Source organism: Spirosoma migulaei, from assembly GCF_054776855.1.
Window position 1 is genome coordinate 1 of sequence record NZ_BAAHBG010000027.1, and the last position, 115,343, is coordinate 115,343.

The 115,343-nt window shown below is 47.0% G+C and carries 89 protein-coding genes, 2 tRNA genes and 1 pseudogene (1 of these 92 running past the window's edge); 53 read left to right on the top strand and 39 right to left on the bottom strand.

Going from position 1 to position 115,343, the window contains the following annotated elements:
* Positions 1 to 317: 317 nt before the first annotated feature.
* A tRNA-Glu gene (locus tag ACYVGO_RS24805) sits at positions 318 to 389 on the bottom strand.
* Positions 390 to 573: 184 nt separating this feature from the next.
* Here ACYVGO_RS24805 and ACYVGO_RS24810 point away from each other — a divergent pair.
* The 8 genes from ACYVGO_RS24810 to ACYVGO_RS24845 all read left to right on the top strand — a co-directional run bounded on the left by ACYVGO_RS24810 (position 574) and on the right by ACYVGO_RS24845 (position 17,220).
* A complete protein-coding gene (locus ACYVGO_RS24810) occupies positions 574 to 3,150 on the top strand; it encodes a M14 family metallopeptidase (protein ID WP_460971580.1) in 2,577 nt (858 codons plus the stop codon).
* Between the two features lie 263 nt (positions 3,151 to 3,413).
* Positions 3,414 to 3,749, top strand: coding sequence for a PadR family transcriptional regulator (locus ACYVGO_RS24815; RefSeq protein WP_142773288.1), 336 nt, complete (start codon positions 3,414 to 3,416; stop codon positions 3,747 to 3,749).
* A gap of 16 nt (positions 3,750 to 3,765) precedes the next feature.
* Entirely contained in the window at positions 3,766 to 6,423 is a 2,658-nt protein-coding gene (locus ACYVGO_RS24820; protein ID WP_460971581.1) for an ABC transporter permease, read from the top strand.
* 90 nt (positions 6,424 to 6,513) lie between these two features.
* The gene (locus tag ACYVGO_RS24825) at positions 6,514 to 9,192 is read left to right on the top strand and encodes a permease prefix domain 2-containing transporter (RefSeq protein WP_460971582.1); all 2,679 of its coding nucleotides are present in this window, start codon (positions 6,514 to 6,516) and stop codon (positions 9,190 to 9,192) included.
* Positions 9,193 to 9,212: 20 nt separating this feature from the next.
* A complete protein-coding gene (locus ACYVGO_RS24830) occupies positions 9,213 to 11,840 on the top strand; it encodes an ABC transporter permease (RefSeq protein ID WP_460971584.1) in 2,628 nt (875 codons plus the stop codon).
* An 84-nt stretch (positions 11,841 to 11,924) separates the two neighbouring features.
* Positions 11,925 to 14,603: an ABC transporter permease gene (locus tag ACYVGO_RS24835; RefSeq protein WP_460971585.1), complete on the top strand. Its 2,679-nt coding sequence runs from the start codon at positions 11,925 to 11,927 to the stop codon at positions 14,601 to 14,603.
* A gap of 152 nt (positions 14,604 to 14,755) precedes the next feature.
* A complete protein-coding gene (locus ACYVGO_RS24840) occupies positions 14,756 to 16,384 on the top strand; it encodes a sensor histidine kinase (RefSeq protein WP_460971586.1) in 1,629 nt (542 codons plus the stop codon).
* A gap of 140 nt (positions 16,385 to 16,524) precedes the next feature.
* Complete coding sequence (locus tag ACYVGO_RS24845) at positions 16,525 to 17,220, top strand: LytR/AlgR family response regulator transcription factor (RefSeq protein ID WP_460971587.1); 696 nt, start codon at positions 16,525 to 16,527, stop codon at positions 17,218 to 17,220.
* Positions 17,221 to 17,380: 160 nt separating this feature from the next.
* On the opposite strand, the gene ACYVGO_RS24850 is transcribed toward ACYVGO_RS24845, so the two are convergent.
* The 4 genes from ACYVGO_RS24850 to ACYVGO_RS24865 all read right to left on the bottom strand — a co-directional run bounded on the left by ACYVGO_RS24850 (position 17,381) and on the right by ACYVGO_RS24865 (position 23,434).
* Positions 17,381 to 19,981, bottom strand: a complete 2,601-nt coding sequence (locus ACYVGO_RS24850) for an SdrD B-like domain-containing protein (protein ID WP_460971588.1) — start codon at positions 19,979 to 19,981, stop codon at positions 17,381 to 17,383.
* Positions 19,982 to 20,666: 685 nt separating this feature from the next.
* Complete coding sequence (locus ACYVGO_RS24855; RefSeq protein ID WP_460971589.1) at positions 20,667 to 21,764, bottom strand: LamG domain-containing protein; 1,098 nt, start codon at positions 21,762 to 21,764, stop codon at positions 20,667 to 20,669.
* A 168-nt stretch (positions 21,765 to 21,932) separates the two neighbouring features.
* Positions 21,933 to 22,580, bottom strand: a complete 648-nt coding sequence (locus ACYVGO_RS24860; RefSeq protein ID WP_460971590.1) for a family 16 glycoside hydrolase — start codon at positions 22,578 to 22,580, stop codon at positions 21,933 to 21,935.
* A 14-nt stretch (positions 22,581 to 22,594) separates the two neighbouring features.
* On the bottom strand, positions 22,595 to 23,434 hold the full coding sequence (locus tag ACYVGO_RS24865; protein ID WP_460971591.1) for an alpha/beta fold hydrolase: 840 nt from the start codon (positions 23,432 to 23,434) through the stop codon (positions 22,595 to 22,597).
* 136 nt (positions 23,435 to 23,570) lie between these two features.
* Between ACYVGO_RS24865 and ACYVGO_RS24870 the strand changes: the two genes are divergently transcribed.
* From ACYVGO_RS24870 to ACYVGO_RS24880, 3 genes are all read left to right on the top strand, one after another.
* On the top strand, positions 23,571 to 24,965 hold the full coding sequence (locus ACYVGO_RS24870) for a hypothetical protein (RefSeq protein ID WP_460971592.1): 1,395 nt from the start codon (positions 23,571 to 23,573) through the stop codon (positions 24,963 to 24,965).
* 74 nt (positions 24,966 to 25,039) lie between these two features.
* Complete coding sequence (locus ACYVGO_RS24875; protein ID WP_460971593.1) at positions 25,040 to 26,014, top strand: NADPH:quinone oxidoreductase family protein; 975 nt, start codon at positions 25,040 to 25,042, stop codon at positions 26,012 to 26,014.
* Between the two features lie 183 nt (positions 26,015 to 26,197).
* Positions 26,198 to 27,277, top strand: a complete 1,080-nt coding sequence (locus ACYVGO_RS24880; protein WP_460971594.1) for a DUF4421 family protein — start codon at positions 26,198 to 26,200, stop codon at positions 27,275 to 27,277.
* A 98-nt stretch (positions 27,278 to 27,375) separates the two neighbouring features.
* Here the strand turns inward: ACYVGO_RS24880 and ACYVGO_RS24885 are convergent, their stop codons facing one another.
* Complete coding sequence (locus tag ACYVGO_RS24885) at positions 27,376 to 29,664, bottom strand: GH92 family glycosyl hydrolase (RefSeq protein ID WP_460971595.1); 2,289 nt, start codon at positions 29,662 to 29,664, stop codon at positions 27,376 to 27,378.
* A gap of 450 nt (positions 29,665 to 30,114) precedes the next feature.
* On the opposite strand from ACYVGO_RS24885, the gene ACYVGO_RS24890 reads away from it, so the two are divergent.
* The 8 genes from ACYVGO_RS24890 to ACYVGO_RS24925 all read left to right on the top strand — a co-directional run bounded on the left by ACYVGO_RS24890 (position 30,115) and on the right by ACYVGO_RS24925 (position 40,216).
* Positions 30,115 to 31,374 (top strand): efflux RND transporter periplasmic adaptor subunit, encoded by a 1,260-nt coding sequence (locus ACYVGO_RS24890; RefSeq protein WP_460971596.1) that lies wholly within the window; start codon positions 30,115 to 30,117, stop codon positions 31,372 to 31,374.
* An 11-nt stretch (positions 31,375 to 31,385) separates the two neighbouring features.
* Positions 31,386 to 32,993, top strand: a complete 1,608-nt coding sequence (locus tag ACYVGO_RS24895) for a TolC family protein (RefSeq protein ID WP_460971597.1) — start codon at positions 31,386 to 31,388, stop codon at positions 32,991 to 32,993.
* 99 nt (positions 32,994 to 33,092) lie between these two features.
* Complete coding sequence (locus tag ACYVGO_RS24900) at positions 33,093 to 33,755, top strand: ABC transporter ATP-binding protein (RefSeq protein ID WP_460971598.1); 663 nt, start codon at positions 33,093 to 33,095, stop codon at positions 33,753 to 33,755.
* Positions 33,756 to 33,840: 85 nt separating this feature from the next.
* Positions 33,841 to 35,088, top strand: coding sequence for an ABC transporter permease (locus tag ACYVGO_RS24905; protein WP_460971599.1), 1,248 nt, complete (start codon positions 33,841 to 33,843; stop codon positions 35,086 to 35,088).
* An 82-nt stretch (positions 35,089 to 35,170) separates the two neighbouring features.
* The gene (locus tag ACYVGO_RS24910) at positions 35,171 to 36,325 is read left to right on the top strand and encodes an ABC transporter permease (RefSeq protein WP_142773270.1); all 1,155 of its coding nucleotides are present in this window, start codon (positions 35,171 to 35,173) and stop codon (positions 36,323 to 36,325) included.
* 124 nt (positions 36,326 to 36,449) lie between these two features.
* Positions 36,450 to 37,826, top strand: coding sequence for a sigma-54-dependent transcriptional regulator (locus ACYVGO_RS24915; RefSeq protein WP_460971600.1), 1,377 nt, complete (start codon positions 36,450 to 36,452; stop codon positions 37,824 to 37,826).
* A gap of 79 nt (positions 37,827 to 37,905) precedes the next feature.
* Positions 37,906 to 39,186: a sensor histidine kinase gene (locus ACYVGO_RS24920; RefSeq protein WP_460972106.1), complete on the top strand. Its 1,281-nt coding sequence runs from the start codon at positions 37,906 to 37,908 to the stop codon at positions 39,184 to 39,186.
* Between the two features lie 217 nt (positions 39,187 to 39,403).
* A complete protein-coding gene (locus tag ACYVGO_RS24925) occupies positions 39,404 to 40,216 on the top strand; it encodes a DUF3050 domain-containing protein (RefSeq protein ID WP_460972107.1) in 813 nt (270 codons plus the stop codon).
* 410 nt (positions 40,217 to 40,626) lie between these two features.
* On the opposite strand, the gene ACYVGO_RS24930 is transcribed toward ACYVGO_RS24925, so the two are convergent.
* Positions 40,627 to 42,141 (bottom strand): DUF4832 domain-containing protein, encoded by a 1,515-nt coding sequence (locus ACYVGO_RS24930; RefSeq protein ID WP_460971601.1) that lies wholly within the window; start codon positions 42,139 to 42,141, stop codon positions 40,627 to 40,629.
* A gap of 83 nt (positions 42,142 to 42,224) precedes the next feature.
* Here ACYVGO_RS24930 and ACYVGO_RS24935 point away from each other — a divergent pair, with 83 nt between their 5' ends.
* Positions 42,225 to 43,298: a dipeptidase gene (locus tag ACYVGO_RS24935; protein ID WP_460971602.1), complete on the top strand. Its 1,074-nt coding sequence runs from the start codon at positions 42,225 to 42,227 to the stop codon at positions 43,296 to 43,298.
* A 93-nt stretch (positions 43,299 to 43,391) separates the two neighbouring features.
* Positions 43,392 to 43,934, top strand: a complete 543-nt coding sequence (locus tag ACYVGO_RS24940; RefSeq protein ID WP_460971603.1) for a DNA-3-methyladenine glycosylase I — start codon at positions 43,392 to 43,394, stop codon at positions 43,932 to 43,934.
* A 329-nt stretch (positions 43,935 to 44,263) separates the two neighbouring features.
* On the opposite strand, the gene ACYVGO_RS24945 is transcribed toward ACYVGO_RS24940, so the two are convergent.
* Together ACYVGO_RS24945 and ACYVGO_RS24950 are read right to left on the bottom strand one after the other, a co-directional pair.
* A complete protein-coding gene (locus ACYVGO_RS24945) occupies positions 44,264 to 45,691 on the bottom strand; it encodes a glycosyltransferase family 39 protein (protein ID WP_460971604.1) in 1,428 nt (475 codons plus the stop codon).
* Complete coding sequence (locus ACYVGO_RS24950; protein WP_460971605.1) at positions 45,688 to 46,293, bottom strand: hypothetical protein; 606 nt, start codon at positions 46,291 to 46,293, stop codon at positions 45,688 to 45,690. Before ACYVGO_RS24950 ends, ACYVGO_RS24945 begins: the two co-directional genes overlap by 4 nt.
* Positions 46,294 to 46,463: 170 nt before the next feature.
* Between ACYVGO_RS24950 and ACYVGO_RS24955 the strand changes: the two genes are divergently transcribed.
* The 5 genes from ACYVGO_RS24955 (at position 46,464) to ACYVGO_RS24975 (ending at position 50,468) form a co-directional block, all read left to right on the top strand.
* The gene (locus tag ACYVGO_RS24955) at positions 46,464 to 46,985 is read left to right on the top strand and encodes a molybdopterin-dependent oxidoreductase (protein ID WP_460971606.1); all 522 of its coding nucleotides are present in this window, start codon (positions 46,464 to 46,466) and stop codon (positions 46,983 to 46,985) included.
* Between the two features lies 1 nt (position 46,986).
* Positions 46,987 to 47,724: a molybdate ABC transporter substrate-binding protein gene (modA, locus tag ACYVGO_RS24960; protein WP_460971607.1), complete on the top strand. Its 738-nt coding sequence runs from the start codon at positions 46,987 to 46,989 to the stop codon at positions 47,722 to 47,724.
* Positions 47,725 to 47,818: 94 nt separating this feature from the next.
* Positions 47,819 to 48,484, top strand: a complete 666-nt coding sequence (gene modB / locus ACYVGO_RS24965; protein WP_460971608.1) for a molybdate ABC transporter permease subunit — start codon at positions 47,819 to 47,821, stop codon at positions 48,482 to 48,484.
* The gene (locus tag ACYVGO_RS24970) at positions 48,481 to 49,305 is read left to right on the top strand and encodes a sulfate/molybdate ABC transporter ATP-binding protein (protein ID WP_460971609.1); all 825 of its coding nucleotides are present in this window, start codon (positions 48,481 to 48,483) and stop codon (positions 49,303 to 49,305) included. Before modB ends, ACYVGO_RS24970 begins: the two co-directional genes overlap by 4 nt.
* 110 nt (positions 49,306 to 49,415) lie before the next feature.
* Positions 49,416 to 50,468 (top strand): spore photoproduct lyase family protein, encoded by a 1,053-nt coding sequence (locus ACYVGO_RS24975; RefSeq protein WP_460971610.1) that lies wholly within the window; start codon positions 49,416 to 49,418, stop codon positions 50,466 to 50,468.
* A 33-nt stretch (positions 50,469 to 50,501) separates the two neighbouring features.
* On the opposite strand, the gene ACYVGO_RS24980 is transcribed toward ACYVGO_RS24975, so the two are convergent.
* The 3 genes from ACYVGO_RS24980 to ACYVGO_RS24990 form a co-directional block, all read right to left on the bottom strand.
* Entirely contained in the window at positions 50,502 to 50,936 is a 435-nt protein-coding gene (locus ACYVGO_RS24980; protein WP_460971611.1) for a DoxX family protein, read from the bottom strand.
* 173 nt (positions 50,937 to 51,109) lie between these two features.
* Complete coding sequence (locus tag ACYVGO_RS24985) at positions 51,110 to 51,490, bottom strand: DUF779 domain-containing protein (RefSeq protein WP_142773256.1); 381 nt, start codon at positions 51,488 to 51,490, stop codon at positions 51,110 to 51,112.
* 153 nt (positions 51,491 to 51,643) lie between these two features.
* Positions 51,644 to 53,158 carry an aldehyde dehydrogenase family protein gene (locus ACYVGO_RS24990; RefSeq protein WP_142773255.1) on the bottom strand — a complete coding sequence of 505 codons (1,515 nt, stop codon included), beginning with the start codon at positions 53,156 to 53,158 and terminating at the stop codon, positions 51,644 to 51,646.
* Positions 53,159 to 53,275: 117 nt separating this feature from the next.
* On the opposite strand from ACYVGO_RS24990, the gene ACYVGO_RS24995 reads away from it, so the two are divergent.
* Both ACYVGO_RS24995 and ACYVGO_RS25000 read left to right on the top strand, forming a co-directional pair.
* A complete protein-coding gene (locus tag ACYVGO_RS24995) occupies positions 53,276 to 54,211 on the top strand; it encodes a helix-turn-helix transcriptional regulator (RefSeq protein WP_460971613.1) in 936 nt (311 codons plus the stop codon).
* Between the two features lie 116 nt (positions 54,212 to 54,327).
* Positions 54,328 to 55,038: a DUF2461 domain-containing protein gene (locus ACYVGO_RS25000; protein WP_460971614.1), complete on the top strand. Its 711-nt coding sequence runs from the start codon at positions 54,328 to 54,330 to the stop codon at positions 55,036 to 55,038.
* Positions 55,039 to 55,392: 354 nt separating this feature from the next.
* Here the strand turns inward: ACYVGO_RS25000 and ACYVGO_RS25005 are convergent, their stop codons facing one another.
* The 9 genes and pseudogenes from ACYVGO_RS25005 to folP form a co-directional block, all read right to left on the bottom strand.
* Entirely contained in the window at positions 55,393 to 55,551 is a 159-nt protein-coding gene (locus ACYVGO_RS25005) for a hypothetical protein (RefSeq protein ID WP_460971615.1), read from the bottom strand.
* A 706-nt stretch (positions 55,552 to 56,257) separates the two neighbouring features.
* Positions 56,258 to 56,977, bottom strand: coding sequence for a hypothetical protein (locus ACYVGO_RS25010; RefSeq protein ID WP_460971616.1), 720 nt, complete (start codon positions 56,975 to 56,977; stop codon positions 56,258 to 56,260).
* Positions 56,978 to 57,564: 587 nt separating this feature from the next.
* On the bottom strand, positions 57,565 to 59,055 hold the full coding sequence (locus ACYVGO_RS25015; RefSeq protein WP_460971617.1) for a glutamate synthase subunit beta: 1,491 nt from the start codon (positions 59,053 to 59,055) through the stop codon (positions 57,565 to 57,567).
* A gap of 12 nt (positions 59,056 to 59,067) precedes the next feature.
* Positions 59,068 to 63,642, bottom strand: a complete 4,575-nt coding sequence (gene gltB / locus ACYVGO_RS25020; protein ID WP_460971619.1) for a glutamate synthase large subunit — start codon at positions 63,640 to 63,642, stop codon at positions 59,068 to 59,070.
* Between the two features lie 739 nt (positions 63,643 to 64,381).
* Positions 64,382 to 64,531, bottom strand: a pseudogene (locus ACYVGO_RS25025) (transposase); the annotation flags it as partial.
* A gap of 258 nt (positions 64,532 to 64,789) precedes the next feature.
* A complete protein-coding gene (locus ACYVGO_RS25030) occupies positions 64,790 to 65,275 on the bottom strand; it encodes a transposase (RefSeq protein WP_460971620.1) in 486 nt (161 codons plus the stop codon).
* 148 nt (positions 65,276 to 65,423) lie between these two features.
* Complete coding sequence (locus ACYVGO_RS25035; RefSeq protein ID WP_460971621.1) at positions 65,424 to 65,729, bottom strand: ISAon1 family transposase N-terminal region protein; 306 nt, start codon at positions 65,727 to 65,729, stop codon at positions 65,424 to 65,426.
* Between the two features lie 167 nt (positions 65,730 to 65,896).
* Positions 65,897 to 65,969, bottom strand: a tRNA-Lys gene (locus ACYVGO_RS25040).
* Positions 65,970 to 66,050: 81 nt separating this feature from the next.
* Positions 66,051 to 66,920, bottom strand: coding sequence for a dihydropteroate synthase (gene folP / locus ACYVGO_RS25045; RefSeq protein ID WP_460971622.1), 870 nt, complete (start codon positions 66,918 to 66,920; stop codon positions 66,051 to 66,053).
* A gap of 98 nt (positions 66,921 to 67,018) precedes the next feature.
* Between folP and ACYVGO_RS25050 the strand changes: the two genes are divergently transcribed.
* The 3 genes from ACYVGO_RS25050 to ACYVGO_RS25060 all read left to right on the top strand — a co-directional run bounded on the left by ACYVGO_RS25050 (position 67,019) and on the right by ACYVGO_RS25060 (position 69,375).
* Positions 67,019 to 67,555, top strand: coding sequence for a DUF1599 domain-containing protein (locus tag ACYVGO_RS25050; protein WP_142773246.1), 537 nt, complete (start codon positions 67,019 to 67,021; stop codon positions 67,553 to 67,555).
* A gap of 98 nt (positions 67,556 to 67,653) precedes the next feature.
* Complete coding sequence (locus tag ACYVGO_RS25055) at positions 67,654 to 68,796, top strand: BT_3928 family protein (protein ID WP_460971624.1); 1,143 nt, start codon at positions 67,654 to 67,656, stop codon at positions 68,794 to 68,796.
* A gap of 72 nt (positions 68,797 to 68,868) precedes the next feature.
* A complete protein-coding gene (locus ACYVGO_RS25060; protein ID WP_460971625.1) occupies positions 68,869 to 69,375 on the top strand; it encodes a shikimate kinase in 507 nt (168 codons plus the stop codon).
* A gap of 74 nt (positions 69,376 to 69,449) precedes the next feature.
* Here the strand turns inward: ACYVGO_RS25060 and ACYVGO_RS25065 are convergent, their stop codons facing one another.
* Both ACYVGO_RS25065 and ACYVGO_RS25070 read right to left on the bottom strand, forming a co-directional pair.
* Positions 69,450 to 71,027: a hypothetical protein gene (locus ACYVGO_RS25065; protein ID WP_460971626.1), complete on the bottom strand. Its 1,578-nt coding sequence runs from the start codon at positions 71,025 to 71,027 to the stop codon at positions 69,450 to 69,452.
* 172 nt (positions 71,028 to 71,199) lie between these two features.
* Entirely contained in the window at positions 71,200 to 72,522 is a 1,323-nt protein-coding gene (locus tag ACYVGO_RS25070; RefSeq protein ID WP_460971627.1) for a hypothetical protein, read from the bottom strand.
* A gap of 260 nt (positions 72,523 to 72,782) precedes the next feature.
* Here ACYVGO_RS25070 and proS point away from each other — a divergent pair, with 260 nt between their 5' ends.
* The 4 genes from proS (at position 72,783) to ACYVGO_RS25090 (ending at position 79,100) form a co-directional block, all read left to right on the top strand.
* A complete protein-coding gene (gene proS / locus ACYVGO_RS25075) occupies positions 72,783 to 74,255 on the top strand; it encodes a proline--tRNA ligase (RefSeq protein WP_460972108.1) in 1,473 nt (490 codons plus the stop codon).
* Between the two features lie 316 nt (positions 74,256 to 74,571).
* Positions 74,572 to 75,549: a sugar phosphate isomerase/epimerase family protein gene (locus ACYVGO_RS25080; RefSeq protein WP_460971628.1), complete on the top strand. Its 978-nt coding sequence runs from the start codon at positions 74,572 to 74,574 to the stop codon at positions 75,547 to 75,549.
* Between the two features lie 10 nt (positions 75,550 to 75,559).
* Entirely contained in the window at positions 75,560 to 78,436 is a 2,877-nt protein-coding gene (locus ACYVGO_RS25085; RefSeq protein ID WP_460971630.1) for a PQQ-dependent sugar dehydrogenase, read from the top strand.
* A gap of 211 nt (positions 78,437 to 78,647) precedes the next feature.
* Positions 78,648 to 79,100 (top strand): FKBP-type peptidyl-prolyl cis-trans isomerase, encoded by a 453-nt coding sequence (locus ACYVGO_RS25090; protein WP_142773239.1) that lies wholly within the window; start codon positions 78,648 to 78,650, stop codon positions 79,098 to 79,100.
* Between the two features lie 83 nt (positions 79,101 to 79,183).
* Here ACYVGO_RS25090 and ACYVGO_RS25095 read toward each other — a convergent pair whose 3' ends face one another.
* The gene (locus ACYVGO_RS25095; RefSeq protein WP_142773238.1) at positions 79,184 to 79,591 is read right to left on the bottom strand and encodes a hypothetical protein; all 408 of its coding nucleotides are present in this window, start codon (positions 79,589 to 79,591) and stop codon (positions 79,184 to 79,186) included.
* A 423-nt stretch (positions 79,592 to 80,014) separates the two neighbouring features.
* Between ACYVGO_RS25095 and ACYVGO_RS25100 the strand changes: the two genes are divergently transcribed.
* A complete protein-coding gene (locus ACYVGO_RS25100; protein ID WP_142773237.1) occupies positions 80,015 to 80,485 on the top strand; it encodes a response regulator in 471 nt (156 codons plus the stop codon).
* 155 nt (positions 80,486 to 80,640) lie between these two features.
* Here ACYVGO_RS25100 and ACYVGO_RS25105 read toward each other — a convergent pair whose 3' ends face one another.
* Positions 80,641 to 81,246, bottom strand: coding sequence for a T9SS type A sorting domain-containing protein (locus ACYVGO_RS25105; protein ID WP_142773236.1), 606 nt, complete (start codon positions 81,244 to 81,246; stop codon positions 80,641 to 80,643).
* A gap of 511 nt (positions 81,247 to 81,757) precedes the next feature.
* On the opposite strand from ACYVGO_RS25105, the gene ACYVGO_RS25110 reads away from it, so the two are divergent.
* From ACYVGO_RS25110 to ACYVGO_RS25120, 3 genes are all read left to right on the top strand, one after another.
* A complete protein-coding gene (locus tag ACYVGO_RS25110) occupies positions 81,758 to 83,020 on the top strand; it encodes a lactate 2-monooxygenase (RefSeq protein ID WP_460971631.1) in 1,263 nt (420 codons plus the stop codon).
* Positions 83,021 to 83,225: 205 nt separating this feature from the next.
* The gene (locus ACYVGO_RS25115) at positions 83,226 to 84,035 is read left to right on the top strand and encodes a glucose 1-dehydrogenase (RefSeq protein ID WP_142773234.1); all 810 of its coding nucleotides are present in this window, start codon (positions 83,226 to 83,228) and stop codon (positions 84,033 to 84,035) included.
* 82 nt (positions 84,036 to 84,117) lie between these two features.
* Positions 84,118 to 86,763 carry an MGH1-like glycoside hydrolase domain-containing protein gene (locus tag ACYVGO_RS25120; protein ID WP_460971632.1) on the top strand — a complete coding sequence of 882 codons (2,646 nt, stop codon included), beginning with the start codon at positions 84,118 to 84,120 and terminating at the stop codon, positions 86,761 to 86,763.
* Positions 86,764 to 86,894: 131 nt separating this feature from the next.
* Here the strand turns inward: ACYVGO_RS25120 and ACYVGO_RS25125 are convergent, their stop codons facing one another.
* Positions 86,895 to 87,452: a DUF6580 family putative transport protein gene (locus ACYVGO_RS25125; protein ID WP_142773232.1), complete on the bottom strand. Its 558-nt coding sequence runs from the start codon at positions 87,450 to 87,452 to the stop codon at positions 86,895 to 86,897.
* A gap of 228 nt (positions 87,453 to 87,680) precedes the next feature.
* Between ACYVGO_RS25125 and ACYVGO_RS25130 the strand changes: the two genes are divergently transcribed.
* The 4 genes from ACYVGO_RS25130 (at position 87,681) to ACYVGO_RS25145 (ending at position 90,348) form a co-directional block, all read left to right on the top strand.
* The gene (locus tag ACYVGO_RS25130; RefSeq protein WP_460971633.1) at positions 87,681 to 88,178 is read left to right on the top strand and encodes a DUF421 domain-containing protein; all 498 of its coding nucleotides are present in this window, start codon (positions 87,681 to 87,683) and stop codon (positions 88,176 to 88,178) included.
* 126 nt (positions 88,179 to 88,304) lie between these two features.
* A complete protein-coding gene (locus ACYVGO_RS25135) occupies positions 88,305 to 88,601 on the top strand; it encodes an autorepressor SdpR family transcription factor (RefSeq protein WP_142773230.1) in 297 nt (98 codons plus the stop codon).
* 12 nt (positions 88,602 to 88,613) lie between these two features.
* Complete coding sequence (locus tag ACYVGO_RS25140; RefSeq protein ID WP_460971634.1) at positions 88,614 to 89,279, top strand: SdpI family protein; 666 nt, start codon at positions 88,614 to 88,616, stop codon at positions 89,277 to 89,279.
* A 100-nt stretch (positions 89,280 to 89,379) separates the two neighbouring features.
* A complete protein-coding gene (locus tag ACYVGO_RS25145) occupies positions 89,380 to 90,348 on the top strand; it encodes an alpha/beta hydrolase family protein (RefSeq protein WP_142773228.1) in 969 nt (322 codons plus the stop codon).
* Between the two features lie 68 nt (positions 90,349 to 90,416).
* Here ACYVGO_RS25145 and ACYVGO_RS25150 read toward each other — a convergent pair whose 3' ends face one another.
* The 5 genes from ACYVGO_RS25150 to ACYVGO_RS25170 all read right to left on the bottom strand — a co-directional run bounded on the left by ACYVGO_RS25150 (position 90,417) and on the right by ACYVGO_RS25170 (position 93,834).
* Entirely contained in the window at positions 90,417 to 91,058 is a 642-nt protein-coding gene (locus tag ACYVGO_RS25150; RefSeq protein WP_460971635.1) for a hypothetical protein, read from the bottom strand.
* A gap of 426 nt (positions 91,059 to 91,484) precedes the next feature.
* Positions 91,485 to 91,706, bottom strand: a complete 222-nt coding sequence (locus ACYVGO_RS25155) for a hypothetical protein (RefSeq protein ID WP_142773226.1) — start codon at positions 91,704 to 91,706, stop codon at positions 91,485 to 91,487.
* Between the two features lie 159 nt (positions 91,707 to 91,865).
* A complete protein-coding gene (locus ACYVGO_RS25160; RefSeq protein ID WP_460971636.1) occupies positions 91,866 to 92,354 on the bottom strand; it encodes a response regulator in 489 nt (162 codons plus the stop codon).
* A 68-nt stretch (positions 92,355 to 92,422) separates the two neighbouring features.
* Complete coding sequence (locus ACYVGO_RS25165) at positions 92,423 to 93,157, bottom strand: GAF domain-containing protein (RefSeq protein ID WP_460971637.1); 735 nt, start codon at positions 93,155 to 93,157, stop codon at positions 92,423 to 92,425.
* 275 nt (positions 93,158 to 93,432) lie between these two features.
* On the bottom strand, positions 93,433 to 93,834 hold the full coding sequence (locus tag ACYVGO_RS25170; RefSeq protein WP_142773223.1) for a LytTR family DNA-binding domain-containing protein: 402 nt from the start codon (positions 93,832 to 93,834) through the stop codon (positions 93,433 to 93,435).
* A gap of 338 nt (positions 93,835 to 94,172) precedes the next feature.
* Here ACYVGO_RS25170 and ACYVGO_RS25175 point away from each other — a divergent pair, with 338 nt between their 5' ends.
* A complete protein-coding gene (locus ACYVGO_RS25175; protein WP_460971638.1) occupies positions 94,173 to 94,733 on the top strand; it encodes a hypothetical protein in 561 nt (186 codons plus the stop codon).
* Between the two features lie 714 nt (positions 94,734 to 95,447).
* The gene (locus tag ACYVGO_RS25180; RefSeq protein ID WP_460971639.1) at positions 95,448 to 95,903 is read left to right on the top strand and encodes a hypothetical protein; all 456 of its coding nucleotides are present in this window, start codon (positions 95,448 to 95,450) and stop codon (positions 95,901 to 95,903) included.
* A gap of 137 nt (positions 95,904 to 96,040) precedes the next feature.
* Here ACYVGO_RS25180 and ACYVGO_RS25185 read toward each other — a convergent pair whose 3' ends face one another.
* Both ACYVGO_RS25185 and ACYVGO_RS25190 read right to left on the bottom strand, forming a co-directional pair.
* A complete protein-coding gene (locus ACYVGO_RS25185) occupies positions 96,041 to 96,184 on the bottom strand; it encodes a lasso RiPP family leader peptide-containing protein (protein WP_142773219.1) in 144 nt (47 codons plus the stop codon).
* Between the two features lie 53 nt (positions 96,185 to 96,237).
* Positions 96,238 to 97,476, bottom strand: a complete 1,239-nt coding sequence (locus ACYVGO_RS25190; RefSeq protein ID WP_460971640.1) for an ice-binding family protein — start codon at positions 97,474 to 97,476, stop codon at positions 96,238 to 96,240.
* Between the two features lie 452 nt (positions 97,477 to 97,928).
* On the opposite strand from ACYVGO_RS25190, the gene map reads away from it, so the two are divergent.
* Both map and ACYVGO_RS25200 read left to right on the top strand, forming a co-directional pair.
* Positions 97,929 to 98,690, top strand: coding sequence for a type I methionyl aminopeptidase (gene map / locus ACYVGO_RS25195; RefSeq protein ID WP_460971641.1), 762 nt, complete (start codon positions 97,929 to 97,931; stop codon positions 98,688 to 98,690).
* Positions 98,691 to 98,840: 150 nt separating this feature from the next.
* Positions 98,841 to 99,437 (top strand): porin family protein, encoded by a 597-nt coding sequence (locus ACYVGO_RS25200; RefSeq protein ID WP_460971642.1) that lies wholly within the window; start codon positions 98,841 to 98,843, stop codon positions 99,435 to 99,437.
* A 97-nt stretch (positions 99,438 to 99,534) separates the two neighbouring features.
* On the opposite strand, the gene menD is transcribed toward ACYVGO_RS25200, so the two are convergent.
* Positions 99,535 to 101,298: a 2-succinyl-5-enolpyruvyl-6-hydroxy-3-cyclohexene-1-carboxylic-acid synthase gene (gene menD / locus ACYVGO_RS25205; RefSeq protein WP_460971643.1), complete on the bottom strand. Its 1,764-nt coding sequence runs from the start codon at positions 101,296 to 101,298 to the stop codon at positions 99,535 to 99,537.
* A 273-nt stretch (positions 101,299 to 101,571) separates the two neighbouring features.
* On the opposite strand from menD, the gene ACYVGO_RS25210 reads away from it, so the two are divergent.
* The 3 genes from ACYVGO_RS25210 to trmB are packed head-to-tail and all read left to right on the top strand — an operon-like array spanning position 101,572 to position 104,467.
* Positions 101,572 to 102,516 (top strand): energy transducer TonB, encoded by a 945-nt coding sequence (locus ACYVGO_RS25210; RefSeq protein ID WP_460971644.1) that lies wholly within the window; start codon positions 101,572 to 101,574, stop codon positions 102,514 to 102,516.
* Positions 102,516 to 103,802: a bifunctional folylpolyglutamate synthase/dihydrofolate synthase gene (locus ACYVGO_RS25215; protein WP_460971645.1), complete on the top strand. Its 1,287-nt coding sequence runs from the start codon at positions 102,516 to 102,518 to the stop codon at positions 103,800 to 103,802. Before ACYVGO_RS25210 ends, ACYVGO_RS25215 begins: the two co-directional genes overlap by 1 nt.
* 2 nt (positions 103,803 to 103,804) lie before the next feature.
* A complete protein-coding gene (trmB, locus tag ACYVGO_RS25220; protein ID WP_142773212.1) occupies positions 103,805 to 104,467 on the top strand; it encodes a tRNA (guanosine(46)-N7)-methyltransferase TrmB in 663 nt (220 codons plus the stop codon).
* 94 nt (positions 104,468 to 104,561) lie between these two features.
* Here the strand turns inward: trmB and gap are convergent, their stop codons facing one another.
* Positions 104,562 to 105,554, bottom strand: coding sequence for a type I glyceraldehyde-3-phosphate dehydrogenase (gap, locus tag ACYVGO_RS25225; RefSeq protein WP_460971646.1), 993 nt, complete (start codon positions 105,552 to 105,554; stop codon positions 104,562 to 104,564).
* Positions 105,555 to 106,864: 1,310 nt separating this feature from the next.
* Between gap and ACYVGO_RS25230 the strand changes: the two genes are divergently transcribed.
* Entirely contained in the window at positions 106,865 to 107,680 is an 816-nt protein-coding gene (locus ACYVGO_RS25230) for a 2,3,4,5-tetrahydropyridine-2,6-dicarboxylate N-succinyltransferase (protein ID WP_460971647.1), read from the top strand.
* A gap of 222 nt (positions 107,681 to 107,902) precedes the next feature.
* Positions 107,903 to 108,427 (top strand): helix-turn-helix transcriptional regulator, encoded by a 525-nt coding sequence (locus ACYVGO_RS25235; protein WP_460971648.1) that lies wholly within the window; start codon positions 107,903 to 107,905, stop codon positions 108,425 to 108,427.
* 1,062 nt (positions 108,428 to 109,489) lie between these two features.
* On the opposite strand, the gene ACYVGO_RS25240 is transcribed toward ACYVGO_RS25235, so the two are convergent.
* The 4 genes from ACYVGO_RS25240 to parS all read right to left on the bottom strand — a co-directional run bounded on the left by ACYVGO_RS25240 (position 109,490) and on the right by parS (position 114,742).
* Positions 109,490 to 110,935 (bottom strand): tetratricopeptide repeat protein, encoded by a 1,446-nt coding sequence (locus tag ACYVGO_RS25240; protein WP_460971649.1) that lies wholly within the window; start codon positions 110,933 to 110,935, stop codon positions 109,490 to 109,492.
* Positions 110,936 to 111,078: 143 nt separating this feature from the next.
* Complete coding sequence (gyrA, locus tag ACYVGO_RS25245; protein ID WP_142773208.1) at positions 111,079 to 113,592, bottom strand: DNA gyrase subunit A; 2,514 nt, start codon at positions 113,590 to 113,592, stop codon at positions 111,079 to 111,081.
* A gap of 321 nt (positions 113,593 to 113,913) precedes the next feature.
* Positions 113,914 to 114,354: an RES family NAD+ phosphorylase gene (locus ACYVGO_RS25250; protein WP_460971650.1), complete on the bottom strand. Its 441-nt coding sequence runs from the start codon at positions 114,352 to 114,354 to the stop codon at positions 113,914 to 113,916.
* A 4-nt stretch (positions 114,355 to 114,358) separates the two neighbouring features.
* Complete coding sequence (gene parS, locus ACYVGO_RS25255; protein ID WP_142773206.1) at positions 114,359 to 114,742, bottom strand: type II RES/Xre toxin-antitoxin system antitoxin; 384 nt, start codon at positions 114,740 to 114,742, stop codon at positions 114,359 to 114,361.
* Positions 114,743 to 114,872: 130 nt separating this feature from the next.
* Here parS and ACYVGO_RS25260 point away from each other — a divergent pair, with 130 nt between their 5' ends.
* Positions 114,873 to 115,343: the 5' portion of a DUF4142 domain-containing protein gene (locus ACYVGO_RS25260; RefSeq protein ID WP_142773205.1), read on the top strand. Its footprint extends 108 nt past the window's final position; the window shows 471 of its 579 coding nt (coding positions 1-471); the start codon lies at positions 114,873 to 114,875; its stop codon lies off the right edge, out of view.

The following is a 115,343-nucleotide window of genomic DNA, read 5'->3' on the forward strand; positions in this document are numbered from 1 at the left end:
TTTGATTAAACGCACAAACCTAGAAAAATACAACGCCCTCCACAAGTATTGTCCTTGATCCATAATGGGTAAGAAGCTTTCCAAAACGACGCGGTTTGATTAAACGCACAAACCTAGATAAATACAATGCCCTCCACAACTTTTGGAATTGATCCCAGATTTGATTAAACGCACAAACCTGGATAAATACAACGCCCTCCACAAGTATTGTCCTTGATCCCCGATTTGATCCTTTTTAAGGACGGGAGAGCTAAACAAAAAAGCCTCAAAATACGGAGATTTTGGGGCTTTTTGCGCAACCGCGTTGCAAATGTTAGTGACCGATACGGGAATCGAACCCGTGTTACCGCCGTGAAAGGGCGATGTCCTAACCGCTAGACGAATCGGCCGTCTTGTTTAAAAGACCCATCAGTTTAGCTTTCTGGCTGCCCTGGTGGCGAATCGTGGTGCAAAGGTAAGGCAATGTTTTTTAAATGCAACACACACCACTAAAATTTTTCTAAAAAAAGGGTTTGTGGCCGATTTACTGCTATTTTTGAGGAGGTTAGCTTTCCATTTTTTTTCATCACCTACATGAAACACGTTTTATTGCTGGCAGCTCTGACGGTCGCGTCGCTGACAGTTTCCTCCGAGTCTGCTCAGGCTCAAACACCTACCGCTTCGTCAACTACCTTAGTATCACCGGCTCAGTTTCTTGGCTATAAGATTGGCGACCGATTTACCCCCCACCATCGTGTACTGGCCTACGCCGAACAGGTAGCCAAACAACTGCCCAACCGGATTAAACTGATTCCATATGGAACAACCTACGAAGGCCGACAGCTTATGGTAGTGGCCCTGGGTTCTGAAGCCAATATGGCACGTCTGGAAGAAATTCGGACCAATAATCTAAAACGGATTGGCTTAATGGAGGGGAATCCGACGTCGGCTACCCAACCACCTATTGCCTGGCTCAGCTACAACGTTCACGGCAACGAAGCCGTAAGCTCAGAAGCATTTATGGATGTACTGTACCGGCTTCTGAATACCTCCGATGCCGTATCGCAGAAAATTATGAACTCAACAGTCGTGATTCTCGATCCCGGTTTGAATCCCGATGGCCACGATCGCTACGTGAACTGGTACAATCAAATGTTGGGGCGTAACGCGAACCCAACGCCTTTTGCCCGGGAGCACAGTGAACCCTGGCCAGGTGGACGCTACACGCATTACCTCTTCGATCCGAACCGCGACTGGGCCTGGCAAACGCAGGAAATCACCCAACAGCGTATGGCGCTGTATCAGCAGTGGATGCCTCAACTGCACGGCGATTTTCACGAAATGAGTGTAGAGAGCCCTTATTATTTTGCACCGTCGGCCAAGCCCTATCACGAAGATATCACACCCTACCAACGGAAATTCCAGCAAACTATTGGGGAGTATTGCAGTCGGTATTTCGATAAAAATGGATGGCTCTACTACACCCGGGAACGTTTTGACTTATTTTATCCCAGTTATGGCGATACCTATCCGACCTACAACGGTGCTATTGGTATGACGTATGAGCAGGGTGGGAGTGGCCGCGCCGGTTTGGCTATAGAAAAAGCCGATGGCGATACCCTAACCCTTCGCCAGCGGATCGATCACCACTATACTGCCAGTATTGCCACCCTGGAGTCTGTAGCCGACCGACCCGCTGAAGTGGTAAAAGAGTTCGGTCAGTTTTTCGATAAAGCCCGCAACACACCCATTGGGCCCTACAAGAGTTATGTGATCAAATCGAACGGAGATGCCGGCAGGTTGAAGGCCTTGCAGCAACTGCTGGAACGGAATAAAATTAGTTTTGGCTACGCTGGTAAAGCGCAGACGGTTGCGGCTGGGTTCAATTATACCACGCAGAAGACGGATAAGACCGTTTCGGTGGGTGCCGATGATATCGTGATTAGTGCATACCAGCCCAAATCAACCTTGCTGAAAATTCTGTTTGAACAGAATTCGGCTCTGGAAGACTCAGCTACCTACGACATTACGGCCTGGTCACTACCGTACGCCTTTGGATTGCAAACCTTTGGTATCCCCGCCCGCCTGACCCCCGCCACGACAGCACCAACAGCGCCTGCTCCTGCAGTTGTGCCAGCCTCTGCCTATGCTTACCTCGTTCGCTGGCAGTCGTTGCCAGCCGTACAAACACTGGCAGCTTTATTAAAGCAGAAAATCAGAGTCAGAGCGGCTGAAAAACAATTTGAAGTAGAGGGTAAAACCTATCCCTCTGGCACGTTGATCATCACCCGAACAGGGAACGAACGCGTTGGTGATCGACTGGGCGCGCTGGTATCGCAGGCGGCCACTCAGGCGGGTGCCGAGATCGTGGCCGTACAAACGGGCTTTGTAACGACTGGTTCCGACTTCGGTTCGGATTATGTAACGGGGTTGAAAGCACCGCGCGTGGGTGTTGTGCTCGGCGATGGTACGCCACCACCGTCGGCGGGTGAAGTCTGGCATTTTTTCGATCAGGAGCTGAATTATCCGATCTCGTTGCTCGATGGCAATTCGCTGGGAACAATAGAATGGAGTAAACTAGACGTGTTAATCCTGCCAACGAACTACAATTACGGGCGTTTCCTGAACGAGAAGAACCTATCGGCGATCAAAGAGTGGGTACGGGCAGGGGGGAAACTCATTGCTATGGAGCGGGCCGCAGCTTTTCTGGCCGGTAAAGAGGGTTTCGAACTGAAAGAGAAAGAAGATAAGTCAGCCGACAAGGACAAAGCTAAAAAAAGCAGTGCTGTTGATTCGCTTAAACTCTATATCAACCGGGAGCGGGCAGCCATTTCTGACGATATTCCAGGGAGTATTTATCGGGTGAACGTAGATACAAGCCACCCACTGGGCTATGGGCTTACAGGAGGGTATTATTCGCTCGTGCAAAATGCCTTTAACTTTGAATTCCTGAAGGATGGGTGGAATGTAGGGTATTTGAAAACCGACAACTACGTAGCTGGTTTTTCGGGTAAAAACGCCAAAGAGAAATTGAAAAACACCCTGCTGATGGGCGTTCAAACCTATGGCCGTGGTAGCATCGTGTATCTGGCCGATGACCCACTCTTCCGGGGATTCTGGTACAATGGTAAGCTACTATTTAGCAACGCTGTGTTTATGGTGGGCAATTAAGCAGGTCAGCTGAATACAATTGGTAAAACAGGAAGGTCGCGTGAGAACGCGACCTTTTTGCGTTTAAGCATAACGGCCTTACCCCAAATCAGTGTCCAGATGCGTACACGGATTGTCCAGAAACGGACAACGGACGTATTGACCTTCCGTATAAAAAGCTCGATTCTAGCTTGATTGGCGGCTATTTCTCTTTTGGCAGACCATTTGATATACGGAAATAGAGGAAATCAGATTCTAATGTTCAATAGCCCAACTTTCGGCCCATGCGACGTAGTGATTTAGGCGAGTTTGAAGAGGTGGTTTTGCTGGCTGTAGCTGCGCTGTCCCCCAAAGCCTATTCGGTGGTTATTGCCGAAGAACTGGAGCGGGAAACGGGAAACACGGTTAGTACAGGGGCGGTACATGCAGCCCTCCAGCGGTTGGAGCAAAAAGGGTATGTAAGTTCCTTTTTGGGAGAGGCTACCGCCGAGCGGGGAGGTCGCCGGAAACGACTATTTACCGTTTCTGCTTTGGGTGGTAAAATCCTGCAGGAGGTGCGGGCTGTTCGTAATCGACTTTGGGAGCGCATCGACTCGCATTTGCTACTGGATTGGCAGTAATAACAACTTACTCGGCATGAAGGCTAAAAAATCGGCTCAAGGCCCACCCAGGTGGATGACCCGCTTCATTGAGTGGGCGTGTGCACCTCACTTACGGGAGGAAGTGCTGGGTGATTTACTCGAACGCTACATACTCTGGGTGGAGCAATGGGGCGAGTTGAAAGCCCGACGACGCTACTGGCGGGAAGTGCTGGCCTATATGCGGCCATCTATTAGTAAACGACAAGCTGAAAAATACCCAACTCCAGCAACTATGGAAATGCTACAAAACTATGTTAAAATCGCCTGGCGAAATCTGCTCGCCAATAAAGCCTTTTCTATTATTAACATTCTGGGATTAGCCATTGGTCTTGCCAGTTTTATGCTAATAGCTGTGTTTGTTTATAATGAATTGAGTTATGATAAATACCCCTCGGATGCTAACCATATATACCGTGTAAACATATCCGTTATTGGCAACGGTGATGTGGCCATTTATCCAAATGTAGACGCGGCTGTTGGTAATGGAATCCTGAACGCATTTCCTGAAGCAAAGGAGTCGACTCGTCTATTACCGGCCAGTGATTATGTGCAATATAAAAATAACCAGTTTAAAGAAGCTCATCTGGCATTTGCGGATTCAAATTTTCTACAGTTGTTTTCAATTCCTTTGATTGAAGGATATGACAGAGATGCGCTCGTAGCACCTAATAGTATTGTATTATCGAAAGCGTTTGCCATCAAATATTTTGGTAATGAAGATCCACTCGGAAAATCCATAGCTATTGGTACCACCAAAACGGCTTATAAAGTGTCAGGTTTGTTTGAGAAGGTACCTGATAACTCTCATTTTCATTTTGATGCCTTTCTCAGTCTTTCCACCCACCATAGTATAAATCCGACATGGAGTAATGTTGGTTTTTACACGTATATAAAATTAACTGATAAAGCTGACCCCAAAAAGCTGGAGGCAAAATTCCCACAACTCGTTGCTAAATATGTGGTTCCGGAGGTGCAACGCGATATGGGAATAAGTCTGGCAGAAGCCCAGAAATCAGTAGATACGTTTCGGTTTTTGTTACAACCACTTACCACTATTCATTTGTATTCTGATACTAAATATGAATTGGAGCCCAATGGCGATATACAGTATGTTGTAATTTTTCTAATTCTAGCCTTGTTTATTCTACTGTTAGCCTGCGTTAATTTTACAAACCTTTCTACTGCCCAGGCCGCAAAGCGTTTCCGGGAAGTTGGGGTTCGTAAAGTAATGGGATCAGTAAAAAAACAGCTGATTATCCAGTTTCTGACCGAATCGGTGTTGCTGACCAGTTTTGCTATGATATGCGCTTATTTACTGGTATTTCTTCTATTACCATTCTTCAATCAACTGGCAAACAGGCAAATCGGCTTCTTGTTTTTCCTGAACTATCAGGCTATTCTTACGGTGTTTCTGGTGAGTTTTTTATCCGGGATTTTGGCCGGTATTTACCCTGCTTTCTTCCTGTCATCCTTCAGTATTATTAAAACGTTAAAGGGTTCACTATTTACGAAAAGCCCACAAAAGAAACCATTGCACAGTAGTTTAATTGTATTTCAGTTTTCGATTTCTACCGTTCTACTTATTGCCACAATAGTTGTTTATAAACAGCTATATTATATGCAGAACAAAAAATTGGGGTATGACAAAGATCAGGTAATAGCGCTGCCTGATACCCGATTATTGGGCACCAATCAACTAGCCTTTAAAGAGCAGCTTTTACAGGATAGTCGCGTGATTGCTGCCAGTAATTCAAGGTATTTTCCGGGCGGTGAAATGATGGATGGAACCCAAATTCATCCTAAAAATGAAACATCGAATGGCGTAGAAATTCATGCAAATATTTTTCATATAGACTACGATTATCTACGGACATTAGGGATACCGATTGTGCAGGGGAGAAATTTTTCGAAAGACTTTCCGAGCGATTCAACTTCGGGTGTATTAATTAATGAATCCGCCGTTCGCGAATTAGGATGGACTGGCTTAAATCCTATTGGTCGATCCGTTGTTAAGTCAGGTCAGCGGGAATTTAAGGTAATAGGGGTTACTAAGGACTTTAATTATGTGTCTGTAAAGCAAAAAGTTGCCCCACTTATGATGGTGCTGGGAAGGAATTTCGGTGGTGTTGTATTGAAAATCAAGACGACCGATGTGAATGGATTTCTTGGTGATTTGAAAAAACAATGGGATTCATTTAATCCAAATGGCCCACTGGAATATAGTTTTCTTGATGACAAATTTGCCACTTTCTACGCGAGTGAGCAACGTGTCCAGACACTGTTTTTCGTGTTTGCCCTATTAGCGGTTGTTATAGCCAGTCTGGGTTTATTTGCGCTGTCTGCTTTTGTCATCGAGCAGCGTAAAAAAGAAATTGGCATCCGTAAGGTTATGGGCGCTTCCGTACCCGGTATTGTCCAATTGCTCATTCAGGATTTTGTAAAACTGGTTCTGATTTCAATCGTTATTGCCACTCCCTTAGCCTGGTATGCGATGAACCGTTGGCTACAGGGATTTGCCTACCGGATCGACATCGAGTGGTGGATGTTCACCCTGGCGGGTCTGTTGGCTATCGGTATTGCCTTACTAACGGTAAGTTTCCAGAGTATCAAAGCCGCTTTAATGAATCCGGTTAGCTCCCTTCGGTCGGAATGAATAATGTAGAATGCATAATGAGCAACGCTATTGATAATGATTGATAGCTGATGCACCTCATTGTCCATTATTCATTTTACACTATCCATCATGAACCCACCCAAATTAGCCGATCGACTACTAACCTGGTTTTGTGCTCCTCATCTGCGGGAGGAAGTGCTGGGCGATTTACATGAACGCTATTATCTGCGGGCTCATCGACTCGGTGAGGCTCAAGCCCGACGCCGTTACTGGCGGGAAGTGCTGGCCTATCTGCGACCGTCGATGATCAAACGACAAGCTGAAAAATACCCAACTCCAACAAATACTGATATGCTACGGAATTATGTAAAAATTGCTTTTCGAACGCTTAGCCGACACAAGCTGTATACCGTTCTCAACGTAGCTGGTCTGACGTTCGGGATTACGTGTTTTTTGCTGATCGGCTTATATCTCTTCGATGAGCTGACATTTGATCAGCAGCACAGCAAAACGAATCGGCTTTACCGCGCTATTCAGCATAGAAAAACAGCTTCCGAAGATCTTCTGATTGCGGCTACTAGCTATAAGGTTGCTGAAGAGGCAAAAACACATGTTGGTGAAATTGAAAACTCAGCCCGGATTTTCCGAACGGGAAGGGCTAATTTATCGAATCCGGAAAACAAGCATACGTTTCAGGAAACAATCACCTTTGGTACGGAAAGCTTGCTGGAACTATTTGATTTTGAAGTAATTGATGGTAATGGTAAGTCGGGCTTGACTGAGCCGAACTCAATTATTATCGTCGAAGAACTAGCTCAACGACTGTTTAACAGCACGCAGGTTGTTGGTAAAACTGTGGATTTTGAGTTGGGTAAACCGCTGAAGATAACGGCTGTCCTGAAAAATCACCCCCGCAATTCGAGTTTTAGTTTCAACGCGGTCATTTCGGAAGCAACCATCAGCCGTGATCCGGATTTCGGGGATAGTATGTCTGACTGGGCATCACAAAATTTCATGACGTTCTTTCTGTTGAAGGAAAAGGCCGATCCTGAGGTAGCAGCGTCGAAACTAACAGACTTACTCAACGCCAACGTGAAATGGGATGCCGGAACATCGGCCAACTTTACCTTACAGCCACTGGCAGCTATGCACCTCTTTTCTGAGCATATTATAGACCGCGCCAGAAACTCCAACGTCGAGGCAATGAGCCAGGGAGTATTCCTCTACGTGAAAATCTTTGCCATTGTGGCTCTGTTTGTCCTGCTCATTGCCTGCATCAATTACATGAACCTCGCCACCGCCCGGGCTTCCAATCGGTCGAAAGAGATTGGCGTTCGGAAAGCCAATGGAGCGTTTCAGAGTCATCTCATCTATCAGTTTCTAACCGAATCGCTGGTGGTGACATCTCTTTCGTTTCTGCTGGCGGTGGTGCTGGTTAATGTACTGCTCCCTTTCTTCAATGAGTTTACCGGCAAAGAACTCTCACTGGGTATTCACAGCGATTATCGAATCTGGCTTTATGCTCTGATCGCTCTTGTTGTTACCGGATTACTATCAGGCAGTTATCCTGCGTTTTTGTTGTCGCGGTTTAGCCCACTTTTGCTGCTGACAAAGATGAAACGGCAAAGCAAAGGGGACCTGTCGTTTCGACAAGGGCTGGTTGTTTTTCAATTTACAATTTCGGTGGTCATGATGATCGCTACCATTGTACTGTTTCAACAGGTTCAGTTTGCGAATAACAAGGATTTGGGGTTCACTAAAGAATTACTGCTGGTGGTGGATATTAACAGCGGGAAAATACGAAGTGGGGCAGAAACGATCAAAACGGAATTCAGCCGGATCCCAACAGTAAAAAGTGTATCGGTTACGTCCAGAGTACCGGGCGAGTGGAAGATAATTCCAACGGTTAAAATCAGGCCCGAAGGAAACACCAGTGAACACAAGACCGCGTACTGGATTGGGGCCGACGAAAACTTTATCAGGACCTTTGCTATAAAGCTTATAAACGGGCGGAATTTTCAGGGAATGAGTGATTCTACGGCTGTCCTCCTGAATGAAACAGCCGCTAAGCAACTCGGTATCCGCGAAGCCGCTTCGCAACGGGTCGAAATCCCCGCCCGAGCTATGGAGGGGAGCTATAGGCCCCTCAATGAGGCTAACCAACCCTTTAACGCGCGGGTTATTGGGATTGTAAAGGATTTTCATTTTCAATCGTTGCGTGAAAAAATTGCACCGATGGTGCTGGGTTTTCAGCGTAACCCGGTGCATAACATCGACTACTTTACAGCCCGAATCGACGGAAAAGATATGCCGGCTACGCTAGCCCAGATGAATACCATTCTGACCAAAATTGACCCTACCCATTTGCTCGAATATCACTTTCTGGACGAACAGCTAGCCCGATTTTACCTGGACGATCAACGCCGGGAAACCATGCTTATCTGGGTTGCGCTGGCTACTATTTTTATTGCCTGCCTGGGGCTTTTTGGGCTGGCTACGTATGCCGCTGAACAACGGATCAAAGAAATTGGGGTGCGCAAAGTGCTGGGTGCCAGTGTACTGAGTCTATCGGCCCTGTTGTCAAAAGATTTTCTGAAACTAGTCCTGATCGCTAATGGCATAGCCTTTCCACTGGCCTGGTGGGCTACACATCAATGGCTCAATGAATTTGCGTATCACATTCAGGTTGACTGGTGGGTGTTTGTTGTTGCAGGAGTTTTATCCGTCACCATTGCCCTGGCAACCATTAGTTATCAGGCAATTAAAGCCGCCCTGGTGAATCCCGTTAAGAGTTTGCGAAGCGAATAGCCAGCTAGTCTTGTACCCATATGGAATCCAATAAGCCTAAAATCCCACCCCGTTGGCCCGATAAGCTTGTAACCTGGCTGGTGGCGTCCCATTGGCGGGAGGAGGTCCTGGGTGACCTGCATGAACGGTACGCCTTACAGGTTCAGCAATGGGGTGAAAGCAATGCCCGACGCCGTTACTGGCGGGAAGTGCTGGCCTACCTGCGACCATCGATGATCAAACGAAAACCAAAGGAATACCCATCTTATTCTTATTTGAGCCCTATTATGATACTCAATTATTTGAAAATCGCCTGGAGGAATCTGGTTCGGGAAAAAGGCTATGCCTTTATCAATATGGCCGGATTGGCCATTGGCATGGCGGCTTCAACCCTTATTTTCCTGTGGATTCAAAGTGAGCTTACCTACGACCGATTTTATAGTAAAACAGATCGGCTTTTTCAGGTGTATAACCAGGATATGTTTAGTGGAAATCGGCAGGTTTGGGGAACAACGCCTAAGCCACTGGCACCTACCTTAAAACAGAATTATCCAGAGATTGAGGACGCTTCCCGATTCCGGCCTACCACCTTACTATTGACGGCGGCAGATAAAAAAATAAACACAGAGGGCGCCTTTGTCGATCCGTCTTTCCTGAATTTATTTGATTTCGCATTCATGGCGGGTAATCCGGATAAGGCTCTTTCTGGAAGCAATGGCATTGTTATCACAAAGGCGCTGGCTGAAAAATTGTTTGGGACTATCGATGCGTTGGGTAAAATTGTTCAGATTGACCATAAGGATAGTTTCTCCGTGACTGGCGTTCTGGATGATTTGCCAAATAATACCCAATTTAATAACGTATCGTACCTATTGCCCTGGTCGTATTTTGTGACACCCGTTTGGGACTCCGATGGCTGGGCTTCGAACAACAATTACACGTTTGTCCTGCTCAGAGACAAGGTTAATCCAGTGGCTGTCAATGAAAAGATTAAGCGTGTGACCGCGGAACAGCTCAAGGGGGTTATTGATGATGTATCGAACCGGCAGATTTTTCTTCATCCGGCCAGTAAATGGCACTTGTATTCAAAGCAGGAGAATGGGCAACTGGTTGACGGAAAGATTGTTACGGTGCGATTGTTTGGGCTTATAGCGGCCTTGATTCTGCTCATTGCGGCTGTTAACTTTATAAATCTCACAACGGCCCGTAGTGAAAAACGAGCGAAAGAGGTAGGCATACGTAAAGTGGCGGGTGCTCAAAAATCGGCGCTTATCCTGCAATTCATCAGCGAATCGGTACTGCTTACCTTTTTCGCTGGATTGCTGGCGCTGGTAGTGGTTGCACTTTGTATTCCTGCCTTCAACAACTTAACGGATAAGCAGTTAACCCTGGCACTAGGAACGGTTGATTTCTGGCTTGGTGCCCTTGCATTTGTCCTGTTCACGGGTTTGTTGGCCGGTAGCTACCCTGCTTTTTATCTCGCTAATTTTCAGCCAGTTAAGGTGATGAAAGGCACGTTCAGACCTATTCATAGCGTATTCTCGCCCAGAAAAGGATTAGTGGTCGCCCAATTCACCTTTGCTATCGTGCTGATCATAGCCACCTTAGTGATTCACCAGCAAATAAATTATGCGCAGAATCGGGAAAGCGGCTACGACCAGAATAACCTCCTGTTTACCTATATGTCGGGAGAACTGCCAACAGTTTATGGCTCATTTCAACAGGATTTGATACGGGGTGGAGCGGCTGTTTCGGCCAGCAAATCACTGGGCCCGATTACTACTATAAATTCACGCCAATGGGGGTTATCGTGGCCCGGTAGTACAAAAGCAGATAAGGATGTTGAGTTTGACCGGTTTGGGGCCGATCAGGATTTTCTGAAAACAACGGGCACAAAATTGCTGGTAGGGCGGGAGATCAATGTTCGGGAGTATCCAACGGATTCAACGGCTGTTTTGTTAAATGAAACTGCCGTAAAAACAATGCAGTTGAAAAAGCCAGTGGGTACGCGCCTGACGTTCGACAATCGGGAATGGCATGTAATTGGCGTTATCAGGGATTTCATCTTTGCCTCTCCCTATGAGCCGGTCAATCCGGTTATCATTCATGGGCCAGGTGGATCAATTCCCCTCAACTGGGTGAGCATTCGCCTAAATCCGGCGAATACAGTGGCTAAGAATCTCGAACTCGCCGAAATGATCGCAAAGAAATATAACCCTGGGTACCCTTTCGAGTACACATTTGCTGACGAGTCGTACAAAGCCAAATTTGCCGACGAACAGCGAACGGGTTCATTAACGGGCCTGTTTGCGGGGCTGACCATTCTTATTTCCTGTCTGGGATTATTTGGATTAGCGGCCTACACAGCCCAACAGCGAACGAAAGAAATTGGCGTACGGAAAGTACTGGGAGCAAGCGTAACCAGTATTGTGAGCTTATTAACCAAAGAGTTTATCCAGCTTATGCTGGTTGCTTTTGTCATTGGCGCTCCCGTAGGCTGGTATGCCATGGAGAAATGGTTGCAGGATTATAATTACCGCATAGCCATTGGGGTTGGTGTATTTATACTAACCTTGTTTTCCGCTGTGTTGATTGTGCTGCTAACCGTTAGTTTCCAGGCGATCAAAGCCTCATTGATGAACCCGGTTACCTCCCTACGGTCGGAATGAGTAATGGACAATGCAAAATGAATAACGCCATTGGTGCCAATAATACAGCTACTGACACTCATTATCCATTTTTCATTATCCATTATGAAACTGCCCCGCTTCGCTGACCGCCTGCTGAACTGGTTCTGCGCTCCTCACCTGCGTGAGGAAGTGATCGGCGACCTGCACGAACGCTATGCATTATGGGTGCAGAATTTAGGGGAAGCTAAAGCCCGACGCCGATACTGGCGGGAGGTGCTAGTCTATGTTCGACCCTCGATCATGAAACGACAGCTAACGACCCGGCGCTCCGGAGGATTTCCCAACCCAACAACTACTGATATGCTACGCAATTATTTGACAATCGCCTTTCGGACTCTTGTTAAAAACAAGGGTTACTCGTTTATCAACATTGGAGGGCTGGCTGTAGGTATGGCCGTAGCCATGCTCATTGGCCTGTGGGTATACGACGAACTGTCTTTTGATACGTATCATAAAAATTACAACCGTATTGCTCAGATCATGCAAAATCAGACTGAGCATGGCGTGATCAAGACGTCGCAAACATTACCCTATCCATTCATTCATGAATTAAAGACGAACTACAAACGCCATTTTAAACATATCGTAACGTCTACGCACACAGGTGATTATATCCTGTCGACAACCGATAAGAAGCTCACAAAAAAAGGACAATATATTGGGGCCGAAGCTCCCGAAATGTTCACGCTGCATATGCTCAAAGGAACCTGGGCAGGCTTGCAGGACCAACAATCAATCTTACTGTCGGCTTCCACAGCCAGTGCATTGTTTGGCGATGCCGAACCGATGGGTAAATTGTTGAAAATCAATACGGATAAGGATGTGCGTGTAACCGGTGTTTACGAAGATTTACCCCAGAATACGGAACTTCATAACGCTCAGTTTCTGGCTTCCTGGGATTACTTCGTGGCCACTAATGCCTATATGAGGCAGAAAAAATGGGATAACCATGCGCTCTGGATTTATGTAGAGATTCAACCGAATACTGACTTCGATAAGGTTACGGCCAGTATAAAAGATTCTGAGTTGAATGTGATCAAGCACCTTGAGAGCATGAAGGAGGAGGCTGCAACTACCCCGCAGATGTGGTTAAATCCCATGCGAAACTGGCATTTGTATTCCGATTTTACAAATGGAACGGTCAGCAATGGACCGATTCAATACGTATGGCTAGTGGGCTTGATTGGCTTCTTTGTGTTGTTGCTGGCCTGTATCAATTTCATGAATTTGTCAACCGCTCGTTCCGAAGAACGCGCCAGAGAAGTAGGAATTCGAAAAGCGATCGGTTCGCTTCGAATTCAATTGATTGGCCAGTTTTTTAGTGAGTCCTTTCTGGTTGTATTTCTGGCTTTTGTGCTGGCCATTTTGATGGTGACGACAGCCTTGCCCTGGTTCAACGATATGGCGGCCAAGCAGATGAGTATCCCCTGGAAAAATGGCTACTTCTGGCTGTTTAACTTTGGATTCGTGCTGCTGACTGGTTTGCTGGCAGGTAGCTATCCGGCTTTGTATTTAACCTCTTTCCAACCGGTCAAGGTGTTGAAAGGGGGCGGTTTAGCAAGAGCACAAATGGGGCGTTTTTCGTCCATGCCTCGTCAGGTGCTGGTCGTTATGCAGTTTACGGTTTCGATTACACTGATCATCTGTACGCTTGTTATTTACCGTCAGGTTCAATTTGCTAAAAATCGCCCGGTCGGTTATTCCCGGGATGGCTTGTTAATGGTGCAAATGCAATCTGACGATTTCTATGGGAAAACCGGTTTATTACGTACCGAACTAAAAAATACCGGTGCCGTCACCGATGTGGCAGAATCACAAAGCCCAATTACAGGGGTTTGGTCGACAAATGATGGTTTCCGGTGGAAAGGCCTATCCATAGCGTCGACCGAGCAATTTGCTACCTTGTCGGTCACTCCCGAATATGCCCAAACGGTTGGCTGGCAATTTATAGCGGGACGCAACTTTTCGAAGGAATTTGCTTCTGATTCCAGTGGCTTTATTATTAATGAAACAGCCGCTAAACAGATGGGCTTCCAGAATCGGTCTGCTGGATTGGCCATTGGCGAAACGATTCGCTGGAAAAGCCAGTGGATGACCGATAATGTCGAAAAAAGTTTTATAGTGCTTGGCGTTGTGAAAGACATGGTCATGGAGTCGCCATTCCAGCCAATCAAGCCCACTATCTTTTGTCTGTTTGGGAATCCTAACTGGATCAATATCCGACTCAACCCTGCCATCAGTACCAGCGATGCATTACCAAAAATCGAAGCGGTTTTCAAAAAACTCATTCCATCGGCCCCCTTCGAATACAAATTTGCCGATGATGAATATGCCGCTAAGTTTCGCACGGAAGAGCGGATTGGGAAACTAGCATCATTCTTTGCCATTCTGGCCATTTTCATTAGCTGCCTGGGCTTGTTCGGCCTGGCGTCGTATATGGCCGAGCAACGCACCAAAGAGATTGGTGTTCGCAAAGTACTGGGTGCGTCGGTATTTAATCTATGGCGTTTGCTCTCGAAAGATTTTGTGGTGCTGGTCATTATTGGGTTTGGCATCGCAACGCCCATTGCTTACTATTTTCTGCATAACTGGCTTCAGAAGTACCAATATCGTACAGAAATTACGTGGTGGATTTTTGCCGTATCGGGTACCGGAGCATTGCTTATTACTTTACTAACGGTGAGCTTACAGAGCATCAAAGCTGCGTTAATGAATCCGGTGCGCTCCCTGCGGTCGGAGTAGCGTGTGGCAGGGAGCGGGGGGCTCGGAGCGTGGAAAACCCTGCACCCTGCACCGAGCTCCCCGCCCTTCATCCCATTTTTCAGCTTGTTCAACCCTTTTTACCCACAAGCTTGTTCGTCCCGCCTAGTTTTGGTCAAAAATCAAGTAGACCAATGCGGGACGTACAACTTATTCGGCGCTATGAACTGGTATTCGTACTAAGCACAGCGGTTATTTACATCATCAGGCGATTGATCAGAGAAGTGGACCGAATCGATGCCATGGTAGAGATGACCTTGCATAATCGGGTGCCCTCGTCTGTTGTCTGGCGAAATCTAGCTTCTTACGACCATACCCTCAATAATAATGTTCCTCTGATTATAGGCGTCTGTCTACTACTAGGAGGCTGGTATGTGTTTCATTATCTGACCTATCCGCTCCTAAACGACCGCACTAACGACCAGAAAGTCGCCGTATATGGAGCAATTACTGTGTTTCTACTGCTTGCGGGTACCTTTCTGTATCATTATCTCAAATTACAGGTTCGTTATCAGTATAATGACGCACATCGCATTATTGGCCTTAAAGTTTATTCGCTTTACCGCAAGCGGACTGTACTGGCCGATGTTATTGGGTTTGGTATTGTATTGGGGGTGTATGAGATCGGGTTTCAGTATTATTACTATCTAAAACGGAAGATTTGGCAAGAGTCTGAAACGCATTTCCAGATTGCCAGTTACCTGTTGTTAGCCGGCTTGAGTGTACTGGCGCTTGGGATGGCATTCAGAGGAGATGTGTTAATGTTTTTATGGCAAAGGAATACCCGAACGACATTGATCTTCTCCGGCCTGGCCATTCAGATTCTGTTCCTGCAAGCGTATTTTTATGCCTATATCTTGCCTCTTTTAAAGACTTCTTCAACATACGAGGTGCTACGGGCTGGGCGCATTGCCACCTACATGCTTGTGATCATGCCTTTTCTAAGAAGTTCCCCAACGTCGGAAGTGGTCTTGGCAAGCCGAATTGCTACCTTTTTGTTACTGATTATTGTGTCCACTCTTGGTATATGGGGAGCTAGTACGGGATTTCATTACGACAACCGCGATCCACTTCTTCTGATGTTCCTCGTTTTGATCGGGGCAGTTTCTATTGCATTTCTTCGGCAGGGACTACAAAAAGAGAATACCGTACTTCAAACGCAGGTTTCGGCCAAATCGGCAGAGTTGTCGAGCTTACGGGCACAGATCAACCCCCACTTTCTGTTCAATGCGTTGAATAGTCTGTATGCCACTGCTCTACGGGAAAACAGTGAAAAAACAGCCGATGGTATCCAGAAACTGGGCGATATGATGCGGTTTATGTTGCAGGAAAACAACCGCGATCGTATTCCGCTCGACAAGGAAGTCGAATATCTTTATAACTACATCCAGATTCAGCGCATGCGTATTGACGAGACGCATCCGATTGAAATCCGGGTAAACATTCAGGAGCCTGACCGTGCTATTTATCTCGCTCCTATGATGCTGACGCCCTTTGTCGAGAATGCGTTCAAGCATGGAATCAGCCTCCGGCACCCATCCTGGATTTACATCACGCTAACTTTAGATGACACGCATTTGTATTTTAAAGTACACAACTCCCGGCATCCTAAAACTGGGGCTGATCCTGAAGAAGCTCAATCAGGTGTAGGGTTGGATAATGTGCGCAAACGTTTGGACCTGATTTACCCCAACCGACACCAACTGGCTATTCAGCAATCGGATCAGGATTACTTTGTCGCATTAACGCTGGTGTATTGGTGAATACCCTGATTTATATAAAAAATCGTTCTATATGAGATATTTTATCCTACCGCTTTTGCTACTTTGGCTAGTGCCAATTGCAATAAGCCGACAAATAATTCCTGAGTTTATTCTAAAAATTAACGCCACTCTCTGCAGCCATGACTCTTACCGCTGTTGCCATTGATGATGAACCCCAGGCGTTGGAAGTAATAAAACTTCATGCGGCAAAAGTCGCGTTTCTGGACCTTAAAGCGTGTTTTACCGACGCCTTTGAAGCTATTGCCTGGCTGCAAATCAATCGGGTGGATTTACTCTTTCTGGATATCAAAATGCCCGATATTTCTGGTATGGAGGTTGTGAAATGTCTGCCTAAAGTTCCGATGGTTGTTTTTACCACTGCCTATTCGGATTTTGCCGTACAGGGATTTGAGCTGGATGCGGTCGATTATTTGCTGAAACCATTTTCGTTAGTCCGCTTTCTGAAAGCCTGTACGAAAGCGCTCGACATGCATACGCTGCGTTCGGATAAGGAACAGGCCTACCTCTTTGTCAAGACAGGCTACGAAACGGAAAAAGTATTGCTGGATGATATTCTGTATATCGAAGCAGAAGGCAACTACCTGATCTATGTACTCAAAAACCGAAAATTACTGAGTCGTCAGACAATGGCCGATTTGATGCAACTCTTACCCTCCGATCAGTTTATTCGGATACACCGTTCATTCTGTATTGCGCTTGATAAAATTGAGAAAATGGCCCGACAGGAACTAACGGTGGCGGGCCAACCGATACCGATTGGTGCTTCGTACGAAGATGCGTTGATTACCATACGGGCTCGATTGATTGATAAATAGGTTTAGGCAAAAACAACTAAACGGGGAAGTCAAGAACTATAAACACGGAGGTGTAGAGCGAGCTATTTTACGTAGGGTTAAACGATTGTATTACCTGAAAAAGTCCCCTGAACTATGACTAGGCTCAGGGGACTTTTGATGAATATGAAGTTTAGCTGATCTACTTTAGTTGTTTAATGCTTATAGGAAAGCAATCAGTCGGCGCAATCTTAAGTGTTGTTACCGCCGACTGACGGCAATCGGGATTCTCTGGTATGGGATAGATAGTTGCATAAATATATTGATAGGAAACGCCAGACGAAGTCGCACCAGCTGTAAGTACTGGATGGTAGAGTACCGCCCGATTTGTAGTGCTATCAGGCTTTACAGTGCCTAACACAATCCCACCACTGCCGTACATAGCTGTACCTGACTGAGGACTACTAAACTGCACAAACCTAACTGAATCGATCTGGCTGAAATGAGTACCAAATGCTGCGATTGAGTCGGGTGCTAGGGTTCGGCAAAGCGAAATAGTATCTTTTTCGCTGCTTATGGATGGGCAGGAATAAATAGACAGGTCGTTCGAGAAATCGTTTTGTCCAGCATCCTTGGTCGTTAGGCTAATTACAGCATATTCGTTAACCAGCTGAGCATCTGAGTCGCGCTGGTCTGGATTGGTAAAACCTGTCTGATTATTCGGTGAAAGAGCATAGTAAGGTTGACGATCAGTTGCGCCCTTTCTGGCTCCGGCTGCATTAGCCGCTTTCCGGCCTCCAGATGGGGTTAGCGGTTTAGTTCCAGCCAGGGAAATATCCAGCGTTGATAATTGGGTTGTCGCCATTCGAATCTCGTACTTATGTCCATATTTCAAGCCACTCGGAACGGTAGTATTATTAAAATAATATTGCCCTCCATCATGGGTAGTCTGGGTGGCAACCACTGCACCTCCATTTTCCATATCATGAAGCGTTAGTACAATACCGTCAATACCAGTTTCATAGGTGTCTTGTATCCCGTTGCGGTTATCGTCAAACCAAAGCCGGTTTCCAATTTCAATGCCAGCCGGGTCACATAAAGCTTTGACATCTCCCAAACCGGACGCTTTTCCGAATGAACCAGGTGTCAGTGTATATAAGACATAATTTCGATTTGAAGACCCATTTTTTGTGTTAAATACTTTTACCCCACCTGACTGGTAGATATCAGTAACTGGATCAAAAGCCGATGTAACAACCTCATTATAACCTGGGATCAGGGATAATGCGCCATTGGTTACTTCTGAATGAGCATAATGATTAATAAAAAACCAGTTATCCTTTCCAAAAAACTCACCCCCGGTGTTCGTCGCATCAATCGGGCCTTCGCCATTTCCTACACCACTACCGGTTAAATTTCCCGATTTCCCGTTTTTCTCCAGCTCAAAAACACCATTATTGTTGGCAGCACGCAATAGATCGCCCCCGGTAAAGCCATCGAACGCCCCGTTACCCTGAGGAGAATGATTAGCTACACCCGATAAATGGCCGAAACGATCAAGGAAGCCGATCAGCATCGATCCATCAGCGTCAAATTCAAGGTCTGAAACAATGGGCTGGGGGTACATCACAAAGGTGGGATTATTGCCTTGCCCACAAGGAGTTGGCCAGCTATCGCTCCAGGGTAACCAGTGGTCATACTTGGCGCAACTAGTTTCTGGATGAGCAGCATCCGTTGTTATATCAACAGGGCCTCGCTTAAAATTGAGTGGGAAGGAGAGCACTTCGTCAAATACGGGCGTAGTAGTTGTTGGATCGAAGCGGTATATAGTTGCTTTTAAATCGCTCTGCTGTTGTGAGGTTTCGGCTGAACAAATCACCCCAACATAGATCTTGCCATGATAGACTTTAAGTGCCCAGGGACGAAAATCACCATTGGAACAACCTGGATCAGGAATTGACCACGAATGGACAGAGGTTAAGGAGGTGGGTGCTACCGCGGGTGTATCAATGAACAAACTGTAAATTTTTCGATCGTTCAGATTAACGAAATACAAGGTCTTATCATCTTCCGATATATCCATACCGCCAATACTAACCCGCCCCATAGCTGTCATTGAACCCGGATCGGTACTTGCCTGGGTTTTATCGCCAAACAATCCGCTGTGGGGGTCGCCCCCGGTATCAATTCCGAGTGTTTTGACATCAAGAAAATTAGTTGTTGTCTGGCTTGGCATATCAGTCATATAGATACCTCCAGAGCCTAGCGGCCCAAAACTCATATGACGCTTGATTACAGCTGCACTGAATACTTTTTTGGTTCGTCGTTGATAAGCAATTGCCCAGATAGCACCTACCTGGCCTGCCGTTGCCAGATGATTGGGCGGAAAGTTGTCTGGCTGACCAGTAGCTTCGTAAGCAATACTGACCAGGGCATCACTCTCAGCAGTCTGCTTTTCATCAGGTACCGGATTACCAGTTGCATCGGTTATCAACTGGGTATTCCCATTGACATAGCAAGGTATTACCAGCCGAACTCCGCTTGGCTGGCAGTAATCGGCAGGGTAGTTAATACCCAAGTTTACCTGTTCTGCGGGGCTTTTAACAAACTGCACGCTGGTGCCACTCCTGGAACTGTAAGGGCTGCTATAATAGCCAGGGGGGAACTGATCAAATTCGATTCGTACCGATTGACCAGCAGGCACATCGGTACTCGTAAATGAATAATTCCCTTTAGCATCAGTGATTGCCTGAACAGGAATTTTATTCATGCCTACAAAGGCCCATACAGGTACTCCAGCCATACCTACTTCAACTGGTAATGTATCTGAACGAATACCATTAAGATCAAAGTCTCGAAAAACTGCCCCTTTTATTTGTGCATGTGTTATATTAATACACACGAAAATGGCAAAAAAGACTATAAGTGTACAAGTTTGTTTCATTCTATTAACATTTGGTTTATTTTAGAATAAACACATTCTTTATTTACGTGTACAATTATGGTGCCAAGAGATTGTCTTTGTGTGTTTTGAAAAAAATACACGTTAAGAGCTGATTTGGCCGCTACGGGTGAGGGGGGAAAGTCATTGGGGAATAAAGGAGGTGTCTTACTGTAGACAATACCATAGGGTGGTATAATTGCCACCGGTAATGACTACCAGAATAGAGTTGGTGATTTTACCTATTAGTGGAAGTTGAGCAATCAGCAACGCTTTCGGATTGGCTAATCACGTTCGAACTAATTTAGTCGATGTTCACAAGTAATCGTGAACGTAAATGGCTTCATCAGCCTAGTTGGGCCTTAACTAAAAAAGCGGATTAGCATCGCCAATCCGCTTTAAAATTTATCTACACCATAAGTAGAGTAGGAAAACAAAGTTACCTGGAGTAAATATATATGATTATAGGTATAATGATCCTCTTTAAATATACAAAAGTGATATTATAGTGTCATTTGGCTCAATTAACTATACTATTCACCATTTGTCACTTGACAATAAGGCCCCGTTGATCAACAATCCTGCTCTGAATTCCCCACCCACCAAAGTTTTCCGAAACCGCAATCCAGAGCTCGTTTTGCCCTTTCTTCAGATCGAGATAAACCGCATCATAATAGCCCACCGTGCCCAGAAAGCGATAATCCCGCGACAGGAATTCATCGTGACCAGCATACAGCAAACGGCCATTGAGGTAGACTTTGACGCGGTCACTGAAGCCGAGATCTAGCTTCCTGATCTGCGGTTTATCGGACATGATCGTCAATTTTGTAAAGACCGTATTGGCGTCGTCACTGCGTTTGCGAATTTTGGAAACATTGAGTTGGCCCGAGTTTTCGGCCGTTAAGTTGCTCCATGTTAATTGGTTAGCTACTGACTGTGGGATCGTATAGTCGGTTTGCAGTAGCTTTTCGTCGAAGGTATTGGAGACTTGCCAGGTCAATAGCGTACCTGGTTGAGGAGCTGCTTCGGGCTTGAACTTACCCGCCATGGGTGGATTGTCCGTTTTGGTATATTGAAAATTAGCGAAACGCGTGGTTATTGGTGCCCCGTTTTCCAGGCTGATTCGGCCAGGTTTGGGCTCGCGTTTTAGCTGATGGATCACCAGAGCGGGTTCAATGGAATTGCCAATATACACTTCGGCTTGCGTATCCCGAACAACCAGTTTAATATGTACCCACTCATTCATGGGGTAATTCACGGTTGTTGAATAACCATCGCCATAGTAGAACTGCCAGGAATCCTGCCCATTGTAAACGGGCATATATTGAATGGCATCGGGATTGCCTACCCGATGGGGCCGCAGATAAATGTGCTCAAAATTGTCGTTGTCCTGAAGGCGAAACCCAAATCCAGGAAAGTCGCGATCCGGTGATAGGGTCATGTCAAATTCGATGATGCCATTTTTAAAGGTATTGTCTTTCAATGTAATCCGCCCGTTGGTTAGCAAAATGCCGTCTTTGCCCTGAAAAGTCTCTTTCGTAACCTTACCGGCATACGTCCAGGCTGACGAATCGAATGGGACGATGGTTTGAGCAACTAGTTGACTATTAGTAATTATCAACAAAAAAAATAATAAGGCTTTCATGATGAATATCAATTGATGCTGGTTGGGTTGGCGTTTAGTAGTTCTTTGATGTACTCCCTGCCATCGCTGGACTAGAACTCGTCCAATTTTGATTCTGGCAGATCCTTGTCAGGTTATTATCCTACTAGCAGCAATAGGATCAATCAGAATCAATAGGAGCACTAGAATCTATTTTGGTAAAGCTCGGGTTACCTTAAAATTGGCAAAATAGCCTTCGGGCGTGTTGCCCAACCAAAGACCCACCGATCCTTTTGAACTACCACGGGCCAGATTTTTGATCTGGTACACTTGTTTGCTATCTACGAAAACGGTTGCCATTGGCCCTTTTACATCGACTTTGACGTGGAACCATTGCTGCGTTTTACAAACCGGAGCACCCTGATAAACAGCGGCCTGGTAGTCGAGCCAGTTGACGAGGCCGTTGTTGATCGGCATGTATTGCATCGCCCCAGACTGCCCCGACATGAACGGCCGGAAATAAAAGCACTCGTAACGCGGTTCACTGCCGACCTGGTTAAAACGGAAAAGCACACCCAGAAACGAGATCGTCGATTTGGGAAAGGGTGTCGCGATATCTAGTTCAATGCTCCCATCCGAAAAGGAATAGTCGTTTAGATAAGCAATGCTGGCTCCCGTAGCCGTTTCTTTCTCGCGGATAAGTTTGAGTGCGGGCTTGCCTAAGTAAGTAGCCTTGGTGTACTTGCTGCTGAACGTCCATTGTTTGGTTGAGAAATCGCCAAAATTCTCGGGTTGATTCTGGGCTGTTGCCTTCAGGGCAATTAATCCAACAAGCGAGGTCAATAGGAGGGTTTTCATGAATAAAATAGGGTTTATTTGATAAAAGGAACGATAGCTTCCCAAACCGCAGGGAAGTTGCAATAGAGTACCACATGGCCGCAACCTGGAATAATAGCCAGGGTGCCGTGCTGAAACAAACGGGCTGTTTCTACGACTTTTTCGGTCTTGAAATACGGATCTTTGTCCCCGGCCATGACCAGAACGGGGCAGTTGACCTGGTGAAGGGCTTCGTTGGAAATGAAGGTGGGCTGATTCCACAGCGGGTCGAGTTTATCCAGAAATTCGTTCCATCGATTCGGCTCAGGCATCATTGCTTTTCGGGCTTTTACGAAATCGGGCGCTAGTTTATCCAACCGTTCGGCGGTCATTTTGCCCTCTTCCTCGTTACTCAAAACCCGATCCGTTGGTCGCCGGGGAGAACCGATAGCCACGAGTTTACGAACCAGTTCGGGATGTGTGGCCGTTAGGTTATAGCCTGTGATGCCGCCATCGCTAAAGCCGATGACCAGTACGCTGTCTTTGGTTATGCTCCTGATGACGGCATAGGCATCGTCGGCCAGTTGCTGATACGAAAACGATTTAGTGCCAATCTCCGATTTGCCATGTCCTCGGGTGCCAAGGGCAATGACCTGATGTGTTTGGGCCAGTTTAGGAATCAGAAATTCGTACTCGTCGATATACCCGAACAAACCCCCATGCAGGAGCACAATGGGTTTGCCTTTTCCATAGATTTCATAGTAGATTTTGGCATCACCCACGTTGTAGTAGTGGCCAGCCTGCGGATTGTTGCCATAGGGAATAGTGGTCTGGGCATTGACCAGATGGGCAAGTAGAAGCAATAGAAATGCAAAGGCTGTCGGCCGGTTTTTCATCGTTTGTTTCAGTACATTTGGTTAACTCATCGTGAACGAAAACAAACTTGCGAAACCCAGCGTACGAGGACTATTCAACCCTGTTCAACTTCTATTCAAGTTTATACAAGTATCTAACTGACTGACAGCTAGGTTTATGATTACTCAACAGGAAGACAGAGAACTCGCCCGCTGCCGTCGGTTGATCGAGGAGAAAATGGGGTGGGGCAGAAGCGACGGTTGGTCTACCCAGGATTTCGAACGGCTTAGCGAACAGATTGCCGAACAGACGGGCATTTCGCTGAGCGTAACAACACTCAAGCGGGTGTGGGGGCGGGTGCGCTATGAGTCGGCACCCACAGCCACCACGCTCAATGCGCTGGTACAGTTTGCGGGGTATGAAAACTGGTCGCATTTTAAAGATAAACCGCAGAACCGTGAGCCTGAGATAGACTTACGTTCCCAAATCCAACAGGTTGAAAAGGCGCCTATTTCTGCGCCGGAACCCGTTCGATCAGTTCGACCTTCGGGCAAGAGATTCTGGTGGATTGGGGCCGGACTGCTCATCTGCTTTGTTGGGATTCTGGTGTTTTCCCTGAAAGAGACTACGCCAAAGCCGCTCTCTCCAGGCGACTTCTCATTCAGTAGCCAACCCGTTACGAAGGGTCTTCCGAACTCCGTCGTTTTTCACTACGACGCTAAAGCCTCGCCCACCGATTCGGTGTTTATTCAACAATCATGGGACCCGCGTCGACGCGATCTGGTACCTAAAAACGGCCACGAATACACGTCAATTTATTATTCGCCCGGCTACTATCGGGCTAAGCTGGTGATCGGTAAGCAGATTGTGAAGCAACACAACCTGTTGATTCCATCGGATGGCTGGCACGTGGCCGTTTTGTGGACACCTGTTCCGATCTATTTCAAACCCGATGACGTGATTCGAAAAGGAGTTCTGGGGTTGTCGGTTGAGGATATTAAGAAACGCAATATTCCAGTACAACCTCAGCCTCCAACAGTACTTTATCGGTATGTGCGGGAGTTTGACCGGCTTAATGCTAAAAATTTTGTATTCGAGACGCGGGTGAGAAATGACTTTGAAAAAGGCTCCTCGGCTTGCCAGTATATTCGGATAATGGTTCTCTGTAAGAACCAATACTTCTCGATTCCATTGTCGGCAAAAGGCTGTATTGGCAATCTGGATTTGTACCTGGCGGGCCACCAAGCAGAAGCAAAGACGAAAGATTTATCCAATTTTGGGGCTGATTTGTCAAAGTGGGTCGACGTTCGTTGTGAGGTTCGGAACAAGCGGGTGCAACTCTTTGTGGCTGGCAAAAAAGCGTATGAAGCCATCGCGCCCAATGCGTTTACGGATATTGTGGGTGTCAGCTACGAGTTTGAAGGCACCGGTTCAGTCGATTTCGTTCGCTTTAAACGGCCGGATGGAACGATTGCGTTTGAAGATAATTTTGATTCACCAGAAGGTTTAAACACAGAGCGGTCCGCCGTTGCGGCACAGAGGATTACACAGAGTAAACGGAGTTTTAACTAGCTAATTTGACTTTTTAATTTCTCTTTGTTCTCTGTGTAATTCTCTGTTTCTCTGTGTTTAAAGAAAATAGCTATATGAAAGCAATTCTTTGCCGCGCCTACGGGCTGCCCGACACGCTTACGCTTGAAGATGTTCCTGCACCAACGCCCGGCCCCGGTGAGGTGTTGATTCAGACGAAAGCCTGCAGCCTGAATTTTCCGGATACGCTCACGATCCGGAATATGTATCAGTTTAAACCCCCGCTGCCGTTTTCGCCGGGGAGTGAATCGTCGGGCATCGTGAAATCGGTGGGCGAGGGTGTAAAGCACGTCAAACCGGGCGATCACGTATTCACGTTCGGTTCGCATGGCGGACTGGCCGAAGAACGCATTTCGGATGCCCGAACCACGATTCCCCTGCCTGCTGGGATGGATTTTGTAACAGGTGCGTCGACCATGTATGCGTATGGCACCTCCTATCACGCCCTGAAAGATCGCGCGCAACTGCAACCCGGCGAAACATTGCTGGTGTTGGGAGCGGCTGGCGGTGTCGGTTTAGCCGCCGTAGAATTAGGTGATCTGATGGGAGCCACGGTCATCGCAGCCGCATCGTCCGACGAAAAACTAGCGGTCTGCAACGAGAAAGGGGCGACCTACATGATCAATTACACTACCGAAGACCTGCGCGAACGGATCAAAGACATCACGCAGGGAAAAGGCGTCGATGTGATTTACGACCCCGTGGGCGACAAATGGGCGGAACCGGCCATCCGGTCGCTGGCCTGGAAAGGTCGGTATCTGGTCGTCGGGTTTGCGGGGGGCGAAATTCCGAAGATTCCGCTGAATCTGGCGCTGTTAAAAGGTAGTTCGCTGGTGGGCGTTTTCTGGGGCATGTTCACCCAAAAAGAAGCGGCCCTGAGCATGAAAAACATGCAGGAAATTGCGGGTTGGGCCATGGAAGGTAAAATCTCACCGCACATTTCTAAACACTATACGTTGGCCGAAGCCCCACAGGCGCTTACCGATATGATGGAGCGGAAGGTGATTGGTAAAGCGGTCGTGGTGTTGTAGAAACATTCTCTGCCTTCACCTGTTCAATAGAACGCAGATCTTTATGATCCTTATGATTTATTTATGATTTAATCCCTGAATAACGGAATATTCATTTGGCCATTTATCCGGAAAAATCATAACTAATCTTAATAATCATAAGAATCTGCGTTCTATAGAGGAGATTAGATGTCCTGTTTACGCATGGGTAAGGTTATTTTGGGGCGATGGTTGCTGCTTATCCTGCTGATGGGTAGCCACATTGGCAGTTTTGGACAGGGCCTTAGTTTGTTGGGTATTCCGCTGGATACGTTGCTGAAAACCAAGATACCACGGGTCGACAAAGCCTACATAACGACCTATTATCGACAGTTACATTTATATGCCGTCAGCGACCGTCAGGATTATACCCTACGAGTGGTTGGTTCGCCGAATACATTGGTTTACAGGCCCAATCTGGCCTGGTCGCTGGGTCTGGGGGTCAACTACAAATGGTTCGGAACGGAAATAACGGTTAAACTGCCATTCTTTGGCTACAACAACGACCTCCGGGGAAAGACCAAACCGTTTGGAGTGACTATCAATTTAAACAACCGCCGGTTCTGGTTATCAACGCAATACCAGTTTTATCGGGGCTTTTATTTGAGCAATCCCGATATTCTTCAGGCGAACTGGTTCGATCATAATACGGCTTATCCGTACCGCAACGATCTTCGGAGCCAGACGGTGTCGAGCCGGTTGCTGTACCAGTTCAATCCGCTCCAGCTCTCGACACCAGCCACATTGCTTCAGCGGGAAGAGCAACGCAAAGGCGCAAGTTCCTGGAATGTTGGGGCTTCGATAACCTATCAGCTCATACGGGCCGATTCGTCCCTGGTACCCACTGCGTTACAGGCTGATTTTCGGCCCGAGTCGAATCTGCTGAATCTTAAATCGGTGGCCGTGGGTATCGATCTGGGGTATAGCCAGACGTTTGTTTATCGCAAACACTATTTTGTCAGTTTCACCGTACGGCCGGGGCTTACGATTATGCTACAACAAAGCAGTGGAGAAACATCGGGTTCCGAAACGCATATACAGCCGGGCTGGGAGGGCATTGCATCGGCAACGATTGGCTATAGTTCGAGTATCTTTTATGGCGGATTGTATGGATCAACCACGCTGATGAACCGGACCTTTTCGAATGGCTTGATCAACACAAACACGAGTTATCTTCGACTGGTGTTCGGTAAGCGAATCCGCTATCGACCGAAAGGGATCATAAAGCAGGTTCCTGGTTTGTAAGTTATCATTCATTGTCATTGATGGTCATTAGGTTGTCATTGATAGATTATCCACAATGAATGACTATTAATGACAACCTAATGACAATGAATGACCATCTATTTTTTCGTTGGTTTCGCGCTCATGTAAAACGTTAGTTTCCCGCCTTTCAAAATATCCGAATGTGTAAGGATGGGTTTCGACAACTCCCTGCCATTCAACAGCACCTTTTGCACGTACACATTTTTATCGCCCTGATTAATGGCTTCAATGGTAAACGTCTGGCCATTTTCCAGGTTCAACCGGGCATTTTTGACCGAAGGACTTCCCAATGAGTACTCTTCGGAGCCGGGCGCTACCGGGTAAAAGCCCATCGACGAGAACATGTACCAGGCGCTCATCTGGCCACAATCGTCATTGCCGCCCAAGCCGTCGGGGGCGGATTTGTATTGCATGTTGAGGATCATCCGAACGCGTTCCTGCGTTTTCCAGGACTGTCCCGCCCAGTTGTACAGGTAGGCAATGTGGTGCGCTGGTTCGTTGCCGTGAATGTACCCACCAATGATTCCTTCGCGGGTGATGTCTTCCGTTTCGGCAAAAAACTCGTCCGGCAAATGCATCGAAAAGAGCGAGTCGAGCCGGGTGGCAAACTTTTTTGGCCCACCCATTACTTGCATCAGGGCTGCTGGATTTTGTGGTACAAAAAAGCTGAAGTTCCAGGAATTGCCCTCAATAAAACCTTGCCCATCCGTTTTCAATACGTCAAATTCTTTTTTGAACGAACCATCGGCCAGGCGGGGGCGCATAAACCCAATGGACGTATCGTAGACGTTCTTCCAGTTTTCGGAGCGTTTGAGATAGGTGGCATACACGTCGGGCCGATTCAATTTCTTCGCCAGTTGGGCAATGCACCAATCGTCATACGCATACTCAAGCGTGTTCGAGACGGAGGTTCTATTTGTATTGTCGGGAATAAAGCCCTTATCGATGTACTCCCCAATGCCTTCATAGTCTCGGTGGTTGGAGGTGGCTATGCAGGCGTCCAGCGCTTTCTGAGCATCGCCTTTATACACACCCTTGATAATGGCATCGGCCAGCACCGATACGCTGTGATACCCACTCATACACCAGTTGTCATTGGCGTAATGCGACCAGATGGGCAGCATTTTGAGTGCGCTTTGGTCGTAATGGGCCATCATAGACTGCACCATATCGTTAGAGCGAGCGGGTTGCGTAAGATTCAAGAATGGATGCAGCGCCCGATAGGTATCCCACAGTGAAAACGTCGTATAATTCGTAAACCCACCCGCCTGATGCACGCCCTGATCCAACCCTTTATATTGCCCATTCGCATCCATGTAGGTGGTTGGGTTGATAAACGAGTGATAGAGCGACGTATAGAAGTTTACTTTGTCGGTTTCCGATGCGTCGATCTGGATTTTGTTCAACTCCTTATTCCAGTCGGCCTGGGCTCGTGCTTTGGTTTGCTCGAAGTTCCAGTGTGGGATTTCGGTTTGTATGTTGGCCAGCGCATTTTCCTGACTAACCGGCGATAAGGCCATTTTTAGTTTAACTTTCTCGCCCTCGTTCGTATCGAAGTCGAAATACATCCGAATCTTCTTGCCCGCTAGTTCCGGGAAGTTTTTGGTCTGATCGAACTTCCGCCAGAATCCCTTATACACCTGCGGTTTATCCAGGTTTTGCTGTCCGTATGATTTAAACGGCTTCGAGAATGACAGGGCAAAATACACCGTTCGGGTGCGGGCCCAGCCGTTGGTTTGCCGATAACCCGTTATCAGTGTGTCATTGACCACCCGCACGTACGTCCAGACCACTTTATCCTCGTAATTGTAAATACCGTGCGTCAAGTCCAGAATAATGTGCGACTGATCCGACTTTGGAAACGTGTACTGGTGAAAGCCAACCCGACTGGAAGCCGTCAGCTCGGCGGTAATGGCATCATCGTCAAGTTCGACTTTGTAATACCCCGCTTCGGCCACCTCATTCGCGTGCGAAAACGCCGACCGATAGCCACCCTTGGGATTCGACGCCACGCCCGGATTGAGTTGTAAAGCCCCCTGCGTGGGCATGATCAGAAAATCGCCCAGATCCGAGTGCCCCGTTCCGCTAAAGTGTGTATGACTAAATCCGACAATCGTTTTGTCTTCGTATTTATAACCCGCACAGTATCGATAAACATCGCCATTGTATTTGCCATTGAATTCGTACGATAACGTGTCTGAGTCGGGGCTTAGCTGAACCGAGCCAAACGGCACCGTAGCACCCGGAAAGGTATGTCCCATTTTTTCGGTGCCTATCAGCGGGTGGACGTAAGGGACAAGATTCTGTTGAGCGTAAGAGAGGAGAAAAAGGAATTGGAAGAGGATTGTAAAGGTAATTTTCATCATTTTTTGACGGGAAATCCATTGGCTATGGTAATGGGGTAAAAAGGTACGAAAAGCTTTTGGAACTGCCTTTTGTAGGGGAGAAGATTTATGGTGATTGTGATGCCAGGTGCTTACACCTGACGCACCGTTCTCGCTTGGCTTCGCCGAGTGAGGACTATCGTTTCAAGGGCCTCTGGCCCGTTTTTGACATAATTCACCGGCCAGAGGCCGTCAAAAAATAATCCTCACTCGGCGAAGCCAAGCGAGAGCGTCGGGAATGAGGGATCTCAAGCGTCAGGAAACTTGAGATCCCTCATTCTTCGGGATGACAAAAACACGCGTGCGAAATCGCAATAAAATGTGCGAAATCGCACATTTTATTTAAGCTAATCTCTGTCAACTGATTGACTTCTAGTAGATTGCCTCCTGGCACGTTGTTTGGCTTTCTATCAGTGCAATACAACACAGAAAATGGATAAAGAACTTGCCCCAGAGATCGCCAACCGTGGCCGCAATCGGAACCTGCTTATTGGGGTGACGGCTGTTGTTGTATTGGCACTGGTCATTCTCTGGACACGGAATGCGCTCAAAACATCTGTCGAGGCCGATCGAATACGCTTGGCAACGGCAGAAATCGGACCAGTCGAAAATTCCCTGAATGCCACGGGTGAAGTCATTCCCGCTTACGAGCAGATCTATACCAGTCCCATTCGGGCCAGTATCCGTCGGATATTACTGACACCGGGTACGTCGGTAAAAGCGGGTCAGCCTATTATGGATCTTGATAAGTCGCTCACCGAAATTGAATTGGAAAAACTCAATGACCAGCTGGCGCTGAAACGGAACGGCATCGATCAGTTGCGCATGAAGTTGAATAAAAGCCTGTACGATGCCGAAGTGAATGATCAGATAAAGCTGCTCAATATCAATCGGCTACGGGCTGATCTGGAAGGGACCAAACGATTGCAGAAAGTAGGCGGGAGCACCGGCGAAGATGTGACCCGCGCCGAAAACGCCCTTCGCGTGGCCGAACTGGAAAAAAAGCAGTTAGAGAACGACCTCACCTACAATCGGGAGTCGATGAGCGCCAGCCTGCGCGAAACCACTTTGCAGGCCCAGATTGAAGAAAAGAACCTGAAAGAGCTGACCCACAAACTAAAACAGGCCGACATCATTGCCGACCGGCCGGGTGTGCTGACCTGGGTGAATGAAAACATCGGGTCGGCCGTCAACGAAGGCGAAATGCTGGCCAAACTGGCCGATCTGGCGAGTTTTCGGGTCGAAGGGTCGTGTTCTGATGTGTATGCCGATCAGGTTAAAGTAGGGCTAATGGTTACGGTTAAAGTAAATGAAACCAATCTGCGGGGGCTCATTACGCAGGTGAAACCCGCCGTTAAAAATGGGATTGTGCAGTTTGTGATTCAACTGGATAATAGCCACCACGCGTCCCTGCGTCCGAATATGAAAGTGGAGGTGTTCGTCATCACCGATCGGGTGGCAAAGGCCGTGCGGGTAGCTAACGGTCCCGCCTTCAAGGGCAAGCGAACCCAGTACGTATATGTGTTACCGAAAGGGAGTCAGGTAGCGCACCGTCGGGAGATCGCGTTAGGTCTATCCAACTTTGATTTCGTAGAAATAAAGTCAGGAATTCAGCCGGGAGAACAAATCATCCTGACCGATCTGAGCCAATACGAGCATCTGGAAGAAATCACCATTGAGCCGAAACACTAACCCAGACTGCTATGAACCGCTTTTACTTAGTCATATTTCCCAGGTCTGTGTCCCCACAGACCCACGCACCGGATGGTAAAGGGTGGCTGTCGCAAAAGTGGCCTGTGGGGACACAGGCCTGGGATGAATTCCGTTTTTATCTACTCATTTTCTGCTTATTACTTGAAATCCAGCCACTATCGGCACAAACACAAGTCACGACCCTGAACGAGGTTTTGCAACTGGCGCAGGCACAGTCGGTGTCGGCGAAACGGGCTAACACGCAACAGCGTACGAATATCTGGGCTTACCGCTCGTTTCTGGCGCAGTTTAAACCGCAGCTCAGTCTGGATGGGTCTTTGCCAAACTTTACCCGCTCGTACGTGCAGGTGACGCAGCCAGATGGTAACATTCGGTTTGAACCCGTATCGTATAATAATTCGATCCTGAATTTGTCGCTGAGTCAGACAATTGCGCCAACGGGCGGGACGATTTTTGTCCAGAAACAACTCCAGCGATTCGATAATTTCATTCAGAATAGCACGCTTTATAATGGCATTCCGTTTGGCATTGGCCTGTCGCAACCGCTGTTCCAGTTCAACCAGATGCGCTGGGATAAGAAAATCCAGCCACTGTTATTTGCCGAGGGAAATCAGCAACTGATCGAATCGCTCGAACAGGTTTCCCTGAACGCGACCAACCTGTATTTTGATCTGCTGGTGTCGCAGGTAAATCTGCAAATTGCCGAAACCAACCGTGTCAATAATGATACCCTTTATCACATTGCGCTCCACAAACTAGACCTTGGCAAAATTTCGCAGAACGATTTGTTACAACTGCAACTGAGCGTACTCAATGCCGAGAAAGACCTGGCATCGGCGCGACAAACGGCAGCCGTTGCTTCGCTCAAACTGAAGACGTTTATTGGCTACCGAACGGAAGCAAACGGTCGTTCGGTGATTAGCCAAACGCGCCCTCTTGAATTGGCCATTCCCAACCAGATTCCTGATCTGACGGTCGATGTGAATCGGGCGATCAACGAGGCCACGGCCAATCGGGCGGCAGCCATTGCGTTCAAACGTCGGCTGCTGGAGGCTGAACGGGATCTAGAAAAAGCGCGCAAAAACAATGGTCTGAACGCGACATTAACGGCGGGATACGGTTTGTCGAATCAGGGCCCCAGTCTCATTGACGTATACGTTCGTCCGCAGAACCGGGAATATGTATCGCTTCAATTTACGCTACCCATTATGACCTGGGGCCGCGCGCAGGCCATTGTCGAAACGGCAAAGGCAAACCGGGAACTGGCGCAGCAAACCGTCGAGCAGGATAAACTCACTTTCGAGCAGGAGATTTTTACGCAGGTGACCCTCTTACAAATGCTTCGCCAGCAAGTGACGCTCACTGCCAAAGCCGACCAGATTGGCCAGAATCGCTATCAGATTGCGCAGGATCGCTTCAAACTAAGCGACCTCAGCGTGACCGACTTAGGGATTGCCACGCAGGAAAAAGACCGCGCCCGTCGCGATGCCATCCTGGCCCTGCGCGACTATTGGCAGGCGTATTACACGCTTCGATTATTGACCTTGTATGATTTTGAAACAAACCAGAAGATTACAGGAATGGATAATGTAAAATGAATAATGACCAGATACCTATTATGCATTGTACACTATTCATTCAAAGTCGCCGGTTCGGTTCATTTTACATTATTCATTATCCATTGTTCATTATTAATTATGATCTCTCTCCAAAACATCGAAAAAGTCTACCGGACCAGCACCATCGAAACGCTGGCGCTGAACAACATCAACCTGGATATTAAGAAAGGTGAATTTGTCTCCATTATGGGTCCGTCGGGTTGCGGCAAGAGTACCCTGCTCAACGTCATGGGCCTGCTCGATGAACCCTCGAAAGGCACGGTTCAACTGGATGGGCAGCTGGTCACGAAGTACACCGACAAGGAACTGGCCCGACTGCGTAACCAGAAGATCGGCTTCATTTTTCAGAGCTTCCACCTGATCAATGACCTGTCGGTGCTCGATAACGTGGAGATTCCCCTTTTGTATCGGGCAACTAATGGTAAGCCACGTCAGGAGTACGCCAAAGAGGCATTGGCAAAAGTAGGTCTGAGTAACCGCATGAAGCACTTCCCAAAGCAGTTATCGGGCGGACAGAAACAGCGTGTCGCTATTGCCCGTGCCATTGTGGGCAATCCTGATATCATTCTGGCCGATGAACCAACCGGCAACCTCGACAGTGCCATGGGCAACGAAATCATGAACATTCTCCAGCAACTCAACGACGACGGCGCCACCATCGTGATGGTTACCCACGACGAACAAATGGCCAAACGCACCCACCGACTCATTCGCCTGTTCGACGGAACGCAGGTGTTGTAAGCAGGGAGCGCGGGGCTTGGAGCAGGGCTGACCTCTGTATACCCTGCACCGTGCGCCCTGCACCTCGCTAAAAACTATATATGTTATGCTACTAAACTACATAAAAATCGCCTGGAAGGTGTTGCTGCGGCATCCCTTTTACACCTTCATTACCCTTTTCGGCATCAGCCTGACACTGACCGTGATGATGGTGCTGACCTCCTTTCTCGATCACCTGATTGGGAGCCATTACCCTGAAAATAAGCGGGATCGGATGCTTTATATCATGCAAATGCGGCAGCAGGATTCGAGTCGGACGTCGAATAGCTCAGGCCCTATGAGTTTTAAGTTTTTGACAGACTATGCCAAGTCGCTGAAAACGCCTGAACGAGTAACGATCACCACCTTTATCAATAGCTCCAATGCCTATGTGGGTTCGCAGAAAATCAAACTCAATACCAAATTCACCGATGTCGATTTCTGGCAGGTAACCGACTTTGACTTTCTGGAAGGCAAACCGTACAATGAACAGAATATGGCCAACGGCGAAAACGTGGCGGTCATTACCGATGATTTCAAAAAGCACTATTTTGATAATGCTGGCGAACCCGTTGTTGGTAAGGATGTTGAAATCGAAAACATTCATTATAAGGTAATTGGCGTAGTGAAGGCCAGTCCAGCTACCCGCCCATTTACCTATGCTGATGTTTACTTCCCGTACACGACTCCCAAAAGTAATTACCAGGCCACCGGAATGCGGGGCGGGTATGTGGCGATGATATTGGCGAAAGATAAAACCGACCTGCCGGCTATTCAGGAGGAGTTCAAGAGTCATATCGACCGTATCCCATTGCCCGGTATCCAGGATGGATTTAAATATTCGGTACTGGAGGTGAAGGGCGAGCCCTATCTGGATAATTTTATAGGGCCTATCCTGGAGGGGAACTCTGGAATCAAGACTATTTTTTTCGGAGTGATTACGTTTGTTCTATTCATGTTGATGGGCTTGCCAGCAATCAACTTAGTCAATATAAATGTCAGCCGAATTATGGAACGAGCCTCTGAAATTGGTATTCGGAAAGCCTTTGGTGCACCCGTAAAAACGCTGGTCTGGCAGTTCATTGTTGAGAATATTTTCATTACTCTTATCGGTGGTACCATTGCACTGGGCCTGACAATGATTGTCATTCACTTGATCAATACCAGCGGCATGATTGCCTACGCCGATCTGACCATCAATCTGAATGTATTCTTAATTAGCCTGCTCGTGTGCCTGATTTTCGGACTCCTATCTGGCGTGTTGCCCGCCCTGCGTATGTCGAAACTAACCATTGCCGAAGCGCTAAAAGCATAGGGCAGGGAGCGCGGTGCGGGGGGCACGGAGCTTGGTTCCCTGCCCCGTGCGCCCTGCACCGCGCTACTAAACAATCAATCTTATGATCCCTCATCTGTTTAAATTAATCTGGAATAAGAAGAAAGCACACGCTCTCCTGATCGTCGAGATCTGGGCGTCGTTTATGGTGCTTTTTGGACTGGCAACACTGGTTGTTGTGAACGTTGGAAATTACACAGAGCCGTTGGGCTTCCGCTACGAAAACGTCTGGGCCATTGGCCTGAAGGCTAACCAGGATACGACCGAAATCGCGGACAAATTACAGCGGGTACAGCAACGATTGAAGGCGTATCCGGAAGTCGAATCTGTTTCCCGGATGGGTAGCAACTTTCCATTTTCGGCGAATCAAACGAACAATGGTATTGAGTACAAAAAGCGAAAAGTGCTCGCGGACTTTTACACAACCGATGAGAACTTTGCAAAAACGCTTGATATTCCCGTCTCAGAAGGCCATTGGTATCGAAATGCCGACAGTGTAGGTAAATACACGCCCGTGATCATCAATCAGAAGGCCAGAGAAGGCTTATTTGGGGATGAAAACCCGCTGGGTAAAATTATTGGTGAGCGATTCCGGGTTGTTGGCGTGATCGATAATTTCAAAGCCAAGGGCGAATTTATGACGAATAAACCGGCTGTGTTTGAACTAGCAAAGGCCAATGCAACCTGGATCGATACGATGCTGATCAAAGTAAAACCCGGAACGGATGCCACGTTTGAAGCCAAAGTCGTGAAAGACATCGCATCGATGGTGACTGGCTGGAGTGTGGAAGTGGATTACCTGACCGATTCGCGTAAAAATCAGCACAATCTGGTTTTGGTGCCTATTATTATCGCGCTCATTGTAAGCGGGTTTTTATTGATCAATGTCGCCCTTGGTTTATTTGGCGTCCTGAACCTGAGCATTGCCAAACGCCGGGGAGAAATTGGTCTGCGCCGGGCATTGGGTGCCACGGGGAACGGAATTTCGACCCAATTCATCGGTGAAATCTGGGTACTGGCTACCTTTGCCATGTTGATTGGACTCCTGTTTGCCGCCCAATTTCCGTTGTTAAACGTATTTGACTTACAGGCAAGTATTTACGTAATCGCCATTCTGATTGCGGTCGCTATCATTTACGGCATTGTCACGCTCTGCGCCCTTTTCCCCAGCCGACAAGCCGCCATGATTCAACCCGCTGTGGCGTTGCATGAGGAATAAGATTAATGGATAATGAATAATGTAAAATGGATAATGTAAAATGGATAATGAACAATGAATAATGAATAATAGACTGTAGCCCGCCATTATTCATTGTTCATTATCCATTATTCATTAAAAAAGTATGCTCCTCATCATCGACGACGATATTGCTATTCAAACGTCACTTTCCCTGTTGTTCAGGAAAGAAGGATTTACTGTGCGCGTTGCCGATGGGCCGTTTGAGGCTTTTGAGGTTCTGAACGAGGAGGTGCCGGAGTTGATGTTGCTCGACATGAATTTCTCGGTCGATACCTCCGGTGATGATGGGTTGCGGTTGTTGCGCCGAATCCGGGAACGACTCCCTAATGTGCCGGTTATTCTGATTACGGGTTGGGGGAGTATTGACCTGGCGGTGGAAGGCATGAAAGCTGGAGCGAAAGATTTTATTACGAAGCCCTGGCAGAATGACCACCTCGTTCAGGCGGCTCGCACGGCGCTGAACCTGGCGCAACCCGTAGCGGCATCGCCTAATCGTCGGAAACTCGATCAGCAGTTTCGGTTCGATAACATTGTGGGCGAAGACCCCAATCTGCTGGATATTCTGACAACTATCGGGCGCGTATCGCCAACCGATGCGCCCGTATTGATAACGGGCGAAAGTGGTACGGGCAAAGAACTCATTGCCGAAGCCATTCACCAGAACAGCCGACGGAAACGTCAGCCTTTCGTGAAAGTCAATCTGGGTGGTATTTCATCGACGCTCTTCGAAAGTGAACTGTTCGGGCACGTGCGGGGTGCCTTTACCGATGCCAAAACCGACCGAGTAGGTCGTTTCGAATTGGCCAATAAAGGGTCTATTTTCCTGGACGAAATTGGGGATCTTGATCCCGCCAGTCAGGTTAAATTACTGCGCGTGTTGCAGGATCGCACGTTCGAGCCGTTGGGCAGCAGTAAGTCGCGAACGGTGGATGTGCGGGTAATTTGCGCTACTAATCGTAATCTCGAAGAGATGGTCAGCAGAGGGCAGTTTCGGGAAGATTTATTTTACCGGATCAACCTCATTACCGTTCGGTTGCCTGCTTTGCGGGAGCGCCCTGGAGATATTCCATTGTTGGTCAACTACTTCGTAACCAATCTGAAAACCATCTATAATCGCCCGGACTTGCGCGTAGGCCCGGTGGCGCAGAAGTGGCTGAAAAATCTGGCCTTACCGGGGAATATTCGCCAATTGAAAAACGTGGTCGAGCGTACTGTTCTGCTGTCATCCAACGACGAACTACAAACCGACGACTTCGAAAGAAACCTTACATCAAACGTAACCACCCCGCTCCATGCCCCGAGCTCCTTGCCCGATGTAGGTACCATGACCCTGGAGGAGATGGAATACCAAATGATTCAGCGGGCTATGGCGTTCCATCATAACCGGGTAGCGAAAGTAGCGCGAGCGTTAGGCATCACCCGTTTTGCACTCTACCGCCGATTAGAGAAATTTGGCATTCCATATAGTATCGAGGAGTAGTATGGAGCACGGGGCATGGAGCTGGGAGTTTACCCCCGCCCTGTGCTCCCCGCCCCGTGCTCCCCGCCCCAAGCCCCCTATGCACGTTAGTTTTCGCACCCGCTATTTGCTGTACATTATTGCTATTCATCTGGCAATGACGGGGTTGCTGTTTTTGGTGTTAAAAGAAAATAAGCTGCTGTTCATTGCCAGTGAAATCGGACTTTTACTGTCTGTATATGCGGCTATCAGTATTTACAGGCGGTTTCAGCAACCGTCAGAATTCATTGCCTCGGGGATTGAAGCCATTCGGGATAAGGACTTTACGGTCAAGTTCGTGCCGACGGGTAATCAGGAGGTCGACGAATTGATCACCGTCTATAACCTGATGATCGACCAGCTTCGGCAGGAGCGGACCCGGCAGGTAGAACAGCAGTTTTTTCTGGAAAAACTCATCGAAGCCGCCCCCATTGCGATTCTGATTTTTGATTTCGACGGGAATGTAGCGTCCGTTAATCCACGAGCCAGTCAACTGCTATCGGTGCGCCCCGACGACGTAGTTGGGAAACAACTAGCGGAACTTGGGTTTTCGCTATTGGCCCAAATTGCTGATCTGGCCGATGGTGAATCGCGGATTATGAAGCCCAATGGGCTTGAAACCTACAAAGTCCTGCGGTCGAATTTCATGGATCGCGGTTTCCGTCGCTCGTTTCTGATCATTGAGGAACTCACCCCCGAAATTCTGGCGAGTGAGAAGAAAGCCTACAGCAAAGTAATCCGGATGATGGCACACGAGGTGAACAATTCCATCGGAGCTGTTAATTCAATTCTCGATGTGACGCATACCTACGTAGCTGATCCCGATGTGCAACACGCCGTTCGGGTAGCCATTGAACGTAACGACCGACTGAACCGCTTCATGCGCCGGTTTGCCGATGTTGTGCGTTTACCGCAACCCCAGAAACGGGCTATGGATATCGGTGAAATTGCCCGAAGCGTTGTCCGGTTAATGCAGCCACAGGCCGAGTTGCGGGGTGTAAATCTTCAATTCATCGCGCAGGAAGCGAATGTTCAGGTGGTCGATGTGGAGCAACTGGAGCAGGTGCTGGTCAATATTGTAAAAAATGCCCTCGAAGCCTGCGAAACGGGCCACCGTGTCGAGGTGATCAGCTCGGCACGCCAGCTGGTTATTCGTGATAATGGGGAGCCTATCCTCAATGATATTGAAGCCAACCTGTTTAATCCATTCTACAGCACCAAGCCCGAAGGCCAGGGCATCGGCCTGACCCTCACCCGCGAAATTCTCCTGAATCACCAGTTTTCGTTCTCCCTTAAAACCAACGAAGACGGCTGGACCGAGTTCCTGATTGAGTTTTCGTGATGATGAGGACGATGGCGCAAGGCTCTAGCCTTGTGCCTACTATTCCTCGGCCTCTGGCCGGATTATCAATCCTACCTATCTTTGCAGCCCGGCCAGAGGCCGGAAAATAATAGACACAAGGCTCGAGCCAACGTGGCCCGGCCTTGCGCCATCGTATGCCATCTTTTATCAGGTTTCAGTCGTATATACAACCCAAAACAGTGAATTATTTCCAATGATGAATGCACGAATTGAACAAATTCAACAATCAATTGAGCCGTTGCGGCAGGAGATTATAAACCACAAGGTGTATGACGCCATTCAAAGTGTCGACGATGTCCGGGTGTTCATGCAGTATCACGTATTTGCCGTCTGGGATTTTATGTCGCTACTCAAGGCCCTGCAACTTAACCTGACCTGTACATTGGTTCCCTGGTTTCCGAAGGGCTCGGCGGAAACCCGCTATTTAATCAATGAAATCGTTGCCGGCGAAGAATCGGATGTCGATATGGACGGCACCCGTAAAAGCCACTTCGAACTGTATCTGGATGCCATGCAGCAGTGCGGTGCTGATACAGCACCAATAGAAACATTTGTGGCCATCCTGAAAGAAACGGGTGATTTCGATCAGGCGTTCTCGGCCTCTGCAACCCCGCAGGCTGCCAACGATTTCGTGAAATTTACCTTTGCTATTATTTCGGGTAATCGGGAGCACCAGCAATCGGCGGTATTTACGTTCGGGCGCGAAGACCTGATTCCGGGCATGTTTATTTCGATCATCAACGACCTGCACAGGAAATTCCCGGATAGCCTGTCCATCTTCAAATACTATCTCGAACGCCACATTGAAGTCGACGGTGATCACCATAGCCAACTAGCGCTACAAATGACGGCCAATCTATGCGGTGATAACGAGCAATACTGGCTGGAAGCCGAAGAAGCTGTTCGTCAGGCTTTACAAAAACGCATTGAACTTTGGGACGGTGTGTATGAGGAGTTAATAGGGAAGCGAAAGGCTCTCCAAGAGAAAGAGACGGCTGGCTTGGTTTAGCTCCAGAGAAGAGCGTAATCTAAAGAGTAGATTGAATCATCCGCTATACATACCTTCGAGGTAGGTGTAGCGGTTCTTTTGTGATATTAGGCCTACCATGTCAGGCAATGAAAGATAAAGTCATCAATTGAAAACCGTGTCGCTCGACACAGTGATCGACAAGCATATTGGTAAAATCGGGACACAACGACGTGATGAAAATTGTATTAGTAAGGAATGCCATCAGGGCTTTCTTATAAAAATGCGGAAGGCATGAAATGATTATAGAAGAAGGTTTGCAATTCCCGTACTTTCCTATAAAAATGACACGGCACCGGCCGCCCGGCCTTTCAGGGTTGGAAGTTTTTATAAGAAAGCCCTGTACGTTGAAACGAGCTTTCCAAAAGCCTACTGCTCAACAAGCCCTACAATCAGCGAACCGTAAGCACATGGTTCAGTTTGTTAAATCCCGTTTGGGCTTCCCAGAGCCCGTCATTGGCCAAGCGAATGCTGTAAGCCGGGTTAGTCGCCAGAGAGGCATAGCTATCGGGCAAATTTAAAAGCAACTCGTATTGCCCCGCTTTTAGATCTTCAGGAAGTTTGACTGCCTGACGGAGCTGATGCGAGCCGGGCAGCAACCGCCGAACATCCGTTTTTAAGGGAAGCGTATGGATTGCCCCCGTTTTCGTATGTCGCAGAATGAGTTGAAGCGGCCTTGGGTTGTAGGGAGAAGCATACCCCACATTATCAACAGTGAACGCAACGGTTATAGACTGCCCCGCCTTTCCGGATTCAGCGAGTGTGGCCTTCCGAAGCACAAACCGGTAGCCCAGTCGGCGACGAATGTTGTCCATGCAGCCATTGGCCTGCCAGTCGTTGTTCACGTCGTTATTATAGCTGGCGTTCAGGTAACTATAGTGCATCAGGGCCATTTCCTGCTCAGCACGACCGAGGGGCGCACAGTCGTTTTGGGGACTGAAGGCATCATCGCAGGTTTCGCCCCCCACAGGGGTATAGCGGCTATCCTGGGCCATATACCGGCGGAGCACCTCCGTAGCGGGCCCGCGTTTGGTCGATGAATTGCCCACGTCATAAAATGTCCCATAATCATCAGGGCTGGCCAGAAAACAATCGTTGTGAAAGCCAATCCGGGCGGTGGGAGTAGCGCCAAAACCAGCAGTAGCAGGCATAGCTGCCGACGTAATGGGTGCTTTGGGACCATAAACAAATCGTTGCTTAATCTGGGGGGTACGCACCTGCACCATACGGTCGGTGGGAAGTGCCTGTAGGAGAGCCGCCAGTACCTGGTTGCGATCCTGCCAGCTACTATCAGGCACAACGCTCAGCCCATTGGTAGATGCATCGCCGAAATAATCGGTAAAGTAATTTTCGCCCCAAATGCCAATGAAACCCATCTGGAAAACAGCAATGACATCGGCATTTTCATGGAGTAAAGGGCTTAGCTGCCGAATGTGATTCAGCACAATAGCTTTGGGTGCATCGCCATAGGGCGGACATATTTTGTATTGATCGGGACAATCGCCGTTGGTGGCTTTATCGGTATAGGCAAACCTAAGAATGAGTTTGACGCCGGAAGTACGGGCAATGGCAAAATCGGCCCGCACGTTTTCCAGAAAATCCGCACTGAGCGGACTGTCTTTAAACGTTTCCAGCCGGTAACTCCGATACACCAGCGAGCAGTAGATTGAATAAGTAGCCTTGGAGACACGTTGCGGCTGGGTTCGGTAGGTCGTTAGCGCAGCGGCATCAAGCGGTACAAACCGGGCCGACGACGTAGAAATCGGAATGTAAAAACCTCGTTCTGGATTTAAAAAATCGTCCTGACTCTCTCGGTACGTTAGATTTCGGTCCTGTGCCTGTACGCTCGTCGGCATTGCTAAACCGCAGCAGGACACCAGCGCAAGCAAATAGTTAGGATAATTCATACCTGCAAATTAACGGTTACGGGTTAACCAAAGAAATCCTATCTTACAATTGCGAATACAACCTCTTTATAGAAAACCTTCCTATGCAAACACGAAAGCAGTTTTTAAAAAATATATGCACAATAGCCGCGGGCGCATCTTTGCTGCCGGTAGATAAGCTGGCAGCCTACGCGAGGCCCGCCCCCAAAAAGTCGATCTATTTTGATTTTCATTGCCATCCCGGCTGGTCGATGACCGAGCGTAACTTTGCCAATAACGGGGAGACCGTGCAAACGATCAGCGACATGAAGGAAGGCCATCTAACCAGTGGATTTCTTGCGCTGGTAGCCGATGCGCCCCTGATAAAACCCGGCCCGAAAGGAATCATCATTACTCGTAAATTCTCGCCCGGCGATGGCTGGACAGAGTATAAACGCCAGCTTCAGCGGGTAAAAGAGGTGTTTGCGCAGGTGGGTATGCCGTTTTCAACCGATCTGAATGACCTGAGTACCAAAAGCAGCGGCCCCATTGGGTACCTGGCTGTGGAAGGGGGTGATTTTTTAGATGATCAGCTAAGCCGGATCGAAGAAGCCTATCAGGACGGGGTTCGCTCCATTCAATTGGTACACTATGCACAAAATGGCCTTGGTGATCTTCAAACGGCCGAAACGACGTTCAATGGATTGTCATCGTTCGGTAAAGATGTCGTCAAAAAGATGAATGAACTGGGCATGGCGATCGATGTGGCCCACGCGTCGTTTCAAACGGCTAAAGATGTGGCCAACCTGACGAAAGCCCCGATTATCTTATCGCACAGCATCCTGCAAATGGAGGCCGATCGCCCAATTGCCCTCCGGGCTATTTCAAAAGAACATGCAAAATTTGTCGCTGACACGGGTGGCGTTATTGGGGCGTGGCCTTCGGGATTCAATAAAAGCTTCGACGAATATATCGATAACATTAAGCGTCTGATCGATGTGGTGGGCATTGATCACGTCGGGATTGGCACCGATATGAGCGCTAACTTTCAACCGGTGTTAACGAACTATACTCAATATCCGCAGGTAGCGGAAGCCTTGAAAGCAAAAGGACTTACCAGCCAGGAGGTAGATAAAATTATGGGCGAAAACGCCAGAGTTGTTCTGGGTAAGATCGCTAAATTCAGCACAAAGAAGTGATAGTGGGTTAGCGCTTGTACGTATGGTTATCTCTCCCTGTTGTGAGATAAGATGCGACTAATGCCGTATTTTTGGGGTTTAAACACAACCTCAATGTCCTACTGTCGCGCCATCGATTCCATGCCCGAAGAACGGAAAGCCTTACACAAAGCCTATCACGATTATCTGTATGGCTTTCCCATCCACGATGATAATGAGTTGTTTTGCCGATTAGTCCTGGAAATAAATCAGGCTGGTCTGAGCTGGGAAACCATTCTGAGAAAAGAAGCTACTTTCCGAAAGGCGTATGACAATTTCGACTTAAAAACAGTGGCGGCCTATACGGATACAGATCGCGAGAGGCTGATGGCCGATCCCGGTATCATTCGCAATCGGCTAAAAATTAATGCAGCCATCGAAAATGCGAAAACCATCCTACAAATCCAGGCGGAACATGGCTCGTTTGACGCTTGGCTGGAACTTCATCATCCAAAAACAAAACTAGAGTGGGTGAAGCTGTTCAAGAAAACGTTTCGCTTCACAGGCGGAGAGATCGTGAATGAGTTTTTGATGAGTATTGGATTTCTGCCCGGCGCCCATTCCACAGATTGTAGCGTATATGCTAACGTTTTGGAAGCCAAGCCGCTTTGGCTATAAGGTAACAAGGGTAAATCTTTTTCGGCAGGATTTACCGAATAGGGCAGGATTATGAAGAAGGACCTGTTTAGGGTTATCCTTTCCCAACTTGTTTTACCCCTAAAGGGCAGGGCTGTTAAGTTCTATCGTCTTTACCCCACACCCCCTAAAGGGGGAGACAATCCACTTCGGAGTACTCCCCTTTAGGGGGTGGGGGGTAAAATAAGCCAACAAAAGAGGCTGGTTAAGTAAAGAAAATTCAGAACTTAACGGCCGTACCCTTTCAGGGGATTTAGGAGAAAGTAAGTTCAATGATTAACCTAATCACACGATCAAACACAGATACTGCCTTATCCTGTGAATCCTGTCGAAAATAAGTTATTGCTGGCTGGTTGCTTCCCTTCCCACCGATATAGCCAATCCGACAGCCAGCGGAACAGGCTTGTGATGCCCAGGTAGTAATACATCAGGAAAAGCAGTTTGAAAAAGCCCCGCCGGAAGGTAAACGGAATATTGGCGCCGTCAATATGCTGAATGAGAAGACCAAAGATGATATATATGCCTGCTATCCAGAGGAGAATGGAAAGACCTCGTTTGTCTCGAAAAACAAAAACGTTAATAGCCGTTAGTACTAAGAAGATCGGTACAGCATAGCCCCAGTAAACATCATCGAACACCACTTGCTCATTCATAGTGGCGTATACATTCGCGAGTTGACCAACGTAGTTGTCTGTAAAACCATGAACTTTCCCCAGACTGGCATTTGGTGGGAGGGGGATATACCCTCGTAAGAAACCATAATTCCAGAAGACAACTGGTACCAGGCAGGCTATTGATACAGCGGTGGCCCGTAGAAAACCACTTTTTTTCGGAATACCTGGAGAATGTAGCCAGACCAGTAACGAGCCAATTGGCACGAAGAAAATGGTTTCGGTACGTGTCCAGCAGGCAAAGGCCAGCATGAGTGCACTCGCGACCAGGGTTCTTGGCTGACCTGATTCCAGATAGCGTTGTACCAGTATCACCCCCGTTGCAAAGAAGGCCGCATTGGCCCAGTCGGTCTGCACCAGGAACGTATAGGCAAACAGTTCGGGTGAGCAGGCGAGGATCGTGACGAGAAGTCCGGCCAGAAGTGGATGGATGCGTTCGCGTAACTCGGCATATAAAAAGACACTAAAGGCGATGACCACTACTGTTAGCCACACTTTCCCAAACGGAAAAGGTCCTGAATCATCGGCCGCTAGCAGATAGATAACCTGCTGCATTGTACTAAAAGGTGCATAGAACGGTTGGTTACTGAAAACCGATACAGTAGGCATATGCTCTGTAAACACCGACGAAACCAGCGTTTGCTCTCGAACGGCAAACGTTGCTACCAGATCAGGACCCACGATCGTATCGAATGGGAGATTCGGAAACCAGGCGCATTTCCAGGCACTGATAACTAGTAAATACGCCCAGAAGGCCAGAAAGGGAAGTTCAAACAGACGGAATGATATTCGTTTCCAGCTAAACAACTGGCGCAGGTAGTTCCCTTGCCCGCGTAACAGGAGTAGCGATGAACCAGCCAGTATACCCAGCCCAATAAACATCGGCGTTGGCGAAATTGGCAGATGGCTAAGCTGTATGCCGATGGGGAGTACTGCACTCAGACCAAGCCCGGTCAACATAGAGAGTCCCAGCAAACTAAATCCAGTCGATACCGTTCGAAGCCGGGTAATCAGGCCGAAACCTAGCAGAAATTGGGCGCTGATGACCAAAATAAGGGATATCGTCATGGCTTGGTCGTCTTAACGTAGGCCTTGGCTTGCTGTGGCGTATAAGCAAAAAAGTGAGGGTCATACTTCCTGAATTCGGCAAGAATCTGAGCGCGATTGTTGTCGGTAAGTCTCAGTAAGGCTACTTGATTTTTCTGTACCCAAAACGTAAATGTAGCGCGGCCTATCATTGAATCAGGACTGACCATGTCAACTAAATGAACTGACTTGCCAAGATGGTAATACAACACACTTGGATACACCCAGGCGTATCCGGTGGCTGCCCCCTGCCGATAAGCCTTCCGAATGAGGTAGCGTTGCGGTGGAATCAGGAAATAATCGGATGGTTTACAGTATTTCCGAATAAGGTTCGTGTACGTGAAAGCTGCACCATAACCTTCCTGTTTGCGGGTTTGGATGTCAGTCCGTATCCCCAAATCCTGTCGCTGATCATAAAATCGTTGAATAGTTGTGATTAACCAGTCGCGGTTGTTGGGTAAATTGAGAAAGAGTAGTAAAAATAAGCAGCTTACAATCAGAAAGATAAGCTGCATTGTCCAGAAGCGCTTACCATCTGTTGAAAACAGCGACCTAAGCTGGAAAGTAGCTGAAGACCTACGCATGGTTCAAATTGTCTGGTTATGGTCGGTTGGTGCTACCTGCTGGCACAGCTTGGCCCCCAAAATCTGTACCACTTTTATTAATTACTGGTTTGTTCTGGTGAGTTTGAAACAAAACTATCGTTATGTTTGTGTGTATATAACGATAACTGATGCTAAGACTGGTAAACCATATGAGCCGAAGGAGTACGAGTACACGATCCGGTAAGCACGCGTTATTAAGTCTGTTGTTCATACTAACGGGTTTCCTTGGGACGAATAGGGCAGAGGCCCAGATAGTGCTGACTATTTCGGGAGAGGTAACTAAACCACTCACCTTACAAGCGGCTGATTTGAAAGCCATGACTCATACCGAGGTAATCGGTAATGATCGGGATGGAAAGGAACACAAGTACTCGGGCGTACCACTCTCGGAACTACTCAAACAGGCAGGAGCAACCTTAGGCAGTGCACTACGGGGCGAAAACCTGACAAAGTATGTCGTGGTGAAAGCGATAGATAATTATGAAGTCATATTCGCACTCGCTGAGATTGACCCGGACTTTACAACACGGGTAATCTTACTGGCCGACTCTGTAGACGGAGTATCACTGGCTCAGGGTGTAGGGCCATACCGGGTGGTAGTTCCTGGAGAGAAAAAGCCTGCCCGCTGGATTCGGGAGGTGAAGTCGATAGAGGTGCGATTTGCTAAATAATATGAAAAAACTACTCATATTTCTTCTCGTATACTCCATTACGGGGTTTGCTCATTGTCAGCCTCTGCGCGTAGCGGTGGCGGCTAACGCGCAATTTGTGATGGAGCAATTGAAGGTCGCATTCCAGAAAAAGACGGGTATTGAAGTTGAGTCAATTGTGAACTCTTCGGGAAAGCTAACGACGCAAATTCAACAGGGAGCCCCCTATGATGTATTTCTATCAGCCGATGTCGACTATCCGCAAACCTTGCACAAAGCTGGACTTACGGTGGATGCACCGGTAGTGTATGCCTATGGCTCACTGGTTCTCTGGACACGAAGCGATCTACCCTTAACGGCTGATTTAACGATATTGTCAGACCCGGCTGTTCGCCATATAGCCATTGCCAACCCGGCAACGGCTCCGTATGGCGAAGCGGCAGTTTCATTCCTGAAATCCAAAAATTTGCTGGAAGTGGTACAGCCTAAAATTGTGTACGGCGAAAGCATTGCCCAGGTCAATCAATACATACTGACGGGCGCAGCAGAGGTAGGGTTTACGGCTAAATCGGTCGTACTCGATCCCAGCCTGACAAAGCGCGGACATTGGCTCGATTTGCCAACAACGGGTTATTCTCCCATTGCGCAGGGCGTAGTTATTTTGAAACGAACCAGCTTACCTAAAGAAGCCCGGCAATTCATGGCATTTTTGCGTAGTCCGGCAGCCCGCCGTATTTTGCAACAGTTTGGGTATCATTGAAGGGAGAAAGGAGGAGAGGGAAGATGTAAATTCTCGATTTACCCTCTCGTCCCTCTCTTCCTTCCTCCCTTTTCTCCCTTTATCCTTTTTTTCTATGCCCATCGACTGGGAACCCATCTGGCTAACCTTACGCTTAGCCGGTATCACTACGTTTATTCTGCTCCTGATTGGCGTACCACTGGCGGGTTGGCTAGCCCTTAGCCGATTCCGACTTAAACCCGTCATTGAAGCACTAATCAGCCTGCCGTTAGTTCTACCCCCTTCAGTGGTTGGTTTTTACCTGCTATTAGCCTTTAGCCCAACCAGTGGGTTGGGAGGCTGGTTGTTGAAAACGATTAATCTACAACTCGTCTTCTCGTTCGAAGGCTTAGTCGTAGCTTCACTGCTGTATAGTTTACCGTTTATGGTTCATCCCATTCAGGCTGGATTAGAAAACCTGCCCGTTTCCTGGCGTGAGGCATCCTATACATTGGGACAATCGCGAAGCAGAACCCTGTGGCGGGTATTATTGCCCAACTGTAAACCCGCCTTGCTCACTGGAATCGTGTTGACATTTGCGCACACCATCGGCGAATTTGGTCTGGTATTAATGATTGGAGGTAACCTGCCAGGGCAAACACGGGTGGCGTCTATCGCTATTTACGATGAAGTCGAGCTACTTCATTTCGATACGGCTCATACCTATGCGGCTCTGTTGCTGGGCCTTTCATTTGCTATTCTCTTACTGGTTTATGGCATCAATAAACGCGTAACGGTATGATCAAACTGGACATAACCATGCCGCGTCTGTTTGCCGAAGGAGCCAGTGAACTTCAAGTGCAACTAGACTTGGAAACGGGTAGTTTAACCGCACTGGTTGGGCCTTCTGGCTCTGGAAAAACAACCCTTCTTCGGTTACTGGCTGGGCTGGAAACTCCTGGCACGGGCCATATTGAGGTTAATGAAACGATATGGCTGGATAAAAGCCAGGGTATTAACCGCACTCCCCAGCAACGGTCCATTGGCTATGTATTTCAGGACACAGCCCTGTTTCCGAATATGACGGTTCGAAAAAATATTCAATATGCGGCTCCCGCTGGTCAGGAAGCTTTAGTCGATGAACTGATTGAGGCCACGGGCCTGGAACCATTCGTGAATCAGAAGCCTGTTCGTTTGTCGGGCGGCCAGCGTCAGCGGGTAGCCCTGGCTCGTGCGCTGGTTCGTCGGCCACAACTGTTGTTACTGGATGAACCGTTTGCCGCTCTTGATGAAGTAGCTAGTCAGACGCTCAGACAGATGTTGCGACAACTTCATCAGAACTGGGGCACAACTACGATTCTGGTGAGTCACCACGAGGTTGATGTACAGGCGTTAGCGGATCGGGTTGTTCGGTTGGTGCAGGGACGCATTCAATCCGATGAGCGTATTGCCGACCGTGGTTCAGATAGCTCAATACGGGAACTTATCACACGTATAGACTATGATGAAGCCCGCCAACAATGGGTTATCGAGACAACTACCACGCAAGTTTACTCGTCAAATCCAGTCTGGGCAAACCGGCGGGTAGGTGATTCGATACGGATCGACTCATCGTTGAAGTAAATCGTTTTTGTTAGTATTAATCGTCTGTTTTACAGGTACTTGCTTTGGGGGATTTCTGAACCATTACTGGGTTGTGAACGTTTTCTTTTTACCAACCTCAGCGTTTCTTCATGCCCGATTTCAATCCATCAATTATTTTATATACCGCCGATTCCCTGAACGAACAGGGCGAAGCTGTACTGGCTCAGTTCCCACAGGCAGAGACGCTTGAACTGAAACAGCACAACCGGTTGCCAGAGTTGGGAATGAATCATTTCAAGGTCAAGTCCGACGTGTTGGTACTTGGAAAACTGAAATCTCAGGCTATCAAATGGAGTGGACGTAGTGCCGATTACATAGCGCCTAGCCTGGCAAATGGCTGTTTCGGGGCATGCACCTATTGCTACGTCGATCGGCATAAAAACGTAAACCCGATTACCCTGTTTACCAACATCGACGAAAACCTGACGAGCGTTGATAAACACGTTCAGTTGCTGGCCTGGCCCAAGCCAGCAAACCAGACTGACCCCACTTACTGGACGTATGATATTGGTTGCAACTCAGATATTTCAATCGACTATGATCTAACGGAGGGGATGCAGCAGGTGTTCGCCTTTTACCGGGATCATCCGCGTGCAAAAGCCACTTTTGCGACCAAGTTTGTTAATCCAGCACTGCTCAACTTCGATCCAAAACGTAAAATACGGATTCGTTTCAGTCTGATGCCCAGTCATGTCAGTAAGCTCGTCGATGTGCGTACCGATAGTATCGAAAAGCGAATTGCTGCTATCAATGACTTTTACGATGCGGGCTATGAGGTGCACGTAAATTTCTCACCCGTCATTGTCTACAGCGGCCCTGATGGAGACAGAAAAGCGTGGCGAAATGACTATCGTGAGTTGTTTCGTCAACTCGATGCAGCGTTGCGCCCCGAAGTCCGGGCTCAACTCAAATGTGAAGTAATTTTTCTGACCCATAACCAATGGCAGCATCAGGCTAACTTAGCCATCAATCCAAAGGCAGAAGAACTATTGTGGGTACCCGAATTACAGGAGAGTAAAGTAAGCCAGTTTGGTGGCTGGAACATTCGGTATCAGCACCAGTTGAAGCGTAAGATGATTGATGTATTCGAGCAGTTGGTGAAGGAGGAGATTCCCTGGTGTGAGATTCGGTATATTTTTTAACCGTGCGGGCGGAACGCCCGCACGGTTAAAAAATCAATGATTATGCTGCTTCACATACTCATCCATCGAGAATTTTCCGGATCCGATGACGAGGAACCATAGGAGCAATAACAGGACGATAACCGATAACCAGAGTTCAGAATTCAGGGGCGAAAAGCCCTGACGGATATTTACGAAGAACAGCGCACCAACAAGAATAGGCAGTTGCAGAACGACCATCAACCGGGTCAGGCAGCCAAGTGCAATTAGAAAGCCGCCCATCAGATGAGCAAAAGCAACGTAATGTACCAGCATGACGGGCCAAAGGCTGAAATGCAGACCACCCACTAAGCGTGTGAGGTAGGCTGTATCACTGATAAAGCTAACCCCCTTCAGTACCAGGATAATTCCGAGTACAATACGCAGGGCGTCGGTCCAGGCGGGGTGATGCGTATCCCCCCAGTTTTCAATACGATTTAAAACGTTCATACCTGTAAGTGTTTAGAGAATACTAATCGAATATACAGGTATGAACATTACAAAGCAAGCTGATTGTTAACGATTTACAGGATTCACTTTGCGATTTTTAGGTGCCTAATTTAGGCAGAGTGATCGGATTTTGCAGTAACCACGGTAAACCGAATACTGACTACCTTAAACCGTTATACTTCCTCCAGTGGCCCAACATGAACGGGGGCTAATTGAGCAAATTCATCATCGTCAAAGAGCCGGGACCGAATCAGAAATCGAACACCCAGCGGGATTTCAAGCGAGAAACTGGCCCCACGCCCACGGGTTACGTCAACGGTTAAGTGCGTGTGTTTCCAGTATTCAAATTGATCGCTCGACATCCAGAAATCACAGCCGTAAATCTGGCCCAGTAGCACATCCGATGAGCCAATGATAAAATCACCGACAGCATAGCACATAGGCGAGGAGCCATCGCAACAACCCCCACTCTGGTGAAACATAAGTGGTCCGTGATCAGCGCGGAGTTTATCAATAATCTCGGCTGCCGCCGGAGTGAGGTCTATTCTTTCCATAACGAAGAGGGAGAAAAGGGAGGAAGGAGGAGAGGGACGAAAGGGAGGAAGGAGGAGAGAGACGAAAGGGAGGAGGGGGAAGGGACCAAACAAGAGATAGATTTACGTTCTCCCTTACGTCCCTCTCCTCCTTCCTCCCTTTTCTCCCCTTTGTCAAAAGAACCCTAATTTGTTTTTGCTGTACGAGATCAGCAGGTTTTTAACCTGGCGATAGTGGTTTAACATCATCAGGTGGTTTTCACGGCCAAAACCCGACTTCTTGTAGCCGCCAAACGGTGCGTGGGCCGGGTAATCGTGGTAGCAGTTTACCCACACGCGACCCGCCTGAATCTGACGGGGAATGGTGTATAGTTCATGGGCATCGCGAGACCAGAACCCGGCCCCCAGCCCATAAAGCGTATCATTGGCAATAGCAACGGCTTCGTCGGCATCCTTGAAGGTCGTTACCGACAGAACGGGTCCGAAGATTTCTTCCTGGAAAATCCGCATCTTGTTGTTGCCCTTGAAAATCGTCGGCTGAATATAAAAACCACCTTCAATGGTGTCGGCGGGACCACCTCCGGTCAGCACTTCAGCTCCTTCCTGTTTGCCGATGTTGATGTACGACAGAATTTTCTCGTACTGGTCGTTGCTGGCCTGCGCACCCATCATCGTTTCTGGGTCGAGCGGGTGGCCAAGTTTGATCGCTTTGGTACGGGCAATTACCCGTTCCATAAACTTGTCGTAAATATCTTCGTGAACCAGCAAACGCGATGGACAGGTACAGATTTCACCCTGGTTGAGCGCAAACATTACCGCTCCTTCCACGCACTTATCGAAGAACTCGTCGTCATGATCGGCAATGGATTTCATGAAGATGTTCGGCGATTTACCGCCTAGCTCCATCGTGACCGGAATCAGGTTTTCCGATGCATACTGCATGATAAGACGTCCTGTCGTGGTTTCACCCGTAAAGGCTACCTTGTTGATGCCTTTGTGCTGGGCCAGCGGTTTACCGGCTTCCGGGCCAAATCCCTGAATAATGTTGACCACACCGGCAGGTACGATGCCTTCCAGCAATTCGAACATAATGGCCAGCGAGGTAGGGGTTTGTTCAGCGGGTTTAATAACCACGCAGCAGCCAGCAGCCAGGGCCGGTGCCAGTTTCCAGGTTGCCATCAGCAGGGGGAAGTTCCAGGGGATAATTTGTCCGACAACACCCACTGGCTCCTTAATAATGAGCGACAACGTATCGGCATTCAGTTCGGTGGCAGTACCTTCTTCAGCCCGGATAACGCCCGCAAAATAACGGAAGTGATCTACGCAAAGGGGTAGATCGGCCGCCATCGTTTCGCGGAGGGCTTTGCCATTCTCTACAGTTTCAACACGAGCCAGAAACTCCAGATTCTGTTCAATGACATCCGCAATCTGAAGCAACACTTTGCTCCGTTCGGTAGCCGATGTTTTACCCCAGGTTTCAAACGCTTTTTGGGCTGCGGCAACGGCTAAATCGACATCAGCAGCTTTCGAGCGGGGCATTTTGGCAATCAGGCTCCCATCAACCGGCGACTCATTGTCGAAGTACTCTCCTCCAACGGGTGGTACCCATTTGCCGCCGATGTAGTTTTCATACTGAGTCTTAAACATTGGCCGGGGCATAGTCTTGCTCGGTGCTTCTGCAGTTTGCATGTTTAAAAAAGGTTTTATGTGATTTAATTAGCTTCTTCACAAATTTTGCCGAAATTGTACAAGTATTTTTGCGGTATCGTCTCAAATACTTACGAAATCCTCCCATTCTGTGGTCGTATGGAAAAATTAAGGAAAGTGGTTCCTAAGGAAGCGGTAAGTGCCTGGGGAGCCCGCTTGGACACGTTGGTGGAGAATAAGCTGACACTCAGCCATGATGAAGCCGAACTACATCTGTATGAGACATTTCAGCAGGCGAACCTGATTCAGTTGCGTTTCAACGCGCCCGTAATGACCAGCATGCTAAGTGGCCGGAAAGTGATGCATTTGCGGGAGATGGACCCCTTCGATTACCAGCCCGGTGAGTCGTTATTATTACCTTCTGACCGGCTGATGCAGATTGATTTTCCCGACGCCACCACCGATTCTCCTACGCGCTGCCTGGCACTCACGATTTCGGATGAGTTTATTCGTGAAACGATTGATCAACTGAATGAAGAGATTCCGCGTGTCGAAACCATAGATCAGTGGCAATTGGATACAGATAATTATCTGGTGCAGAATGACCCTGAAATCAGTTCACTGACGGATAAACTGATGCGGTTGTTTCGTGAAAACAACTCGTTTCGGCCCTTCTTTATCAAAAACACCCTGCGTGAGCTGATTGTCCGACTTTCACAAACGCAGGTGCGCACGGGTTTACTTTTGCAAACGAGCCAGCATATAAATACGAACCGGCTGGCGTATGTGGTGACCTATATTCGTGAGAATATTACCCGTAGTTTGTCGGTTGAGGAGCTGTGTGATAAAGCCTGCCTGTCTAAATCGCACTTTTTCCGACTTTTTAAAAGTGAACTCGGCGTTTCGCCAGCCCAGTTTATCCTGACTGAACGTATTCGACGGGCAAAAGCGATTCTAAGCATTCCGACCAAGACCATTACAGATGCCTGTTATGAATCAGGCTTTAACAGTGTCACCCATTTTAGTAGCGCCTTTCGTTCGGTCGAGAACATCTGCCCCCGCCAATTTAAGCGGCAACTCTTAGGGCTAAATTAAGAATGATGTACGATAGGGATGTATGATATATGATATAGGATATAAGATGTATGTCCAGTAAACGATACATCCTACAGCCTATATCATACATCAATTTGCTTATCTTTGGGGTAGTTATGACAACAAAAACTACCTCAAAAGCGGCCTTTACGGCGCCTACGCTGGAGTTCATGCGCGAACTCGTTGACAACAACAATCGGGAATGGTTTCATGCCAACCGGCCTCGGTACGATGCTGCCAAAGCCGAGCTTTGCGCGGTAGTGGAGCGGGTATTGGCAGGGCTTAGCCCGTTTGAACCGTTAGCCAATACCGCGGTAAAAGACTGTATTTTTCGCATCAACCGCGACATCCGATTTTCTAAAGATAAAGCGCCCTACAAATCAAATCTGGCCTTTGCAGTCGGCCCCGGCGGACGTCATTCGGGCCGGGTTGATTATTACGTACATATCCAACCGGGTAACCAATCGTTTCTGGGTGCGGGCATGTGGCAGCCGACACCCGCTAATCTCGCTAAATTTCGGCAGGAAGTGGACTATAACGCTCAGGAACTGAAGGACATCATTGAGGCCGATGAGTTCAAGACCTACTTTCCTGAAGCAGCGGGTGAGGTGATGAAAACAACACCCAAAGGCTATCCCGCCGACCACCCCGAAATCGAGTTGCTTCGGCGCAAAGAGTTATTCTTCCTACACCGTTATACCGACAAGGAAGTTCTCAAACCCAACTTCGCCGACGAAATTGTGCGCGGCAGCCGAATCATCAAGCCCTACTGTGATTTACTGAACTATCTGTTTTATGATGAGAAGGAGGAGACGGTAACGTTGTAAGGGGAGTACTTCCCAATTGAATTAGCTACAAAGCGGTTCGCCGATGCGGCAGGGAGAGCACAGCGTTAAAGAGGTAGCATCAAAAAATACAGTTTTACTGTTGTAAATACGAACAGTTTTGGGGCTGAAATATATATCTTGTCAGGTCTACTGGAATTTTCCTTGTACTGTGTCACTTATGGTTGCGAATAACGTTTAGGAGCTTTGCGTTGGTGCAAAAACTGTTTGCTAGCCACAAAGTTTATTAAATCCTTCTATTCGCACTGTCCGCCCACTAACGCAAAACCCGTGCTAGCGGTTCGTTGTTTTTCTCGTTCGTCAAAGCCCGCTCTTTTTAAGCCAATCAAGAAAGTATTATGCTATTTCTTTCCAACCGCTGTCCAGTATAAGGGAATTTCCACGGCCATCAAACAGTTTAAAGTCAGAAATTACAGATGTATTATACTTTTTAATTGATGCTTGTCCACGTATAGGTGGTGCTTGATTGTCCATTGCTCCACCTATAATTAGCATAGGGCGAGTGGTTGTATTTTGGGTGTTCACTTTTGTTTCAATTCCGGCAAAAGTGGCTGTTGCTGCCTGAAATAATGGTTTGGAAGGTCCAGGAATTGTTCAACGTCGTAAAGTTCTTTTGCTTCATTTTCAGAAACCACACTGGCGAAGCCATAACTAAATTGTTCGTATGTTAGAGAGTTTGCTTTCTTTAAATTAAATGGATTCCCAAGAACAGACAGAGATACTTTAAGTGCAGAAAATGGAAGCTGCCAAGCACCTTTAATTGGTGCAGGGTCAATGTCTTTACAAACGCTTGCTAAGATACGTCCTAATAATATTTGGGCAATTAGACCCCAAAGGAATTACCAATAACGATATGTGGCTGAGGAAATGTAGCAATTATTTTAGCATAATTTTCACCAATTTCTTTTACACCAATGTTTGCAATGGATTGGGGGTTTGCACGTCATTCAGCAACTGTTAAAGAATCTCCTGGACAACCAAGATTTATTGTTTTATAACTTTTGTCATTAAAAACTTTATCCATTGTTACCAAGAAGATGTGTGTATCAATAATCCGTGAATAAATACTATTTTTTTTGATGCTACCATTTTTCGTCAGTTAAATATAGTTGTGAGTATTCAGTTACAATAATCACAAATCCATGTTAGTCGTAGACATTCTTTGACATTCTTTTAGGCAGTTTTTTGTTCTCAATATTTTTTACAGTTGTTCATCTTCGTTGGTATTTCGTTTTGGCATTAAAGTTATCCTACGATAATGGGTTTTGAAGTTAGCGGAGCTACTACTTTCTCTTTGTAAATATAAAACTCCGAATTCATGATTATAATCAGTAGTAGAAAATATGTGTTCTTGTCCAATTAAAATTTTTTGCCCAAGTTCTTGCTCGCGACTATTGTCATTATAATAAAAATCCACCTCGACATAATTAGTCGTAACGTATTTGCATACTAAGCGACTACCATCGGGAAAAGTATGGATTCCTTCACCATATTCTTCAAGTAAAACTTCCTCTTCTAAATCTTTTGACTTCGTTTTCTGTGCTAATGAATATGCTTTATTAAATAGTAGACTTAAATCTTTTTGTAATTCAATATATCTATTTATATACTCACTTTTATTGTGATATTTTAAGTCTAGAATCCAAACTACTTGGGCTATTTTAGTTTTTGCAGCATCGAAATTGTTAGAAATAACATATTCCTTGGTTTCAATTATTGCCTGATTTAAGCGAATTTCTTCTTTTTGGATTTGGCTGTACTCTAAATCTTTATTTCTTAATAAGGTTAATGAGTCTTTTTTAGAAAGTAAATCATCAAATTTTGGTGGTGGTGGTGTCAATATATACAATTGATAATATAAAACTATAATTCCTCCCACAATTGCAATAGCGAAACCCCAAAATATTTGACTTCTGGTCATATAAATATTTTTTAAACTTGAATGTTAATGTTCAAAAATGTCCTTTAAATTATCTGATATTCCACTTCAAGTGTCCGTTGGTCGTATTTTTATGTATGCCAAAAACGTTTCCTTGCTTGGCGATGGGGCGTAATTGTAGCACAAAAAGATCAATAGAATTTCTACTGTTGAACCTTATACAAATGTTTCAAAGAAGCACCACATCGGATGGCCGATTAATATAGGTGCCATTTTTGTGAAGGTAGGTAATGTAGTTGTGACGCAAATTATGAAAAGTAACATGCTGACGTATTTTGGCGGCATCTTTAGCACGGTGGAAAACACGTTGCAAACTGTGCGTACTGTAAGGCTCATTCAGCTATTGACCTTTAAAAAGCCAGTCGCTGGGTTTTTAAACCATGCTCTAGTTACGTAAAAGCTTTAATGCACCTTACCATCAGTCCACTCCTTAATCATTATCACATTAAATGCTATTGATGTTTATTTTTAACGTTACAAAATAAATAGTTTTTACTACAAATAAAAAAGCAATTGGGCCATTAGTTTAAACTAATGGCCCAATTGCTTATAATAAACCAATAAAAAATTTATTCCACCGCGATCATCGAAACCGCTTTCGCTTCGAGCATCGTTTCACCCATCAGGTACAGGTCAGCCGCACGGGCAGCTTCTCGGCCTTCGGAGATAGCCCAGACAACCAGCGATTGACCCCGGCGCATGTCGCCAGCGGCAAATACTTTCGGATTGGTCGTTGTCTGGTAGTTCGTCGCTTTTACGTTGCCGCGCTCGTCGTACTCAAGACCGAGGTCGTCTAGCAGGCCGTTGTGCTGCGGATGCAGGAAGCCAGCGGCCAGTAGGGCCAGTTCGCAGGGGATGTCGCGTTCCGAACCGGGTAGCTCCACCATTTGCATGCGGCCGTTCTCGTGTTTCCAGGTCAGGTCAACAATACGGAGTGCTTTCAGACTGCCATTTTCGTCGCCAATGAATTCCTTGGTGTTGATAGACCAGTGCCGGTCACAACCTTCCTCATGCGAGGAACTGGTGCGAAGCATCATGGGCCAATTAGGCCAGGGCGTATTCTCGGCCCGGTCTTTCGGTGGCATTGGCATTAACTCAATTTGGGTTATACTGGTAGCACCATGTCGGTTTGACGTTCCGACACAGTCGGAACCTGTATCGCCACCACCAATAACAACTACGTTTTTACCCGTTGCCAGTAATTCGCCATCGCTGTACTTCTCACCCTGATGATCAACGACAACCGGAAGCTTAGCATTCCGCTTGTTCTGTTGGCTCAGGAATTCCATTGCTGGATAAATTCCCTTGAGGTTACGACCCGGAATTGGCAGATCGCGCGGCACGGTGGAACCACCGGTCAGCATTACTAAATCAAAGTCATTCAGTAAATCGTTCGCCTTTACATCTACGCCAACATTAACACCTGTTTTGAAGGTTATGCCTTCAGCTTCCATCACCGCTAACCGGCGGTCGATGGTCCACTTCTCAAGTTTGAAGTCAGGGATGCCGTAACGTAACAAACCACCAATCTGATCGGCCCGCTCAAATAGCGTAACGGTGTGGCCTGCTTTGTTAAGCTGAGCCGCAGCGGCCAGACCCGCCGGGCCAGACCCTACCACAGCTACCTGCTTACCCGTCCGTTCTTTAGGCGGCTTTGGGGTTATGTAGCCATGCTCAAAAGCGGCTTCGGCAATCGACTTTTCTATGAACTCAATAGCGACGGGCGGTTTATTGATGCCCAATACACACGAGGCTTCGCAGGGAGCCGGGCAAATACGACCCGTAAATTCCGGGAAGTTGTTCGTCGAACTCAGAATCTCGTAGGCATAGGCCCAGTTTTGTTCGTAAACCGCGTCGTTGAACTCAGGAATGATGTTTCCCAGTGGACAGCCGCTGTGGCAGAACGGTGTGCCGCAATCCATACACCGGGCAGCCTGCCGCTGGGAGTCTTTCTCCGAGTGCGGCATCTCAATTTCCTTGTAATCGTGGATCCGCTGCTGCGGGTCGCGCTTTTTGGGTAGCTCGCGCGTAAATTCTAAAAATCCGGTAGGTTTTCCCATAGTATTTTTTACTTACCCCTGCGTCACATCTACGGTTATGTCCTGATAAACAATGCTCTTGTCGCGAATCTGATCCGCCAGCGAAATGCCCCGACCAGCAAGCGCCTGCCGGAAATCACCGGGCATTACTTTCACGAAACGACCAATCTGATTGTCCCAGTCCTGAATCAGGGCAAGGGCTACGTTGCTGGTGGTGTATTGGAAATGTTTGTCAACGTATTCGCGGATGATGCCCTGGTCTTCGTCTGTCAGGCTTTCCAGGCTCACCATTTCACCATTTAATTTCGAGGCAAATGATCCGTCCTGATCGTACACATACGCCACACCTCCCGACATACCCGCTGCGAAGTTGCGGCCCGTTTGCCCCAGAATGATGGCAAGACCTCCCGTCATGTATTCAAGTCCGTGGTCGCCCACGCCTTCAACGACGACTTTAGCCCCGGAGTTACGAACGCAGAATCGCTCGCCCGCCATCCCCCGTATAAATGCTTCGCCCGAGGTGGCTCCATAAAACGATACGTTACCAACAATGCTGTTTTCCTCTGGTTGAAACTGCGCTGTCCGGTCAGGATACACAATCAGTTGCGCTCCACAGAGACCTTTGCCGAAGTAATCATTGGCATCGCCTTCAAGTTCGAGTTTGATACCGCTTGTGCTGAATGCGCCGAAGCTCTGACCAGCCGTACCCCGAAGTTTAACGTGGATCGTACTATCGGGCAGTCCGGGGCCACCGTATACTTTCGAGATTTCGTTGGACAACATCGTGCCGATGCTCCGGTCAATGTTCTGCACCGTGAATTCGCCATAAACCGACTCGGCAGATGCCAGCGCAGGCTTTGCCAGTTCAATCAGTTTCCTGTCAAGTACATCATCTAAATAGTGATTCTGTTCTTCCTGTTTGTACAGTGCCACATCCAGATTGGTTGGCTCTTTGTAAATCAGGGCATCGAGGTTCACCTTTTTGTATTTCCAGTGTGCCAGATTCTCACGTAATTCGAGCATTTGGGACTGACCAACCATTTCGTTAATGGTGCGGAAGCCTAACTCCGCCATGATCTCACGCAGTTCCATGGCCAGGAAGGTGAACATATTCACCACATGCTCAGGCTTGCCTGTAAATAGCGCACGAAGTTCTTTATTCTGCGTTGCCACACCCACCGGGCAGGTATTCAGGTGGCATTTTCGCATCATGATACAGCCCGTGGCAACCAGTGCGGCCGTGGCCACGCCAAATTCTTCGGCACCCAGTAAGGCGGCAATGGCCAGGTCACGACCGGTACGCATCTGGCCATCGGCCTGAACCGTTACCCGGCCGCGTAGTTTGTTTTTAACCAGCGTTTGATGCGCTTCAGCCAGCCCTAATTCCCACGGCAAACCTGCGTGACGAATCGACGAGAGGGGAGAGGCTCCCGTTCCGCCATCGTGTCCCGAAATCAGGATGTGATCGGCATGGGCTTTGGCAACCCCGGCAGCAATGGTACCGACCCCGGCTTCCGATACTAATTTAACGCTGATCCGGGCGGCCCGGTTGGCGTTTTTAAGGTCGGAGATGAGCTGAGCCAAATCCTCGATCGAATAAATATCGTGGTGAGGAGGGGGCGAAATCAGGCCAACACCCGGTGTTGAGTGGCGTGTCCGACCAATCCAGTCATCTACCTTAAAGCCAGGTAACTGACCACCTTCGCCAGGCTTGGCACCCTGCGCCATCTTGATCTGTAGCTCCTGCGCATTGGTCAGGTAGTAGCTCGTTACCCCAAACCGGCCCGACGCAACCTGCTTGATGGCCGAGTTCATACTGTCGCCGTTTTCGAGCGGAGTATAACGGAGTTCATCTTCGCCACCTTCGCCGGAATTGCTCTTGCCGCCGATACGGTTCATGGCAATGGCCAGCGTGGTGTGCGCTTCCCAGGAAATCGACCCGAACGACATAGCCCCCGTTGCGAACCGCTTGAAGATACTTTCAATGGGTTCAACTTCGTCGATAGGCACAGACGCTCCTTTCTTGAACTTTAACAGACCGCGCAGTGTGATGGCTTTCTGCGTCTGATCGTCAATAAGTTTCGAATATTTCTTGAAGATCGAATAATCGTTCTTCTTCGTAGACTGCTGTAATAAGTGAATCGTGTCGGGATTGAAAATGTGCTTTTCTCCCCGTTGCTTCCACTGGTAAATACCTCCCACTTCCAGACGAGGGACCGATACGGGCATATCGGGGAAAGAAACGCAATGGCGAACCAGAATTTCGTTGGCAATCTCGTCCAGACCCATACCGCCAATGCGGGATACCGTACCGGTGAAATACCGACTCACGACGTCCTGATTCAAGCCCAGGCATTCGAAAATCATGGCACCCTGATACGATTGCAGGGTAGAGATCCCCATCTTCGAGAAGATTTTGAGCAACTCGCCATTGACAGCCTTAACGTAGTTTTTGAAGAGTTTGTCGAGGTCGTAATCAACCGCCAGCAAACCCTTTTCTTTCATATTGGCAATCGTCTCGAACGCCATGTACGGGTTGACGCCCGATGCACCGTACCCAATCAATGTGGCAACGTGGTGCGTTTCCCACACATCCCCGGCTTCTACTACGATACCAACTTTGCCTCGCAAACCCTGACGAATCAGGTAGTGGTGAATGGCCGCTGTAGACAGCAGGGATGGAATAGGTGCATGGCTGGAGTCGATAGCACGGTCGGAAAGAACCAGAATCGAGTACCCATCCTGAATGGCATCTTCTGCATACCGACAGATCCGATCGAGCGCCCGTTCGAGTGAGCGACCCTGGCCATCGGCCGTAAACAGACAGTTGATCGTTTTAGCCTGGAAATTGGGCTTGTCAATAAAGCGTAATTTATCAAACTCCTTTGTTGTCAGTACAGGCTGATCTAATTCTACCTGACGGCAATGTTCCGGCGATTCACTGAGTAGATTATACGTTGCCCCTACAAATGAAATCAGCGACATGATCGACCGCTCCCGAATGGAGTCAATTGGCGGGTTGGTTACCTGCGCAAACAACTGCTTGAAATAATGGCTCAGGTGTTGACTCTGCTCCGACAGTATGGCAAGCGGGATATCGATACCCATCGAACCGAGGGCCTCTTTACCGGTTTCCACCATTGGGGCCAGAATCATCCGGAGATCTTCGGATGTGAAGCCGAACGCCTGTTGCATGCGTAGCAATTTGGCGGGATCATACGGGTTATACGACCGGATCGGTGCTTCAAGATCCTGAATCTTTATTTTATTATCGGCCAGCCATTTGCTATAGGGCTTGCGGGTACAAATTTCCGCTTTGATCTCTTCGTCCGATACAATACGTCCCTGCTCCATGTCGACCAGGAACATCTTGCCAGGCTGAAGGCGACCTTTTGAAACAACAATTGCTGGATCAATATCAAGAACACCTACTTCCGAGGCCATGATTACAACATCGTCGCTGGTGACCCAGAAACGGGATGGGCGTAGTCCGTTCCGGTCGAGGGTAGCACCAACGATCCGGCCATCGGTAAAGGATATCGAGGCTGGGCCGTCCCAGGGCTCAATCAGGGCTGCGTGGTATTCGTAAAATGCTTTCCGAACGGGGTCCATGTGGTCGTTGCCGTCCCAGGCTTCGGGAACCAGCATCATCATCACATGCGGCAACGAGCGACCGCTCATGACCAACAATTCAATGGCATTATCGAGGTTAGCCGAGTCAGACTGTTTCGGATCGCAGATGGGCAATAACATGTCCATCTCGTCCTTTGTAAACTTAGCCGATTCAAGAAGCCCTTCGGCTGCTTTCATCCAGTTCACATTCCCCTTTACCGTGTTGATCTCACCATTGTGGGCAATATACCGGAAGGGTTGAGCTAGCTTCCAGGACGGGAAGGTATTCGTTGAAAAGCGCGAATGCACAACCCCAAGTGCCGAAACAACCTCTTCATTCTGAAGGTCCGGGAAATACGGCTCCAACTGAAGCGTTGTTAGTTGCCCTTTATAGGTAATTGTACGGCAAGAGAGCGACGAAAAATAAAAATGGTCGACACCCGCAATGGTTTCATTAATGATGCGCGTACTATAGTTACGAAGAATGTATAGTTTCCGCTCAAAATCTTCCGCATTGGTAACGTCGGCTGGGCGTTTAATAAACACCTGCTCCATTTGAGGTTCTGCTGAACGTGAGCCATTCCCCAGATCGCTATTATTGACTGGTACAACCCGATAACAGAGGAGTTCAAGTCCCAGCCGTTTCATCTTCCGATTCAATACAGCCCGGCATTCTTCCCGAAGCCATACATCTTTCGGAAAATAAACCATTCCAACGCCATATTCGAGCGCAGGAGGAAGGTGAACACCTAGCTTGCGAGTTTCATCAACAAAAAACTCGTGCGGAATCTGGATGAGTAGTCCCGCGCCATCGCCGGAATTGGGTTCAGACCCAACGGCGCCCCGGTGTTCCATACGCCGAAGCATCTGGAGCGCATCCGATACAATCTGGTGAGACTTTCGACCTTTAATATGGGCTACAAAGCCGATACCGCAATTGTCGTGTTCAAACTCGGGGCGGTAGAGGCCCGCCAATTGGTCAACCTGATCAGACATGGTCGTAACAGTGTTGGATAAGGACGCTATAAATGTATTCTGATTGACAGAATCGCAAAAAATAACGTCGATTGTTAGGAAAATCTAAATTAACAGGTAGCCTGGCGTATAAACAAATCAGAAGATGTTAGCCGGGCTGACGGGCGTTTGTGACAAAGTCACGCAATATACTACTAAAAAAATTTGGCAAAAACAGCCTTTGTCGGAATATACTAGTAAACGGCTTTAATTGTGAATTTGATTATAGTTCTTCTTGAAAAATGCCAATTTGATAGACTGAATAGGGCAATGAACGTACAGAATAGGTACCCTGTTTGATCTCCTCCCGAACGGCTTTTCGGATTTTCTCCGGGCCATTAGCGACCAGACCATCAGAACTAATTGGCTGTTCATACGAGATAAAATTATGGCCGCGTTTTGTATCACCTTGCCTGTTCCGTCAATGAGTCGTTTACAGACAATAGCCGTTGGTTGCGCGAAGGTTTCAATGCATACTAAGCCCGCTATGAAGCAGCTTAACCAATAGGATTTAAATCGGATAAGCAGGTTGATCACAGATATAGTTACGGACATAAAGGATTGTTGAATATGGCTATTTTCGACAGGATTGTAGGATTAACAGGATGGGTGACAGAAGTCACATCCTGTTGATCCTGTCCAAAAATTAACAATGAGGAAAAGCTATGTATCAAGACCAAAAGTTGTGGATCAACTTGGATTAAGCATATAACTGAGTCAGCTAGTAGAGGAAGAATTCCACATTCCGAGCCTCACGAAATTGACACCTAAATGCTTTTATCTTGGTATTGAAGGATTCTGCCGAGGCATTCGTACTGCGATTGTCAAAGTAGTTAAGGATGGTCTGGTAATGGTTTTGGATGGACCGAGCGACGTTGTTGAAGGCCTTAAAACTAGCTTGATGAACCTGTTCATGCCATTTGGCTAAGCCACGAGCGAGCTAAGCCGTAGAGTTTGTCGGTCGTGTTTTCAAAGATGTGGCTTAGCCCCTGATTCAACTCATAGGCTTTCTTCAGGATACCGCTCAAGCAGCAAGCTCACTCGCTGTTGCTGACTTGCTGTCTAATCGGTGGGCTTTTTATAGAGCACATACCGACTGCGAGCCAAAAGCTGTTTAAGGGTGTCCCCATTAAAAGTAGTTCGGGTTGATAATCGGTCTGCTTGAGCTTATAGCCTCTTCAAGGGCCTGATTCTTGGCTTCCAGAACTTCCCATCGGTACTGGATGCGCATGTCCTGAACTGCCTCCAGGGTAAGTTGTTGTACATGAAAGCGGTCAGTGACCTGAGTGGCCTTAGGGAAACATTTTTTAGCGATTAGGGCCATGTTACCCGCCATATCGAGCCTGATTACAGTTACCTTTCTACGAACCTTTTCGGGAATCTGGCGTAGGACTTCAATCGTGGCCTCTGCCTTGGTGCCCGCAATAATGGCGACAATGCTTTCTTTCCGGCCTTTAGCGACCTTATTGGTTAGGATCGTATTATAAATATAACTCCCCATTCGACAGGCTCGTCTCGTCAATAGACAGATGCGCCCCCACATTTTGTGGATAAAGCAGCCAATCTTGGGCATGGGCTCGTTGATCCCAATTTTTAAATCCACTTTGACAATCACGATATTGACGCAATAAGGGTTGGCCTCCAACTCCATAAAACCCACCAACAGCTCGAATGCTAGTCGGGTTGGTTTATCAACGGACGGCCGCTGCCGCTGATGTCTTTTAAAAAAGCCGCAAACTCACTGGTCATTCGCGTTCCATCAGCTACTTGAGTCCAATCTCGGTAGACCACCTTTCCCGTTTTGGTATTAAGCCGCGCCACGGTGGCCACTGACGATGCTTGATGTGGAGGAAAACCTGGTGGCCCCGAATGGGGAAGTCCTGGACGGTGATGGTGGGGAAAAAGCCCTTGGAGAGTAGATTTTTCCGTTCTGGGTCCTGCGCATCGGCGTTTTTCTCTTCGATATGCACCTGGAAGACACCATCCTGGCGGTCAATAGAAGTCAATTCAAAATTTTCCAGGATGAACTCAGGCAACAGGAACTGGATGATGGGTAAGAAACTTTCCAAAACAACTCGGTTTGATCAAACGCACAAACCTAGATAAATACAACGCCCTCCACAACTTTATGCATTGATCCAAAGCTATTTTCTCAAAAATAGATAAAAAACGGGTAGTGAGCTTACCTGGAGGTACATAAAAAAAGCCGCTCAATTGAGCGGCTTTGCGGTTTTTGTGATCCGGCTGGGATTCGAACCCAGGACCCATACATTAAAAGTGTATTGCTCTACCAGCTGAGCTACCAGATCATTTCCCTTTCAGCAAACGTATCGTTCGTCGTTTGGGAATGCAAAAGTAGGGTTTTGTTTTTATAAGCGCAAGGACTACCCCTAATTTTTTTTTAATTGTTGGGTGAGCTTTATGGCTTCGACCGCTTCACGGACATCATGAACACGTAGAATCGATGCCCCTTTTAGGAGGGCTACTGTGTTTAAGACGGTAGTGCCATTCAGGGCTTGATCGGCGCTGATAGCCAGTGTTTTCCAGATCGTTGTCTTTCTGGAAAAACCGACCAGTAAGGGCTCGTTGAATAGCTGAAAAGCGTCCAGTTTGTTTAGTAGTTCAAAATTTTGCGAAATCGTCTTTGCGAACCCAAACCCAGGGTCGAGAATGATATCTTTAGCCCCCAATGTTCGTAATTCAGCCAGACGTTGTGCCAATTCGTCCACGACTTCAGGAACAAGATTCTGATAGGTTGCCAATGACTGCATAGTTTGCGGAGTACCTCGCATATGCATCAATATATACGGAACCGACATGGATTGACTCAAGTCGGCAGCCGTCCTGAACATATCGGTATCGAGGGTTCCCCCCGACACGTCGTTAATGAGTACCGCTCCGGCTGAAATGGCCTTCCGGGCTACCGAAGCCCGGAAGGTATCAATTGAAATCAGTGCACTGGGGAAGTTTGCCAGAATCGCTTCTATAACAGGCAGTACACGCTCAACTTCTTCGGCTGTACTAACGGCTGCTGCGCCGGGGCGGGTCGAATAACCGCCAATATCCAGGAATGTGGCACCGTCAGCTAGCATTTGGCCGGCAAGCTCAACAGCCTGTTCCGTAGCTGATTTACCGAGGCTGACGCGACTGCCCGCAAAGAATGAATCGGGGGTGGCATTTAGAATCCCCATCACCACGGGTTCAGTCAAATCGACCAGCCGTCCCCGGCAGTTTAGGCTTTTTTTCGTAACTTTCGGCATAAAAGGTCATTAAATTGTCATCCATTGACATTGAATTGTCATTCTTCGCAAGTACAATCAATGACTGGTTAATGACGATCAATGATTATTGAATGACTATGTCCACTACAGAATCCGAATATCGGCAGGTTATCCAACGCTGCAAAGACCTCTTCCTGAAAAAGAATAAAGACTATGGTACCGCCTGGCGTATTTTACGGCTTCCCAGCATCACCGATCAGATTTTTATAAAGGCTCAGCGCATCCGCACCTTGCAGGAAACGGGCGTGAGCCGCGTAGGCGAGGGCATTGAGCCTGAGTTTGTTGGTATCATTAATTACTGCGTTATGGCCCTGATTCAGATGCAGTTAGTACAGGACAAACGGACCGATATTCCAACCGATGAACTCGAACATCTCTATGATGGCCAAATTGGCCAGGTTATTGAGTTGTTATTTGCTAAAAACCATGATTACGGTGAAGCCTGGCGTGATATGCGCGTTAGCTCAATGACCGATATTATTTTAATGAAGCTGCTGCGTACAAAGCAAATTGAGGATAATCAGGGCAACACGCTCGTATCTGAGGGTGTTGAAGCTAATTATATGGATATGATTAACTACGCCGTTTTTTGCTTAATAAAACTGACTAATTAATGAAGAATGTATAATTCATAATGTAAAATGAAGAATTAATCTTACGCCATTTAGTAGTCATTTTACATTATGAATTATACATTCTTCATTCTTAACCTATGAACCCAACTACATCGCAACCTAAAGTTAAAACCGGCACGCCACCCATGCTGATTGCCGCTCGGATTGCCCGCATTCTTGTCGGTATTGTTTTTATATTCTCGGGTCTTATTAAACTCAACGATCCGGTTGGGACCCAGATTAAGTTTGAGGAGTACTTTGAAGTCTTTGCGCAGGATGTGCCGTTTCTTCATGATTTCTTCATGGCGCTAGTCCCATTTACACTGATTATGTCTGTGCTTTTCTGCGCAGCAGAAGTGATTCTTGGTGTGGCTTTACTCGCTTCGTACAAACCTAAAGTGACAGTCTGGCTCCTGTTTTTCCTGATCACTTTCTTTACGTTCTTAACCTTTTATTCGGCTTATTTCGACCGGGTAACCGACTGCGGTTGTTTTGGGGATGCTATTAAGCTCAAGCCCTGGACATCGTTCCTGAAGGATGTTGTGCTGACCGTACTGATCCTGTTTATTATAGGCCACCGCAACCGCCTTCGGTCCCGCAACACTGGGTGGCTGGTGGGCATTACGGTTGCTCTGACGCTTGCACTTGGTGTGTACGCCGTTCAGTTTCTACCGCCAATCGATATGCTGCCCTACGCAGTTGGGAAAAGTATTCCTGCTGGGATGAAACCTTTTGAGCCGCTGCGCTACAAGTACGTGATGGAGAAAGATGGAAAAACAACGGAGTTTGAAACCTATCCGACCGATCAGAGCTATAAGTTTAAAGAAATGGTATTGGTGAATCAGAGTGCCAAGCCCAAAATTACGGATTACCGGATCTGGAACGACGAGGGAGATTTCACTCAGCAAACGTTTGAAGGAAATAAGCTCTTTATCATTGTTAAGAATACGAAAGATATTGATGCCGGAAGCCTGCCTGCTATACGAGCTTTGGTTGAAGGGTTAAAAGGAAGCAATGTGTCTCCCTATATACTTACTTCAACTAGTGATGATGAAATCAAGGCGTTCCGGAAGGAGTTTCAATTAGAAACTGTGCCCTATTACAAAGCGGATGCTACGGTTCTGAAAACCATCATGCGATCAAACCCAGGTACCTGGCTGATGAGTAACGGCGTGGTGCGTGGTAAATGGCATTACAATTCAACTCCGGATGCGGGTGAAGTTCAGGGTTTAGTGAAGTAAGTGAACTAGGTGAAGTCAGTGCATTGAGCAATTCTGTGACTAACTGCATTTGCTTTCATCACTACACAAATCATGAAAAATATTTTCCTTATCGGTATGCCATCGTCAGGCAAGAGTACGCTTGGCAAACGTATCGCTGATGTCTTGCATTACCGGTTTATCGATACCGATAAGATCATTGTTCGGGAAGAAGGACGCTCCATTCCCGAGATTTTTGCCGAATCAGGCGAGGAATATTTTCGGGAGGTCGAACGGCGGGTTCTTCGGAATCTCAAACCGGGCGGGAATCTGGTGGTGTCGACGGGGGGCGGCATGCCTTGCTATCATAATAATATGGAGTACATCAAGGCAACAGGCGTGTCTGTATTTTTAGATGTGCCTGTAGATGTGCTGGCCAGGCGGATACAGGTGCATGCTCATGAGGATCGCCCGCTGAATAATGCAAACGATCCTGAACTGCTTACTGTATTGCAAAAACGGTATGAACTCCGATTGCCTATTTACTCACAGGCTAACATCATTATTTCGGGAGAGACAACAGAGGATGAGTTGCTTCGGAGATTAGGAAAATGGTTATGATAAACGTAATAAGCGCGGGGCGTATGTACTAGAAATGGTTAACTTCTAGTACATACGCCCCGCGCTTATTATGATCAGAAAAACACACCCAGCGAAAGCATCAGGTTGGCACTACGATTGTTTGTGGCAACCGTCGGCGTATCAACACTATTAGGCAATTCGAAAGGAGAATAACCTGATTTATAAGTTAGATAAGAACCGGATAGATCAGCAAAGAAGCGGTCATTTCGTACGCCCAATCCGGCAGATAGCAGCAATTTAGAACGATCTGCTTTTGCAACCCGATCCAGATCAATTTTGTAAGCACTGGGTAGGTAAGCTACACCAGCCCGCAGACGAAGAAGCCCCGCCCGGATTTCAGCCCCGGCTCGCACATTAATTACGTTCTGGTATGTATCCTGAACAAACCGTCTTACATCATTTTTAAAGTCGGTGTTGTCCTGTTGATTTGTGAAGGCGGACGTACGTACCCGCATACCCTGATAATTCACGTACTCGGCCGTTGCTGTCAGGAAGCCGATTTTGCCATTTCCGATAAAGTATGTGGCTCCGCCCGACGCCCGTAAAGGTGTTTGTAATGAGTAAGTAAACTCATTAGAAGGGTCAACCACATCCACATAATTCGTTTTCAGCTGAAGATTTGGGTCTTTGGCTACTGCCGATAGGGTTTGACCAAAGACTTCATTCGCACTGCTGAACGTCGGCGTAATCAATGTAGCACCAATCTGTAACTGGGGAATTAGTTTATAAATTAAACCCAGTGAAGCATTGATGCCCGTGCCGGTTATATCCAACCGGTTTGTCTGTCCATAATTCGCAAAGGTGCGACCATTGACCGGCGTTTCCAGAAATGCAACTTCTGAGGAGTATTTCAGATGGGTCAGTGCCAACGAACCACCAATGTATAATTTGTCATCCAGGTTACCCGCATAGGCCAGTGTCCACTGTGAATGGGCACCCGAGCGGCTAATGGTTGAACGCTGGTCTTTCTGGGTTGTGGCATCATAGCGCGTATAAGGCGGACCAGAATAACTTGGCGTTGTTGTCGTGGTTGGATTAATTAAGAACAGACCATAGGCAGCAGCTTCTTTAAAATCTGCCTGACGATCATTCGGATAAAATCCATTAATTAATTCGGTCTCGCTGTACTGCGCTGCATTTGCCGAATTAATATACGTCTGGGCGATGGAGGAATTCGGGTTATTGTTTAGCCCACGTGCGTCGATATAATCGAAAAAATTTGCGGACTGAGAATAGCCAATGCCAAACGTAGTCCGGCGCCAGCGGCTGCTACCATTATTGTTTTTACCAGGTAGAATAAGGCCAAATTGGCCAACGCTAACTTTACCACTACTGCCGGTTGTTTGTTGACCTAAAAACGTACTCTGGTTATTGGCCGACGTATACATGGGGCTCAGACTCAACTCAGATCGATTGTAGAAGGCCAAGCCAGCCGGATTACCAGATAGGTTACTGGCATCGCCACCCAGGGCAGTGTGGTTGCCGCCAATACCTCTGAAACGGGCGGTGCCATTCTGGCTAAAATCAGAATAACGAAAGGCATCGTCTGCATAATCGAAGGCAGCTCCCTGACTAAAAGCCAGACGAGATGCTACCATAAGGGCTACTGTAAAAAATGACTGCTTAATCATGTTTATAAGGCGATTGGTGGAGTGCGATATAATTATACGTATTAGAACAGATTAACGAATAAACGTTTAATCGCTATCTTATAAATACGTTAATAGCACAACACTTACAAAACGAAAATCCCCGCTAATTGTCCTAACCAGCGGGGATTTTTTATTGATAAGTTATAAAAAACTAACGTGGGCCACGTCCGCCCCCACCACCTGAATGGCTGGCACCGCCCCCACCACCCGAACTGGGAGCACTGTAGCTTGGCGCACTATAGCTGCGGCTTGGTGCACTGTAGCTAGGTTGGCTATAACTTGGTTGCGATTGCTGATAGCTACCCCGGCTACTCTGTTGGTACGACTGAGTTGGCTGTTGGTAACTTGGTTGATAACTACTCCGGCTACTGCCACCGTTACTGTAGCTAGAGCCACTGGTAGAGGGTGTATAACTACCTCGGTTGCTCTCGCGGGGGCGAGCGTAGTATTCGCTGGTGCCGCTGCCCGAATTGCTGTTGTACGAGGGAGCCGTTGTATTGGTACTGGTTCGGCCATTGCTGCTCGAACTGTTATCGTAGTAATAACTTCCCCGGTTACTGCCACCGCTTGGACGTGCATAATAGCCATCATTCCCGCGCGTTGTTGCGGTTGAACCGGAATTGTTAGCGCTGGCACGACCTCCATTCGGATTGTATGTACGGGCCGAGTTATCAAACGGAGTCGAGTATCGACCTGCCGACCGATCAGTTGTACGTGCATACGTGCGGGTACGGTAAGGATCAGCTCCGGTTACGTAACCATTGTTGATATACGAACCGCCATAATAGCCACCGCTGTAATAGGGTGAATAGAAGGGGCTGTAATAGCCACCAAACCCACCATACGCATAGGAGCTATAGAACGGATCATAATAAGAACCGTATCCAAAGGGCGAATAGAAGGGGCTATAGGCGTAGGAACTACCATAGAAAGGCGAGTAGAATGGACTACCAAAGCCAAACCCGAAGCTATTGTAGCCATAACCACCCAGGCCTAAACCTAGGCCAAGGCCACTGTAGAAGCCAGTGTTGTTGAAACCCCAGCGGTTCCAGCTGTAAGCCGAGGCTGTAGCTGAGTTGTACCCATTCACAAAGCCTGAGTTATAGGCATTCGTTCCGGTATCATTCCAGCCTGGATCGGCAGAAAGGCCCCGATTTAGCTTACGAGTACTTAACTCGGAGTAGTACTCATCTGTGTTGCTACTACCATTGATACCATACTGCTGATCATCGGCATAATCGGGATTGGCATTCCGGAGTGAGCGTTGTTGCTGCCGTTGCAGCGATCGGCTCGATTGCTGACCACTGTACCCATCCGACTGGCGATTACTGGCATATACTTCCGAATTACCGGAAACTCCGTACAGATCATCCACTTCACTGGTGTTCTGCGCAGTCTGACGGCTGGACGTACAACTCCAGATGCTAAGTAGGGCGGCCAACGTCAGGTAAGAATATAGTCGTTGCGTTTTCATTTGGCAAGGGAATTAAAGTAATAAAGGCTCATGTAAACTGCCATTTCAATCTATAACACAGGAATGGCTGGTTTGATTACAAAAATAGAGTAAAAACCTATCTTTGCAAGTTATCTTCTATTAGATTCCATTTTAATCAATAAGGTTTAATCCGTCTTTAAAAAAAGTCATTGATTGTCCCTGAATCATTCATGGTCATTTAGTTCTATCACGAAAAATGACCATGAATGATTCAGGGACAATCAATGGCCTATCAAAACATGGCAAAAGCGATTCCGTCCCGTAGTGAGAATTATTCCGAGTGGTATAACGAGTTAATTAAGCGAGCTGATCTAGCCGAAAATTCAGCCGTTCGGGGCTGTATGGTCATTAAACCCTACGGGTTTTCGATCTGGGAAAAAATGCAGCGAGCTCTGGATGATATGTTCAAGGAAACGGGCCATTCGAATGCATACTTTCCCCTGTTCATTCCCAAATCATTCTTAAGTAAAGAAGCCTCTCACGTAGAGGGCTTTGCCAAAGAGTGTGCTGTTGTTACGCATTACCGGCTTAAAAATGCAGAAGATGGTTCTGGTGTAATCGTTGACCCTGAGGCAAAACTGGAAGAGGAATTGATCGTTCGGCCAACGTCGGAAACGGTAATCTGGAGTACGTACAAAAACTGGATTCAGTCCTACCGGGACCTGCCTTTACTTATTAATCAGTGGGCCAATGTCGTTCGCTGGGAGATGCGGACACGGATTTTTTTGCGCACGACCGAATTCCTCTGGCAGGAGGGGCATACAGCCCATGCTACGTCTGACGAAGCAAAAGCTGAAACCCAGCAGATGCTTGATGTGTACGCGCAGTTTGCCGAAGAGTGGATGGCCTTACCGGTTGTTAAAGGCGCTAAAACAGCCAACGAACGGTTTGCCGGGGCCGAAGATACGCTTTGTATTGAAGCCATGATGCAGGATGGGAAAGCCCTTCAGGCCGGAACCTCACATTTTCTGGGCCAGAACTTTGCCAAAGCGTTCGATGTGCAATTTCTGAATAATCAGAATCAACTGGATTATGTATGGGGCACATCCTGGGGTGTTTCAACCCGATTGATGGGTGCCTTAATTATGGCCCACTCCGACGATGATGGGCTTGTTCTACCTCCCAAACTGGCGCCTATTCAGGTGGTGATCGTGCCAATTTATCGCACGGAAGAGCAATTGGAGCAGTTGTCTGCCAAAATTAAACCGTTGGTTCAGGAGTTGAAAAAGGCAGGAATTTCGGTAAAGTTCGATGATTCAGATGCGAATAAACCAGGCTGGAAATTCGCTGAGTACGAGTTACGGGGTGTTCCCGTTCGGCTGGCTATGGGCGGACGTGATCTGGAAAACGGCACGGTTGAAATTGCCCGTCGTGATCTGAAAAGTAAGGAAACGGTCCCCTTCGATGGATTGACTGAGCGTATTAAAGCGTTGCTGGATGATATTCAGGCTACGATTTATGCAAAGGCCAAAGCGTTCCGTCAGGATAATACGTTTAAGGTCGATACGTTTGAGCAGTTTCAGGAGCAAATCGAGAAAGGAGGATTTTTGATGGCCCACTGGGATGGCACTTCCGAAACCGAAGAAGCCATCAAAGAAGCAACTAAAGCCACTATTCGCTGCATTCCCTTCGATCAGGAAGCCGAAGAAGGAACGTGCGTCTATTCAGGTAAACCCTCGAAAGGGCGTGTGGTGTTTGCGCGGGCTTATTGATAGTAGCAGGTAAACAGTGGTCAGGTATAGTCTGATAAAGTCAAGGGTTGGTAGTTCATAAACTCAACCTTGCTCATTCCAGACTATACCTGACTATTTTTAATTAATACAAATGAACCTGTAAATTCTACAATCCATTCATCGGCTGAAATGGGCTATCTGCCGATATTTTCTGGGCTTCGGTCTATTGCGTTTTTGGGAGTGAATGAACTACTGTTGTTTTGAGTAATCAAACTACAATTTTGGAGGTAGAGGTAATACCTGTGTTGGCGTTCCCCTCGTCTGTGTTGTTTGTTTAAACCCCAAACGTATACCTATGAATACCAGACGTTCGTTTCTTCGCGACGCCGGAGCGTTGACCCTTGGTGGTCTTGTTTTACCCCAACTTGTTCAGGCCGACGCCTTATTTCCCGCCCTGGCTCCCCGCCCAATCGGGCTACAGTTATTTACGCTGTTTCGGCCCATGAGCGATGATCCAAAAGGAACCCTTGAAAAAGTGGCTGCCGTAGGCTACAAAGAAGTTGAATCGGCATTTAGTTTGAAGGGAGGCTATTACGGCTATACGGCAAAAGAATTTAAAAAAGTAGTTGAAGATCTGGGCATGACCTGGAGGGCTCACCATGCAGGGGGCGCGCCCTTTAAGCCACGACCAACACCGCCCGCCAGCACGACTGGAACCGCCGGTGGAGGGCAGGCACCTGCCGGAGCCAACCCACGTCCAGCTATGGATTTTTCAAAGATGCCACCCATGCTCAATCTGCGGGACAACTATCAGCAATTGGTTGATGAAGCGGGTGAAGGCGGATTGACGTATTTGGTTTGTGCCAGTACGCCTGTGGCTACACTCGATGAGATTCAGAAGTCGATTGAGGTGTTCCAGAAAACGGGTGAAGCCTGTAAAAAAGCCGGTATTGGATTTGCCTATCATAACCACGCCACCGAATTCGATGCCGTTGAAGGGGGCAAGACACCTTACGATTTAATCCTCTCGCAAACAGACAAAGATCTGGTTAAGATGGAGTTAGATCTGGCCTGGGCCGTGAAAGCGGGTAAAGATCCCGTGAAATTGTTTAAAGAGCATCCGGGCCGTTTCCCCCTCTGGCATACTAAAGACATCAAATCCGACCTGAAAACGATTACGGAAGTAGGAAACGGAGTTGTTGATTTCAAAAGTGCGTTTGCTGCTGCTAAGCTAGCTGGCCTAAAATACTTCTTTGTGGAGCAGGACATGGCGGCTCAACCTATTGAGAGCATCACGACTAGTTACACGTATCTGAAAAAATTACCGGCCTAACTCAGTCGATATGATACGACCAAAACGTATTCCTAAAAAAAGGGCTTTCCTGCGGCATCTGCCCTTGTCAATAGCATTGCATACGGTACTGGTGCTTGGATTGGCATCCTTCGTGGTGCAGGATGACTCCCCGTCGCAAAAGCCTGATGATAGCCGATTTACGCCCGTAATCGTGGCTGATGATCTCGATGAACCCATGACATTCGACGTACTGAAAGACGGTACTGCCTACATCATTGAGCGGAAAGGAGGCTTCAAAAAATATGATCCAGTTACTAAAACGGTTGAGCTGATCGCTACGATTCCGGTCAATACGAAATACACATCGGCAGAAGGTAGAGTGTCTGAAGCTGAGGAAGGCTTAATGGGGTTGAGCCTCGATCCGAACTTCGAGAAAAACCATTGGGTGTATTTGTACTATGCACACCCAACCGAGAAAAAACATATTCTGACCCGTTGGGATCTAATTAACGACAAGCTGGTCGAGAAATCGGAGAAAGTGTTAATCGAAGTACCAACCCAGCGCGAAGTTTGCTGCCATACAGGTGGGGGTATGACCTGGGACCGGGCGGGTAATCTGTACCTGACCGTAGGGAACAATACCGGCAACCAGCAGGCCGCACAAACCGACGAGCGCCCCGGTCGTAGTAGCTGGGACGATCAGGGACATGCTGGAAACACAGATGATCTACGCGGTAAAATTCTTCGTATTCACCCCGAAGCGAATGGTACGTATACCGTTCCCGAGGGGAACCTGTTTCCAAAGGGAACCACTAAGACTCGCCCAGAGATTTACTCGATGGGACATCGGAATGCCTGGCGAATTTCAATCGACAGCAAGACTGGCTACGTCTACTGGGGCGAAGTTGGTCCGGATGCCACCTCCGATTCGGAGATTGGCCCCCGCGGTTATGACGAGTTGAACCAGGCCCGCAAGCCGGGTAATTTTGGCTGGCCCTGGTTTGTAGGCAACATGCAGGCATTTCCGGTGTATGATTATGGGGAGAAGAAGCCGCTGGAGAAAAAAGATCCGAAAAAGCCGATTAATAATTCACCCAACAATACGGGTCTGAAAGAATTACCACCGGTTGCTCCTTCGTTTATTTATTACCCATATGGCGTGTCGGAGGAGTTTCCTTTGGTGGGAACCGGATCGCGTTCTGCTACGGGTGGGCCGGTTTATCACCAGTCCGATTTCAAAGGAGCTAAACGACCCTGGCCTGCGTATTACGAGAACAAATGGATCATTACTGACTTCTCGCGGGGCTGGATTATGGCCGTTACAATGGATGCAGAGGGTAACTATAAATCCATGGAGCGCGTATTGCCAAACTACCATCCCGTTGAGCCAATTGATATGAAGTTTGGCCCCGACGGTGATCTCTATACATTGGAGTACGGCAGCAACTGGTTCCGTAAAAGCGACAACGCCAAGCTGGTTCGGATTGAATATAACGGCGGTAACCGAAAACCAATTGTCGAAGCTTCGACTAGTAAAAAAGGGGGAACCATACCACTTAAGCTAACACTGTTAGCCAACGGAACTAAGGATTTTGATGGTGATAAACTTACCTATCAGTGGAAAGTAACGGCTCCCGGAGTTGCACCAAAGGTGTTTAGTATTGCCGATCCGGCCGTTAGTTTTGATAAGGCAGGCGTGTATACCGCTACGTTGACGGTGACGGATGCGAAGGGAGCATCCAATAGTAAATCGGTGAAGATCATTGCCGGGAATGAGCCGCCCGAAGTAGCGGTGAATCTGACCAGCAATAAAACGTTTTTCTTTCCTAACCAACCAATTCGGTACGCAGTGAATGTGGATGATAAGGAGGACGGAACTCTGAGCAGCGGTAAAATTACACCCGAAAAAGTGGCAGTAAGTATTGACTACACCTCAGAAGGTTTCGATTATGCCGAAGTCATGCAAAGCCAGCGGAGCGTTGATGCATCCACGCAATATGCTGTGGCTCAAACCCTTATTAGCCAGAGCGATTGCAAAGTTTGCCATCAGGTCAATACTAAATCGGTTGGGCCGATGTTTACCGCAATTGCAACCAAATACAAAGGCAATGCTAGTGCAACGAATCAGTTAGTCAAGAAAATTCGCAATGGGGGCGTGGGTGTATGGGGCGATGTGGCCATGCCTGGGCACCCGGCTATGTCAGAGTCCGATGCTGAGGTCATTGTGAAATACATTCTGAATGTGAATGAGAAGACCTTTAGCTCGTTGCCCATGCAAGGGAGTTATAGCGTGAGATTGCCTGAAGGAGACAATGGGCAGGGCTCCGTACTGGTGCGGGCTGCCTATACAGACCGGGGTGCCAAAACTGTTCCAACACAAACCTCCGAACGAATGATTGTATTGCATAGTCCGCAAATGAATGCGTCGGATGCCGCAGTTGTACACGGAGCTGAATTGAAAGCACGGGGTATGGGGAAAGGCATGAACGTAATTCCCTACGCGAATAGTTATATTGGTTTTCATCGGTTAGATCTGACGGGCATTAAGCAGTTAGACTTTGGTGCCTCCGCTCAACGACGCGAAGGCAGCGCTGGTGGTACGATTGAAGCCCATTTAAATTCGCCTACTGGCCCACTCATTGGCGAAGCAACTGTTGAATTAGCGCCCGAGGTTGATATGGCAAAACTTATGGCGCAGATGGAATCCGCTACGCCACCCGCCAGTACGACCGCAACACCAGGCGCAGCTCCGGCAGCACCAACGCCTAATCGGTTCAGGAGACCAGCGCCCTCTGTGAAGATGGCTCTTAAAGATACTGAAGGGATTCATGACGTTTATTTAGTTTTTAAAAACGATAAAGCGAAGTCGATTCAACCGCTTATGACCCTGGCGGGGATCAAGTTTATGGAAGCCATGAGTCAATAGTCTGTAAGTTTGCGATTTGAAGTCTGAGGTTTGAAGTTGCTTGAAATGCCTATTGTGTACGCTTCAGGTAACTTCAAATCGTTAACTATTAACACAAATTGGTGTAAACTTTTAAGGTCAGGATCGAGTTGGTAAAAATTAACGCAAAAGCAAACTCTTGTCGGAAGTTCCGGTATTTTTGTATCAGCGTTTACAACAAACCACTTGTTTTATGGCACAAGCAAAATCTGGTGACACCGTTCAGGTGCATTATACAGGAACTCTAACCGATGGAACTATATTTGATTCATCAGAAGGTCGTACACCCCTGGAATTTACAGTAGGGAGCGGCCAGGTGATTAAAGGATTCGATGAAGGTGTGGCGGGAATGAATCAGGGTGAAAAGAAAACCATCAACATTCCTGTAGAGGATGCGTATGGCCCTGCCAATGAAGAAATGATTTTCACCCTAAATCGGACAGATATACCGGATGATATTCCACTTGAAGTAGGAATGACCCTCAATATGCACGAAGATGGTAACCCCCGTCCCATCCCGGTTATTGTTCGCGATCTTACGGATACGAATGTTACGTTGGATGCAAACCATCCGCTGGCGGGCCAGCAACTTACATTCGAAGTTGAACTTGTGGGTGTAAAGTCGCCTTCTGGATTGATTTTGTAAGTCGTGGAGTAAGTTACTCGTGGAGTAGGTGGAGTGTATGCAGTGAGTTGACGGAGTCCGTTCACCTACTGCACACACTCCACCTACTCCACTTTATTTTCCAGCGTTAGTAAATCACTCAATTCGCGCAGGGCGGTTTGGATACCTCGTAGATTAGCGCGGGCAACGTACGCAGCAAGGGCAACCGTGATAGCACCTATATTCAGCGCAACAGTCAGATTATTGATATGTTTTAGACCAGCCTGAGCGTCCGTTGTTGCATGTAGCACACTAGTAGCCATATCGGCTACATTTGCAAAGGCGGGACGGCTAACCTGCAACTGAAGGTCCTGAGCCCGATTAAGCAAACTATTCTGGTAAGCATTAAGGTCTAAATGCTGCTCATGTGAGAGTTCTGACCAATGTAAAACCTGATACTCGTTCAGGGCCTGAGCCATGCTGCAGTAGCCTTTTGTAATGCTAATACGTTGATCAGGAGTAAAATCTTCCATACGTGGATTGAATTCGGCATGAGTCCAAGTTAACTGGATGGTTGTAGGACTTTACTTGTAAAATAAGTCACTACTTTGTGACTAAGGCTGAACTTTTGACCGAACGGTCAAAATACTAAAACGCGGAACCTGCTACTACCGATTCATCCAGTTCAGATGTATATTAGATGATTAGTTGGTTATGTTAGGCTAATAGGCTTAACTGTTGATTATAATCGTCCTCTACAGAACCTTATTCATCCTTAATCGGGAATCTGAAATTTTTTTTCTGTTGGCCAGTGGGATAGTGTTATCTGAAGAAAATCTTCTTCAGATTTCCTTCAGAATTCTTATTTAATCTTGATAGTTTTTACCATCAGCTACCTGTTATTCACTCTAGTTTATGCCCGAATCAACTACGTAATCAATTAGTTCAGCTTATTAATGGACCCCGACCAGCGACTTCATCAGAAGAATGTTTTCCCGATCTTAGTGGTCGAGAGTAATAAAGATCACCAACTGTTGATCGGCTATTGCCTACGTGCAAAGATTCCTCAGGCCGAACCCATTTTTGCTGACAACCCGGAGGACGCTCTTTCCTTTTTAGGGTATTCGGCTGCCGAACCCCGAGCTTTTCCGTGGTTAGTACTTCAAGCCCTTTTACTTCCCCAACTCTCAAACGGACTTGCCTTGTTAACGGAAATACGTTCCCGTTATCCGCTTCTTCCCGTCGTAGTTTTGAGTAGTCAGCAAGAGGCAGGTCTTGTTGAAAAAGTCTACTTAGCGGGCGCTCATTCTTTACTGGTCAAGCCTGCAAGTCTAACCGAATGGGAACTTCATTTTCATACATTAAACGAGTATTGGTTCAACATAGTTACGCTACCCATTTATAGAGCAAGAGAGACGTGCACTTAGTTAATTACTCATTACCATAAAAAAGCCCGCTGCCTTTGTACAAAGGCAGCGGGCGGAATCAGGGGTGCGGTCAGGCTTGTCCGAAAAGACTGACCACTAAAATGAGAAGTGTAATGAACAGGCCTAGCGGCTAGTTACTGAACTAAACAAACAGCTTAGTGCTGAATGTCGATACGGGTAGCAAATTGCTTCTGATTTGGGCCAACCACAAACGTGTAAGCGCCAGAAGGTAAGCCAGATAAATCGAAACGACGGGTCGAACCTTTGAATGTATCTACTTGCACCAGTACGTTCTGGGTATCATAGATCGCTACTGTCGATTCTTCGACGTTTTTAGAGGGCAGCACAACTTCGATTTTATTCTTTTCGTAAGCTGTAAGCGTGGGCTCAGCCACTTGTTGCAGGTTACGTTCGTCGATAGCTACCGAGTTGGCTTTGATTGTAATCCCTTGCGACATCCACCAGGCGTTACTACCAGCCGTCAGAAAATACTGGCCATCGGGCAGGTTGTTCAGGTTGAACGAAGTTGCCTTCTGGTTATTTTTGGAGATAACTCCCCGGTAGAGTACGTTGCCTTCAGCATCAATGAGTGCTAAGTCAACGGGCGTCCCCGGCTTTGTATAAACACGTACTTTCTTTTGCTCGGACTTCTCAACTTTCACACCACCCATTCCTGAACCATTGTCGGCATTGGCAACTCCTGTGCCAGCCAGACTCCATACTGACAAAAGTACAGCGATTGATAAACGGATTTTTTTCATTGGTTTGAAATTTTGTTTTAACCGTCACAAAGGTGTGGGGTAAACACGATTTAATGCAATAGGGTAGGCTCTCTAAAGCTCGTTATGGCTGAATATTCATCTTAAAATACAATTTGCTATTAGTATAGTAGGTCGTTTATTGGAAAAGTACAACAAGTCCCTATAAATGGCGTATGAATTGTATTTTTCTAATAATTGTAAAATATAGGACTTGTTGCATTTGTAAGACTATTTTTTAGTCCAATTATTCAATTTGTCTAAAATCAGTTAAGTAGTAGAACAACCAATGCGCCATAAAACCAAGTAGAAAAGAAGGTAAATACCTCTTTTTGTACACAACGAATAGAAGGTTCTGAACAAAATCTCTTTGGAAGAGATAGTTTTTTTATTGTAAAATACCATTACCCGGAAAATAGTGTTCCTCTGAAAACTATAGGGTTTTTATGAGAATAGTACTATTTGTGAGGTTGGCCCTGATTGTTAAACGTAGCTTCTTTATCTTTTACTACCAATGCGGGCTTTACACTGGCAACGGAAAATTTACCTGGATGGATTTGCGGGGAAAATCCCTGCGATCCCAGCTAACTCAATTCAACTGGAACAAGCTGCTGTTCGAAAAATGACACCTGAGGCAACCGCCTATATCTTGGGTGGAGCCGGGAACGAACAAACAGTGGTTGCCAACAGACAGGGTTTTGAGCATTGGCAGATTGTGCCACGTATGCTCCGAAACGTCGAGAACCCTGATCTACGTATTGAACTATTGGGCCAACAGCTACCCTCACCACTTTTACTGGCTCCCATAGGGGTACTGGAAATGGCGCACCCGCTAGCCGATCTGGCAGTGGCGCGCGCAACGGTAACCACCGGGGTGCCTTACATTTTTTCAAATCAGGCATCGGTATCAATGGAAGCATGTTCGGCAGTAATGGGTGAACAAATGCGCTTGTTTCAGCTCTACTGGAGTCGCTCCCGTGATTTAGTGACGAGTTTTGTCAATCGGGCCGAAGCCTGTGGCTGCCGGGCAATCGTGCTGACACTGGATACGACTATGCTTGGCTGGCGGACGCAGGATCTTGCGCTAGGCCATTTACCATTTCTGCATGGGAAGGGGCTAGCTCAGTATACCTCTGATCCAGTTTTTCAACAATTACTGGACGACTTTCTACAACAGCCACCAACGGCTCGCCCGTCGGTAACAGCAACTACACTCCGGCATCTGATAGGCGCTGTTCGCCGGTATCCAACAGGCTCTTTTCTGAAAAACCTGCGTTCTGGACGCGCAATGGGTGCCATTTCGCTGTTTTCAGGTATTTATAGTAATCCCGCCCTAACCTGGGTCGACCTGGCGTTTCTTCGTGAACAAACCAGCTTGCCCATTTTGCTCAAAGGTATTTTACACCCCGATGATGCACGTAAAGCGGTCGACTACGGTATGAATGGCGTCATCGTTTCTACTCATGGTGGGCGACAGGTCGATGGATCAATCAGTGCTATCGAAGCCCTTCCAGGCGTAGTTGCCGCTGTTAATGGGCAACTGCCAATACTCCTGGACAGTGGAATACGAGGTGGTGCCGATGTGATTAAGGCGCTGGCACTAGGCGCGAAAGCCGTTTGCCTGGGTCGTCCTTACGTGTATGGTCTTGCCTTGGGTGGACAAGAAGGGGTAGAGACCGTAATTCGTAATCTGCTGGCCGACCTGGAATTGACGCTGGGACTTAGCGGCTACAAGAGCCTGGCTGAACTTAATCCGGACTGTCTCCGCCCCGTTTAAAACTCAGCGGCACTGTGCCTGGCCTATTAAATTCATTTAATCTGATACTGTCAGGAAGGTCCAATATGGCAATAATCCATAAATCGTTTGTAGTTTGCCGCTGGCAAGTCTGACAGAAACCAATTAATGGTTACTCGATCAAGTAGACCTTTAAAACAATTGTATCTGCCCTGACTTACCATAAACAAACACTTCTTTAAAAGGTATGGATCAGGTATTAAAGGGACAAATTGCAATTATCACCGGCGCCAGCAGTGGAATCGGAGCGGGGGTCGCCAAGTCGCTGGCGGCTGCCGGAGCTACTGTTGTGGTAAATTATCCTGTTGAGGCCACAAAGCCGGCAGCTGATGCTGTATTGAAAGAAATTACCGATGCAGGCGGTGCAGGCATGGTGGCCCAGTGTGATGTTAGCAAGGAAGACCAGGTAATCAACTTATTTGCCGACGTGGTAGCTCAATACGGCACAGTCGATATATTAATCAATAATGCGGGGCTTCAGCGCGATGCGAAGTTTGATGAAATGACCCTCGATCAGTGGAATACCGTGATTGGTGTTAACCTGACAGGCCAGTTCCTGTGCGCTCGCGAGGCCATACGGGAGTTTTTGCGCCGTGGACCACGCCCGGCTGTATCAGCAGCCACCGGAAAAATCATCTGTATGAGCTCCGTGCATGAATTAATTCCCTGGGCCGGACATGTTAATTACGCGACCTCAAAAGGTGGGGTAAAAATGTTGATGCAGTCGCTGGCGCAGGAATATGGTGATCGGAAGATTCGGGTCAACAGCATTTGCCCCGGTGCCATTCAAACACCCATCAACCGGGCGGCCTGGGAAACCCCTCAGGCACTAAACGGCCTGATGACCTTAATTCCTTATAACCGAATTGGCCAGCCCCAGGATATTGGGAATCTCGCCGTGTTTCTCTCTTCCGACCAATCAGACTACATTACTGGTGCCAGCATCTTCATCGATGGCGGCATGACCGTATTTGAAGGATTTGCAACGGGGGGGTGAATTAAAATGAATAATGAATAATGAAGAATTGATTGCAGTCGGTAGTTCTATATTATCCATTATTCATTATCCATTAAACTCTATGATAATCGAACAACACCGCTTAGAAGATCCTGCCTGGCGGCAGTGGGGACCTTATGTCTCCGATCGTCAGTGGGGTACCGTACGTGAAGATTATAGTTCCAATGGCGATGCCTGGAATTACACAACACACGATATAGCCCGTAGCTACACCTATCGCTGGGGCGAAGAAGGGATTGCGGGTATTTCGGACGACAGGCAGCAATTGTGCCTTGCGCTGGCCCTCTGGAATGGAAAGGACCCGATTCTGAAGGAACGCTATTTTGGCCTGACGAACAGCGAGGGAAATCATGGCGAAGATGTTAAGGAGCTCTATTATTACCTGGACAACACGCCAACGCATTCGTATCAGCGGATGCTCTATAAATACCCACAGGCTGCCTATCCCTATCAATGGCTCATCAACGAAAACGGCCGTAGAACCCGTCTGGACCCCGAATTTGAACTGCTCGATACCGGCCTTTTCGATGAAGACCGGTATTTCGACGTATTTGTGGAGTACGCCAAAGCCGGACCGAAAGATATATTGATGACCGTGACCGTGTATAATCGCGGTCCAGAAGCGGCTACAATCCACCTCCTGCCCACACTCTGGTTCCGAAATACATGGGCGTTTGGCGACGACTCCGACGGAGTTCCCAATTACCGACCTTCACTGGTCCTGCAACCTAATGGAACCGTGTCTGTTGAGGACTCAGATTTAGGTCGGTATGTGCTCCACGCCGAAGGAAAACCAGACTGGTTGTTTTGTGAGAACGAAACGAATATGGTTCGGCTGTACAACATCCATTCCGGATCGCCCTATCCAAAAGATGGCATCAATGACCATGTCGTGCAGGGTGCTTCAACGGTCAATCCTGCTCAGGTAGGCACTAAAGCAGCTGCGCACTACCAATTGGCCATTGAACCGGGCGACTCTACAACGATCCGGCTTCGACTTGAAGCCCCCAGCATCAGTGAGATTGATTCTGTTGCTCCTTTTGTGGATTTTGATCAGATCATAAGCCAGCGGAAGGCGGAAGCTGACAAGTTTTATGCGCACGTCCAGCCCGCCGAGGCTACCCTGGATGAGAAACGGGTACAGCGGCAGGCATTTGCCGGGATGCTCTGGAGCAAGCAATATTATTATTACGATGTATCGCGGTGGTTAGCTGGCGATAAAAACCATCCGCCACCCCCGCCCGAACGGGCACAGGGACGAAACCACACCTGGCTACAGCTTATCAATGCTGGGGTTATTTCAATGCCCGATACATGGGAGTATCCCTGGTATGCCGCCTGGGACTGGGCATTTCATTGCGTTACGCTATCGCTGGTTGATCCCGGCTTTGCCAAGCAGCAATTAATGATGCTGACTAACGAGTGGTTTATGCATCCTAATGGTCAATTGCCTGCCTACGAATGGAATTTTTCCGATGTGAACCCTCCCGTACAGGCCTGGGCCGCCTGGCGGATCTATCACATCGAACTGGAGCGCAAGCCACCCGGTGAAGAAGATCTGACGTTTTTGCGGGGTATTTTCCACAAACTCATGCTCAACTTTACCTGGTGGGTAAACCGTAAAGATGAGGTAGGGAATAATATTTTTGAAGGCGGGTTTCTGGGATTAGATAATATCGGTGTTTTTGACCGGAACACCCAGTTTCCGGACGGAAGCCATCTGGAGCAGGCCGATGGTACCAGCTGGATGGCGATGTATGCACTGAATATGATGCGGATCGCACTCGAATTGGCCCGACACGACTCGGTTTACGACGAAATGGCTACCAAGTTCTTCGATCATTTTCTGTACATCGCCGGTGCCATTACCAATATGGGCCAAACCAACGTGGGCTTGTGGGACGATGAAGATGCCTTTTTTTATGACCAGCTTCGATTAAATGATGGCAGTGTTCAGCGGATGCGGGTACGAACGTTGGTAGGGCTTATTCCGATGTTTGCGGTTGAGGTGCTGGATGATGAATTGATGCGGGCAAACCCTGCTTTCCTGAAACGGATGATCTGGTTCCAGAGCCACCGGCCAGATCTGTATCATCAGGTATCCCGTTATACCGAAACGGGCCAGGAGGAAAAGCGACTGCTTAGTCTGTTGCGGGGTTTCAGACTTAAATCACTCTTGTGTAAGATGCTGGATGAGAATGAATTCCTGAGTCCACACGGCATTCGGGCCGTATCAAAAGTCTATCGGGATCATCCCTACGAATTTACCTTAGAGAATACCACATTTCGGCTTACCTATACACCCGCCGAAAGTGATAGCGATATGTTTGGGGGCAATAGTAACTGGCGTGGGCCTGTCTGGATGCCTACCAACTATTTATTAGTGGAAAGCCTAACGCGGTTTTACGACTATTTTGGGGATGCCTTTACGGTTGAATACCCGATTGGATCAGGTCAGCAGGTAACCCTTAAAACGGTAGCGCAGGAACTAACTAACCGACTGATCAGTCTTTTTACTGTTGATGCTAACGGCCAGCGACCTTCATTTGGACAACACCCCAAATACCAGGACCCTGAGTTTAGAGATTACATCCTGTTTTATGAATATTTTGATGGCGATAATGGTCGGGGCGTAGGTGCCAGTCACCAAACGGGCTGGACGGGCTTAGTTGCGGAGTTAATTAGCCGGAAGTATAAAACGGAATGATGGCGTCGGTTAGAAGAAACCAACGTAACGTGATCGGTAAGCCGCCTGGTTTAAAGGGTACAAAAGGAGCGCGGTTTTTATGTATATCGCGCTCCTTTTGTACCCTTTAAACCAGGCGGTACGTACGTCAATTACCGACGTGCTGGACGAAGCACCAGGAACCGTTGTTGAAGCAGGTAGTAACTACCGAATAACAAACCGCTGAAAAACAGGTCGCCAAAGACGCCATTCAGGAAAAACGACGTTCCATTATAGAAAGCCAGACCTGCCGCATAGCAAGTCATCAGTCCCGCTGCTGTTTGCGGATAGAACGAGCTACCATACCAAACGGCAAAATTGGTGATCAGAAAAAACAATACCGAAGACGTAATCGAAGCAATGGCGATGCGTCCGGCTGCAGGCTGTTGCAGATTCGGGCGACGGACCGCCCACAGACCGAGCAACCAGGTTAGAGCGAAGCTGATGTACACGGCCCCCATGCTCCCATGAAAACCGATGAGAGAATCACTCAGTAACATAGCCGCCAGCGGAGCCGCCAGCCCTAACCATTTCCGTTCAAAGGTAGCCGCGCCGAATAATGCCAGAGCCGCTATGGGCGTAAAATTAGGCCAGTGTGGGACTAAACGGAACAAAGCAGTAGCTAGAACAAGGGTGGTAAGCGTGAGTAAACGAATTTGAAGCGGCTTCATGGTAAAATCAGCGATTGATGTATTGACTTATGTACGACTGCCTTCAGTAGAATAACGGTTCAACTGATACTGGATGCGAGCGAAGGCGATATACGTTTGACAAAGGTAACTCCATAAACAGATACAGCCAAGCCCAATGCACATCCCGTTAATAAAGATGATCGTTGCGTAAACTACTACCCTGGTATTGAGTTCATACGGTCAGTACTATCTATCTGGAAACACATTATGACTGCCTTACTGCTTGTCGATATTGATTGGGGAAAAATGGTTACGCCTAGTATGTCACTCTGGGAAATCTTAATTCGGGGTACACTCACTTATTGGTTCTGTTTTGCCTATATCCGATTTTTCAGACGTGGGGCTGGCCAGCTTGGTATTAGCGATTTATTGCTCATCACCCTTATTTCAGATGCATCACAAAACTCGATGGCGGGGGAGTATACCTCAATTACGGAGGGGTTTGTTCTGGTGGGCGTACTGGTCTTCTGGGATTATGCCATTAACTGGCTTGGCTATCGATCGGTTTTCTTCAGCAAAATAGGGGAGCCAGATCCTGTTTTGCTGATTAAAAACGGCGTTATGCAACGTCAGAATATGAAAAAAGAATTAATTACAGCCTCAGAATTAACGGGCATGCTTCGGGAGCAGGGCGTGGATGACCTGGTACAGGTGAGAGCCTGCTATATAGAAGGTAGTGGTAATATTAGTATCATTAAAACATAAACTCAGCTCTTTTATCATTCATCATGAAATAAGGCCGTTTATCCTTTTAAATCTCCGTTTATTATTAATTAGATAGTTGTCTAAATGATTAATTAGATATTTGTCTAACTATTTAATGATAGACAAATGAACAACCTCTTTAAAGCCCTAAATGACCCGACCCGTCGGCAGATACTGGACCTGTTGCGCGGGGGCGACCTAAACGCCGGTGAGATTGCCGAGCGGTTCGATATGACCAAGCCCAGTATTTCGCACCACCTTGATCTACTCCGGCAGGCCGGTCTGGTAGAAGCCACTAAACAGGGGCAGTTTATCAATTATACCCTCAACACCACCGTTCTCGACGATCTGCTGGCCTGGTTGATCAGCTTTCAGAAAACGGATGCGCCAATTTCTGAGAAAACACCGAATCAAAACCTGTAAACACCTACTCAAATGAAAACGAATTCTACATCTGCCGAGCTACTAATGGTAGTCCTTATGCTATCTCCGCTAGTGTATCTGGGAATTGTCTGGAATCAGCTTCCTGCTGAAATTGCCACACACTTTGACTTACAGGGGAATCCAAACGACTGGCAACGGAAAGAAACAGCTGCTTTATTAATTGGAGGCTTATCTGTATTTCTTTATCTGGTTCTCCGATTCCTGCCAGCTCTTGATCTTAGAGGACAGCTACAAATGTCGTCAAACTATCAGAAACTACGTTTTGCTGTTACGCTTCTGTTTGCGGCCATGATGATCTGGTTATTCTATATGGCTGGTCATCCGGCAGATACTAAATTTTCTACTAGCGTAATACTTGCACTGGTTGGATTAATGTTAGCAGGAATGGGAAATTACCTTACCTCGATAAAGCCCAATTGGTTTGTAGGTATCCGCACTCCCTGGACAATAGGAAATGAAACTGTCTGGCGTAAAACGCACCGTCTGGGTGGACGACTAATGGTAGCAGGTGGATTATTAAGTGCGGTGCTGGCTCTGGTTGTTCCAATGTCGTATAAAGTAGGTTGTGTACTAGGCGTCACAATGCTTACCGTACTCATACCCGTTGTGTATTCCTACATTTATTCCCAGCAGGAAAAAAGACATCAACTTAATTGATTGCTCCTGCGGTGTGTCATTAACGTTTCGTTAGATGCTTTAGCTACGAAAAAGAATCAATAGTATCAAATCATACTAATTTGTTAATTATCAAACAGCTATGAATCATTTCCTCCCTATCGTCTTTCTATTCCTGTCTGCTAATTTGACCACATTTGGCCAGACCGAGGAGCCTATTCATTACAAAGTCATTGAGCCAGCTGGGGCCGATCTTACACTCGATGGTACGCTTACGGTGCCCGATAAGGTGAAAAAAGCGGTGCCAGTGGTGCTACTCATTGCCGGTTCAGGCCCGACCGATCGCGATTGTAACAGTACGTACGGATTTAAGACAAATGCCTTTAAAATGCTGGCCGATAGTCTGGTTCGACAGGGAATAGCCGTTGCCCGCTACGACAAGCGCTATTCGGGCACTAATCTGAAGTCAGCCGTTGCTGCAATCAGCACAGATAAACACCGATTTGACTATTATGTAAGCGATGCTGTTGGGTTTATTCAGCAATTACAGGCTGATAAGCGATTTTCTAAAGTGATCGTAGCAGGCCATTCAGAGGGCTCATTGGTGGGTATGCTGGCGGCAAAGCAGACGAAAGTGGCTAAGTATATTTCAATTGCAGGGGCTGGCCGGAATATTGCCGATGTCATGAAGGTGCAGTTTCAAACGGCTCTGCCAGACACACTTCGTTCGTTAGCATCCGTAATTCTCGACTCGCTTAAGGAAGGGTATCGCGTTCAACGGGTGAATCCGTTCCTGCAAACCATGTTCAACGCAAAAATGCAACCGGGCCTGATTTCCTGGATGAAATATGACCCCAGCGTTGAAATCAAAAAATTCAATGGGCCAGTTCTGCTGATTAATGGGAAGAATGATATTCAGGTAGCTACCAGCGAAGCTGAACTATTGAAAGCAGCCCGGCCAGATGCGACACTGGCGCTGATTAATCGGATGAATCACATTTTCAAAAATGCGCCCCTGGATCGGGCTGAAAATATTAAAACCTACAATAATCCTGAATTGCCACTTACGCCTGGGCTGGTTGAGACAATTGCCCAATTTGTGAACAATTAGTAGACAGGTTATTAGTTACTGGTTCTTAATCTGATGGTTTAATCGACTACTAACGCAATGACCAATACCTAATTAGCAGAGTAGTGTTGCAGATACGCAATCAGCCGCTCGAAATGCAACTGCTCGTACGGGTTTTGGGTCAGACGAATCAGCAAATGGCGGTAACTATCTACTAACCCTTCGAAGTGGGGATTGTGATTTAGCCGGGCGGCAATCAGGCCTTTGTAACAGCGATGGGTTTGGTTATAAACGAATTGACAAGGCTGATTAGGGCTTTCGTTCAGCAGTAGATCGAGGGTGGATAGGATAGAGGCCGAATCGAGAAAATCGAATCCCTGTTTGTTGAAAAACAATTCGATTTTCTCACAAACGTCCGAAAGAGCTTCTCCGGAATGAATCTTATACCGGGAAGACTTAAAGCCGCTAAATCGGGCAACCGACAGGAGAAACGTATTGGCGTCGAGCCGGAAATCAGGTTGATTGTTCAGAAATTGCTGGGCAATTTGTTCAATCTGGTCGTTCCTGGCCCCAAAATTAACATCCAGCATAGTATCATCCACACAAAAAACAGAGGATAGAATAATATTCTGAAACCCGCTGGTATTGATGCGCCGAAACTGTTTTTTTTCTGGCAGCAAGGTAAATCCGTGCTCGGCGAAAAACGGAGCAAGGTGCTGATAGAGATTGGTTTCAAATGGAGTAATGGTCATCTTGTTTGTCACAACAATTAGTAAAGAGGATCATATTACGACATAACTAACAGGCAAGAATTAAGTTAGTAGAATTTCCAGAAATAATTTAATTTTATACACCAAATTTAGCGATTCAATCAACTAATTTCAGCATAACGAGAAATAGGCTAATAAAATGAAACAGCTGGTAAATTGGTTGTACAACTCTCTGATCAGGGTCATCCAGGTCGTATTCCCTGACAGCAATCTGGCGCAGCGAAAGGGAAATCAGGATATTGATCGTAGCAAAGAGAACCGGAGCTTTTCGGTGGGACGCCTGTATTATAGCATTCCGGGTAAGTGTTACAGCGGGTTTATTATAAACGGACGCATAGTAAAGCCAAACGCCTGACTAAATCTTTAGTCAGGCGTTTGGCTTGTTTGGAAGTGGTTGTCTGCACAACATTAGGCCATAGGCGCAGCGGCAGAAACAAGCCGTCTCAGCATACGCGAGCCAGCGGTTTTCTTGGTCTGCATTTTATTCAAATACCGACAGCACAAACAGTCTACTTTTCCGCCCCTACCAAGCCGCTGGTCGATAGCAGGAATGCGTAGCCCCTGAGGGCAGTTGTCATTGGTATGATAAACTAATTGCTGAAGGGTATAAAAGGGGGAGATTTGAGCCATTTTGAGTCTTGATTAAACGTGAGTTACCATATAACTCGAATCAAGCCAAATCGGTTAGCTTTTGAGGTAATGAATTAATCAAATATTAATGAATTTGTCTGATAATGACTGTATGGACGGATAGTGGTATCTCATCAGTAGTTCATAACAGGCTTGTTCTTAACGCCGATTTTTGTTAAAGACAATTGCGGGTAGAGTAACCGTATCAAACCAATAATTTCGCAAATTTCTTATATAGTCGACCCATTCATCCAGGCGCGTAGGTTTGATGGTAAAGGCAGAAACGCCTAATGCATATGAGTTTTCAATGTCACCATATAAGTTGCTTACAGTGAGGATAACAACGGGCAGAAAACGCGTGTTTTCATTCGCTCGTAAAAATGATAAAAAGTGTAGGCCGTTATCCGCGGAACTTAAGTTAAGGTCTAGTAAAACCAATCGTGGTCCGTACCCTTCCAGGGTTTCAATATAGGCGATGGCTTCAGCAGCGCTGGTTACCTGAAAAAACGAGGCTTCGGGAAAAACCTGCTGTGCGGCATGATTTAACAACTCAATCAGATGCGGATCGTCGTCCACAAGAAGGATTGAATAGTGGTATGGCATTGGTACGGGGAGCTTGGTAAGCAATATAGCTACTCTTTTACGCATGCACAACTGGGGGCGTCAACAGAATCTAGTTGGCCAGAGCACTACTAGTCCAACCCATTTTGTATCCATTAATCCAGTTGCTGCATTCGATTTAAACCGTCCTCTATGGCACGCACCGTTTTGATGGTATCCTTGAGTAGCGGCCTGATTGTGTCGGGGTTTGGGTTGATCGACTCCGTTATCAGGTGAAGAATCGTTTCATGGAGTTGAAGAACCTGCGGTCTGACCTCATCCCTGGCAATAGCCGCTATCTGCTCTAACTCAGTATTTCGTTGTTCTAACAATCTTTTAAGAGTTGTCAGGGCTTTATTGGTTCTTCTGAGCTCCAGTAAGTTGACAACCTGTTTGGCCAGAATTTTTAACGAGCTTAACTGGTTTTCCGTTAACTGCTTAGGCGTATGATCAATCACACACAAAGAGCCCAGCGCATAACCATCCTCATTTATCAGAGGAACGCCCGCATAAAAAATCACATGGGGATCGCCCGTTACTAAAGGATTGCCCATAAAACGCACATCTTTCCGAGAATCAGGAACAATTAACAGTTCCGTTGGATTGAGAATTCCATGCGCACAAAACGCAAATTCTCGCGGTGTTTCGCGTACCGTAAGGCCAAGATTAGATTTAAACCACTGCCGATCGTCATCAATCAGGCTGATTAATGAAATGGGCGTTTGGCAAATTTCGGAAGCAAGCGTAGTTAGTTCGTCATAATCCGGTTCGGGCAATGAATCAAGAATCTCGTAACTTCGAAGGGCATCTATTCGGTTAGTTTCCTCTGGGGGAGGGGGAGGAATTTGCATGGTTTATTCAGCCAGATTATGGTAAAAACTACGTAGGATTTACAAGACTCTACTCATTCAGGCCCGTAAAAACTGCCTATTTGCATCGGCTATACGGTGTGTAACGTTGAATAGACCAATTTGCCTGACAGCGTCAAAAGCAGCGTAACCGATTACTTTTTTAACTGAGCGCTATGGGGCACTCAACAAGTTAATCAATGTGAATTCGGGTTGTAAAGGCTACACTAGCTATGTACAAACCCGAATTCACATCGTCTATTCTTCTGGATATCAGGTTAGGCAACCTTGATATGCGCTGGTACAAAGGAATTCCATTCTGGTTTAAGCAGATGTGTACTCGTACAGCATTTCTTGGGTAGCTCAAGACCTAGCTGCTTGGTAACTCCGTATATCCGCCGTCGGCTAATTTGAAGGCGAGCGCCATTTCGCATAATTAAGTGGGCATCGATGGAGGAAAGCACAATACAGCTATGAACATGCTGTGGATTAATTAAATGGGCCTTGTGATTCCGAATAAACTGGGGCCAGCGATCACTATACCATTTTAAGGTTCTGCTCGATAAGATCGCCTTTCCATTCAGGAGATAGATCGTACAGTAATTCACATCCCCGACTAAATACATAATCTGTTGAGGATCAAACTTGTGTTGTACCTGGGCTGCGTTTAATTGTTTCATTGTAGGTATGATTGATAGGGGTGGAAAACTAAAAGTATTCTAATTTAGGCTTAAGTATAATAATAATTTTTTAATTGTTTTTAATTTTCTTTAATTGGTAACATAATATCTTATGGTACTCCAATAATTTTTTAGATCGTTGCTGGGTAGTAACTGAAGAAGCCATTAGGATGAGAGATGGAGAGGGTACGTTTAGACAAGTTCCAGTTTTTCGTTAACTATATCTATACGAACACTAGGTTTTTTAGTTGCTAAGGGTACAGTTTACAACCTTTTTTAACCAGATTGAGTCCTTATGCAGAGTTGATCATTTTTAACTGAAAACTAACGTTTACCAGATGAAAAATGTACGCATACCAAGCTTGATTGTAATCTGCTACGGGGTTATTCTATTCGTAAGTCTGGGTGCTTCAAATTGTGTCAATGAGCCCAGCTATTCAACCACGCCACAAATTGAATTTAAAGGGATTAGTCGGTACTCGCTTGGGACAGGGGCAGGTGTAGGGCAACAGAAGCGAGACTCTCTGGTGATCACGATAGGCTTCAAGGATGGGGACGGAGACTTGGGCGACAACCTTCCAATTAGTGCTGCTGATACGGCTCGTTACCTGCAAGCAGGGGGCTGGGGAAGTTACAGGATTAAGACATTTAGACTCGAAGATAATCAGTTTAAGGAGATCCCTAGTAGAGAGGATAATGCCTTATTTTTTCCTCAGCTGGGCCGCGAAGGAAAGAAGGAACCCATTGAGGGGACTATTGACTTTAGGCAAACCTATCAATACACCAACAGCTACAGAAACTACCTGATAAAGTACCGAATTCAACTTCGGGATCGGGCCTTAACCAGCAGTAATGAAATCGAAACGGACACCATCACGGTTCCCTTCCCCGACCGTTAGTGACTGGACATCAATGGACAGGGTCTACCTCAAAGATGAACCAGTTATGAAATACAGCCTGAGTCTGCTTCTAGTACTAAGTGTTAGTATCAGTTGCGACAGAAATAAAGTTGATCCTTCGGTGTCGTCCTGTACATATGCTGGTAGAACACTGACACGCACCACTCAATTTATCAACCATGTTCCGGCCACGATAATTGCCGTTACGTCACCAAACACACCTGTCATTAGCTTCCAGATTAGTCGAGCGGGGACGTCAGCACCGCTTAGTAGTTGTAATTTGCCAGTGGCCTTTGCAAAAGACAGGTTGAACGTTACAGTAAGTGGATACCTTCTCACATTTCCTGGTATGGAGTATATGAACCTGAGCCCACTTCCGTTCGATGTAACAGATGTTAAAGTGCGTCTGTAGAAATTTTCCAGGTTGTGTATAAGCTTACTTAGTTGCCAACGAAAATGTTAAAACCAAGCTTTAACGTGGCATTTCGATACGTATAACTAGGAAAATCAGTTGATGTAACGGAATCATAGGTCACTGTTGAGCTATACCAATGATAGCCTATTTCAGTTTGTGCCTTTATCGATGCAAGTATATGAAAACTAGAAGTGATCAATCTGTGATGTGAGTTAAATAAAGTTAATTGGATTATAATTTAAACAACTTCTTGGCCTTGCTGTAATTGCGCTATTTTTCGGGTGTTAATCAGTTATACCATGAATGCACGAGTGTACTTATTTTTAGTACTGGCTTGCTTGTTTGGTAAGCCAGTGAGTGCCCAATGGAGACTCCTCTACCATAGCCAGGATATCAATAAGCAACAGGATACATCCCATACCACGAATCAAATTACTTCCATTGAATCGAGGGGTGTGTTGAGTAAGTATTTAGTAGTTCAGTATGCGCAGATAAAGCGGAAATTGATTGCTAAAAAATCAGTCTGGGGCCTTGTGGATGGGCAGGGGGCCATCTGGCGATCCTACCAGAAAGAGCTCTTTTTAGTGCTCAGATACAATGGGGGCTGGGTTGAGTATGTCGTAAACCGTCCGGTTCGAACGAGACTTACAGCGACTTATGCCGCCAGTATGTATAGTCGTACATTAGATAGTAAAATTACCTCAAGCTGGACAAAAGCCATGGAAGAGATTCCGCCTGGGCATATCTCCCGTTGATAATAGACTATTGATTGTAACGAGAACGATGTGATTGGAATCTAACGGCACGCCATAGCCTTACATACCGAAAAAAACACCAGACCAAAGGGCCTGGTGTTTTGATACACAACCAATTGCAAACGAAAGGAAGTTTCTTAAACGAACGTGCCGCCAAATCCATCCACGTTTGAACCCGTTTTCAGGGTGAGTTTTTTTACGTTACCCAGTCCCGTAAGTTTGGGTGTTTGGTAGGCCTTTTTAGCCGGACCAGTCGATATAGTTTTAGATTTTAATTTCATCTGTCAGGAAAATTAACGGTGAATTTGATGCCTGATTCAGCATCCAAACGAATTTATTGGACAACGATCCGATGCTGGCGGGTCTGGCCCCGTTCTTCGACTTTCAGAATGTACACGCCACTGGAGAGCTTATCCGATGCCTTCAGTAACAGATTTCCTCCCTGAGTGCCCGTTTTTAAAACGGGCTGCAAACGACCATCCAGCCCATAGAAGCTAACCAGGGCGGTTTCGGGCTCATCCAATCGAAGCGTAAAGCGGCCATCACTCACAATTGGATTGGGAAATGCCCCATAGGCCTCCTCGCGAAGGATCACCGAAATGGCGGGGTAGAGTGTGACTTTACCGCTCAAATCGGTTTGCCGTAACCGGTAATAGCTCGTTCCCTGGTAGGGAGCCTGATCCAGGAAATGGTAGGTCTTCAGGGAGTTGCTATTGGCGGATTCAACGCTGATTTCGCCAATTGTCTCGAACAGTGTCAGATCCTTACTGCGCTCCAGTTGAAACCCTCTGTTGTTGGTTTCAAGCGATGTTATCCAGCTTAGATCAACCGTATGATTCGCCTGAGCAGTTGCCGTGAAAGAGACCAGAGCAACAGGCAGGGCAAAGGCCGGTGAATTAGACACGCGGTTCGTATTTAGATTAATGGCTCCGGCAATGGAAAGTCCTCTACCTTCCAGGGCAGCCCCGGCCAGTAAGCTAATGGCTCCATTTGCCAGGATCGTCCCTCTAAACAACGAATTAAGGCCAAGATTGACTGCTCCATCGACTTGAAAATACACATTGGCAAAGGAGGCTCCATTGGTGAGCAGGATTCCTGAGCCCGTTGCGGTGCTTAACGCTCCAGTTAACTTAATGATAAACACTGCGTTGGCATTGCCCTGCGCATCCAGGGTCAGATTTCCCGACAGGGTTGACGCGCCGGCAGGGCCACTCTGGCAATACACGCCGGGCGTAAGGGTCAGCCCGCCCAGGCTAGGGCTAACGGCCGACGCGCAGGCTACATTGGTCAGGGCCGTATAAGCGCTGGAAACATCAGTAGCTACCTGGGCTGACGTAGCATTGGCTACGTTGGTCTGACCCGTAACTGTTCCTGGTGGAAACCCAGTTAAAGCCCCGACGTTGGTCCCGATATCTCCCCGCACGATTGACGCGCCTGTATTGGTAAATGCTCCGGCTACGGTAAATAACGCGTAACTGGCAGATGTTCCCAGATTGGGCGCTTGAGCAAAACTAATTCGCTGAAAAGCTAATACTGCAATACATATTAGACTAAGAAGTACTGTTTTGGACATAATGGTATAGATTATGAAATATAAGTTAATAACAGAAAGATAGTAATTTAGTTTATATATATTTTAAAATGGTTAAAAAAAATTAAACAAAAATAAAAATTCAGTAACCAAAAGTATTGTAAAATCCCAAGTATAGGATTGCTAGACTATTGTCGCCGTTGGTTGGGCTTAAAGTGCCTTCACTCCATTAGATAGGCTTTTTACAGGAGATTAAGTCAACTAGTTTTTTGCGATACTTTTTACAGGCTACCCTATTTTACTCAGGCTATAAGTAATTACCGGTGAAGAATTCAGTAAAATTGACAGGTTACATCAAAAATGATGGTACTTTACCAACTTAAACAAGCCAGATCACTCATTGCAGGGAATAGAGTTGAATCAGCAGAGTTTACTTTCCCCTGGAAATGCAGTTTTCTGTTTTAGTCAGTCTATACAACCAGAACTACAAAGTAATGTCATTGAAATCTGAAGAGGACCTGAGGGGAATGCAGCAGATTAGCCAACTAGTTGGCGCAACCCTGAAACACATGCAACAATATGCCCGACCAGGGATGTCGACGTTTGAGTTGGATCAATATGGGCGGCAACTGCTGGAAGAGCAGGGTGCCCGATCGGCCCCTAAGCTCACCTATGGCTTTCCCGGTTGGACCTGTATCAGTTTAAACGATGAGGTTTGTCACGGCATTCCCGCTGCGAACCGGCTTCTTCAGGAAGGGGACTTAGTCAATATTGATGTATCTGCCGAACTAAATGGCTATTGGTCAGACAATGGTGGATCGTTCGTGTTGGGGCAGGATATTCATCAGCATGGTGCGTTAGTAGAAGCCTCAAAGCGAATCCTGGCCAAAGCCATTAGCCGCATCCGAGCAGGGGTACAACTTGCTGAGATTGGGCGCCTAATTGAAACGGAAGCCAGGCGAAGTGGGTATCGGGTCATCAGGAATCTGGCTGGGCACGGCATAGGTCGGAGCCTGCATGAAGAACCACTTGAGATTCTATGCTATTATGATCGGTCTAATAAAACCCGGTTTCGAAAGCATTCGGTTGTAGCAATCGAAACGTTTTTATCCACCAAAGCCACCTATGCGCATGAAAAGGGGGATGGTTGGACCTTAATTGCGAAGGACAGTTTTGCCGTGCAGCATGAACAGACGATCATCGTTACCGATCAGCAACCGATCATTCTGACCGCTGCGAATCAATTATGGGAGTAACGTCTCGATTAGCTCATCACCACCTACCATAAATCCCCTGTACAGGAGCTTTATCTTAGCTAGTAGCTGTTAAGAAAGCTTAAGGATTTTATTAGCTTACAACCACACAAGCTTTAAACGCGTCTCTACTGCAAACAAACTGTGTAGACAATGAGACGGTGTTTAGTACTATTTTTTCTAATGATGCCTCTGGTGGGGAAGGCCCAAACCTTGAGCAACGACAAGCAGCAGGATTTACTCGGAAAGGGGCACATTAGCCTAGGGCTAAGTGTGGGGCAGGGCTACCGGGGCACTTATCCAACAACAAATTTTGTCTCACCTCGTATCCAGTATTTTATCGCCAATGGCTGGTCAATTGCGGCTGAAGGACGCTTCCTCACCAGTACGATCTATCATCAATCTGACAATAAGCCCGATTATCGATTACTGGCGGGGGGGCTTTCGACCCGCTATTACTTTGTGCGGGGAAAACGGGTGGCTGTTTTCGCTCATATAGGAACCGAATATGGCCAAAGTGCCTTTCATCTTACCCCTGATGCCCCCTTTTCTCCCGGCACGATCTCTAGCACCTGGCAAACCGATGCGGGATTAGGCATACAGTATCGAGTAGGCAAGCGGTGGGCTATCGAAGTGATGGGTGGTCGGAGTTGGTTGAGTAATTCATTGGTTTCTTCATCTGGATTTTTACCACCTGCTGATTTCAATCGCTGGCAATGTAGCGTCGGGATAAATTATCGGTTACACTAAGCGTACTATCAGGGTTGAACACTGCTATCTGCCACAGGGAACGGAGCGTATTAACCCATCACCCAAAGTTGGTTGGATCGCAACTATAACTACAGGTTTAGTTGCGATCCCATAGTGTACTAAGCCTTTTTTTATAGGCCAGGAACTGTTGCTGGTTTACGTGTTTATCCGTCGAAATCTCGAGTAGTTTCGCTTGCTTGCCCGGCCGGAAAAAGTCGGGGAGGAGAGACTGGAGGGTAACCGGAGTTGCACAGAGTTGATACTGAATCTTGGCATCCTCGGCAGTATTCCGGGCGGTATAGCCATGGGGTGTTTCGAAATAGGTTTCCAGTTCAGGTTGGCGACTGGGTCCGTCGATCATCCGGAAGATGTGTCCCCCATCATTATTAAGTAAAATAATGCGAAGGTTAGGTGGTACCGGTGCTGACCAGAGAGCATTGCGGTCGTAAAAAAAAGCAACATCTCCAATGATAACCGTTACGATCTGATCGGTAGCAAGCGCAGCACCAACCGCTGTACTTAAACAGCCATCGATCCCGCTAACCCCCCGATTAGCCGACACGCTGACGGCCTGTTGTTCGGATAGTCCGCAGAGGTTAGCATAGCGTACTGGCATACTGTTAGCCAGGTGGAGGATTGACTGCACAGGAATTTGTTCTAAAACGAGTTGAACCGCCGACCAGTCGGTAAGTGCACTCTCTGCCTTTGCCAGTGTTTGATTGATCAGACGGGCTGCCTTTCGGTCTGCTTGCAGCCATTGATTTAAGAACTCGTGGGAGTCATCGTCATCATCTCCCTGTAAAAATTGCTGATAGTCGATATCCGCGAATAGTTTTTCCAGGAATATCAGTGGGTCGGAGGGAATGAGCGTTGTTAAGCTCTGGAACGAATCCTGGATGCGATCCACTGCGGGCTGAATGTGCCAGTGACGATGAGGGTGTGTCAGTCCACCCAGTGACTGACGAAAGAATGTTTTCAGGTTCCGGGTCAGGAACGAATTTCCTAAGGTGATCAGCAAATCGGGCCGGAGTGCATCAGCCTGTTCTTCTGGGATACCCGATAGGAACGTATCGGTATGGGTAATAAATCGTTCATTGCTGGGAAGATTACTGACAATTTCGCCAATAATGGGAATTCCCAGTTCATCACTGATTTTAGAGAGGATGTCCAGGAGTGATCTATTTCGGGGGATCTGCCCAACCGCAATGAGTTTGCGCTCACTGTTTTCCCAGTCGGCTATCAAGGTATGCCAGGTTTCGGCCGAGAGGGTCGGATTGGCAGGTAGGGTATGAATAACCCGTACCCTGTCTGTCTGGAACGATTCCTGGGGAGTGGGGTAAAATGGCTCACGCAGTGGAACGTTAATATGTACTGGTCCTACCGGGTACAGGCGGCTTAAGGAAACGGCTTCGTTCACCGATCGTTCGATGAACCAGCGCGTATCGGGGTGGGTATAATCGGCGGGGAGGTCATAACTACGTTTTACCTGGTTGCCAAATACATTCACCTGATCCATTGTTTGTCCATCCTGTTGGTGTAGCCATTCATGGGGACGGTCGGCTGTCAGGAGTAGGAGCGGAACCTGTTGAAAATAGGCTTCAGCAACCGCCGGAGCCAGGTTATAAACTGCACTACCCGACGTACAGATCAATACAACTGGATTTTGTGTTTGTTGCGCAATCCCTAGGGCTACAAACCCTGCCGATCGTTCGTCGGCCAGTACACGCACCCGTAGGTGAGGGTGGCGGCCTACTGCCAGCGTTAGGGGAGCTGAGCGGGAACCCGGCGACACGACCACATCGGTAATTCCTTTTTGATAGAGTAATTCAGCAATGTTGACAATCGGCTGTAGAACGGGCATGTTTTAGTGGGTGAACGTGTGAACTAGCGAACGAGTGGTTAGAGGCTGCATACGATAAGTATACGGCCAATCGGTTGCTCTCAATACAAACATAAGCCGAAACCAGACGAGCTGTCGGACTTTCTATCATAGATTTTCTGTTACTTTGCTTATACGTACCCAGTAATCGTTCTGCATCTATAAACGATGGCCCTGTTTTACACGTTATTGAACTAACCTACTAAACAAAATCCAATACCTGACAACTTTTGATAATCTCCTGACTATACTGACATGAATCGCATAACCTACGAGAACGAAGACGAAATCCGGGTTAAGTCATTAGCCGGAACCGTTATTATTAACGTCCTCCTGATTGCCTTGTTATTACTGGTGAAGCTATCCCAGACGGTTCCGAATCCACCCCCGATTCAATTTGTGGAAGTGAACTTTGGTACTGAGGCTCGGGGTAGTGGTCATATTCAAACGCGGAATAAGGCGTCGGATTCGCCGAATCCAGAGGAGGTTAAACCGGCCGAAAAGCGCCCCAATCCCAAAATCAATACAACCCCTCGGATCGAAAAGACCCGGGCTACACCTTCTCCAAAAGTGGAGGATGCGAAACCAGCAAAAACTGCTACTGAAAAGCCATTGATTGTTAGCAAAGCTGAAAGCCCGGTTACTACCCCCGAGCGACCGGAGCCGAAGCGGGTAGAATCGCCTAAGGCCACGGCCCCTGCCGAACGCCCTGTTCCTGTGGCACCGCCCAAGAAAGTAGAAACGGTTAATAATGATGCCCTCTTTAAAAAGTCATCGGGAGGGGGTGGTTCCAATGGTACGGTCGGGAAAGCAGCCGGTACGGGTGGAAATAATAATGGCGACGATGCCAGTGGTGTTGGGGATAAAGGAAACCCGAATGGTAAAATCAACGCGAAAGAATTTTACGGGACACCGGGAGGGGCTCCAACGGGTGTTGCTTTCGATGTTTCAGGTTGGTCGCTGGCCAGTCGGCCGAGTATAAGTGATGATTCGGATGAAACGGGTAAAATAGTCTTTCAAATTAAAGTGGATGAAAGTGGCGATATTATTAACGTACGTCAGTTACAAAGTACGGTGAGTCCATCGGTAAGTGAAGTGTATCGGAAGGCTGTTCAGCGACTCCGATTAAAACCAAAAGGAGGGGCAACTCCTCCTACGGCTACAGGTACGATTACATTTATTATAAAGTCGAAGGATTAATGGAGTACCCGGAAGCGATCGACTATCTCTACAGTCGGCTCCCCGTTTTTCACCGGATTGGCGCTAAAGCGATTAAACCTGGATTAGGCAATACCCTCGCCTTGTGCGAAGGCCTTGGCAATCCACAGCATCAGTTTCCTAGTATTCATGTCGGCGGTACGAATGGAAAAGGAAGCAGCTCGCATATGCTGGCCGCTATCTACCAGTCGGCGGGTTACCGAGTGGGGTTGTATACCTCACCCCATCTGAAGTCCTTTACAGAGCGAATCCGGCTGAATGGTCAGCCCATAGCAGAGAAGGAAGTCGCCCAGTTTGTTGAGCAGCACCAATCCCTGATCGAATCCATTGAACCATCCTTTTTTGAAGTAACGGTGGCTATGGCGTTCGATTTCTTTGCCCGGCACAAGGTTGATCTGGCTATTATCGAAGTTGGCTTGGGGGGCCGACTTGATTCAACGAATGTTATTACCCCGGAGGCTTCCCTGATTACGAACATCGGGTACGATCATACGGACATCCTGGGGGAAACCCTTCCTGAAATTGCCGGCGAAAAAGCGGGTATTATTAAAGCGGGAGTACCAGTCGTGATAGGTGAAACCCATCCTGAAACTGTGCTGGTCTTTAGCAAAACGGCAGCCCAACTCCAGGCTTCCCTTTTATTCGCCGATCAACACTACACGATTCAGGATGCTGGTGTAGTCGATGAAAAGCGGAACGTAGCAGTCTATCAGGAAGGGAGGAAACCTCATTTCCTGTCACTGGATTTACTCGGTTCCTACCAACTGCATAATCTGGCAGGTGTGTTGGCAACAGTTGAGGTACTACAATCCGTGTGGCCAGTAGAATCCGAAGCTCTGGAGAAAGGACTATCTGAGGTTACGATGTTAACCGGTTTAAAAGGACGCTTTCAAACCCTACAGCACCAGCCGAGAGTGATTGCCGATACAGCCCATAATCAGCCGGGCTTACTCGCTTTACTGGAGACAATTCAAACTATACCGTTTGCAGCCCTACGGATTGTACTGGGGTTAGTTGCTGATAAAGACCGCTCGAAAGTGCTCACTTCACTGCCTCAGACTGCGGTTTATTATTTCTGCCAGGCCCAGACTCCCCGTTCATTCCCGGCTGTTGACCTACAGGAAGAAGCCGCTCTGTTGGGGCGGGTAGGCGAGGTGTTTACTGATGTGAACGATGCCCTGGCTGCTGCCCTTACCGATGCTTCATTCGCTGATTTAATCCTGATAACGGGTAGTAATTATACGATTGCCGAATTAACAAATTTATAAACGTGACAAGACGAAAAACCCACCGCTTTCTGCAAAATGCAGAAAGTCAGAATGTTATTGAAGTTGGTAAACCGCTTTACAAAACAATACGAGGCCACTGGCGGAGCGATTATTTTGGGAATGAAAATCCGATTGTACTAGAATTAGCCTGTGGTAAAGGGGAGTATACGGTAGGTCTGGCGCAGGCTTTTCCGGACAAAAATTTTATTGGTGTTGATATTAAAGGGGATCGAATTGCGCGAGGTTCCCAGGCCGCTCAAACGCTTGGGTTAGCTAATGTGGCGTTTCTGCGTACGGATATCAACTTTCTTCACGAGTTTTTTTCGGGGCAGGAGGTAAATGAAATCTGGATTACTTTCCCCGATCCACAGCCGCGCCCCCGACAGGAAAAGCACCGACTGACCCATCCCCGCTTTTTATCTATTTACAAAGATCTGTTTGTACCCGGCGGCACCCTTCATTTAAAGACTGATAATCCAGAATTATTTGCGTACAGTTTGGAGCAGGTGCAGGAGATGGGATGTGTCGATTTACAATCAACAACTGACTTATATAATTCACCCTTGAATGGAATTCACATCGGTATAAAGACAAAATACGAGCAGCTATTCTTTGACAAGGGATTTACAATTAACTATTTACAATGCAAAATGGGTGTGATTTAATATAATCACACCCATTTACAATACTAATTAATTTACAATTTACCCGTAAGTTACTGTTGTATATTATTTAACTTTTAGGGTAATGTTTACAAACTTAAAATAACTTGGCAATTAAGTCTGCCACACGGCTCGAATACCCGTATTCGTTATCGTACCAGCCAACAACCTTTGCCAGGGTTCCGTTTACGGCGGTTAATTTCGAATCAAAAATGCACGAATGGGGGTTCCCTACGATGTCGATCGAAACGATTTCGTCCGTATTATATTCTAAATAGCCTTTTAAGCCTTCTTCAGACGCCTTTTTCATCGCATCGTTAATCTCCTGGATAGAGGCTTCCCGTTTCAGAACAACTGTTAGATCCGTTAATGAACCATCTGGCGTTGGTACGCGCAAGGCATTGCCATCCAATTTCCCTTTTAGCTGGGGAAGAACCAGGCCAACTGCTTTAGCGGCTCCGGTTGATGTTGGAACAATTGATAAGGCAGCTGCACGAGCCCGGCGTAGGTCGGAGTGAGGAGCGTCCTGAAGGTTCTGATCGGCTGTATAGGCGTGGATGGTTGTCATGTAGCCTTTCTCGATGCCAAATACATCGTCAAGTACTTTGGCCATTGGTGCCAGGCAGTTGGTTGTGCAGGAAGCGTTCGAGATGATCGTTTCGTTACCGGTTAGTGTATCGTCATTGACACCTAAAACAACCGTTGGAATATTTCCCTTAGCAGGAGCAGAGATAATTACTTTTTTAGCACCAGCCTGTAAGTGCAGGCCTGCGCCAGCTTCATCTACGAAACGTCCTGTTGATTCTAAGACAACATCGACATTTAGATCTTTCCACGGAAGATTTTTTGGATCACGTTCAGCGTAAGCATTGATCTTCGTACCGTTAACGGTCAGACTTTCGCTATCAGAAGTAACGGTTCCTGGAAATTTTCCATGAACAGAATCGTATTTTAGCAAGTGGGCAAGTGTCGCATTGTCCGTAAGGTCATTAATTGCGACTATTTCGATGTTTTCTTTTTCCAGAAGCCGTCTGAACGATAACCGTCCGATACGACCGAAGCCATTAATAGCAACGCGTATTTTTTCCATGTACAGTGAAAATTGGTTTGTTTTCGGGGTCAAATATACTGATTAATTAAGCGGATTGGTATAGGAGGGAGTTAGCTATAATTTTTAGTATTTAAAAACGGATATTTTAGTAAATTAGAATATTTTAGCATTTTATTAGCATATTGCTACTATTTTACTAATTATAAATAGCATTTTTAGCAATATTTACTAATTTTATTAGTATTTGCTAACTTATTTGTTAATATTACATTATAAAATACTAACAAATATCCGTATTACTAATTTATATTTTTTCTTAGAAAATAGGAGAGGGGGAATAGTAAGAGAATTAATCTTACTATTCCCCCTAAACTTTAGTCACTAACAGCCACCTATCTTAATCCTATATCAGTTCTAATAATTAGCATATTAGTTCAACGTACTGGGCTCCTTTTTCAGTTGCCTATTCTATTACTTCCTATTTTACTTTCTTTCTTTCATGTTTATCTACTGAATATAAAAGCTATTCTCTTAGCATTATGAGGTCTATGCGATTTAGCAATTAGTCACTATAACCTTTATATTTCAGGGCTTTACAATTTAAGATCAGCTGTTCTCCTATACTCATCCATAAATACACTTGAATCCTCCCACTAACTATACAAACACAAAACGCTATCAATCCTCGTCCTCACTCATTCTTAGCTTTCGTTACCTTGGGAATACATTACCTCAGCCTGGGACATCGATTATTTCAGCCAAGCCAGCCATAAGGCTATATACTCTTGTATGTTTTTAGTAGCGGTCGTGTGGATAAGTCTACCCAGTCTTACTGAGCCAGCTGTTTAGAAACTCTACTCAAACAAGGACATTTTAACATGGAGTAGATCGGTGCTTATTGATTTGTATCAAATAAGCACCGATCTACTCCAACTCTATTTTTCCTCTCCAAAAGCAGCTTAAGCCTAAAATTTTTATTTCAGCGGTTTATTCCTTCAAGCCATTAAGTCTATTAAATCTCCTATTGATAGCTTGTGTAAAGTCAATTCCTCAATCCAAACAGGAGGAAATGAACGGGCATCATTTTTGCTCTTTAACAAACAACAAAGTCATTACTGTACCATAATACACTAAGGCTATAATCTACTTGAGGCTTGGATACAGACTACCACGGCAAATAATTTAAGTGGTTATATTACAAGTATACATGTCTTATTAGTACCTTTGAAAAATCAGAAAAAGTAATTACTATAATATTGATGTACAACAATATAAAATTTGGCACTAAATTAAAGTAGACTGATATTCAGATAGTTATAATATTATATATAAATCTTTACTTTACTTTCATGACTAACAAAATCGAGGAAATTTGGGCCAACCGTGAGTTATTGGCAAAACATGAATCTATCCAGATTATAAAAGAAGTAATAAATCAATTAGATAAGGGCGAGCTCCGGGTAGCTACCCCGCCAGTTACTGAAGATGGGGAATGGACCGTTAATGAGTGGGTAAAAAAAGCCATCCTGCTTTATTTCGTCAGCCAGCAAATGAAAACAGAAGAAGTTGGCATCTTTACATTTAATGACAAGATCCCCCTCAAAACCAATTTCGCGGAAGCCAAGGTACGGGCCGTACCACCTGCTGTTGCACGCTATGGATCCTACCAGGCACCCGGTGTCATACTAATGCCATCCTATGTCAACATTGGTGCTTATGTCGATGAGCGTACGATGGTCGATACCTGGGCTACCGTTGGAAGCTGTGCTCAGATTGGTAAAGACGTTCACTTGAGTGGGGGTGTTGGAATTGGTGGTGTTTTAGAGCCCCCCCAGGCAGCACCCGTTATCATTGAAGATGGCGCTTTTATTGGATCACGCTGTATTGTTGTTGAAGGGGCGCACATTGGCAAACGAGCTGTGCTAGGAGCGGGGGTCACCATTACTGGCTCGTCAAAGATTATTGATGTTACGGGTGCTAAACCCGTCGAGTATAAGGGCTATGTTCCTGCTAACTCGGTGGTGATTCCTGGAAGTTATGCTAAACAATTTCCGGCGGGAGAATTTCACGTACCCTGTGCAATTATTATTGGTCAGCGGAAACCATCTACAGATTTGAAGACATCACTGAATGATGCGCTTCGTGAAAACAATGTATCTGTCTAAAAGTAGGCACTGCTGTCTATTGTACGATGTAAACTGAAACTAGAAAATTAAACAATAGTGCGATTTACATTAATAATTAAAATTGTAAATTTACAGAACTACACTATACTAGTGTAGTTCTTTTTTTGTTAATTACATTGTTAAGTTAAATTATTGCAATTACTTTTACGTATATATTTGTAATATCATCCCGAATCTATTTAACATAGTAACTAATCGTCTATGAATTCCTACGGACAACCCATGACCATAAATGACAAGATTAAACAGATTCTCATTGATAAGAATCTAACGCCTTCTTATTTCGCTGATGAAATAGGCGTACAGCGGTCTAGTATTTCGCATATTCTATCAGGCAGAAACCGGCCTAGTTTCGATATCATTCAGAAAATAATCCGACGTTTTCCAGAATTGGGCTATGAATGGATTATGGAAGAAGACAGTCCATCTACAGGGCAACCCGCTTCTTCAGGCTATATAAATCGGCCTGTTGGTCGTCCAGCGGTAGAACGCACCGACCGATTTCCTTCTGGCCCGTCCGCATCAATCCCAACGTATACATCCCAACAACCGGGTATACGTAGTCAACGCAACGAAATTCCGCCAGCCAGTACGCCTGTTCAACTCCCAATTGAAACCCCAGCACTTGCCGAGCAAACTCCCAGTTTAGCCACTGAAAAGAAAGTAGAACGTATACTAATCTTTTATACAGACGGTTCTTTCCGAGAATACACACCGACGATTTAGTTCTACAATCACGTTTATACTTTTGGGCATGAACAGATCAAGTGGGACAAGTTAAGTAGTTGCCGGAACTATGAATCGACTTGTAACTTTACCTTCCCCCAAATTATTTTCTCATTTTCTATACAACCAGCTTATAGTATGGAAAGGGGTTCTGAGTTTAGAATAAAATGTCCCTAGATCAACCTAGGCGAGTAAAGTAAGGAACTACCGCTGTCAGAAAAGTGTGCAAGTCCTCATGAATATAAGCGTATTTATAGTGCAGCTTTTATTGGCTAATTCTCTTTTGATGGCTCAGGTTGACTTGCCGGGTGGTAGTCAAATGAAGATCCTCGAAATGACCAGCAGAATAGCAGATATAGATAGCTCTTTGCAGGTCGACCAGTATACATTGGTTCAGCGTAAACAATTACTTAACCAGCTCTATAAAAGTGATCAACGTTATTGAGACAGTCTAGTCAATGGATCTAAGTCGGCTTTCAAACAGCAGCTATTTACCCATAAAATGGTAGCGAATGACCAAACCAATCAACGATTGCTCAGTAAGCTTGTTTTTAAGTTGGGATGGCCTACTCGTCAACAGTATGGAGATCAAGCGACTTTTACCGCCTGGCTGATTGTCTGGCATGCTAATATCAAAGCCTGTATTATCCGCTAATCAAGAATGCTTATCAGCAGGGTCTGATTACACAAAACCCTCACAATCTACAAGAACGTATGAAGCGTTATTCTAAGTGATACTACCATTTAGTTGTACGTACATTTCACATTACTTTTCAATTGAGTAGTTTGCCTTTACTGGTCGAATTTTGATCAACTTGAATCACTCTTTTTAGTCAAACGTAGCGCGTCATTGCTTATAAAACCGCCTTTATAGGCATTAAAAGCCTATTTTACACCCATAAACTACCTAACTCTCTGTAAAGCAATACTTTAGTGTTCCACGTGGATAACTTGTTGATAAGGCTGTGGATTACACCAATCCTTTTGTTGTATAATTTATATTATGTTAAGTAAAGTTTTTATTAAATAGGGCCAGCATCCTAGATACCGGCCCTATTCTTCTTATTTACTCTCAATGCAAACGATCTTCTTCTCTTCGTACTGCTTCAGAATATTTTCGGTATTCGTCAAATTTTCGGTTACCTCAGCTTCGTCTTTAATTAACTTGGCTTTCTGGAAATAGGGTAATGACTGCTTGAACTTGCCGCAAACTTTACCGTCCAGCTCTTTACCACTTTTGTTGTACTCAGCCATATCCATCTTATCTACGCCACGCTTCATTTCTACCGCGCGGTTAAAGATCCAGACAGCCATATTGAAGTTAGCATCGAAGTTATTCGGATCAACAGCTAATGCCTTTTCCAGATACTGCTTCTCTAAATTATAGTTGTCCATTTGAGTCTGCTTGAGATCAGCTACTTTCTTCTCATTCGCAGCAGCTACGGATGCATTGGCGGCAGCTTCTTTAGCAGCCGCTTCCAGGGTAGCCATTTCCCCTTTCTGTTCAGTGAGTCTTTTCTGAACATCTGCCAATTGACGCTTTAACTCCGCATTCTTGGGTTGCTTCTTGATTGAGGCACTCAAGCGGGCAATTTCACTATTGTAGGCATCGATAATGCTTTTCGAATCGGCCAGTTGCTTGGTTACATTACCACCTTTCTTTGAATCACCTTCCAGCTTTTTAATCTCCTCATCTGCCTTATGACCAATGTTATTATACACAATAGACAGATTCACCAGATTCTGAACGTTGTTCGGGTCTTTTTCAACCATTTGCTTCATGCCCGTAATGGCTTCTTCCATCCGGTTCGTTGACAACATAATGTTGATCTTCTCATTCGCCAGATCTTTATTGGATGGAGCCAGAGCGATTCCCTTATCCAGTGTGGCCAGTGCCTTATCCACTTCGTTATCGGCCCGATAGAGCATTGCCAGCGAACCGTAGATGGCTACATCTTTACCGCCACCAACAATGTATTTTTCCAGTTGTGTCTTAGCCGTTGCATTGTCCTTTACCTGCTGCGCTGCAATGGCTGAATAAAGCGGTGCCAGCGTATCTTTAGGATTAATATCGCCGGCCATAGTTAAGGACTTGATCGCATCCGCATAGTTTTTAGCCTGGAACTTAGCTACCCCCTGCTGCATGAATGCACTGTAAAGACCTGGGCTCTTCAAGGCTTCCTCTGCTTCCTTAGCCAATTTACCAGGGCCACCTTTCTTGTCCTTATCCAGTTCGATTACTTTCTTATAAGCATCATAAGCGGTAGATGCCGCTGCAGAGTCAACCTTTACGTACCCGCTACTGGCAATATTTTGATACGTTTTAGCCCGATCCATCCAGGTACTGGCTTTGGCACTCGCTTTCGCATCGGTAATATCCTTATCGCTTTTCTCCTTATCTTTCTTAACGGCATCCATTGCAGCGGCATCTACCACAGATGCGCCTTGCTGTGCACGTGCACCTACTGCCAGGCAACACGCAACGAGAATTACAAAAACTTGTTTCATGTGTAAATCGGGGTTGTGTTATTATTTCAGAAACGAAATTACGGAATCTGTCTGTATAAGCATGACCTACTCTAAATTGTTTGAGCCGCCTGGCTGATTATCAATCAATCCAGACGGCTCAGCATTACAGCCTATTGGTTTCTTTATTCAGCAACAGCTTCTGGTTCAGTGGGGGCTACCTCCTCCCCTTCTTCCTGCTTAATTTTTGTAACTGATGAGATCTCATCGCCATCACGCAGGCTAATGAGCCGGACACCCTGGGTATTCCGACCAATCACGCTGATTTCACTCACCGGAGTCCGAATCGCAATTCCTGATTTGTTAATGATCATCAGGTCGTCTGTATCGGCAACGTCCAGTACGCCAACTAATCGACCAACTTTTTCGGTTACTTTCAACGTACCAACACCTTTGGCACCCCGGTTGGTGATTCGGTATTCATCAATATCCGAACGTTTACCGTATCCATTCCGGGAAATTACCAACAATTGGGCTTCCGACGACGACAGGCACACCATACCAACAACATGATCGGTTGGATCGTCCTCATCGAGCGAGATACCCCGAACCCCGGCAGCGGTACGCCCCATCGGACGAACGCGACTTTCGTGGAAACGAACGGCTTTCCCTACGCTCGACGCAATAACGATCTCATTATCACCATTGGTCATACAAACCCCAATCAGTTGATCATCCTCATCAATCGTGATGGCAATGATCCCGTTCTGACGGGGACGAGAATACGCTTCCAACATCGTTTTCTTAATGGTGCCCTGACGGGTACACATCACAATGTAATTATTGTTGATGTAATCCTCGTTCTTCAGATCAGTCACGTTAATGACCGCCCGGACTTTATCATCCGATTCGATGTTGATAAAATTAGCCAACGGCCGACCTTTCGAAATACGGGAGCCTTCAGGTAGTTCATAGACGGGTAACCAGTATAATCGACCTTTCTGCGTAAACGCCAGCAGGGTATTGTGCATAGTCGCCGTGAACAGATGCTCCGTGAAGTCCTCTTCTTTCGTAGCCGCAGCTTTTGCGCCTACGCCACCCCGTCCCTGCGAACGATACTCGGTGGTTGGTGTCCGCTTGATATACCCTTCATGAGAAATGGTAATCACCATATCCTCATCGGCAATCAACGACAGGTCACTGATGTTTCCATCCCCGAGCGGATTGATCTCGGTACGACGTTGATCCCCATAACGGGCGCGGATATCAACCAACTCCTCTTTAATCACCTCGCGTTTGCGTTCTTCACTGGCCAGGATTTCCCGCAGGCCCATGATTTCACGCATTAACTCATCGTATTCGGCCTGTAGCTTATCCCGCTCCAGTCCCGTTAAACGTTGTAAACGCATCTCCAGGATCGCTTTCGCCTGGACATCACTCAGCGAAAACTGCGTCATCAGACCTATCCGGGCCACCTCTGTATCCCGAGACGAACGAATGAGGCTAATCACAGCATCGATATTATCCAGCGCAATTAACAACCCTTCCAGGATATGTGCCCGCTTCTCTGCTTCACGAAGTTCGTACTGCGTCCGGCGCGTTACTACCTCGAACCGGTGCTCAACGTAGTACTTCATCATATCTTTCAGATTCAACAACATCGGACGCCCTTTTACGAGCGCAACGTTATTGATACTGAATGAGGACTGCAGAGATGTATGCTTATACAGGTTATTCAGGACAACGTTCGGAATGGCATCTTTCCGCAGGTCATAAACAACCCGCAGACCATCTCGATCCGATTCATCCCGGAAGGCGGTGATTCCCTCGATCTTTTTGTCGTTGATTAACTCAGCGGTTTTTTCCAGCATCACCGCTTTATTGACCATGTAAGGCACGTCCGTTACAATGATCTGGGTTTTGCCTTTGTTTTCTTCGATGGTGGCATGCGCCCGCATCACTACGCGTCCACGACCGGTTTTGAAAGCGGACTTAACCCCTTCCATTCCGTAAATTGTGGCACCCGTTGGAAAGTCTGGCGCTTTCACAAACTGCATCAGTTCCTCAACCGTAATGTCATTATTATCCAGATAGGCAATAATGCCGTCTACGACTTCCGTCAGGTTATGAGGTGCCATGTTTGTAGCCATACCCACCGCAATACCCGACGAGCCGTTAAGCAACAGGTTCGGCAACTTACCAGGCATAACGGTTGGTTCTTCGAGGGAGTCGTCGAAGTTAGGCTGGAAATCAACCGTTTCTTTATAGATGTCGTTCAGGACTTCCTCCGCAATTCGCTTCAGGCGCGCTTCGGTATAACGCATAGCCGCTGGTGAATCACCATCAATGGAACCAAAGTTTCCCTGGCCGTCGACCAGTGGATACCGCAGTGACCAATCCTGGGCCATACGCACCATAGTGTCGTATACAGATGAGTCGCCGTGGGGGTGATATTTACCAAGTACTTCCCCAACGATACGAGCCGATTTCTTGTGGGGTTTGTTGTAACTAACGCCCAGCTCAGCCATTCCAAACAACACCCGACGGTGCACTGGCTTCAGGCCATCACGAACGTCGGGCAACGCACGCGAGATGATAACCGACATTGAATAGTCAATGTAGGCACCACGCATTTCGTCCTCAATGTTAATAGGAATGATGTTACTGGGGGCTTCGAGGTCGGGATTTTCTTCCGCCATTTGCTAAAGGGGTTTCGCAGAAAATTACTATTCCGGCTTACACAGTCTGTGCAAACCACGCTATACACAAATATACAAAATTTTCAGGAGAAAAGAGAAATAAACCCGCAAAAACGAGCCTAAATACGCCAGAGAGGGTATAAAAATAAGCCACCTAAACGCTATTCGCCAACTGTATTGAACACCCCATCATCCATTTGAAATACAATTGTATTTCAACTAAAACTTAGTCCATTTGCCGTTCACAGAAGCCGGTTTATCAGTTTCGATGACAGGCGAGTCATCTTACTGTAAACGACAAACTGAATACCATAAACTCCTTTATTCCTTAATCCTGGGATCGAACGCAAACGGCTCAGTCTGTAGTAAGGTAAAATCGGGATGAGCCGGATTAAGCAGAAAATTCCATTCATTGGGAATAATGGCAGAAGGCACCTTCAGGACGGCGGATCGGCCATGCCGAAGCCACTCCCCTCCTATCCGCTGACAGGCATCATACTGCCGGAACTCAAACCAGTCAGATGGCAGATTTTCTAGTGAAATTATTTCCATAGGAAGCGTATCAGGTACGTCGATAACCATCACCCGAAAATCGGCTAAAAGTCCTTCTCCGCTTCGGTGAACAACGTTTTCCAGACAGGCTAAGGCACGGGTTGCTGCCGTGTAAATCACAAACTGTCCACGACTATTCCAGCGGGCCGCTCCCCCCGAGGCTACCAGTCGATCCGCATAGGTAGTTTTTGTAATTCGGTAAACCAGCATTCGGTTAGGCCAGATCGCCGTATTCGATACGAATTACTTCATCCATCACTAAATCAATGCCGCCTGAGGTATGCAGCAAGTCAAAAGGAACCTGATTCCCCAATCCATAAGCCGGTTTGTCCATCCACCGCCGAAACGCATTGGCCGAACCAAAAACCGATTCGCCGGTCTGGAACAGAGACATTATTTTAAGGACTTTCTCACTATCCTGTGGGTTTAGTTTCTTATGCTCCCGCTCGTACCGTTGAAACGTTTTTAGGGACGTATCGAAAACCTCCGCGAGTTGTTCGCGTTTATAACCGGTCAGGTCGACTATCTCAAAGAAGCGAGTAGCGGGCACTCCTTTTAGGGCCGAGAAAACAAGTGCTGTGCGATCAGAAACTAGCATGTCACAAACATAGGAATTTTGTCTGGTAAACACAGAATTTTGTCCAACAATTCAAAAAATCTTCTAGTTCGAAAAACCTAAGCGCTCATTAATAGTTTAAGTATATAGTAACCAATTAATTAATAACGTTATGAAAAAGATAAGTTTAGCTTTATTGCTGGCCGTCAGCACCCTAAGTTTCCAGGCTTGCAGTAGCAAAAAGACAGAGAATACGGACAGCGTTGAAAACGCCGAGAAATCCAATGATTCCAAAGAAGATGCGGGTACCGGCCAGACGGAAGATACCAACGAGTTTGCCGTAAAAGCCGCCAACGGGGGTATGCTGGAGGTTGAACTAGGCCGACTGGCTCAGGAAAAAGCGGCCAGTAAGGATGTGAAAGACTTTGGCGCTATGATGGTAAAAGACCATTCTAAAGCCAATGAAGAATTGAAATCGATAGCGGCTACGCAAAATATAACCCTGCCATCAACACTGGGTGAGGATGCACAGAAACACGTTAACGACATGGCAAAACTATCGGGGACTGAATTCGACAAAAAGTACGTAAGCATGATGGTCGATGACCATAAAGAAGACATCGACGAATTTAAGAAGGCTGTT

Excerpts from the sequence above, each read along its gene's own strand:
- folP (WP_460971622.1), bottom strand. The coding sequence starts at position 66,920 with ATGCCGAAAGTTACGAAAAAAAGCCTAAACTGCCGGGGACGGCTGGTC.
- ACYVGO_RS24955 (WP_460971606.1), top strand. The coding sequence starts at position 46,464 with ATGAGCCGAAGGAGTACGAGTACACGATCCGGTAAGCACGCGTTATTA.
- ACYVGO_RS24995 (WP_460971613.1), top strand. The coding sequence starts at position 53,276 with ATGGAAAAATTAAGGAAAGTGGTTCCTAAGGAAGCGGTAAGTGCCTGG.
- ACYVGO_RS24855 (WP_460971589.1), bottom strand. The coding sequence starts at position 21,764 with ATGAAAGCCTTATTATTTTTTTTGTTGATAATTACTAATAGTCAACTA.
- ACYVGO_RS25155 (WP_142773226.1), bottom strand. The coding sequence starts at position 91,706 with ATGGCTCAAATCTCCCCCTTTTATACCCTTCAGCAATTAGTTTATCAT.
- ACYVGO_RS24940 (WP_460971603.1), top strand. The coding sequence starts at position 43,392 with ATGTCCTACTGTCGCGCCATCGATTCCATGCCCGAAGAACGGAAAGCC.
- ACYVGO_RS24915 (WP_460971600.1), top strand. The coding sequence starts at position 36,450 with ATGCTCCTCATCATCGACGACGATATTGCTATTCAAACGTCACTTTCC.
- ACYVGO_RS24900 (WP_460971598.1), top strand. The coding sequence starts at position 33,093 with ATGATCTCTCTCCAAAACATCGAAAAAGTCTACCGGACCAGCACCATC.
- ACYVGO_RS24810 (WP_460971580.1), top strand. The coding sequence starts at position 574 with ATGAAACACGTTTTATTGCTGGCAGCTCTGACGGTCGCGTCGCTGACA.
- ACYVGO_RS25105 (WP_142773236.1), bottom strand. The coding sequence starts at position 81,246 with ATGAAAAAAATCCGTTTATCAATCGCTGTACTTTTGTCAGTATGGAGT.
- ACYVGO_RS24820 (WP_460971581.1), top strand. The coding sequence starts at position 3,766 with ATGAAGGCTAAAAAATCGGCTCAAGGCCCACCCAGGTGGATGACCCGC.
- ACYVGO_RS24980 (WP_460971611.1), bottom strand. The coding sequence starts at position 50,936 with ATGAACGTTTTAAATCGTATTGAAAACTGGGGGGATACGCATCACCCC.
- ACYVGO_RS24885 (WP_460971595.1), bottom strand. The coding sequence starts at position 29,664 with ATGATGAAAATTACCTTTACAATCCTCTTCCAATTCCTTTTTCTCCTC.
- ACYVGO_RS24950 (WP_460971605.1), bottom strand. The coding sequence starts at position 46,293 with ATGCGTAGGTCTTCAGCTACTTTCCAGCTTAGGTCGCTGTTTTCAACA.
- ACYVGO_RS25235 (WP_460971648.1), top strand. The coding sequence starts at position 107,903 with ATGAATTCCTACGGACAACCCATGACCATAAATGACAAGATTAAACAG.
- ACYVGO_RS24895 (WP_460971597.1), top strand. The coding sequence starts at position 31,386 with ATGAACCGCTTTTACTTAGTCATATTTCCCAGGTCTGTGTCCCCACAG.
- ACYVGO_RS25090 (WP_142773239.1), top strand. The coding sequence starts at position 78,648 with ATGGCACAAGCAAAATCTGGTGACACCGTTCAGGTGCATTATACAGGA.
- ACYVGO_RS24905 (WP_460971599.1), top strand. The coding sequence starts at position 33,841 with ATGCTACTAAACTACATAAAAATCGCCTGGAAGGTGTTGCTGCGGCAT.
- ACYVGO_RS25165 (WP_460971637.1), bottom strand. The coding sequence starts at position 93,157 with ATGCAAATTCCTCCCCCTCCCCCAGAGGAAACTAACCGAATAGATGCC.
- gap (WP_460971646.1), bottom strand. The coding sequence starts at position 105,554 with ATGGAAAAAATACGCGTTGCTATTAATGGCTTCGGTCGTATCGGACGG.
- ACYVGO_RS25150 (WP_460971635.1), bottom strand. The coding sequence starts at position 91,058 with ATGACCATTACTCCATTTGAAACCAATCTCTATCAGCACCTTGCTCCG.
- ACYVGO_RS25140 (WP_460971634.1), top strand. The coding sequence starts at position 88,614 with ATGAAAACGAATTCTACATCTGCCGAGCTACTAATGGTAGTCCTTATG.
- ACYVGO_RS24850 (WP_460971588.1), bottom strand. The coding sequence starts at position 19,981 with ATGGCTGGAGTACCTGTATGGGCCTTTGTAGGCATGAATAAAATTCCT.
- ACYVGO_RS24985 (WP_142773256.1), bottom strand. The coding sequence starts at position 51,490 with ATGGAAAGAATAGACCTCACTCCGGCGGCAGCCGAGATTATTGATAAA.
- ACYVGO_RS24815 (WP_142773288.1), top strand. The coding sequence starts at position 3,414 with ATGCGACGTAGTGATTTAGGCGAGTTTGAAGAGGTGGTTTTGCTGGCT.
- ACYVGO_RS24870 (WP_460971592.1), top strand. The coding sequence starts at position 23,571 with ATGATTACTCAACAGGAAGACAGAGAACTCGCCCGCTGCCGTCGGTTG.
- ACYVGO_RS25185 (WP_142773219.1), bottom strand. The coding sequence starts at position 96,184 with ATGAAATTAAAATCTAAAACTATATCGACTGGTCCGGCTAAAAAGGCC.
- menD (WP_460971643.1), bottom strand. The coding sequence starts at position 101,298 with ATGCCCGTTCTACAGCCGATTGTCAACATTGCTGAATTACTCTATCAA.
- ACYVGO_RS24835 (WP_460971585.1), top strand. The coding sequence starts at position 11,925 with ATGAAACTGCCCCGCTTCGCTGACCGCCTGCTGAACTGGTTCTGCGCT.
- ACYVGO_RS25175 (WP_460971638.1), top strand. The coding sequence starts at position 94,173 with ATGAAAAATGTACGCATACCAAGCTTGATTGTAATCTGCTACGGGGTT.
- ACYVGO_RS25010 (WP_460971616.1), bottom strand. The coding sequence starts at position 56,977 with ATGACCAGAAGTCAAATATTTTGGGGTTTCGCTATTGCAATTGTGGGA.
- ACYVGO_RS25060 (WP_460971625.1), top strand. The coding sequence starts at position 68,869 with ATGAAAAATATTTTCCTTATCGGTATGCCATCGTCAGGCAAGAGTACG.
- ACYVGO_RS25115 (WP_142773234.1), top strand. The coding sequence starts at position 83,226 with ATGGATCAGGTATTAAAGGGACAAATTGCAATTATCACCGGCGCCAGC.
- ACYVGO_RS24840 (WP_460971586.1), top strand. The coding sequence starts at position 14,756 with ATGCGGGACGTACAACTTATTCGGCGCTATGAACTGGTATTCGTACTA.
- ACYVGO_RS25145 (WP_142773228.1), top strand. The coding sequence starts at position 89,380 with ATGAATCATTTCCTCCCTATCGTCTTTCTATTCCTGTCTGCTAATTTG.
- ACYVGO_RS25230 (WP_460971647.1), top strand. The coding sequence starts at position 106,865 with ATGACTAACAAAATCGAGGAAATTTGGGCCAACCGTGAGTTATTGGCA.
- ACYVGO_RS25135 (WP_142773230.1), top strand. The coding sequence starts at position 88,305 with ATGAACAACCTCTTTAAAGCCCTAAATGACCCGACCCGTCGGCAGATA.
- ACYVGO_RS24910 (WP_142773270.1), top strand. The coding sequence starts at position 35,171 with ATGATCCCTCATCTGTTTAAATTAATCTGGAATAAGAAGAAAGCACAC.
- proS (WP_460972108.1), top strand. The coding sequence starts at position 72,783 with ATGGCAAAAGCGATTCCGTCCCGTAGTGAGAATTATTCCGAGTGGTAT.
- ACYVGO_RS24875 (WP_460971593.1), top strand. The coding sequence starts at position 25,040 with ATGAAAGCAATTCTTTGCCGCGCCTACGGGCTGCCCGACACGCTTACG.
- ACYVGO_RS24935 (WP_460971602.1), top strand. The coding sequence starts at position 42,225 with ATGCAAACACGAAAGCAGTTTTTAAAAAATATATGCACAATAGCCGCG.
- ACYVGO_RS24830 (WP_460971584.1), top strand. The coding sequence starts at position 9,213 with ATGGAATCCAATAAGCCTAAAATCCCACCCCGTTGGCCCGATAAGCTT.
- ACYVGO_RS25005 (WP_460971615.1), bottom strand. The coding sequence starts at position 55,551 with ATGCTAATTATAGGTGGAGCAATGGACAATCAAGCACCACCTATACGT.
- ACYVGO_RS25110 (WP_460971631.1), top strand. The coding sequence starts at position 81,758 with ATGCGGGCTTTACACTGGCAACGGAAAATTTACCTGGATGGATTTGCG.
- ACYVGO_RS25170 (WP_142773223.1), bottom strand. The coding sequence starts at position 93,834 with ATGAAACAATTAAACGCAGCCCAGGTACAACACAAGTTTGATCCTCAA.
- gyrA (WP_142773208.1), bottom strand. The coding sequence starts at position 113,592 with ATGGCGGAAGAAAATCCCGACCTCGAAGCCCCCAGTAACATCATTCCT.
- ACYVGO_RS25050 (WP_142773246.1), top strand. The coding sequence starts at position 67,019 with ATGTCCACTACAGAATCCGAATATCGGCAGGTTATCCAACGCTGCAAA.
- ACYVGO_RS24945 (WP_460971604.1), bottom strand. The coding sequence starts at position 45,691 with ATGACGATATCCCTTATTTTGGTCATCAGCGCCCAATTTCTGCTAGGT.
- ACYVGO_RS25015 (WP_460971617.1), bottom strand. The coding sequence starts at position 59,055 with ATGGGAAAACCTACCGGATTTTTAGAATTTACGCGCGAGCTACCCAAA.
- ACYVGO_RS25000 (WP_460971614.1), top strand. The coding sequence starts at position 54,328 with ATGACAACAAAAACTACCTCAAAAGCGGCCTTTACGGCGCCTACGCTG.
- ACYVGO_RS25055 (WP_460971624.1), top strand. The coding sequence starts at position 67,654 with ATGAACCCAACTACATCGCAACCTAAAGTTAAAACCGGCACGCCACCC.
- gltB (WP_460971619.1), bottom strand. The coding sequence starts at position 63,642 with ATGTCTGATCAGGTTGACCAATTGGCGGGCCTCTACCGCCCCGAGTTT.
- ACYVGO_RS24930 (WP_460971601.1), bottom strand. The coding sequence starts at position 42,141 with ATGAATTATCCTAACTATTTGCTTGCGCTGGTGTCCTGCTGCGGTTTA.
- ACYVGO_RS25240 (WP_460971649.1), bottom strand. The coding sequence starts at position 110,935 with ATGAAACAAGTTTTTGTAATTCTCGTTGCGTGTTGCCTGGCAGTAGGT.
- parS (WP_142773206.1), bottom strand. The coding sequence starts at position 114,742 with ATGCTAGTTTCTGATCGCACAGCACTTGTTTTCTCGGCCCTAAAAGGA.
- ACYVGO_RS25100 (WP_142773237.1), top strand. The coding sequence starts at position 80,015 with ATGGACCCCGACCAGCGACTTCATCAGAAGAATGTTTTCCCGATCTTA.
- ACYVGO_RS24890 (WP_460971596.1), top strand. The coding sequence starts at position 30,115 with ATGGATAAAGAACTTGCCCCAGAGATCGCCAACCGTGGCCGCAATCGG.
- ACYVGO_RS24880 (WP_460971594.1), top strand. The coding sequence starts at position 26,198 with ATGGGTAAGGTTATTTTGGGGCGATGGTTGCTGCTTATCCTGCTGATG.
- ACYVGO_RS25190 (WP_460971640.1), bottom strand. The coding sequence starts at position 97,476 with ATGTCCAAAACAGTACTTCTTAGTCTAATATGTATTGCAGTATTAGCT.
- ACYVGO_RS24865 (WP_460971591.1), bottom strand. The coding sequence starts at position 23,434 with ATGAAAAACCGGCCGACAGCCTTTGCATTTCTATTGCTTCTACTTGCC.
- map (WP_460971641.1), top strand. The coding sequence starts at position 97,929 with ATGTCATTGAAATCTGAAGAGGACCTGAGGGGAATGCAGCAGATTAGC.
- ACYVGO_RS24925 (WP_460972107.1), top strand. The coding sequence starts at position 39,404 with ATGAATGCACGAATTGAACAAATTCAACAATCAATTGAGCCGTTGCGG.
- ACYVGO_RS25085 (WP_460971630.1), top strand. The coding sequence starts at position 75,560 with ATGATACGACCAAAACGTATTCCTAAAAAAAGGGCTTTCCTGCGGCAT.
- ACYVGO_RS25215 (WP_460971645.1), top strand. The coding sequence starts at position 102,516 with ATGGAGTACCCGGAAGCGATCGACTATCTCTACAGTCGGCTCCCCGTT.
- modB (WP_460971608.1), top strand. The coding sequence starts at position 47,819 with ATGCCCATCGACTGGGAACCCATCTGGCTAACCTTACGCTTAGCCGGT.
- ACYVGO_RS24970 (WP_460971609.1), top strand. The coding sequence starts at position 48,481 with ATGATCAAACTGGACATAACCATGCCGCGTCTGTTTGCCGAAGGAGCC.
- ACYVGO_RS25130 (WP_460971633.1), top strand. The coding sequence starts at position 87,681 with ATGACTGCCTTACTGCTTGTCGATATTGATTGGGGAAAAATGGTTACG.
- ACYVGO_RS25125 (WP_142773232.1), bottom strand. The coding sequence starts at position 87,452 with ATGAAGCCGCTTCAAATTCGTTTACTCACGCTTACCACCCTTGTTCTA.
- ACYVGO_RS25160 (WP_460971636.1), bottom strand. The coding sequence starts at position 92,354 with ATGCGTAAAAGAGTAGCTATATTGCTTACCAAGCTCCCCGTACCAATG.
- ACYVGO_RS25065 (WP_460971626.1), bottom strand. The coding sequence starts at position 71,027 with ATGATTAAGCAGTCATTTTTTACAGTAGCCCTTATGGTAGCATCTCGT.
- ACYVGO_RS25250 (WP_460971650.1), bottom strand. The coding sequence starts at position 114,354 with ATGCTGGTTTACCGAATTACAAAAACTACCTATGCGGATCGACTGGTA.
- ACYVGO_RS25180 (WP_460971639.1), top strand. The coding sequence starts at position 95,448 with ATGAATGCACGAGTGTACTTATTTTTAGTACTGGCTTGCTTGTTTGGT.
- ACYVGO_RS24825 (WP_460971582.1), top strand. The coding sequence starts at position 6,514 with ATGAACCCACCCAAATTAGCCGATCGACTACTAACCTGGTTTTGTGCT.
- ACYVGO_RS24975 (WP_460971610.1), top strand. The coding sequence starts at position 49,416 with ATGCCCGATTTCAATCCATCAATTATTTTATATACCGCCGATTCCCTG.
- ACYVGO_RS25200 (WP_460971642.1), top strand. The coding sequence starts at position 98,841 with ATGAGACGGTGTTTAGTACTATTTTTTCTAATGATGCCTCTGGTGGGG.
- ACYVGO_RS25210 (WP_460971644.1), top strand. The coding sequence starts at position 101,572 with ATGAATCGCATAACCTACGAGAACGAAGACGAAATCCGGGTTAAGTCA.
- ACYVGO_RS25080 (WP_460971628.1), top strand. The coding sequence starts at position 74,572 with ATGAATACCAGACGTTCGTTTCTTCGCGACGCCGGAGCGTTGACCCTT.
- ACYVGO_RS24845 (WP_460971587.1), top strand. The coding sequence starts at position 16,525 with ATGACTCTTACCGCTGTTGCCATTGATGATGAACCCCAGGCGTTGGAA.
- ACYVGO_RS25095 (WP_142773238.1), bottom strand. The coding sequence starts at position 79,591 with ATGGAAGATTTTACTCCTGATCAACGTATTAGCATTACAAAAGGCTAC.
- ACYVGO_RS24860 (WP_460971590.1), bottom strand. The coding sequence starts at position 22,580 with ATGAAAACCCTCCTATTGACCTCGCTTGTTGGATTAATTGCCCTGAAG.
- ACYVGO_RS25070 (WP_460971627.1), bottom strand. The coding sequence starts at position 72,522 with ATGAAAACGCAACGACTATATTCTTACCTGACGTTGGCCGCCCTACTT.
- ACYVGO_RS24990 (WP_142773255.1), bottom strand. The coding sequence starts at position 53,158 with ATGCAAACTGCAGAAGCACCGAGCAAGACTATGCCCCGGCCAATGTTT.
- ACYVGO_RS24920 (WP_460972106.1), top strand. The coding sequence starts at position 37,906 with ATGCACGTTAGTTTTCGCACCCGCTATTTGCTGTACATTATTGCTATT.
- modA (WP_460971607.1), top strand. The coding sequence starts at position 46,987 with ATGAAAAAACTACTCATATTTCTTCTCGTATACTCCATTACGGGGTTT.
- ACYVGO_RS25120 (WP_460971632.1), top strand. The coding sequence starts at position 84,118 with ATGATAATCGAACAACACCGCTTAGAAGATCCTGCCTGGCGGCAGTGG.